Source organism: Halanaerobium kushneri, from assembly GCF_900156285.1.
Lineage (GTDB): Bacteria > Bacillota > Halanaerobiia > Halanaerobiales > Halanaerobiaceae > Halanaerobium > Halanaerobium kushneri.
This window is the reverse complement of record NZ_FTNC01000011.1, coordinates 1-103,849: the sequence shown is the minus strand read 5'-3', so window position 1 is coordinate 103,849 and position 103,849 is coordinate 1. Positions and strand designations below refer to the sequence as shown.

Below are 103,849 nucleotides of genomic sequence, written 5' to 3'. Positions count from 1 at the left end.
GCTTTAGAAGAGAGCAGAATCACATGTAAATAACGATTTCCGGTGGTAATAGCGGAGGGGCAACACTTGTTCCCATCTCGAACACAAAAGTTAAGTCCTCCAGCGCCTATGGTACTGCATTGGTAACGATGTGGGAGAGTAGGTCGCTGCCGGTCCTTTTTTTATTTATAATAGTCAAAATATTAAATCTATTAACTTAGAAAATTTTATTTGAGATTTGTTTTACATATTTACTTAATTATGTTATATTAAATTATAATATTTAATTAAAAGGTTTAATTATCTTTAATTCTAACAGGATCCTAATTAATTAGGATCTTCTTTTATTTAAATATAAAATTATTTTATTATAAGGGGAGGATATTATTGTCTGGAATAAATATGTCAAAAGTTAAAATTAATAATCGAAGTTCAATACTTAAATTGCTTAATTCAAGTGGGCCTTTGTCTAGAAAAGATATTTCTGAAGAAATTGGTTTAACTCCTGCTGCTGTTAGCAATTTAATTAAAGAATTAATAGAAGAAAAAGTAGTTCAGGAGAAGGGCGAAGTAGAAAATGAAATAAAAAAATCTGGCCGGAGAGAAATACATTTAGATATAAATTATAAAATAAAAAAAGTAGTTGGTATTGATATTGGTATTAATTGTACTAAAATTGCCATATCAGATTTAAATGGAGTTATCGAAAAGAAAATCGAGATTGAAACCAATACCGATATTCAGGCGAAAGAATTTTTGAATTTTATTGCCAAAAAAACTATGGAACTTTTATTTCATAATGATTTATCTAAAGAGAATATAATCGGGATAGGAATAGGCATAGTTGGTATTGTTGATCCTATTACTGGAATTAGTCATCAGGCATATGGTATCTGGGATTATGATGTCAATATCAAAAAAATATTTAATGAAATTTTTCAAACTAAAATAATTGTTGATAATAATGTAAGAGCTCTTTCTCTTGCTGAAATTAATAACAACACTGAAGTTAAAGGAGATAATATCTTATTTATTAAATACGGACCAGGAATTGGATCTTCTTTGATAATTAATAATCGTATTTATTATGGAAGCCATAATAATGCTGGTGAGATTGGACATATGATATTAGATTATGAAGGTAAAAAATGTAGATGTGGAAAAAACGGTTGTCTGGAAAGTATTATTTCTAAAAATGCTATTTTTGAAGATTTAAAGATTGAAGAAAAAATTGATTATCATGAAAGTACAATTGATTTTGAAAATCTAATAAAAAAATATGATAAATCTCGGGATAAAATAATAGAAACAATGAATAGAGTCTCCTTTTTTATTGCCCTGGGTATTAGTAATGTTATTTCGATTTATGATCCCTCAAAAGTTATTCTCCATGGTAAAGCCTTTAGTTATGATATCTTTACAAATCAGATAAAAGAAGAATTAAAAAATATTATTCCAAAAATTAATAGGAATAATTTAATAATTAAAAGTCATTTAAAAGAAAACTATATCAGTGGTATTTCAATTGCAATAGATGAATTTTTTTATAAATCAGGCGGCACAATTTAAAAGATTTAAAATTATCTGATTTTTATGTTGACAAACTGTTTTTGGTGTATTATAATGACAAATGTGAGTTAATTAAAAGAGTTAACTAAATAATATTTATAAAAAAGACCATTATGACAGCAATTAATATTAAAAATTATTTTTTTTAAGGTTTTAATTAAAAGAGTTAATTAAATATCAGATGGGAGTGATAATTAATGAAAACAATTGGTTTTATTGGACTTGGCATTATGGGTGAGTCAATGTGTGAAAATTTAATAAAAAAAAGAGATGAAGATGTAATTGTCTATGACATTGTTGAGAAAAAAGTTGAGCAGATGGTTGAGCTAGGTGCTAAAGCGGCTAAATCTAACAGTGAAGTTGCTGCTAAATCAGATATTATTATTTCAATGGTTCCTAAAAGTGAGCATGTAAAAGCTGTTTACGAAGATATTAAAGATGAATTAACAGAAGCTAAACTATGGATTGATATGAGTACTATTAAACCCTCAGTTTCCAAAGAACTTGCAGAAAAAGTAAAAGCAAGAGGAGCTTATATGGTGGATTCCCCAGTTGTGAAAAGTAAATCAGCGGCTGTTAGTGGTACACTGGGTATATATTTTGGTGGTAAAAAAGAAATTTTTGAAAAAGTTAAAGAAATATTATTAACTATGGGAGAAAATATAATATATTTAGGTGATAATGGATCAGGTCTGGTAATGAAGATCTGTCATAATATGTTGGTTGGTCAGATACAAAATGGAGTTAATGAAATGTTAACTATGGCAGAAAAGGCTGAAATCAATATTGATGATTTCACTAAAGCTATTTCTTATGGTGGAGGACAAAATTTTTATTTAGATGCTAAAGCTCAAAGTATAAAGGAAAGAGATTTTACTACAGCTTTTTCTGTTGAAAACATGAATAAAGATGTTGGAATAGCAAAAACAATAAAAGAAAATATGTCACTTCATTTACCTGGTATTGACTTAGTAAAAAATGTTTATGATGAGGCGATGGATTTAGGTTATGCTGGTGAGGATTTTTCTGCTACTATTAAAGTTATAGAAAATAGAAACTAAAATGAGTCAAATTAATTTTACTTTTTTAATATCGCTTTCAATTATTTTAATAACATATTTATTTAAAAAAGTGAGTATTATAGATCAAACAGATGGAAATACATTAGTTAAAATTGTAATGAATATTACTTTACCTTCATTGATAATTACTGTGTTTTCGAATATCGATTTAAGTGTTAATTTAATATTTTTACCTCTGATTTGTATTCTTTATGGCCTGATATCATGGCTTTTAGCAAGAAAAATTTTTATAAAGTTACCAAGATATAATAAGGGAAGCTTAGTCATATCTTTACTGGGTTTTAATATAGGTTTATTTGCCTATCCGTTTGTAGAAAATATTTGGGGAACCCAGGGGCTACAATATATTGCTTTTTTTGATATGGGAAATGCAGTTATTATTTTTGGTCTGACTTATATAGTTGCCAGCTTTTATAATGAACAGAAAGCTGAATATTCTATCAAAACAATATTCAAAAAACTTATAAGATTCATTCCTTTAATGAGTTATTTTTTAGCACTTATTTTAAGTTTAACAAATATTAATATTTCTAATACAATTATTTATTCAATACTCGAAAAGTTTGCCACTATCAATGGTCCGTTAGTTTTAATGATACTTGGTCTCTATCTTGATTTTTCTCTAGAAAGATCAGAAATTAAAGGAATTTTTAGGGTTATATCTTTTAAATATATCTTTGGCCTGTTGATAGGAATATCATTATATTATATTTTACCATTTGAAAAATTATATAGAGCTGTAATTTTAATTTCACTAATAATGCCAACTGGAATGGCAGTGATACCTTATTCTCTGGAAAATAATTTGAATTTAAAATTATCTGCCAGTATTGTAAATTTAACAAATATAATGAGCTTTACTTTGTTATGGGTTGTTTTTAATTTTTTATCAATTTAGAATATTTCAATTAAGTGGGAGAGATAAAACTATGAAGAAAGAAATTAATTTAGGTGTGGTTTGTCTAGGACGAAAAACATTTGACTATCAGGCAGCCGAAAGAATCTATGAAAATATAAAAAATGATTTAAAAAAAATTGAAAAAGTTAATTATACAATAATCGAAGATTTAGTAATTGAAGTAGAAGAAGCACAGACAGCTGCCAAAAGAATTAGCAGTCAAAATGTTGATGGGCTAATAGTTATCAGCGGTACTTTTCATTTAGGTCATTTGGTGCTGGAGTTAGATAAAGTTGTGGATAAACCAATTTTACTCTGGGGATTAAATGAGCTTCCTTATAATGGCGGTAAAATTCGCTTAAATTCAGTTTGTGGTGTTAACCTGAATTCATCTAATCTTTATAAGTCAGGTAATAGAGAATATTATGCTAATATAGGTGATCAGGTTGATGAAAATTGGATAGATGCCATTAGAATCAAATCTGCCCTTGAAAATGCTAAAATAGGTATTATAGGTTACAGAGCTAAAGGATTTTTTAATTTATCTTTTGATGAATTGAGAGCCTTTGAAGAAACTGGTGCTTTAATAGACCATTATGAGTTAAAAGAGCTATGGGAATTTGATGTATCAGATAAAGATATAGCAGCCAGGCGTGAACAATTAAAAGAAGTTTTTGATGTAAGTGATATTTCAACTGAGCAGTTAGATAAAGTAGCAAGTTTAAGTGCTAAAATTCAGAATTTTGTTGATAGTAAGGGACTATCTGCTTTAGCAATTAGATGCTGGCCCGAATTTGCTGATAATTTTGGAATTTCGCCCTGTGCAGCAATGTCATTATTACAATCCGAAGATTATATTTTAGGTTGTGAAGGTGATGTTGAAGGAACTATGTCAATGCTGGCACATCAAGCAGTTGGTGCAGAAACACCATTCTTGGCTGATTTATCTCAGGTGGATCTAGAAGAAAATTACGCTCTCTTATGGCATTGTGGAGTTGCTCCCTGTAATTTATGGGATGGCAGTTGTAATATCTCTTTAGATAGCTATTTTGCTGGAGGGAGAGGAGTAACAGCGGACTTTGTGATGAAGAGTGATCAATTTTCTGTATTACGATTTGATTCAGCCCAGGGAGAGTATAGAGTCTTTCTGCAAAAAGGTGAAGGAATACCAATGGAAAAAGATCTCAAAGGAACATATTTCAAAGGACGTTTTGAAAAGAATATTAACGAAGTTTTAGATACAGTTGTAAATAATGGAGTTGCACATCACATATCAGTTGTTTATGGTGATTATACTGAAGCCTTTAAAATATTTGCTGATATTAAAAAGTGGAAAGTTATTGAATAGTTTGCTTTATTTTAATTACAATTATTGGAGGTGATAATAAAATAAGTTTGTTTTTTCGATATAAAAAATTAAAGGGGGAAGTTAAATGTTATTCAGAAAGTCAATTATTTTTTCATTAACATTACTTATGATTTTAGGTAGTATGTTTTTAGTATTTGGGTCAGTTTCTGCTCAAGATAAACCCTATGAAGGAACAAAGATTAATGTTTTAGTTTGGCGAGATGCACATACAAAAGCTGTTAAAGAAAGAGTATCAGAATTTGAAGAAATGACAGGTATTGATGTAGTAATTGATGATCTTCCAACTCAGTCACTAACTCAAAAAATGGCAATGAATGTTACAACTGAGACTGGTAAATATGATTTAGTTGCAGTTGATGAGCCATATGTTCCTCAGTTTGCTGAGTATTTCCTTGATTACAAAGATTGGCCAGCTCCAAAAGTTATGGATGGAAAAATTCAATTATCAGAAATCCCCGAAGGAGCTGTTACTGCTGCAGCCTGGAATAATAGCATTAAAGGTCTTCCTATAAATGCTAATGCATATATTATGATTTATAGAAAAGATCTAGTTGAAAATAAAGAAAACCAAAAAGCATTTAAAGATGAGTATGGATATGAATTACAGGCTCCTGATACATTAGAGCAGTTAAATGATATGGCAGAATTCTTTTATAATCCCGATGAAATGATGTATGGATATGCACCATTTACTGTAAAATCTGAAGGAGCTACGGTTGAAGCAATGTGGCTTTTTAAAAGCTTTGGAGTTGATATCTTAGATCAAAATCTAAATGTAGTTCTCGATGTTGATAAGGCTGTTGCTGCTCTTGATTATTATAAGAAAATATTAGAATTTGGACCTCCTTCTAAATTAAGTATGGGTCATCCGGAGACTATTCAAAATGTAAATGCCGGTAATGTATTTGCTACACTTCAGTGGCCTGCTATTATAGCTGGACATGAAAATCCAAAGGAATCAAGAGTTGCTGGCAAACTTGGTTATCCATTAAATCCTGAAGGTCCAGGTGGAAGAGCTGCAATTACTGGTGTTTGGTCTTTAACAATGCCTAAAGTTTCAGAAAATAAACAGGCAGCTGCTGAATTTGCCTATTGGTGGGGAAGTTATGAATCTGGAAAAGAATTGGTTGAAGCTGGTATGAGTCCAATTCGTAAAGACCTATTAACAGATCCTATGCTTCAGAAAGATCACCCCTGGTATAAATCAGTACTTGCTAATTTAGATAAAGCGGCAGTTCACAGACCGAGATTCCCTGAATATATGAAAGTATCTGATAAAGTTCAATTATATTTCGCCAAAGTAATAAATAATGAAATGGAGCCCAGAAAAGCTATGACAGAAATGAAATCAGAGATAGAAAATATAATTGAGGAATATAAGAATGATTAAGAAGTTAAAAAATACTATTGAAGGGAGCCTCATTAAATGGGGCTTCCTTGAAAAAAAGGATGATATTATTCCTTATGCATTTCTGGCTCCTGCATTAATAATACTTGGCGGAATTCTATTTTTTCCTTTAGTCTATTCATTTGTTTTATCATTTTTCAACTGGAATATGACGCAGTCTGGAGGGGCTGAATTTGTCTTTCTGGATAATTTTATAAAATTATTTGGCAATGGTGCCTTCTGGCATTCAGTTAGACTTCAAGTTTTATTTGTTGCAATTAGTGTATTTTTGGAATTATTAATTGGACTTGGAGTGGCAATGCTTTTAAATCATAATTTTGCTGGTGAACATGTTGTTAGGGCTCTATTATTATTGCCTGTTTTTATATTACCCGTAGTATCTGGCTTAACATTTAGATTTATGTATGATCCACAATACGGAGCAATTAACTGGTTAATTGGATTATTTGGTTTTAATCCAGTACCATTTCTAAGTAAGTCTACCTTTGCTTTTGTAGCAATTATTATTCAGGATGTCTGGCGGATGTGGCCTTTTATGTTTATGATATTATATGCCAGTCTGAGCTCCTTACCTGAATCTCCATATGAAGCTGCTGCTATTTCTGGAGCTACTAAATGGCAGGTATTTAGACATGTGACTTTACCGATGCTTAAGCCTTCAATAGTTATAGCTGTTATCTTAAGAATTGTGAATGCTTTAAAGGCGTTTTCTGAGATCTATGTTATGACAAATGGGGGGCCTGGTGATGCTACAAGTATTATGTCAATATTTATTTATAAAAATGCCTTTGATTTTTATGAAATGGGATATTCAGCGGCAGCCTCTTATGTATTAGTTGCCATTGCACTCGCATTTTCAATTTATCTGGTTAAAACACAATTTGAATTTTAAAGTGGGGTGATATAATTGCTAAATAAAGATGTAAGTAAGTGGAAATTGAATAAAAAAGCTATTTTTTATATTTCAGTTTTAATATTATTATTGATAGAATTGTTTCCGATTATTTTAGTGTTTTTAACCAGTTTTAAATCACAAATCGATATTTTTAATGCAAATCCATTTTCGGCTTTTATGCCAACTTTAGATAATTATAAGGAAGTCTTGATTGATCGAACTTTTTTAAATAATTTGAAACATAGTATGATTATAGCTCTCGTAACTACAACTATCTCAGTTGTCTTTGGAGTTATGGCTTCTTACAGTTTTGCGAGATTTAATTTTAAAGGTGATCAGAAAATAGGACTGGCAATTTTAGCCAGCAGAATGATACCTCCAATCACTCTTTCCGTACCCTTATTTTTATTAATGAGAAAGGTGGCCTTACTTGATACATATTTCGGTTTAATACTGGCCCATGTTAGTTTTATTATGCCTTATGTAATCTGGATGACTCTACCTTTTTTTCAGGGAATACCAAAAGCTTACGAAGAAGCTGCATTAATCGATGGCTGTTCTCGCTTTGGAGCATTTTATAAAATATTTGTTCCACTGGTGGCTCCTGGTCTTGTAGTCTCAGCGACCTTTAGTTTTCTCTTTTCCTGGAATGATTTTCTTTATGCTCTGATTTTAGCAGGTTCTGAACTAAAAACCGCTCCAATAGTTGTTAGTGGTTTTATTGGTCAGTTTGGACCTAAATGGGGTTCTATGACAGCAGCTGGGAGCTTAATCTTAATTCCAATTTTCATTTTTGCCTTGATTTTACAAAAGTATATTATTTCCGGACTTGCTGTAGGAGGAATTGATTAATCAAAAAATTGCTGAAAATAATGTAGTATATATTAGCATTTACTATTTTCATTATAGGTTTGGAGGAAAACTTTTATGCTAAATTTATTTGAAAAAGAAAATGAGTTTAAAATAGAATTTAATGGAAGAACTTTAATTAAGCATTCAGATAAATCTCCTTTTATATTTATTGGGCAGGGAGAAGCAGAATACAATATGTATAGAGGTAATTTTGATATAGAAAATTATTTAGAAAGCCGAATACCATTAAAATATTTTGTAATTGCAAAAGAAGATAACGATTATTTAATCAAGTTGAAAAAATGTCCTGAAGAAAAGTTCAGCCTCAAATTAAAGGTTGGACATTCAGAAGGACAGCTAAAAATAGAATTTCTTGAAAATAATATAAATGCCAACCGAATCTGGCTGAGAGTTAATGCTAAAAAAGAAGAAAAGATATATGGTTGTGGGGAACAGTTATCTTATTTTAACTTGAGAGGGAAAAACTTTCCGCTCTGGACTTCAGAACCTGGTGTAGGTAGAAATAAAAACACATATACAACCTGGCAGGCTGATGTTAAAGATAAAGCAGGAGGGGATTATTATACTACCAATTATCCTCAGCCTACTTTTATTTCAACTGAGAAGTATTACTGTCATCTGGAGAGTACTGCTTACCTTGATTTTAACTTTAAAAACGAAGGGTTTCATGAACTTGAAGTCTGGGAGATACCAGAATATCTTCTTTTTGAAACAGGAGAGAATTATCTTGAGATAATAGAAAAACTGACTGCTTTTTTAGGTAGACAGCCAGAACTTCCTGACTGGGTATATAATGGCCTAATTTTAGGTATACAGGGAGGAACAAAATTTGTTTTTGATAAAAAAGATGAGCTAAAGGAGAAAGGGCTTAAACTTTCTGCCTTATGGTGCCAGGACTGGCAAGGTGTAAAACATACTAGTTTTGGTAAAAGACTGAGCTGGAACTGGGAATGGAATCAAGAATTATATCCAGAACTTGATCAAAAAATAAAAGAACTCAAAGAAGAAGATATTCGTTTTATGGGGTATATTAATCCTTATGTTCTGGAAGGTAAAAGTCTTTATCAACAGGCAGTAGAGCATGATTATCTTGCTTATGACAGTGAAGGTGAGATTTATTTAGTTGATTTCGGTGAATTTTACTGTGGGGTAGTTGATTTTACAAATCCTGAAGCTTTTAATTGGTATAAAGAAGTAATCAAAGAAAATTTAATTGATTTTGGTCTTGCTGGCTGGATGGCTGATTTTGGTGAATATCTGCCAACCGACTGTGTTTTGAATAATAGTAAAAGTGCTGAAATTATGCATAATGCCTGGCCTGCAATTTGGGCCAGATTGAATTATGAAGCAGTTAAAGAGGCAGGGAAATTAGAGGAAGTTTTATATTTTATGAGAGCAGGATTTACAGGAAATCAGAAATACTGTACTTTAATGTGGGCAGGAGATCAGAGTGTTAACTGGAGTCTGGACGATGGTCTGGCCTCAGTTATTCCGGCAGCCCTTTCAATGGGGATGACCGGCTGTGGTTTACATCACAGTGATATAGGTGGCTATACAAGTCTGCACGGTAATATAAGGAGTAAAGAATTATTTATGCGCTGGGCAGAAATGGCAGCCTTTACTCCAGTAATGAGAACCCATGAGGGTAATAGACCAGATGATAATTTTCAGTTTTATAATGATAGAGAGGCTATAGAGCATCTAAGTAAAATGACTGATGTCTATACTAAACTTAAAAAATATATAAAGGATGCGGTTAAAGAAAATGCAGAAAGAGGAATTCCCGTACAGAGACCTTTATTTTTACACTACGAAGAAGACAAAAGAGTCTATGATTTAAAATATCAATATTTACTTGGCCGTGATCTTATGGTGGCTCCAGTATATGAAAAAAACAAAAAGGAATGGAGTCTCTACCTTCCGGAAGATAATTGGATTCACTTTTGGAATGGAAAAGAATACAGTGGTGGAGAAATTAAAGTTAAAGCCCCACTGGGTCAACCACCGGTGTTTTATAGAAAAGAGTCAAAGTATAAGAAACTGTTTAAGGAGGCAGCAGAAATTTCATGAGCGGTCAAAAAAATTTAAAAAGATTAAAAATGCTAAATCCAGCTTTAGAGATTAAAACCATAGAATCAGAGTCATTTCAAAAATATGGTAGGAAAATAGTTGATCAAAGATTTGAAAAAATAAAAAATTATTTAAGTTCTGAAACTAAAATTCCGGAAAAAGGAAATATATATCAGGCAGATTTAGAATATTTTAGTGATTCAGAAATAAAAAAAGAAATAGAGAGAGATTATTATGGAGAAATGTCAATTGAGATAGGTTATTGTAATGGTAAAAATTCTTATCTTAATGGTCTTGAATATCACAATGGCTCAGAAATTAATATCGCAGTTACAGATTTGATATTGCTTTTAGGAGAGAAAAAAGATATTAAAGCAAACGGTTATAATTCTAGAAATATAGAGGCTTTTTATTTAAAAGAAGGAAATGTTATAGAACTTTATGGTACCAGTCTTCATTTTGCTCCCTGTCGGACTGAAGAAGAAGGTTTTAAATGTGCGGTAATACTGCTTGATGGAACTAACCAGCCGTTAGCTTATCAGGGACATGATGATCCATATCTTTTTGCAAAAAATAAGTGGCTTTTAGTTCATTCTGATAAAAAAGATCTAATTCAAAAAGGTGCCAAGCCAGCTATAAATGGTGAAAATACTGAAGTTATAATTTAGAGCTCGAATTAAATTTTAGTTTAAAAGTAATTAATATCATTTGGCATTCTGGAGGTGTAATATTGTCTTTTAATGAGATTAAAAAAATAAGTCAAAAAACATTAAAGAGACTAAAAGATATCGAAGAGAAAGAATTTGAAGCAAAAATACTCTTTGGTTTTGATGGTTTTGTAGATAATGTATGGTCTCTGGTTGAAGAAAGAAACTCAGTTAAAGACTATAAATTAATGAAGTCAATGTTGACTTTAAATGAGAGGATAAAAGAGTCAGCCGGGGGAGGATTGAGCACAGAAATATTGAGGAAAGATAAAAGAGCAGGGGGGTTTAATGCTAACACGGCTCGAGTTTTAACAGTGTTTAATTTAAAACCAACCTTGATGGCCTTTTTTGAAGGTGAAGAAATTTTTAAGGATATAATAAAAAAATCAGAGATTATAAATTTAGGTGAACCCTGCAGTGCCCAGATTTTTGAATTTAATGATGGAAAATTAATGTTTCCTAATAATGAAAATGTGAGAAATCTGGATTGGACTCAAATAAAATATAAAGTAGGATTAGACAAATTGATAAAATTATTTGAGAGATCAGATCTTATTGCTTTTGGTTATTGGGCTAATATGCCCTATTATAATAAAATAATTAAAGGCATAAAAGAAGAAATACTTCCTGAAATTAGTAGAAAAAAAAGACATTTGTTTATGGATTTTGGTAACGTTAAAAAAAGAAGTGATAGTGACTTGAGAATGTTTGCTAAAAGTTTATCTGAACTTGAAAAATATTTTAAAATTACGGTAAGTTTAAATAGGACTGAAGCTCTAGATACAGCTAAAGCCCTGGCTATAAAAAATAATAATGATAATCAAAGTTATAAAATGATGGCAGCTGCAATAAGAGCTGAGATGGGAATATCTAATTTTGTGCTGCATACGAACAGTTTTGCGGTAAGTGCAGCGGCTGACGGTGTAAAAAAATTAAAACAACCTTACTGTCAAAAACCTTTGTTAACAACTGGATCAGGAGATACTTTTAATGGAGGATATATACTGGGGCTTTTACTTTCAGCTGATAGAGAAATTCAACTTGCAGTTGCAAGTGTAACAGCAGGGTATTATATTAGAAATGGAAGACCGCCTAAAAGAAATGAAATGATTGAATTTTTAAGAGGTTATCCGGGATTATTTTTAAATGAATAATATTTTTATAATTATATATTTTATAAATTAAAATACGATAAATATTGAACTTAAATTTTCTTAATTTCGTTAAATATTAATATTTTAAAATAATTTTGCAATAGGAGAGGTATAAGTGATAAATCTAAAGGAAATTTTAGCAGAAACAGAAAATGGTTTTGCGGTCGGTAATTTTAATGTACATAATATGGAATATGTTCAGGGAGTGGTAGAGGCAGCCGAAGAAACACAGTCACCTGTAATTATTGCAATTACAGAGCGCCCTCTCAAATATTATGGAATAGATTATTTAATTAATACAGTAAAAGCAGCAGAAAAAAATTGTTCAGTACCACTTTGTTTACATTTAGATCATGGAGATAATTTAGAGATAGTTTTTAGGTGCATTGAGGCCGGTTTTTCATCAGTAATGTATGATGGTTCTCATTTACCAATTGAAGAAAATATAGCAAATACCAGAAAAGTGGTTGAAAAAGCAGCAGAATATGGAATATACGCAGAAGCAGAATTAGGTAAACTGCAGGGGATTGAAGATGGAAAAGAGTCAACAGAAAGTGCACTAACTGATCCGGAAGAAGCCAAAAGATTTGTTGAAGAAACAGGAGTCGCAGTACTTGCAGTAGCAGTAGGTACAGCACATGGTTTTTATGATGGAGAACCCAAATTAGATTTTGAGAGGCTGGAGGCAATTAGAGAAAAGGTTGATGTACCATTAGTCTTACATGGAGGTTCTGGTGTGCCAGAAGCAAGTGTCAAAAAAGCAATAGATATTGGGATTTCTAAAGTGAATGTTGGTACTGAATTAAAGGTTGCATTTAATCAGGGAATTAAGGGTGTCTGGGAAGAAAACCCTGATGAAATTGAATGTACAAAAATTATGGGAGCAGCTCGGGAAGGCGTAAAAAATAAAGTTATTGAAAAAATAAATCTTTTTAGATCAAATATTTAGTCTAATAAATATAAAAGGGGAATTTCTAGTTAAGAGATTTCCTTTTTATAATTTGTTTATTAATTAAACTTTGTAAAGTGTTTGACAATAATTATTTTTAATGCTATACTTTGTTTAAAGTTAAATAAAAAAAGAGGTTGAGCCGAAGAGAAAACCTTATTGAGATTTAGAGGGGGTAGTTTACCCAATTTTATCTAAATTTCAATAAGGTTTTTTGTATTTTAAAAGGAAAAATGAATTAGAATCTAGAAATTGATTATAAGAGTTTAAATATTCATTTATCTTTTAAGGTATTAAATAAAAATAAATGGGGGAATATAAAAATGGAAGATTATATTTTAGCAATTGATCAGGGTACCACAAGTTCCCGGGCAATAGTTTTTAATCATGACGGAGAAATTGTTACTTCTTCACAGAGAGAATTTACTCAGCATTTTCCCAGGCCGGGTTGGGTTGAGCATGATCCAGATGAAATTTGGGGTACTACTCTGGCTGTAATGGCAGATGCAATGGGGAGAAAAGATATTAATCCTTCTCAAATTGCAGCGATTGGAATCACCAATCAAAGAGAAACCACAGTTGTCTGGGATGCTGAAACTGGCAAACCTATTCATAATGCTATTGTCTGGCAGGATAGAAGAACTGCTGCAATCTGTGATCAACTTAAAGAACAGGGTTTAGAAGAAACAATCAAAAGTAAAACTGGTCTTGTAGTGGATGCTTATTTTTCTGGAACAAAAATTAAATGGTTGCTGGATAATGTGGAGGGTGCTAGAGAAAAAGCCAAAAATGGGGAATTAAGATTTGGAACCATTGACAGCTGGTTAATCTGGAAGCTGACAGGTGGTAAAACACATGTAACTGATTATACCAATGCTTCCAGGACAATGGTTTATAATATATTTGATTTAGAATGGGATCAGGAGATGCTTGACATTTTAGAAATTCCAGCCTCAATGCTGCCCGAAGTAAAACAATCAAGTGAGGTTTACGGAGAAACAGCTGACTATCATTTTTTTGGTCAAAATGTTCCAATTGCAGGTATTGCAGGCGATCAGCAGGCTGCTACCTTTGGTCAGGTTTGCTACGAAGAGGGAATGGCAAAAAATACATATGGAACTGGCTGTTTTATGCTAATGAATACTGGAGAAAAGGCTGTGAAGTCGGAAAATGGACTTTTAACAACTATAGCTTATGGCGTAGATGGCAAGGTTAATTATGCTTTAGAAGGCTCAATATTTATTGCTGGAGCTGCAATTCAGTGGCTTCGAGATGAGATGGAATTAATTAATTCTGCTCCAGAATCAGAAGAACATGCTCGGAAGGTTGATGATACAGGTGGGGTATATGTAGTTCCAGCTTTCGCCGGACTGGGAGCTCCCTACTGGGATATGTATGCCAGGGGTACAATTGTCGGTTTAACAAGAGGCTCTTCTAAGGATCACATCATTAGGGCTACTCTGGAATCAATTGCCTATCAGAGTAGAGATGTTTTAGAAGCAATGGAAGCTGATTCGGGGATAGAACTTAAAAAAATGAGAGTAGATGGTGGTGCAGCAATGAATGATTTTTTAATGCAATTCCAGGCAGATATACTTGGCTCAGAAGTAGAAAGACCCGAAATTAATGAAACCACTGCTTTAGGAGCAGCATATTTAGCGGGACTGGCTGTAGGATACTGGGAAAATAAAGAAGAGTTGATTGAAAAGTGGAAGAAAAATAAAGATTTTAAATCTGAGATGGCTGCTGAGAGAAGAGAAAAATTATATAAAGGCTGGAAAAAAGCAGTTGAGCGTTCTAAAAACTGGTCTGAAGAATAGATAATGAAGTTAATATTTAAATTTTATTATGATTAGAGAAGTATATATACGACTATAAAATTATTTTATAATATTTTAGGGGGGAAATTCATTGAATAAAAAATATGATGTAATAATAATTGGAGCCGGAATTTCTGGCTGTGCTGTAGCCTGGAAGTTAGCCAGATATAATTTGGATATTTTGCTTCTGGAAAAAGAAGCGGATGTAGCGACAGGGACTACAAAGGCAAATACTGCAATTATGCATGCAGGCTATAATGCTGATCCTGATAAACTTAAAGGACGTTTAAATGTTAAGGGAAATGAAGAAATTAGAGAGGTTTCCAAAAAATTAAATATCCCTTATAAAGAGATTGGCTCACTGGTTGTAGGACTTGAAGATGATGACTTAAGTGTTATTGATGAACTCTATCAAAAGGGTTTAAAAAATAATGTTAAAAATATGGAGATTGTTGATCGTGAGTGGTTATTGGAGCACGAACCAAATATATCTAAAAAGGCTGTTAAAGCTCTCTGGGCACCCACAGCAGGTGTAATAACTCCCTGGGAGGCAGCACTGGCTATGGCTCAGAATGCAGTAGCCAATGGGGCAGAAGTGAAATTAGAAACCGCAGTTGAAGATGTTTTAGTTGATGAAGGAAGAGTAATTGGTGTAAAAACCAATCAGGGAGACTTTGCTGCTGACTATGTAGTCAATGCGGCCGGTCTTTATGCTGATGAGATTGCCAGAATGGTAGGAATTGAAAAAATTAATATTACTCCTCGCAAGGGAGAATATTATATATATGATCATGCTAAAGATTTTGAGGTTAATCATGTTGTTTTTCCTGTTCCAACTCCAATCAGTAAGGGTATTGTAGTTACTCCAACAGTTGAGAATAATCTTTTAATTGGGCCTACTTCTCATAATGTAGAAAGTAAAACTGACCTTGCTACAACTAGAGAAGGCTTAAAAGAAGTTTATAATGGAGCCAAAAAGCTTTATCCTGAACTAGATTTAAGAGATACAATTAGAGTTTTTGCCGGTTTAAGAGCGGCAGATGACACTGAAGATTTTGTGATTGAAGCTGCAGAGAATGTTAAAGGTTTTGTCAATGTAGCTGGAATTCAATCCCCTGGTCTTGCTTCTTCAACCGCTATAGCAGGTTATACAGCGGATATTCTAAAAGATGAAGGTTTAATTTTATCAGAAAAGAAAGATTTTATTGAAACTAGAGAAGAACCAGTTAGATTTTATGAAATGTCAAATACAGAAAGAGCAAAAATGGTAGATCAGAATAAAGATTATGGTCAGATAATCTGCCGCTGTGAAACTGTATCCTATAAAGAAATTTTGGATGCAATTAACGGTCCGGTTGGAGCCAGAACGGTAAATGCTGTTAAACGCAGAACCAGAGCTGGAGCCGGGAGATGTCAGGGTGGATTCTGTGGTCCAAGAGTTGTAGATATTCTGGCTGAGCAGCTCGGTATTGATCCAACTGAAGTTAAACAGGAAGAAGGAAATTCTCAAATTTTAGAATATAAAATTAAAGAATTACTTGGAAGCAGGGTGATGAATAATGCTTAAAGTTAAAAAAGATTTAGTCGTAATTGGTGGAGGTCCGGCTGGACTGGCTGCTGCTAAAACAGCTTATGATGATGGTATAAATGATGTAATGATTTTAGAAAGAGATTTTGAACTTGGTGGAATTTTGCCCCAGTGTATTCATAATGGATTTGGTCTTCATCACTTTAAGGAAGAACTTACCGGACCGGAATACGCACAGAGATTTATTAATGATATTGAGGAAAGAGATATTGAAGTAAAATTAGACACAATGGTTTTAGATGTTACAAAAGATAGAAAAGTTTATGCCATGAATAAAAAAGAGGGTTTTTTAGAAATAGAAGCTAAAGCTGTAGTGCTGGCAATGGGATGTCGGGAGAGAACTGCAGGAGCAATTGGTATTCCGGGTACCAGACCGGCTGGAGTTATCACTGCGGGAACAGCTCAACGCTATACTAATATTGAAGGTTTTGTACCGGGAGATGAAGTAGTAATTCTGGGTTCAGGAGATATTGGTTTAATAATGGCCCGGAGAATGAAGTTGGAAGGTGCTGATGTTAAAGCAGTCTGTGAGCTTTTACCCTATACAGGTGGTCTAACCAGAAATGTTGTTCAGTGTCTGGAAGATTATGATATTCCTCTGATGTTAAACCATACAGTAACTGCAATTAAAGGAGAAGGCCGCCTGGAGGCAGTTGAAATTTCTGAAGTTGATGAAAATCTAAAACCTATTCCAGAAACTGCAAAAACAATTAAGGCAGATACCTTATTATTATCAGTTGGTCTAATTCCGGAAAATGAGCTTTCTAAAAAGGCGGATGTGATTTTAGATGACCGCACAGGGGGACCAATAGTTAATGAAGGTCGGGAAACAAATATTGAAGGAATTTTTGCCTGTGGAAATGTGCTGCATGTACATGATTTAGTAGACTGGGTAACAGAAGAATCTCAAATTGCAGGTGCTCATGCTGCCAAGTATATCAAAGATAATTTCGAAAAAACAGGTAAATGTGCTGAAGTTAAAGCTGGGGAAAATGTAAGTTATGTTATTCCTCAAAAAATTGAACTTGAGTCGGGAGATAGGAAGCGGATTCCGCTTTATATGAGGGTATCAACTCCTTTAACAGCAGTTGATATTAATTTATATGCTGACGGAGAGAAATTATATTCTTTTTCTGAACCTTTCGCTAAACCGGGAGAGATGATAAGTGTACCTCTTGCTCAAAAGACACTGGATGATTTAGATAATCTAAGTGAGATTAAAGTTGATATTATTGAAAAGGAGGGAGAATAAAATGATAGAAACTAAAACCCTCACCTGTGTAGCCTGTCCTAAAGGTTGTGAAGTTACAGTTGAATACGAAGGTGATGAGATAATCGATATTAAAGGCAATGCCTGTCCTCAGGGACAGAGTTATGCCGAAGAGGAGATAGTAGCCCCAACCCGAATTTTACCGACAACTATAAGAGTTAAGAACGGAGCTTTAGCTCTCTGTCCTGTAAAGACAACAAAACAGATTCCCTTAGAAAAGATGTTTAAGGCTATGGAAATTATAGGAAAAAAGGAAGTTGAAGCGCCAATAAAAATGGGAGATGTTTTGATAGAGGATATACTCGGCACTGGAGCAAATATTGTTGCTACAAGGGATATGCCGGAAAAATTATAAAAAAATAATTTATCTATACCAGAAGATTTTTTATCTTCTGGTATTTTTCTATTATTTTTATAATAAATCTCTCTAATTAAGCAGGATTTTAACTTTTTAAATCAAAGTATTATTATAGAGGGTTAAAACTTAAAAAAATAAAAGAAATAGGGGATGTTGCTGTTGCTAAAAAATATGGATTTGAAGTGGAAAATAAGTATTATTTTAACAATTATTGTGATCATAGTTATGTCTGCGGTATCATTTTTTACTTATAGTTATACTCAGAATATTATGTCAGATCAAATTGATCAGAGGATAGATGTAATAAGACATAATCAGCAAGAAGAAATATTAAGCAAATTAAATCGGCTCAAGGAGAGAACAAACTATTTTGCCAGTTTTGAAGATGTTTATAATTTAGTTAATATGAGTAACTATTATGTTGAAGAGGGAGAACTAATTGATCTGGCTGGTGGTGGCTGGATGAGTACCTTTACTAATAGAGCTTCTCTGCTCCGAGATAATAACCGAATGTTTAAAGAAACTCAATTTTCTTATGTCACTACTGCCAGTGGTATTGTCTTAGTTGATTCTCGGGTAGAGGGTGAGAATAATATTTATGAATATGCCGGGAAAACATTACCGGAAGACCAGTATAAAAATATTTCTAGTGAAGAAGTACATATTATAAATGGTAAACCACATGTATTATTTGGATCTGAAATCACAAAAGAAAACGCAGATGGGGAAGAAGAAGTGATTGGCTATTATGTAATGGCCACAAATCTTGATGTGTTTTATAGTAATACTCTGGAATCACTGGAAAATGTCTCTGCTTTTAGCCTGGTCAATTCTGATGGATATATTTTAAGTAATCTGGATAGATCATTAATGGGAACTAAAATTGAAGATCCCTGGTTTACAGAACAGATAAATAATCAAAAGACATCTGCAGTTAAAGTAGGAGATAATAGAACTCGTTATTTTGATCAGATAAGTGAAGAATATGGAATTTACATGGGAATTGATGTACCTCAGGAAGTAATTAATGGTCCTGTAAATAATGTTAGAAATATAATTTTAATTATTGCTTTAATTGGTGTAATTGTCTTATTTGTTGCGAACTATTTATTATTGAACTGGCAGCTAAAACCACTAAATAGTTTAATTGTGGCTTTTGATGAACTGGCTGCAGGTAATTTAAGTGAAAAAATATTATTAACTAAAAGTGCAGATAAAAACGATGAGATAGGCAAATTGAGTAAATCTTTTAATAATATGGTTAAAGAGTTTAAGCAGGTAATTTTAAATATTAATCAGGCTTCAGATGAAGTTGAAGAATCTTCCAGCTATTTAAAGGAAGTATCAACAGAAGTTGGAGATGTTTCTACTCAAGTAGCACAATCAATAAATGATGTTGCTTCTGGTGCAGATGATCAGGCTGCCAGTGTTGATAATATTAATCAGCAAATTAAAACTCTGGCAAATGATATTGAAAAATTAAAACAGTCGAATCAGGAAGTTGAATCTCTGGCTGAAGATATGGAAACAGCAGCTGCAGGTGGTAAAACAGAAATGGATAAGGTTAGCAGCCAGATGGCAAAGATTAGAAATGCTATCCAGGAAGTTGCTTCTGGTATCTCTAATTTAGAATCAATTTCGAATGAAATCGATGAGATTTTAAATATTATTAATAATATTGCCGAACAGACAAATTTACTTGCTTTAAATGCGGCAATTGAGGCAGCAAGAGCAGGAGAGGCTGGACGTGGATTTTCAGTAGTTGCAGATGAGATTAGAGAACTGGCCGAAGAATCAGTAAATTCAGCAGGTGAAATCAGAAAGCTGGTAGAGGATGTTAAAATTGAAACTGAAACAGCAAGTTCGAGGATGGATGATGGTATTGAAGAAATTCAAAATGGAGAAAGAGTTGTAAGTAGTGCTGAAGACTCTTTTGCTGATATAGAAAGTAAAATAAAAAATGCTTCCACCGGTATAGCTTCTTCAATCAAAATTGTGGAGGAAGTAGATAATTATAGTGAAAAAATCGTACAGGAAGTTGGGGAAATTGCAAGTATTTCGGAAGAAACTTCTGCCAATACAGAAGAAGTAGCTGCTGCAAGTCAGGAACAGAATGCGTCAATAGAAGAAATTACTTCACTTGCTGATTCTCTAGCTGATATGTCTGCTAATTTGAATCAATTAGTTAATAGATTTGATTTAAATTCTTAAAGTAATTATTATTTACTCCCGGTCAGATGGCTGGGAGTTTTCTTAGGGAGGAAGAGATTTGAAACATCTAGTTGGTTATTTTAAAAATTATCCTATTATTCCTGCAGTTCGGGAAATAAAGGATTTAGAGAGAGCAATGAATATTGAAAAAGCAGTATTAATTTTCTTATTGACTGGTTCAATTTTTGATTTAAAAAAATCAATGGAATTGGCTCATGCCAGTGATAAAATTTTAATGGTAAATATTGATCTGGTTAGTGGAATCGCTCATGATAGGGAAGGAATTAAATATTTAGCAGAAAATAATCTCTGTGATGGAATAATTTCTACAAAAGGTTATTTAATTAAAGAAGCCTCCAGACATGGTCTGATGACTGTGCAGAGAGTCTTTCTTTTGGATTCAGCCTCTCTTCTCAGTGCAGAAAAATCTCTTAATCCTCAAACTGTTGATGCAGTTGAAATCTTGCCCGGAATTGCAGCACCATATTTTATCAATAGACAAAAAAAGAGCAGATATGACTATCCAGTGATTGCAGGTGGTTTGATAAAATCGATGGAAGAAGTTGCTGATTTAAAAGAAAAAGGTATTTTTGCAGTTTCAACAAGTGATTATAAGTTATGGGATTTTAATTAAAAGGGTGATATAGATGGGGAAAAAATTGATTAATGATCCAGATAATGTAGTTAAGGAAATGATTGAAGGTATAGTAATGGCAAGTAATGACCGCCTGGAAAAATTAGATGGATATAATATTGTACTTCGAAAAGATGCACCTGTGGAAAAAGTTGCCCTGGTAAGTGGAGGTGGAAGTGGCCATGAACCTGCACATGCTGCCTATGTAGGGCAGGGTATGCTGGATGCTGCTGTGGCTGGGGATGTTTTTACTTCTCCTACTCCGGATGCGATTTTTGAGGCGGTTAAAGCAGTTGATAGTGGGAATGGAGTTCTGCTGATCATTAAAAACTATACAGGAGATTTAATGAATTTTGAGATGGCAGCCGAAATGGCTGAAGCTGAAGGTATAGAAATTGAGCAGGTAATTGTTAATGATGATGTAGCAGTAGAGGATAGCCTTTATACAACTGGCAGACGTGGGGTTGCCGGTACAGTCTTTGTGCATAAAATTGCTGGTGCAAAAGCAGCTTCGGGCGCAGAACTTAAAGAGGTCAAAAGAAGCGCTGAAAAAGTAATAAAAAATGTCAGAACTAAAGGAGTTGCCATTAATCCCTGTCAATTGCCAGCAGCAGAAAATAGTACTTTTAGTCTGGCTGAAGACGAAATGGAAATGGGGATTGGAATCCATGGTGAGCCTGGCACCGAAAAAGTAAAAATAAAAAAAGTAGATGAGATAGTTGACTCGTTGTTAAAAGATATTTTAACAGATCTAAAAATAAAAAAAGATGATAAAGTTGCATTGATGGTAAATGGCATGGGCGGTACACCACTAATGGAACTTTATATAGCAAATAGACGGGCAAATAATTTTCTATCAAATAAAGGTATAAAAATATCTAAAAATTATGTTGGAGAATTTATGACTTCTCTTGAAATGGAGGGGCTCTCGCTAACTATTTTGAAATTAGATGGAGATCTGACTAATTTATTAGAAGCAGAGACTGAAGTTAATTTATTAAAATAGAATTGAGGTAAAATTATGGCTAATAAAACAAAAGAATTATTTTTGAAAACTGCAGATGTAATAATTGAAAATAAGAATTATTTAACTGAACTGGATGCAGCTATTGGTGATGGTGATCATGGTGTAAATCTTGCCAGGGGTTTTAAAAAATTAAAAGATAAATTGGAGAACGGAAGTTTTGAAAGCAGAAGTGAAGTATTTAAATTAACTGCAATGACTCTCATTTCCAACGTAGGTGGTGCTTCAGGACCATTATATGGTACAGCATTTTTAAATATTTCAAAAGTGATTGCTGATAGTAGACTTGATCTGGAGGACTTAGTAGAAATTTCAGAAGAGGCAATTGCTGGAATTCAGAAAAGAGGTAGGGCAGAGGCTGGAGAAAAAACAATGCTGGATACTTTAATTCCCGCTTCAGAATCACTCAAAGAGAGTCGGGATAATAATCTTGATCTGGATACAGCCTTAAAAAATTGTCTACAGGCCGCTGCTGCTGGAATGGAAAATACAATAGAGATGCAGGCTACTAAAGGTCGGGCAAGTTATCTGGGAGAACGCAGTATCGGACATCAGGATCCAGGGGCGACTTCTTCCTATTTAATAATTGAAACCTTTATAAAGAATTCTTTAAAATAAAAAGATGAGGTGTAATAATGGTTAATATTTTAATTATCTCCCACAGTGAAAAAATTGCTGAGGGAACGAAGGAACTGGCTGAAGAAATGAAACAGGCTGAAGTTGATATTCAGGTAGCTGGCGGCACTGGTGATGGTCAAATGGGGACAGATGCTGATTTGATCGAAAAAAAGCTAAAAAGCATGGATTGTCAGGACGGCATAGTAGTACTAGCTGATCTTGGTAGTGCTGTAATGAGCTTTAACATGGTTAAAGAATGGCTTTCTGAAGATAAGCAGAAAAAAATAAAACTTGCTAATGCTCCTATTGTAGAGGGTGCTGTTTTAGCCGCTGTGGAAGCCAGTCTAGGAAAAAATTTGGAGGAAGTACTGGCAGCAATTGAAAAAAAATCAATATTAAATAAAAATAATTTGTAAAAAAGGATGAAATTAATGTTACATTTATGTTAAAATATATAGATGAGTAGTATTAATAAAAAATTTTGAAAGGATGATCAGATTGGTAAAAGAAAAGAAGGTTATAATCACTAATAAGACCGGTCTGCACGCCCGGCCTGCAGCTCAGTTTGTGCAGAAAGCAGGTAAATTTGATTCAAAAATTGAGATAGTTTTTGAAGAAAAAGAGGTCAATGCAAAGAGTATTATGGGTGTAATGAGCCTGGGAGTAGGAAAAGGAAATGAAATTACTGTCAGAGCAGACGGTGAAGATGCTGATAAAGCAGTAGAAGAACTTGTTGATTTCATTGAGGTTGAAATGGCAAAGGAGGACGAATAGTGATTTTATTGGAAGGAATTGCTGCTTCCCCTGGTATTGCTATTGGAAAATCATTACTCAAGCTAGAAAAAGAAATTGAAATTGATAAAGAAAATATTGAAAATGATCAGGTTGAGCAGGAAATTGAAAAGTTACATAATGCTCTTACTGAATCAAAAAAACAGTTGCAAGAGTTAAAAGAAGAAACTGCTGAAAAACTCGGAGAAGAAAAAGCAGAAATCTTTGCTGCTCATTTAATGATTTTAGATGATCCCGAGGTAATACCTGCATTCGAAAATAAGATCAAAGATAATAAGCTGAATGCAGCAGCTGCAGTTAAAGAAGTAATTGATGAATTTGCTGCTATGTTTGCGGCAATGGATGATGAATATTTAAGAGAACGTGGTTCTGATATTAAAGATGTCGGCATGAGAGTTATCAAAAATTTACTTGGTATTGAAGATATAGCTGATAAAATGGACGAAGAGGTTATTATTATTGCAGATGATTTAACACCTTCGGATACAGCTCAGCTGGATACGGAAAAAGTTTTAGCTTTTGTAACAAAAGAGGGTTCAAGAACTTCTCACTCTGCAATTATGGCCCGTTCGCTGGGAATTCCTTCCGTTGTGGGAGTGGGTAGTGAATTAATCGAAAAAGCTGAAAATGGAATGAAGATTATTGTAGATGGCAACAGCGGAAAGATATATTTTAATCCGGATAAGTCGACATTAGATAAATATGAAGAAAAATTAGAAGAATATGAAGCTGAGCAGGAAAGATTAAAAGCTTTTAAAGATAAAAAAGCAGAAACTAAGGATGGACATCAGGTAGAAATTGTTGGCAATATGGGTAATTTAAAAGATGTTGTACCTATTTTAGATAATGGTGGGGAAGGTGTTGGTCTTTTCCGAAGTGAATTTTTATACATGGATCGTAGCGAATTACCTACTGAAGAAGAACAGTTTGAGGTTTATAAAGAAGTTGCAGAGAAGATGGGAGATAAGCCAGTAATTATCAGGACTCTGGATGTTGGTGGAGATAAAGAACTGCCCTATTTAGATTTTCCTGATGAAATGAATCCATTTTTGGGTTATAGAGCTATTAGAGTCTGTTTAGAAAGAGATGATATTTTCAAACCGCAGTTGCGGGCATTGTTAAGAGCCGGCAGCTATGGAAATCTGAAAATTATGTTTCCGATGATTTCTTCTCTTAATGAACTTCTGGCTGCTAAAGAAAAAGTAGAAGAGGCTAAGGCTGAGCTTAAAGAAGAAGGATTGGAATATAATCCAGATATTGATCTGGGAATGATGATAGAGATTCCTGCAGCTGTTATGATAGCTGATAAACTTGCCCGCGAGGTTGATTTCTTCAGCATTGGAACCAATGATTTAATTCAGTATACAGTGGCAGTAGATAGGATGAATGAACAGATTGCAGGAATGCATACTCCCTACCATCCGGCGGTATTGAGGATGATTCAAAAGACTATTGAGTCAGCTCATGCCGAAGATATCTGGGTTGGTATGTGTGGAGAAGCAGCTGGAGAAGAGCTGTTACTTCCATTTTTGCTGGGAGCCGGTCTGGATGAGTTCAGTATGAGTGCTGTTTCAATCTTAAAAATTAAAGAGGTTCTGACCAAATGGACTTTAAGTGAAGCAGAAGAAGTAAGCAAAAAAGTTCTTAATTTAGGAACAGTTGCCGATGTAAAAGATTATTTAAATAAGATAAAGAAATAATAAACTTCTGGCAAATTGAATATTTATATTTAAATATCCCGGACGGCTTTTTGCTGTCCGGTTTCTTTTAAACTTTTATTGATTTTAAATGATATAGTTTGAGGTGTTTTTATGAGCAGAAAAAAGGAAGAGTTTAATCAGTTTCGTCAAAAAATGAATGATATTATTTTACAGGAAGGAGATTTAAATACAAAAAGGTTCTTTAATCTCGATCATAAGGTATATCAGGATGGAGAGCTTCCTGCGAAGACTAAAGAGCTGCTGGGGCTTGTTGCTTCAATGGTTTTAAGATGTGATGACTGCATTACATATCATATTATAGAGTCTTATCAAGCGGGCTGGAGTAAAGCAGAAATCTATGAAGCTTTAAATGTGGCTCTGATTGTTGGCGGATCAATTGTAATTCCCCATATGAGAAGGGCAGCAGAACTTTTAGAAGAACTGGAAGTTGAAGCTGGCAAAAAAAAGGGTATATCTGAGAAAGAAAAAATAATTGAAGATATTGAAAGAGATATTGACCTGACTAACTATCAGGAGTTTAAAGTATATACTGATGGAGCCTGTCTTGGAAATCCAGGCCCGGGCGGATATGCAGCAATTATTTTGGATTCTAATTTAGAAAAATTAAAAGTTGTTTCTGGGGCAGAAACGGATTCTACAAATAACAGAATGGAACTAAGAGCTGTAATAGAGGCCTTAAAAGTTATTCCCGAAAATAAAAAGATAGAACTCCATAGTGATTCTAGTTATGTTATAAATGGTTTATCAAGCTGGGTTGAAGGTTGGAAGAAAAATGGCTGGAAAACTTCTAGTAAAAATGCAGTTGCCAATCAGGATTTATGGCAGGAGCTGGATCAGCTGAGTTCCAAATTTGAATTGAGCTATCAAAAGGTAAAAGGGCATAGTGGTGATCGATATAATGAGGAAGTTGATAGTCTGGCAAAAAAAGAAGCAGAAAAAATTTAATTTTTCTGCTGACATTTCGGACAGATACCGCTAAATTCTAAACGATGTGAATGTGCGATAAATTCTGTTTCAGTATTTATTTTATTATTTAAGTCTGAACTTAGATCAATATCTAAATCATATACTGAGCCACATTTTTCACAGCGAAAATGATAATGATGATCAGGATTGCCATCATAGCGGCTGTGATTGCTTCCATAGTCCAGGACAGTAATTTCACCATGTTCAGCTAAAACATTTAAATTACGATAAACAGTTCCCAGACTGATATTAGGTATTTCCTTTCTTACTTTTTCATATATCCAATCAGCTGTAGGATGAGATTTTGTACTCTTTAAAACTCTCAATATTGCCTTACGCTGTTTAGTCATTCTGGTTTTCTTACTCATTTTATTCCTCCTAAGCTTAATTAATAATCATTATTATCTTTTATTTAATTTTAGCAGAAATTATTTGGATATTCAAGTAAAATTTATTATATAACAGAGGGTGATAATTTTGTCAAAGAAAAAAGAAAAAAGAATTCTAACTGGAGATAGGCCGACCGGAAAATTACATTTAGGCCATTATGTTGGTAGTCTGCAGAATCGTGTCGAGCTGCAGGATGAATATGATACATTTTTAATAATTGCAGATGTACAGGCTTTAACTACAAATTTTGATAGGCCGGAGAAATTAAGTGAAGATGTAAGACAGGTTGCAAGAGACTATTTAGCAGCAGGAATTGATCCAGAAAAAACAACGATTTTTGTTCAGTCTTTAGTTCCAGAAATTGCTGAGTTGACTATTTTTTATTCGATGATTGTTACAGTTAATCAGCTGCGCCATAATCCAACAATCAAATCTGAAGCTGAACAGTATGGCTATAAAGAAATGTCTTATGGATTTTTAGGTTATCCAGTAAGTCAGGCTGCAGATATTACTTTCTGTCGGGCAAATCTGGTTCCAGTTGGTGAAGATCAGATACCACATATTGAACAGACTAGAAAAATTGTTCGTAAATTTAATAATATGTATGGTGAGGTTTTCCCGGAGCCTGAAGCTTTAATTAGTGATTTCCCAAGGTTGATGGGGCTTGATGGAAAGAATAAAATGAGTAAAAGTTTAAATAATGCAATTTATTTAAGTGACAGTAAGGAAGAAGTACAGCAAAAAATTATGCAGGCTAAAACTGATCCCGCCAGAATCCATAAAGATGATCCCGGTCATCCAGAAGTTTGTACTGTTTATCATTATCACGAAGCTTTTAATAGTGAAGAATCCGATGAAATCGCCGAAAAGTGTAGAGCAGGAACAATTGGCTGTGTTGCTTGTAAAAAGCGGCTGGCGGAAAAATTAAATGCTTTCCTTGATCCAATGAGAGAAAGAAGAAAAAAATATCTTGAGAATCCAGAACTTGTTGATCAGATATTAATGGATGGTACAGCAAAGGCTAGAGAAGAGGCACAAAAGACAATGGAAAAAGTCAGAGAAGTTATGAAAATCGATTATTTTAGTAAGTAAAATGGAGGGAGATTTTATTGTTTGAATCAAAGATAAACATTGCCCTATTTTTTGGGGGACGATCAGCTGAACATGAGGTTTCTCTGCTCTCTGCTCGCTCCATCTTTCAGGCTCTTAATCAGGATAAATATAATATTTTTCCGATTGCTATTAGTAAAAATGGGTATTTCAGGTCTTTAGCTGTTTCAAAAAAGATTTTATTTGGTGAAGATAAAAGAGTTCCAGAAGTCGAAAGGACAAATGTTTTGCCAGAGGGAATTCTTAATCTTTTAGAAAATAAAATCGATCTAGTTTTTCCAGTTCTGCACGGACCATTTGGTGAAGATGGGAAGATTCAGGGTTTTTTAGATGTTTTAAATATTAAATATGTTGGCTGTAATCTCCGTGCTTCTGCAGTGGGAATGGATAAAGCATATATGAAACAAATTTTTGCTTATAATGGTATTCCTCAGAGTAAGTTTGAAATTTTAAAAAAAATGGATTACAGTCAGCAGAAAAGCTCTAATTTTTTTAATGAGTTTGCTAAAAATTTAGGTCTGCCATTTTTTATTAAACCAGCTAATATGGGATCGAGTATTGGAATCAGCAGAGTAAATGATTTGCAGTCCTTTGCCAGGGCAGTTAATGAAGCCTTTGAATTTGATAAAAAACTAATTTTAGAAAGTAACGTTGAGGGAAGAGAGCTTGAGTCAGCTGTTCTCGGTAGTGAAAAAGATATTAAAGTTTCTGCTGCTGGTGAAATCATTTCTACTCATGATTTTTATGATTATCAGGCGAAATATGAAGACCAGAGCACTGAACTAATTATTCCAGCTAAACTTTCTCCTGCTGCTAAAGCAAAAATTCGTAATCTTTCTGTACAAGCTTTTAGAGCTGTTGGAGCTGAAGGAATTTCAAGACTTGATTTTTTTGTAAATGAAGAACAGGATCAAATTTTAGTAAATGAGATTAATACTATGCCTGGATTCACAAAATTTAGTATGTATCCTCTGCTTTTTGAGGAAAGTGGAATTTCATATTCTGAACTTTTAGATAACCTGATAGAACTTGCCTTAAAAAAGGATAAATAAATGAGTAAACTTCATATTTTACATGCAGATATGGATGCTTTCTTTTCAGCTGTGGAGCAGCGAGAAAATCCCGAACTGCAAAAAAAGCCTGTAATTGTTGGCGGGGTAAGTTTAAGTAACCGGGGAGTTGTTTCTACGGCTTCTTATGAAGCTAGAAAATTTGGAGTCCATTCGGCGATGCCAATTGCTAAGGCTAAAAAGCTCTGTCCGGCTGGAATTTATCTTCCGGCAAGACATGGACTTTATAAAAAAGTGTCCGGGGAGATTTTTGCGATATTAAAAAAATATACTCCCTTAGTTGAGAAACTTTCTATTGATGAGGCTTTTTTGGATGTTAAAGGTTGTGAGAGATTATATGGAGATTCTATTGAAATTGCAGAAAAAATAAAAGCTGAGGTTAAGCAAAAAACTGATTTAACAATTTCAATAGGTGTTTCAATAAATAAATTTTTGGCTAAACTTGCTTCTGATTATGATAAGCCCGATGGGCTGACTGTAATTAGAAAAAAAGATATTAAGGAGTTTATGCGGAATCTTGATATTGATAAAATATGGGGAGTGGGGGATGTTTTTGCAGCAAAACTGGCTGAAAAAAAGATTTATAAAGCCAGTGATATTTGGCCATATTCTCTGGAAGAATTAAAGAAAAGTTATGGGAAAGCAGGTGTCAAGCTCTTTTTTCTTTCGCGTGGAATAGATAATCGAGATGTAAAAAGTCAAAATGAAATTAAATCAGTCAGTCATGAGGAAACCTTTGCTGAGAACATAAGTGATCGGGATAAGCTGTTTGCCTATTTATTTAAAATGAGCGAAAAAGTTTCTTTTCGTCTTCATAGTAATTCAATTAAAGGCGCGACTATTTTTATTAAGGTTAGATATTCAGATTTTAGTACTTATAGCCGGCAGCAGTCTCTTAAAGTTGCCGTAAATAGCAGTGAAGAAATTTATCAGCGGGCAAAAAATTTATTAATTCAAAATAATTTACTGGATAAACCACTTCGCTTGCTTGGAATAGGAGTTTCTAACTTATGTCTGGAAGGACAGGAACAGTTGAATTTATTTGCTGAAGCTAATGAAGATCAGCTGGATCAGACTATTGACGAGCTGAAGAGAAAATATGGATTTAATAAAATATCACGTGCCCGCAAATTATATTTAAATAATGATTAATTACCCACCATATTTGGTGGGTTTTTTCAATTTTATTAGTAATTATTTCTGGCTGGTAAAATTTTATAATTTTTTTTTGAAAATATAAAGGAGTTTTCTCTTTGATGTAGAATAAATTTATTAAGTGGTGGAAAGTGGAGTAAAAGGGTGGAAAGTGGGAAGTGATATTATGTTTATGGGAGAATACACTCATAATATGGATAAAAAAGGACGTTTAATTATTCCTTCTAAGCTTAGAGATGACTTGAGTGAGCAGTTTGTCATCACCAGAGGGTTGGATAATTGTCTGTTTTTATATCCCATGAATGAATGGAAAGAACTAGAAAAAAAATTAACTTCCCTACCTATGACAAGCAAAAATGCCCGTAATTTTGTCCGCTTTTTCTTTTCAGGAGCCAACGAATGTGAATTAGATAAACAGGGAAGAGTTTCCCTACCTATAAATTTAAGAGATTATGCAGATTTTGAACATGAAATAGTAATAATTGGTCTGGCAAATAGAATTGAACTCTGGGCCAAAGAAAAATGGGATAGCTACATGGATGATGTAGAAGATTCTTATGAAGATATTGCAGATGCAATGGAAGAGTTGGGAATCTAGAAAGGACAAATATGGAATTTGAACATCAGGCAGTATTATTAAATGAGGCAGTTGAATATCTTAATATAAAAGAAGATGGGACTTACCTCGATGGAACTCTGGGGAGAGCAGGTCACAGTTCGGAAATTTTAAAACACCTATCTCAAAAAGGTAAACTAGTAGCAGTTGATCGTGATACAGCTGCTATTAAGGAGGTTAGAGAAAAATTCCCAGCTGAAGACAGACTAATTCTGGAACATTCTAATTTTCAGGATTTTGACAAAGTTTTTGCCAAATTGGGGATTGAAGCAGTTGACGGAATGCTTTTTGATTTAGGTGTTTCTTCACCACAGCTTGATAATCCTGAGCGGGGTTTTAGTTATCAAAATGATGGTCCACTTGATATGAGAATGAATCCTGAACAGAAGTTATCAGCCAGGGATATAGTAAATAATTATTCTAAAAAGCAGTTAGAAGAAATAATTTCTGAATATGGAGAGGAAAATTGGGCTGCCAGAATAGCAGAATTCATTGTAAAAATGCGCAGAGAAAAAGAAATCAGCACAACGAGTGATCTGGTTGAAGTTATTAAAGCAGCTATTCCAAAAGCAGTCAGAAGGAGTGGTGGTCATCCTGCTCGCAGAACTTTTCAGGCATTAAGGATTGAAACTAATAATGAACTGGAACAACTCAAAAATTTAATTGATAAGGCAGTTTCTTATCTAAATCCCGGTGGCAGACTGGTAATTATTACTTTTCATTCACTGGAAGATAGAATAGTTAAACACAAATTTAGAGATCTGGCAAACGACTGTACCTGTCCACCGGATTTTCCAATTTGTGTCTGTGATAAAAGAGCAGAAGTAAAAGTCATAACCCGAAGTCCGATTCAAGCTTCTAAAACAGAAAAAGAGGCAAATCCACGCTCGAGAAGTGCCAAGATGAGAGTAGCTGAGAAGATTTAATTAAAAGGGGGTAGTAAAATGTATCAGGGTCAGGATTATGTTAATTCCGCTTCACAAAGCAGTTATCTTAATGAATCATCCTATAATTTTACTAATGTAAAAAAACAGGCCTTTACAATTTTATACATATTTATGCTGGTTTTTGTTAGTATTTCAATTTTGTTATATGTTTCTCAAATTTTGAATATTAATCATAGCAGTTCCAGATTGCTGGGTCTTGAATCCAAACTGGAAGCTATTAAATCAAGAAATGAGAGGCTTGAAGTTCAACTGGCAAGTAAAACTTCACTGGCTGAAATAGAAAAAATTGCTAAAAAAGAATTAAATATGGTAGAACCAAGTGAAAAAGAAACTCTGGTTTATAATAATCAGTTAAAAAAAGAAGAAAAATATATGGCTGATCTTCCAAAAGAAAAGTTTTTCTTAGCGCAAATTTATGATAAAATAATAAAAGAAGTTATTACTGTTCAGGCTGAATCACTTGAGTAGGAGGATTAAATTTGCAGCAATTTGAAGAAAGCTCAAAAAATAGAATAATATTCTATTTTGCTATAATATTTATACTTTTTATTATCCTGGCACTAAGACTTGTCTGGATCCAGGTCATTAATAGTGCAGAATATGAACATAAAGCTCTAAACCAGCGAATAAGAGAATTTGTAGTTGATTCAGAAAGAGGAATAATTTATGACAATACCGGCAGGAAACTAGCAGTCAGCTTACCAGCTAAGACTGTAGTTGCTCTGCCGGATAATATTATTAATCCTGAAAAAACTGCAGCTGAACTGGATAAGATTTTAAATATTGATTATAAAACTATTTATGGCAGAATAACTTCTGATGCAGCTGCAATTTTTTTGCAGAGAAAAGTTAGTGATGAATTATATAAAAAAATCGAAGCAAAAAATTTAAAAGGGATTACATTTACTGAGGAAAGCAAACGTTATTACCCTGAAGGAGAGCTGGCATCTCATATTATTGGATTTACTGGAGTAGATAATAATGGACTTAATGGACTAGAATTATCTTATAATAACTATTTAAGTGGCAAAGCAGGTAAAATGATTATAGAGAAAGATGCTCAGGGGAAAACTATACCGAATGGAATTAGAGAAGCTGTACCGGGTAGAGATGGTTATAATGTTTATCTGACTATTGATGAGGTAATTCAGTATATGGCAGAAAAAGAACTAAAAGATGCTGCTGATAAATTTGATTTCTCTGGTGGTTCGGTAATTGTAATGGATTCTTCGAATGGAGACATACTTGCAATGGCTAATACTCCGCTGTATGATCCAAATCAATTTGGAGATTATCCTGAAAAAAACTGGCGAAATAGAGCTATTAATGATGTTTTTGAACCGGGCTCAACCTTTAAGATTATAACTGCTGCTTCGGCTCTGGAAGAAGGAGTAATTACTGAAAATGATATTTTAACTGATCCCGGACATATATATGTCGAAAATGAAGAGATAAACTGCTGGAGCAGTCGAGGACATAGAAAACAGACCTTTGCTGAGGTTATTAAAAATTCATGTAATCCCGGCTTTGTAGAAGTAGGAATGAAAATGGATAAAAAGACTTTTTATTCCTATATTAAAGCTTTTGGTTTTGGAGAACAAACTGGGATTAGACTGCCTGCAGAAGCTAGAGGCATTATCCCCGAATATCAGAGAATAGGTCCTGTAGAACTGGCAACTTTTTCTTTTGGTCACGGGATTTCTGTGACACCAATTCAGCTGGCAACTGCCATCTCAGCAGTTGCTAATGAGGGTAAATTAATGCGTCCCAGGCTGGTTAAAGAGGTTGATACTGGTGCAGGAACTAAAAATATTATCAATGAGCCTCAGCTTGTCAGAAGAGTTATATCTAAAAGCACAGCTGATAAGACAAAGGAATTATTAAAACAGGTCGTAGAGAGTGGGACAGGAACTCATGCTGCGATTGAGGGTTACGAAATTGGTGGAAAAACAGGTACTGCCAAGCATTATAATGAAGATATTTATGATTCTTCGTTTATTGGTATAGTTCCAGCTGGCGATAGAGATTTAGTGATTTTGACTATCTTGTATGATATCAAAGGGGAAACTTATTATGGCAGTCAGACTGCCGCGCCTGTTTTTAAAAATTTAACTGAAAATATTTTAAATTACTTAAATATTAAACCGGATCCGGAAGCAAATTTTGTTTATAATAATTCACAAAAAGAAGTAACTGTTCCCGATTTAACAGGACAAAGTTTTTTAAATGCTGAAAGACGTTTGAGAGAAGCTGGATTTAATGTTAAACTAATTGGAGATGGAGAAACAGTTAGAACTCAGCTGCCTGTGTCCGGAGTTAAGAGCAATTACAATTCTACAGTCTGGCTTTTCAGCCAAAAAGAAGATAAAGAAAATATTTTAATACCAGTACCTGATTTTCGGGGTATGCAGGGAACTGCAGCAGTAAAACTTGCCCGACAAAAAGGGCTGCAGGTTAGTCTCAGTGGTTCTGGTAAGGTTATTGGTCAGTCAATTTATCCAGGACGCAGAATTAAAAGTTCAAATAAAATAAATTTAAAACTCCGTTAGTTAAAATTATATTTTATGGAGGTTATATTGATATGGAGTTAAAACAATTATTTAAAAATATAGATTTTGAGTTAAAACAGGGGAACTTAAATCAAAAAATCACAGAAGTAAAATATGATTCACGAGAAATTGAAAAAGACAATTTATTTATTGCAATTAACGGATTTGAAGTAGATGGCCATCAATTTATTGAACAGGCCATTAAAAATGGAGCTGCTGCTGTAGTTATCGAAAAAGATCTGTTAGAATATCAGACTGGAATTAGTTATATTAAAGTTGATAATTGTCGAAAAGTCATGGCAGAGCTGGCAAAGAACTTTTTTGGTAATCCTCTAAAAGATATAAAGTTGATTGGGATTACAGGAACCAATGGTAAGACAACAACTTCTTATTTATTATATAATATTTTAAAGGAAGCTAAAGGTAAAGCTGCTCTTTTTGGAACAATCAAGAATATAATTGGGGAGCAGGAGCTTGACTCAAGCCGAACAACTCCAGAATCTATTGATTTATATAGATATTTTTCTCAAATGCGGGAAGCAGAAGTTAAATACGGTGTTATGGAAGTTTCTTCTCATGCACTTGACTTATATCGGGTTTATGGTATGAAGTTTGCTGCTGCTATTTTTACTAATATTAGTCCTGAACACCTTGATTATCATAAAAATCTGGAAAACTACAGAGAAGTTAAAGCAAGATTATTTGCTCAACTTTCTCAGGCTGAATTTGCAGTGATTAATCTTGATGATTCCAATTCTGATTACATAAAAGAAAAATCAGGTGGGAAAAATTATTTTTATAGTCTGAATGCGAAAACTGCAGATCTTTATACTACTGATTATGAACTTCACCAAAAAGGTATGGAATACAGAACCGGAGGTAAGTTAGATACATTTTTTGAATTAAATTTGGGTGGTATTTTTAATATCTATAATTCGCTTGCTTCTATACTTACAGCTAAATTATTGGGTATTAAAAAAGATACAATTAAAAATGCCCTGGCTAAAATTTCTTCTGTTCCAGGTCGCTTTGAAATTATTAATGTTGGACAAGACTTTCAAATTGTTGTTGATTATGCCCATACTCCTGATGGCATGAAAAATGTTCTGGAAACTGCTTCAGCTATGGAAAAAAATAGATTAATTGTTCTTTTTGGCTGTGGTGGTGATCGAGATCGTAGCAAAAGACCTGTAATGGCTTCTCTGGCAGAAAAATATGCAGATTATACAATTGTGAGCAATGATAATCCACGCAGTGAGGATCCAGAAAACATATTTGCTGAAATAAAGAAAGGTTTTAGCAAGAAATTTAATGCTTATGAGATTATTCCCGATCGCAAAAAAGCAATAGAGAAGGCAATCCAAATTGCTGAGAAGAATGATTTAGTAATGCTGCTGGGGAGAGGACATGAGCAATATCAGATTTTAAAAAATAGAAAGATCAAACTTGATGACCGTCAGATAGCCCATCAGGCGGCAGTGGAAATGAAAGGGATTTAAATGCATAATTTAAGTTTAAGCCAAATTATTGATTTTACAGAAGCAGAACTGCTGCAGGGAAATAAAGATCAGATGATAGAAGAGGTTGTTATTGACAGCAGGGATGTTAAAGATAACTATTTGTTTATTGCAATTATTGGGGAAAACCAGGATGGTCATCTCTATCTTTCTGATGCTGTAAAAAATGGCGCTAGTGCGGTAATTGTTGATCGGAAAATTGAGTCTGAGCTTGGGCAGTCTTCTAAAACAGCAGTTTTAAAAGTTGCTGATACTACAAAGGCTCTTCAGGATTTAGCTCATAATTACAGAAAATCATTTTCCGATTTAAAAGTTATTGCAGTTACTGGCAGTGCAGGTAAAACTACTACCAAAGATTTAATCTACTCTGTTTTGAAGCAAAAATTTAGTTGTTTAAAAACAGAAGGAAATTATAATAACCATATTGGACTTCCTCTTACTTTATTAAAATTAACTGCAGATAATGATGTTGCTGTGCTAGAAATGGGAATGAGTGCAGCAGGAGAAATTAAACTTTTGGCAGAAATTGCAGAACCGGACATTGGAATTATTACAAATGTTGCAGCAGCACATTTAAAACAGCTCGGTAGTCTGGAAAATATTGCTCAAGCAAAGAAAGAATTAATTGATCAGCTTAAGCCTTCAAGTACAGCGATTTTGAATTATGACAATTCGTATACTAAAAAAATGGGGGAAACAACAGCTGCTAAGGTAATATATTTCGGTTTTGGCAGTGGAGCTGATCTGCAGACTATTAAATATAATTTTGACAGTAAAAATGAAATTTTAACTTTTAATATTAAATATAAGGATGACAATTACTCTTTTAACTTCAATAAAGCCGGCAAACATAATATTTATAATGCAATGCCTGCTATTATAACTGGCTTATTATATGGCCTTAGTTTTGAGGAAATACAGCAGGGTTTGATGAAGACTAAATTTTCTTCTAATAGAATGGATTTTGTCGAACTGAACTGTGGAGCCAGAATAATTAATGACAGTTATAATGCTAATCCGCTTGCAGTTAAAGCTGCTCTAGATGTTTTGATGGAACATCAATCAGAGAGAACTATTGCTGTTTTAGCTTCAATGTTGGAATTGGGGGATCAGAGTTCCAGTAAACATCGAGAAATTGGAGCTTATGCTGCCGGTAAAGGGATTGATTTACTGGTGACAGTTGGTCCTGAGGGAAGAGAAATTGCGGCTGGTGCCAGTTTAGAGATGAATTCAGAAAGAATAGTTATTTTAAAAGATAATAAAGAGTGTATTAAATTTCTCATTTCTGAAATAAAAGCTAAAGATTTAGTTTTAATTAAAGGTTCACGTGCCAATCACCTGGAAGAAATTGTTGCCGCATTGAAAACTGAGGAGCTTTAAAATGCAATATATTTTAGCCTATCTTTTGCCACTATTAGTAATTATATCTGGTGGGAATATTTTTATTAATTATATAAAGAGAATTAATTTTGGCCAGCAGGTACGTGACTATGGTCCGGAAAGTCATCTGCAAAAAGCAGGAATTCCAACTATGGGAGGGCTGTTAATTATACCTGTTTTTTTGTTAGTTTCCCTTTTTTTTGTATCTTTGAATTTTGAAACTGCTGCGGTTTTGTTATCAACCTGCATTATGGCTTTAACAGGCTTTTTAGATGATTTTTTAAAAATAAAACTGGAAAGATCTCTGGGTTTAAAGGCCTGGCATAAGATAATTTTACAGACAATAGCAGCCCTGGTGATTGCAGTAACTGCAGTTTTTATATCCGAGCAGCAAAGTTTAATTATTCCTTTTTTTGGTGCCTTAAAAATAGGTAGGCTCTTTAAATTTTTTCTGACTTTTGGAGTTGTAATAGGCAGTTCTAATGCTGTTAACTTAACTGATGGATTGGATGGACTGGCGGCAGGGATAACTGCTGTTGTTTCTGCTTCATTTGCGTTAATATTTTTCTTTCAGGGTCTTGAGGACTATAGTCTTTTAATGTTGATAATGGCTGGTTCAACTACGGCTTTTCTCTGGTTTAATGCTAATCCGGCCTCAATTTTTATGGGAGATGTTGGTTCACTGGCGATAGGAGGTTTTTTGGGAGCTGTAGCAGTTTTGACTGGAGCAGAAATTTATTTACTTATTATTGGTGGAATCTATGTAATAGAAACTATTTCAGTAATGATTCAGGTTCCTTATTTTAGGATTACTGGTGGGAAAAGAATTTTTAAGATGACGCCTCTTCATCATCATTTTGAGCTCAGCGGACTGGCAGAAAATAAAATAGTATTTCGCTTTGTGATTATTACAATTATATTGTCTTTATTTGCAATTAGTTCATTAATGTAATTGAATATAAATTTTAAAGGAGTTAGATTTTATTGAATTTAGATTATCAAAAAGTCGCAGTTTTTGGTTTTAGTCCGAGAACTGGTCTTGAAGTTGTGAAATATCTTGCAAAATTTGATCTGGAAATTATTGTTTCAGACTCTAAAACTAGAAAAGAGCTTGATCATTTAATAGCTCAGGTGGATTGTGATCAAATCAAATATGAACTTGGAAATGGAACAAATGAGATCTTAAAAAGTGATTTGATTATTTTAAGTCCTGGAGTTCCTTATGATCTGGAAGTTTTAAAAAAGGCGAGAAAAAAAGGTATTGAGACAATTAGTGAAATAGAATTTGCTTTTAGACAGTCTGAGGCTGAAATAATTGGGATTACTGGAACCAATGGCAAGACCACTACTACCGAACTTCTGGGAGCTATGTTAAAAGATCTGGATGGAAAAGAGGTTAAAGTAGCAGGAAATATTGGAGTTCCTTTTATTTCAATTATAGATCAGCTCCAGCCGGGAGAAAAGGTGATTTTAGAATTAAGTTCTTTTCAGCTGGAGGCGATTGAGGATTTCAGAGCAAATATGGCTCTATATCTAAATTATAGTCCGGATCATCTTGATCGCCATCACAATGAAGACAATTATAAAAAGGCCAAAAAAAATATTTTTGTCAATCAAAAAGAAAATGATCAGGCAATTATTAATTTTGATGACCCCTATCTTTATCAACTACAGCAGGAATTAAAGGCTAATGTTATTGGTATCAGTTCTAAATCTCAAAATGCGGATTTAATAATAACTGAACAGGAAGCTTTTTATAAAAAAGATGATTTAAGGCTGCTTGATTTTAGCAAGATTAATCTGCCTGGGGAACACAATCGGAAAAATGCTGCTTTCGCAGCACTGGCAGCTTATCTGGCTGGTCAGAGTTTAGAAAAGATCCAGCAGGCAGCTGAAGAATACAGACTGCAGGCACACAGAATGGAATTAGTTGATAACTCGAGAGGTTATCGAATTATTGATGACTCTAAGGCTACAAATCCTGCCGCTACGATTAAAGCTTTAAAAAGCCTGGAAAATAATATAATTCTGATAGCAGGAGGCCAGGATAGAAATGCTGACTTTACTGAACTTGCCTCGTTAATCCGGGAAAAAGTTAAAACTTTAATTTTAGTAGGAGAAACTGCAGCAAAAATAGCTCTATTATTTAAAGACAGTGAACTGGAATTAATTAAAGTTAAGAGTCTGGAAAAGGCTGTCGAACTAGGAGTTGCTAAATTAAGTCAAAATAGAACTTTGTTATTATCTCCTGCCTGTCCAAGCTGGGATATGTATTCGAGTTATAAAGAGCGCGGTAAAATATTTAAGAAAAGTGTTTTAAAAAATGTTGATTAAGGAGAAGTTATGAGAAAAAAGCTGCCCGATTTAATCTTATTATTTACAATTCTGGCTCTGGTACTAAGTGGTCTAATTATGATTTTATCAGCCAGCTCAGTCAAAGCAGAGCAACTTTTTTCTAATAGTTATTACTTTTTTATAAATCAGCTAAAATATCTGGTTGTTGCTCTTGTTTTATCAATAATTATTTATAATTTAAAATATAAAAAATTAAAAGAACTGGCCCCTTATTTTTTACTGCTATCACTGGGAACACTAATCCTGGTTTTAATTCCAGGTATCGGAAAAATAGCAGGAGGTTCTAGACGATGGCTGCCTCTGGGCCCGATTAGTTTTCAACCATCTGAGCTTGCTAAATTTACAATTGTGCTCTATCTAGCTGCGTATATAGATAAAAATAAAGATAAAATGAAAAATTTCAAAAAAGGAATTCTCCCTCCCCTGCTTGTGATAGCTTTAATATCTTTTTTAATATTACTGGAGCCTGATCTTGGTACAGCAGTTACTCTGGCAATGGTTGCAGCTGTTATGATTTTTATAGGTGGAATCAGAATTTCTGTTTTTATTTTTCTGGGTTTAATTTCTTTTCTGCTTTCACTGGGGGCTATTATAACTGAACCCTATCGTCGTGAGCGATTATTAACTTTTTTAAACCCCTGGCTCGATCCTTTAGATAGCGGTTATCATATCATTCAATCTTTGCTGGCCCTGGGCTCTGGAGGACTTTTTGGAGTTGGTGCCGGAAACAGTCATCAAAAGTTTTTGTATTTACCTGAGCCGGGTACAGATTTTATTTTTGCTGTACTGGGAGAAGAATTTGGACTGCTGGGGACTTTGTTTATTATAAGTTTGTATTTTTTGCTGGCCTGGCGTGGTTTGAAAATTGCAGCTAAAGTTGATGATGTTTTTGGATCAATGCTGGCTGTAGGAATAACTTCAATGATAGTTATTCAGGCTTTAATAAATATGGCAGTCGTAACCTCTTTGATGCCAGTTACCGGAATTACTCTGCCGCTTATTAGTTATGGTGGTTCTTCACTTGTTATTAACTTAGTGGCATTAAGTTTATTGTTAAATATATCATGTTATGTTGAAGGATGAGAAATTTATGAAAGCAATTATTACAGGTGGTGGAACAGGTGGACATATCTATCCAGCTCTTGCTGTTGCTGAAGAATTAAAAAATAAAGATTGGGAAATTTTATATCTTGGATCTGATTATCGGATGGAATCAGAAATTGTTCCAGCAGCAAATTTTAATTTTGAAGGGCTTGCTGTGAGACCACTTCCTCGTAAAATTTCAACTAAAATTATATCTTCAATATTTTATAATTCTAAGGCTTTTTTTAGAGCTATTAAATTAATTTTAGAGTTTAAGCCAGATGTTATAATTGGTACTGGAGGCTTTGTAGCTGGACCAGTTGTTTTAGCTGGAGCTCTGTTAGGGAAAAAAACAGTAATCCATGAACAGAACGCCTATCCTGGAATTACAAATAAATTACTGGCCAGGGTGGTTGACCGAGTTTGTTTGAATTTCCCAGAAGCAGGTGAATATTTTAATATTAGCCAAAAAAAAATAAGAATTACAGGTAATCCTGTCCGTCCTCGAATATTTAATGTAGATTCGGAGCGTGCTCATCAGGAATTAAATTTACAGACTGAGTTAAAAACAATTTTAATAACTGGAGGCAGCCTGGGAGCTGAAGTGATTAATCAGAATGTTGTAGAACTTTACCAATATGCGCTTCAAAACAACATTCAAATTATTCATCTAAGTGGTAAAAAAAATTACAGCTTGCTTATTGATCAGCTTAAAAAATGGGGTATTGATCCCGAAAAACCTCAGCTAAAGATTATTGATTATTTAGATGAGATGGAATATGCTTTAACAGCTGCTGATATAATTATAGCTAGAGCGGGGGCAACAGGTCTTTCTGAGATTACTAGTTCAAAAAAAGCGTCAATTTTAATTCCTTTTGCAGGAGCAGCAGAAAATCATCAGCTGCTTAATGCTCAGGCACTACAAAAAAATGGTGCTGCAGTTTTGCTGGAAGAATCAGAGCTTAGTGGGAGGATTTTGTTAGATAAAGTTAGGGAGATTATTGAAGATGAGGAAAAGCTGCGCTCAATGTCAGAGGCAGCTGGGGCTCTTTCTCAAGAAGATTCTCTCAAAAAATTAATTAAAGTAATTGAAAAATTAACATCAGAATAAGAATACTTTTATTCAATATTTTTATATAATATATAGTTTAGGGTGATTATTTTGCTTAATAAAAATTCGCATATTCACTTAATTGGTATTGGTGGGGTTTCTATGAGTGGTATTGCAGAAATCCTGGCTGAAAGAGGTTATAAAGTAAGTGGTTCAGATTTAAAATACAGCAAATATCTGGACTTATTAAAAAAATATGATGTTGAGCTGTTTATTGGTCATGCAGCCGCTAATATTGAAGGAGCAGATTTAATAGTAAAAACCAGTGCTATTCCAGCTGATAACCCCGAAATTAAAGCAGCTAAAAAAGCGGGGATAAAAATTGTAAAGAGAGCAGAAATGCTTGCCTATCTGATGAGAGATAAAAAAACTATTGCTGTTGCTGGGACTCATGGCAAAACAACAGTGACAGCAATGATTGCTGCAATTTTCAAAAAAGCTAAAAAAGACCCCGCAGTTATGGTGGGAGGTTTTCTTAAAGAACTTAATGGTAATATAGCAGATGGTAAAGGAGAATATTTTATTACTGAGGCTGATGAAAGTGATGGCTCTTTTCTTTATTTTGATCCCTATTTACTTTTATTAAATAATTTGGAACTGGATCACCCTGATTTTTATCAGGATTTGGATGAATTTATGAATATTTTTAAAAGATTTGCCGATAAGAATGACAAGCAGTCAATTCTATTATATAATAAAGACGATAATAATTTGAATTCCCTCTTTGCAAAAAGAAGAAAAATCAGCACTTTTTCTCTATCAGATGGAGAGTTTACTGGTAAAAATATTGAATATAATAACTTTGAGAGTTCTTTTGATTTTTATTATCAGGATAACTTTATAGCTCAAATTGAACTTTCTGTTCCTGGAGAATACAATCTTTACAATGCTCTTGGGGCAGCGGCAGCAGCTTACAGACTAAATATTGATATTGAAGCAATTAAATTGGCTTTAAAAGATTTTAGTGGAGTTGGCCGCAGGTTTGAGTTAAAAGGAAAAATAAAAAATTCTCAAGTTGATCTGGTAGATGATTATGCTCACCATCCTACTGAAATCAGAGAACTTTTAAAAGCAGTAAAAAAAATGAATTATAAAAAAATTAGAGTTGTTTTTCAGCCTCACAGATACAGCAGAACCAGGAAATTTTTAGATGAATTTTCTTTTTCTTTTATTAATGCAGATCAGGTATATTTAACAGATATTTTTTCTGCCTCTGAAAAGAAATCTCACCCAATTTCTCTGACTGAATTTGCTGCCAAAATTGCTAAAAATTCAGATGTAGAATGTCAGTATTGTTCTGACTTTAAGAAAATCAAAGATAAACTATTAACTGAGGCTGAAGCTGGAGATATTATTTTGACTGTTGGAGCAGGAGATATTACTGAGCTTTCAGATCAACTATTAGAAAAGAATTAATCCAGTGTTGATTCTTAATCATGTGAGGGATATTAATGGAGAAAAAATATCAAATAGTATTATTAATTTTGTTTTTTATACTTTTAACATTCATTTCATTTCTTTTTTCTCCTTTTTTTGATGTCAGGGATTTTGTTTTTCATTCCAGGACAGAAATTGATAAAAATGAATTGAGGACTAATATCAATAAATTCTATGGTAAAAATTTATTATTTTTAAATGAAGAAGAATTAAAAAAAAGTTTATTAAAACATAATTTGATTTCATCTGTTCGAATAGAAAAATCATTTCCTTCAACAGTACATGTTGTCATAGAGGAAAGAACGGCTATTGCCTGGCTTAAGAATAATGAGCACAAGTTAATTTTTTCTGCCGACGGGATTATTTTAGGAGAAAAAAAATTGGATAAAGAACTATCTGTTCCTCAATTCGAAAATTTCCCTTATTATTTTTCCGGTAATAAAATAAAATTTCCTCATTATACAGATGACATGATTAAAGTATTAAATGATCTGGAATCAAATTATTTAAAAAAGATAAAAAAAGTAGATTTTAGAGATGATATTTATAGACTTTATCTGCGAAAGGGAGGCGGAGTTAATCTGGGCAGAAATAACAAGCTGGAAGAGAAGTTTGCTATTTTGAACTCTATATTAGAAAATAATCAGGATAAAGAAATTGATTATATAAATTTGCAGGTCACTAAACACCCTGTGATTAAACTAAAATAAATATTATTTTCTTTATAATAAAGGAATAATATATTTTATATTGAATTATTTAAATTGAGCCTAATTAATAAAAAAGTTTATAATAATAAGTGTTTGGATAAGAAAGGAGGTAGACTGTTGTGAAAAGAAGAAAAATAGTTACCGGACTTGATATCGGTACTACCAAGATTTGTGCATTAATAGCAGAAGTAAGTGGAGAAAATAATATAGAGATTGTCGGGATTGGTTTAGCTCCATCTAACGGCCTCCGCAAAGGAATTGTAGTTGATATAGATAAAACCAGCCATGCAATAAAAAGTGCTGTTCAAAAAGCAGAAAGAATGGCCGGTCAAAAGGTTGACTCTGCTTATGTTGGTATTGCTGGTTCACATATCAAGTCTATCAACAGTCATGGAGTAGTTGCAGTAACTGGAGACGAGAAAGAAATAAAAGAAAGTGATATAAAAAGAGTAATTGATGCAGCCCGAATTGTTCCGGTATCAGCTGAGGAAGATATATTACATGTACTTCCCAGAGAATTTATTGTAGATGGAAGTCCCGGGATTCAGGACCCTCTGGGGATGTCAGGGGTGCGTCTGGAAGTGGAAACTCATATAATTAAAGGAGCTTCTACTTCAATTCAAAATCTGGTAAAAAGTGTTTTAAGAGCTGGTTTAAGTGTGGATGAGGTGGTTTTAGAACCGCTGGCTTCCAGTCAGGCTGTGTTATCAGATGATGAGAAGGATCTGGGTGCCGTTCTGGTTGATATTGGTGGGGGAACTACTGATGTAATTGTTTTTCATGAAGGCAGTATAGCTCACACTTCAGTTTTACCTGTTGGAGGTAATCATGTAAGTAATGATATTGCTGTAGGCTTAAGAACGCCGGTTTCTGAAGCTGAGAAAATTAAAATTATGCATGGTTCAGTCTTACCGGCCGAAATTGATGAACAGGAGAAAATTGAAGTTCTGGCAGCTAGTGGTAAGGAAAGAAAAAAATTATCTCGTAAAATGTTGTGTCAGGTAATTGAGCCGCGGATGACAGAAGTATTTTCAATGGTAAAAAAGGAATTAAATAGTGCAGGATCGGCTGATCTTACACCGGCTGGAATGATTTTAACAGGTGGAGCTTCTTTATTGGAAGGATCTGAAAAGTTAGCTTCTGATATTACAGAATTACCTGTAAGAATTGGTGAGCCTGATTACGTTAGTGGACTGTCTAATGTTATTGATAATCCCGTATATATAAAAAAGGGTGATACTATACCACGAGCTATATTCTCTACAGCTGTTGGTTTAATTGAATTTGCTTTAGAAAATGAAGATGCAAAGAATAGTAAGTTAAGTAGTAATAATAGTAATAATAGCAAAGAAATTGTAAGTGGGTTTTTTAGTAAATTAAAAAACTGGTTTAGTGAATTTTTCTAATGCCAGCTGGAAGTATTCTTAAAGCTTACATATTATCCTTAACGGGGAGGGAAAATTAGTGTTTGATATTGGAACAGAAATTGAACAGTTTGCAAATATAAAAGTAGTTGGTGTAGGTGGAGGCGGTAATAACGCCGTAAATAGAATGATAGAAGAGGGACTGGATGGAGTTGAGTTTATAGCTGTAAATACTGATGCTCAGGCCTTAATGGCATCTAATGCAGGTGTTACAATCAGAATTGGGGAAAAAATAACCCGAGGGCTGGGGGCAGGTTCAGATCCGCAAATTGGTTTTGAGGCTGCAGAAGAAAATAAGGAAGAAATTTCCCAGGCTATAGATGGAGCAGATATGGTTTTTATAACTGCAGGTATGGGTGGAGGAACAGGTACTGGAGCAGCTCCTGTAGTTGCAGAAGCAGCAAAAAAGCAGGGAGCGCTAACAGTTGGAGTTGTAACCAAACCGCTGACAGTTGAAGGTAAAAAACGAATGAACAATGCTATTTCAGGGATTGAAGAGTTAAAAAATAAGGTTGATACCTTAATTGTAATTCCAAATGATCGTTTGCTTGAGGTTGCTGAAAAACAAACAAGCCTAATGGATGCCTTTAAAATTGCTGATAATGTTTTGAGGCAGGGTGTACAGGGTATTTCCGATTTAATTACAATTACCGGTATTATTAACCTGGATTTCGCTGATGTTAAGACTATTATGACTGATGCTGGTTCTGCTTTAATGGGAATTGGTAGAGCTGATGGTGATAATAGAGCAACAGAGGCGGCTAAACTTGCTATTGCTTCTCCTTTGCTGGAGGCTTCTATTGATGGAGCCAGAGGTGTATTATTAAATATAACAGGTGGAATGGATTTAGGTATTCACGAAGCCAACGAAGCCGCTAGAGTTATTCAGGAAGTAGCTGACCCGGATGCAAATATTATTCTGGGCGCTGTAATAGACGAAGAATTTGATAGTGAGGTTAAGGTTACAGTTATTGCAACTGGTTTTGATGCTGGTTCTCCTAAAAAGAGAGTTGAGAATAACTCCAGTTCCGCGGGAGAAGAAATGCCAGAAGAAGACTTTGAAATGGAAAGTTTTTCTGGTGATGATCTTGATATACCAGCTTTTTTAAGAAATAAAAAAGGATAATAATAATTAAATCCTGATGTTGCAACATCAGGATTTAAATTATCTTTTTCTTTTAAGGTGATGCTGATGGCAAAAAAAAGTTCTACAAGTTTTAAACCCTTTGTTATAATATTTATATTAGTAATTACTTTAATTATTGGAATCCAGCTTTTTGGTGCAGCTAGATTTGAGACGATACTGGCTGCCCAGGGGGAAGTTATTGATGGTTTCTGGTCTGATGCCTTAATAGTCCGGGATGAAGAAGTTATAAAATCCCCAGTATCAGGGAAAGTCAAACTTATGGTTGGAGAAGGTGATCGACTTGCTTCGGGAATTAAATTGGCAGAAATTAAATCTTCTAATCAGCTGCAGAAGATATTTAATAAAGAGGCAGGGATAGTTAGTTTTGCGGTTGATGGACTGGAAAATAAAGTTAATGCTAATGATTTAAAACAAATAAATTTAAGTAATTTTGAAGAATTAAAGGGAAATTATAGACATCTGTTGTCCGGTGACCGAATAAAAAAAGAAGAGCCATTATACAGAATTATTAATAATTTTAAACTTTATTTAGTAGCCCAAATCCCAAATTCTCAGGTAAAAAGATTTCGAACTAATGAGTTGATCTTTTTAGAACAGAAAAATTCTGATAAACTTATTGAGGCAAAAATTGTTGATATTCGTCATAATTTAAATAATACCTTTTTTGTTATTGAATTAGATCAATTTATTTCTCGCTGGATTAATAGAAGAAGAATTAATATAAATATTATTAAAAATATTTATCGTGGTATTAAAATTCCCAGGAAAGCAGTTTTTAATCAACCTTCGGGTCAGGGAGTACTTAAAGTCAGTGGTTATAACAAATATGAATTTCAGAAAGTAGTAATTTTAAATGGAAATTCTCAGTATGTAATAGTTAATGGTCTGGATATAGGTGAGGAAATAATTACAAATCCTGAGGACTTTGATTATGGTAGGGAGGCTTAGGTTAATGGAGAAAGAAAAGTTGATTTCTAACTTTAATCAGGTTAAAGAAAATATAAAAGCAGCAGCCGGTAGAGCTAACAGGAATTATCAGGATATAACTCTACTTGCTGTAAGTAAAAATCAGAGTTTAGACGACATTAAAATTTTAGCTGAAGCAGGCATCAATTTTTTTGGTGAAAATCGAGTTCAGGAGCTGGAAGAAAAAAATGAAATGTTAACAGCGGAAAATATTACCCTGGACTGGCATTTTATTGGACATTTGCAGAGAAATAAAGTAAAATATCTAATGAGAATGAAAAATTGTAAGATGATAGAGTCAATTGATAGTTTTAGACTGGCCAAAGAAGTTAACAAAAGAGCTAAAAAAAATAAAAGAGAGATACCTGTTTTGATTGAAATTAATATTGCAGGGGATGAAAATAAATTTGGAATAACCCCTGAAAAAGCTGAAGACTTTTTAAAGAAAATAACTAATTTCGATTATCTTAAAGTTGAAGGTCTAATGACCGTTTTACCATATTTAGATGATGCTGAAAAATTACGTTCATATTTTAAAGATATGAAAAAATTATTTGATCAGCTTTCAAAAGAGGTTATTCCTCTTAAAGAACTTTCAATGGGCATGTCAAATGATTATCAGCTTGCTGTGGAAGAAGGGGCTACCATTGTCCGGGTTGGCTCAGCAATATTTGGCGAAAGAGAATATTAGAATCTGGAGGAAGAATAATGTTTATTTTAGCAAGAACAATTAGCGCTATTTTTGAAATTTTAAATTTATTGATTATCGCTCGAGTTATTATTTCCTGGGTTAGACCTAATCCTGGTGATATGCGCTGGCGCAAAATAATTAAGTTTATTTATGATGTAACTGAACCAATTCTGGGACCGATTAGAGAGTTGCTGCCCAGAGGTGGAATTTTAGGTATTGATATTTCACCCTTAATTGCTCTGTTTGCACTTTCAATAATTAGAAATTTTTTGATTAATATTGTAATTTAAGGTGGGGACATATGTTTGACGAAGATAAACTATTAAATCATTTATATAGAGAAGAAGATAGAATACTGGGTTCACATATTTTAGATAAATGTGAACAGGTTTTAAAATATCATAAAACTCAGGCAACAGATTTTTTAAACCCCTATCAGATTGAGATTGCGATTCCTTTAATTGAACAGATTGCTGAAATCAATTTTAAAAAAGAGGGAGGCTATCCTGGAGCAGAAAGAAAAAGACTGGTTATTTTTCCAGAATATTTGTTTCCAGACCTAGTAGAAAAGCAGATAAAAATTTATCAACTAAATGGTAATTTTGCATTTCAAAAACTTAGTCACAGAGATTTTTTAGGGGCTCTAATGGGGCTGGGACTTAAGCGCAAAATGATTGGTGATATTCTTGTTCATTCAGATTTTGCTCAGATTATAGTGGCAGCTGAAATTGAAGATATTATTGAATTGAAGCTGGATAAAGTACATCAGGTACCCATAGAAGTTAAAGAGATTAAAGAGTCTGAAATTGTTAAACCTGTACAACATGAGAAAGAAATTTTAACTACTGTTGCTTCTATGAGGTTGGATTCAGTAGCCAGTTCTGGTTTTGGTGATTCCCGCAGTAAAATGTCAAGAGATATAGAGAATGAAAAAGTTAAATTAAACTGGAAAATAGAAACTGATCCGGCTGCAGAGGTAGAAATAGGGGATCTCATTTCTGTGAGGGGCCGGGGTAGAGTTAAGGTTGAAGCCGAAAGAGGTATTTCGAATAAAGGAAGAATCAAGTTAACTTTAAAAAGATTAACCTGATTTTAGAAGGAGGGATATTTTGAAGTTAAACCCACTTGATATATATAATAAGGAATTTAAAAAGTCAACATTTGGTTATAATACCACTCAGGTTGATGAATTTTTGGATGATGTGGGCGTTGCTTATGAAAGACTGCTTAAAGATTTGAACAATCTTCAGGAAGAAAATAAAGCTTTGAATGAAAAAATAGAAAACTATGAAGATATGGAAGATAAGCTGCAGAATACTCTTGATTCTATCCAGGGTACTATTTCTGAAAGAATAGAGCAGGCAGATAATGAAGCTCGAATGATTATTAAAGAAGCAAGAATAAAAGCAGAAAAAATAAAAGAAAATGCGCGTGATCAGGTTGCTTCAGAGAAACGGAAACTTGAGCAGTTGAGAGAGCAGAGAAATTTCTTTAAGATCCGCTTTCAGACACTTCTGGAAAGCCATCTTGAGATGTTGAATGAAGAAGGTGAAGAATCATTGAGAGGAAATTTCGATGATTCTAGTTTTGAAGTTGAAGCAGGAAGAGAAGGCAAAACTGATTTGGAAGAAAATAATTAAATCAGCTTGCTGGTATTAGTTATTGCAAAAAGTTATCTTTATTTTTAGAACTTGACTTATTTAGAGTGATAGTTTATAATTGATAAAAATGCTATATAAATAAATTGATTTTGAAAGGGAGAGTATCAATTTTTAATAGTTTACAGCGAACCGGGGATGGTGGAAGCCGGGAAACTGAAAATTGAGAAGATCACCCTGGAGTCGGTATATGAATTCAGTAGTATACCCGTATTTCTGCGTTAAAGATTGCTGAGATAAAATTAGTGAGCTTAAAAATAAAAAATTTATCTGCTTACTTATTTTAATTAGGGTGGTACCGCGGTCTCTCGTCCCTTCCAGGACAGGAGACTTTTTTTATTTTTAATATATTTTTACAGGAGGTTATATAAGTAAATGAGTTATAAGGAGACAATTAATTTACCTGATACAGATTTCCCAATGCGGGCAAATCTGAGTGAAAGAGAAGTTGATTTTCAAAAACTTTGGCGGGAAAAAGAAATTTATGAAAAAGCAGTGGAAAATAGAGAGGGTAATGAATCCTTTATTTTGCATGATGGTCCTCCATATGCCAATGGAGATATTCATATTGGTCATGCCTTAAATAAAATTCTAAAGGATTTTGTAACCAGATTTGCAACCTTAAGAGGTTATTATTCTCCCTATGTACCTGGCTGGGATACCCATGGTCTGCCAATCGAACATCAGGTTACAAGTGAAATGAGTGATCAGGAACGAGCAGATCTTTCTATCTCTGAATTGAGAGAAAAATGTACTAACTATGCTTTAAAATATGTTGATCGCCAGAGAGAACAGTTTAAGCGTCTTGGTGTCTGGGGAGAATGGGAAAATCCATATTTAACCCTAAATAAAGAATATGAAGTAAAACAGATAGAAGTTTTCGGAGAAATGGCAAAAAAAGATTTATTTTATCGAGGTAAAAAACCTGTACATTGGTGTCCTCACTGTGAGACAGCACTGGCTGAAGCAGAGGTTGAATATGGTGAAGATCGAGCACCTTCAATCTTTGTTAAATTTCCGATGATTGATGAGGTCGAAGTTGGTGGGGTAAAGCTGAGCAATGAAGACAGCTATATAGTTATCTGGACAACTACTCCCTGGACTATTCCATCTAATATGGCAATTGCTCTTCATCCTGATTATCCTTATGTAGTAGTTGAGGCAGAAGGTGAAAAGCTGGTTATGGCAAAAGAACTAGTAGATTCAGTAATGTCTCAATCTGATATTGAAGATTACGAAATCATAAGTGAAGAATTTAGCGGCAAAGAGTTGGAAAATAAAAAAGCGCAGCATCCAATAGTTGACCGTGAATCACTTTTAATTTTGGGAGAGCATGTTACTTTAGAACAGGGTTCAGGTTGTGTACATACTGCACCTGGACACGGACATGATGATTTTGTAGTTGGTCAGGAATATGATTTAGATGTTTATGCACCTATGGATAACAAGGGTCATTTTACTGAAGAAGCTGGAGAATTTGCAGGCAAACATTATGATGAAGCTAATATTATGGTTACTGATAAATTAAAAGAAAAGAATTTGTTAATGAATCTTGATTTTATTGACCATCAGTATCCACACTGCTGGCGCTGTAAGGGTAATTTAATCTTTAGAGCGACAGATCAGTGGTTTGCTTCTATTGATGCAATTAAAGAAGAAGCACTGCAGGCTATTGCAGATGTGGAATGGTATCCAGCCTGGGGTGAAGAAAGAATGAGCAATATGATTTCTGAGCGTTCAGACTGGTGTATTTCACGCCAGAAAAAATGGGGAGTACCAATTCCTATTTTCTACTGTGATGAATGTGGTGAAGCAATAATTAATGATGATACTTTAGATTCTGTTAAAGCTATTTTTGCAGAAGAAGGATCAGCTGCCTGGTATGAAAAAGATGCAGCGGATTTACTGCCAGCAGGATACAGCTGTCCTCACTGTGATAGTAATAATTTTTCTAAAGAAGAAGATATAATGGATGTCTGGTTTGATTCTGGTTCCAGTCACAAGGCTGTTTTGGAGACTCGCGATAATTTATCCTGGCCAGCCCAGGTATATCTTGAGGGTACTGACCAGTACCGCGGCTGGTTTAATTCTTCTTTACTTACTGCAGTGGCTACTGAAGGCAGAGCACCATATAATGAGGTAATTACCAATGGCTTTACTGTTGATAAAAAAGGAAATAAGATGTCCAAGTCACAGGGGAATGTAGTTTCTCCCCATAAAGTTATTGATCAATACGGTGCTGATATTTTGAGGCTGTGGGTTGCATCTTCTGATTTTAAAAATGATATTAAAGTATCAGATAATATTTTAAAGCAGAATTCTGAAGCATATAGAAGAATTCGGAATACTTACCGCTTTATCCTGGGAAATATAAGTGATTTTGATAGTGACGAAAATTATGTAGAATATGAAGACCGCAGAGAATTAGACCGCTGGATTATGATTCGTTTACAGGATCTGATTAAAAAGGTAACCTCTGCTTTTGAAAACTATGAATATCATAGAGTTTATCATGATGTTCATAACTTCTGTACAGTTGAGATGAGTTCACTTTATATGGACATCACAAAAGACCGACTGTATACAGATGGGACAGATTCTTTAAGCCGCCGTTCAGCTCAGAGTACTTTATATGATATCATGATGGGTCTGGTGGTTATTCTAGCACCTGTACTTCCTCATACCTCAGAAGAAGTATGGCAGTTCCTACCAGAACAAATGAAAGCTGAAGAAAGTGTGTTTTTAACTGACTGGCCGGAAATAAAGGAAAGTTTTTATGATCAGGAGCTAATTGATAAATGGGATCAATTACTTGCTTTAAGAAAAGATGTTTCGAAGGCTCTTGAACTTGCAAGAGCTGACAAAAAAATTGGGAATTCTCTAGAAGCCATGGTCGAATTAAAAGCTGCTAATGAAGAGCAGCAGGAACTTCTGGGAGCAGAAATAGATCAGCTTGCAGATTTATTTATAGTTTCTCAGGCTGAACTTAATGACCAACTAACTGCTGAAAATTCTCATCAGGGCGAGGAAAGTTCTGTTTTAGTTAGAGTTAGTGAGGCAAAAGGAGAAAAATGTGATCGCTGCTGGAAATATGACGAAACAGTTGGTGAAATAGAAGAACATGAAGATATCTGTCAGAGATGTGCTGACGTTATTGAAGCTGAAAAATAGAAAAATAGCAGACTAAAATAATTGTTTTTAAACAGCCCTAATTATAGGGCTGTTTTTTTTAATCATTTTTTAATATTCCGCTGCTATACTCATTAAATAATAAATAGGAAATCAAAAAAATATAACATGTTTTAAATAAAATGTTAAGATTTGTCTTTTGAGATAAAGGATTTATTATCTAAAAGTATAAATTAATAATAAGGGATACTTTATTCCAGTCATTTATAAAAATTGTAAACTTTAGATTGAAGGAAGTGTTTTAATGAAAATTCTTATTGTAGAGGATGAAAAAGATTTAGCTAAAATAATAAAAAAAAGATTAGAAAGAGAAAACTATACAGCTGATATTGTTTATGATGGTGAAGAAGCAATTGATAAAACTATTGTTAATGAGTATGATCTAATTATTTTAGATATTATGATTCCTAAAAAAAGTGGACTGGAAGTATTAAGAGAATTAAGGGATTGGGAGGATAAAACCCCTGTACTTATTTTAACTGCCAGAGATAGTCTGGAAGATAAGGTTAAAGGCTTAAATATGGGAGCAGATGATTATTTAACCAAACCTTTTGCTTTTGAAGAACTTACTGCGAGAATAAAAACAATTTTTAGAAGAGGGGTTAAAGAACACAGTAATATTTTAAAAAATGGAGATTTGATTTTAAATACTATTGACTATTCAGTTAAGAGAGCAGATAAAGTAATTGAACTTACCAGCAAAGAATATGCTGTTTTAGAATATTTAATGAGAAATCGAGGCCATATATTAAGTAGATCTCAGATAGAAGAACATGTCTGGGGTTATATGAGTGGTAATAACACCAACATTGTTGATGTTTATATAAGATTTTTAAGAAAAAAAATTGATGATCAGCACGAGATAAAGCTGCTGGAGACTGTTCGAGGTCGTGGATATAGAATGAAGGTTATCAAAGATGAATAAGACTTTTACTTATAAAAATTATTCCTTAAAATTTAATTTAACAGTCTGGTATATGATCATTTTGTTTCTGGTCTTAATCATTTTTAGCTCAATCTTGTATTTTTATTTAGAAGACCAGTTAAAAGAAGAAGTATATAATTTATTAGAAATCGAAATAACCAAAATAAAGGCAGATTTTATAAATGATGATAAAATATTAAATAATACTGGTGATCAAAATATTAAAGCCTTTTTTTATAATAATCAGGGAGAGTTGCTAAATGATAACTCTAAAGAGGGCTTAATTAATAATATTATTTCTGCTGACTATAATGAAAAATTTACAATTAAAGAATATAAAGATCAAAAGTGGGCGCTGCTGACTGAGGCTTATAATTTAGATAATTCTAAATCTTCCGCTTCTAATGGTTATATTACTCTTCTTTATTCTTTTAATAAGGAAGATAAAATGCTGGATAAGTTAATAATAATTTTAATATTTATGATTCCACTGACTCTACTTTTTGCCAGTGGGGGTGGATATTTTTTGGCAAGGCAGGCTTTAAAAGCAATTGATATAATCTCCTCAACTGCTGAAAAGATAAGTCAGAACAATCTCTCCCAGAGAATAGATATTCCAGAAAGTCGTGAAGATGAAATAGGAAGGCTGGGTAAAACATTAAATAACTTACTGGACAGACTTGAGACATCTTTTTTCAGGCAGAAACAATTTAATGCAGATGTTTCCCACGAATTAAAGACCCCAATTTCTGTTATTAGAGCTCAGGTTGAGGAAGCACTGGATTCAGATCAAAAATTAACTTCTGAACAAAAGGATATTTTGACTACAATAAAAAAACAAATTGATCAGTTAAATAATTTGATTTCTCAGATGCTAATTTTGGCCAAGGCAGATGAAAAAAATTTTACTCTGGAAAAAGAAAAATTTGATCTGGAGATTGTTATTGATACAGTAATAGAAGAAATGAATAATTTAGCTGCTGAAAAAAATATTTTAATTACAAAAAAAATAATTGGAGAAAACAATTTTAGAATCAAAGCTGATTTGAGTTTGATTACTCAGTTATTATTAAATCTGGTAGATAATGCAATAAAGTATACCCCTAATGAAGGGAAAATTAAAATCACTTTAAAAAATCTTGATAATTATTATGAAATTAATATCCTTGATAATGGGATAGGAATTCCTAAAAAAGATTTGAATAATATCTTTAAACGTTTTTATAGAGTTGATAAATCCAGGTCAAGAGATTATGGTGGTACCGGTCTTGGACTTTCAATCTGCAGCTGGATCGTTAAAGTTCATGGGGGAGAAATAAATGTTGAAAGCTCTCTTAGAAATGGTACTAAATTCAGGGTAATGTTACCTAAAAAATAAGGGAGGTGATTAATTTGCAGGAAGAATTAATCGAAAAAGTTATAAACATTGAGCAGCAGGCACAGGGTTTGAAAGATGATCTGGCAGAGGAAATTAAAGAATTAGAAGAAAAATATGAAAAAAGAATGGCTCGGGAAGAAAAAGTGAAGATTGAAGAAAGTAAAAAGGAAGGGGAAGAGATACTCGCAGAAAGTAAAGCTGGAGCAGAAAGATTTGCGGCAAATTTGGAAGAAGAAAGTAAAAATGAGATCAAAAAGATTGAAAATGACTATCAAAAAGTGAAAGCTGATTTATTAAAGAAATATTTTGATAAAATAATTAGTTCAGGAAGGTGAAAATAATGCCAGCTTTTTTTCAGTATCCGGCTGTAAATGCAAAATTAAAAGCTTTAAGTAGCAGTATGCTTAAAGAAAAAGACTTTCAAAAGTTAATAGAGTTAAACTCTGTTCAGGAAGCTTTTAATTATCTTTATAACAATACCTATTATCAAAAACATTTAGAAGAATTTTCAGGTCAGGAAATTCACAGGCGGCAGCTTGAACTTAATCTTAAGAAAAGTCTTGTGCTTTCAGAAGATTTTCTGAAAAAATATGTAAGCTCTGACTTGAAAAGTTTTATTGAGCATTATTTTAAAAAATTTGAAATCGAAGATTTAAAAATCATTTTAAGAACTATTTTAATGGATAGTGAAGAGAGTTATCTTACTGATAATTTAATATATATAGATCGAAATAAAAAAATTGATTTTAATAATCTTATTCAGGCGTCTTCTTACAATGAGATTAAAAAAGTACTAAAAAATCTTCATTATTCCGAAATTTTAGATGAATTTTCGGATCAGTATCAGAAAAACAAAAATTTATTTCCAATTGAAATGACTTTAGATTTTTATTATTTTTCGGAACTTAATAAACTGGCTGAGAACTTTTCCAGTAAAGATAAAAAGTATTTTGAGGAAATCATTGGAACCCACATTGATTTACTTAATATCCAGTGGGTTTATAGAATTAAAAGATATTATAATTTATCATCAGGTGAAATTTTAAATTATATTATTCCTTATCATTTTAAAGTTAAAAGAAAAGAACTGCAAAATATGAGTCAGGAAAATAAGTCGGAAAATTTAGTAAAACATATTGCTTATCAACCATATCAGCAGCTTTTAGAGAAAGCTATTAAAGATGAAAATGTTATTTTTGAAAGATTCTTTTTGAACCATATTTTTAAAAAATTACAGCAGATTAAAACAGAAAGCTTTTTTACGATCTCTAATATACTGGCTTATTTATATATTAGAGAATATGAATTAAGAGATATAATTACTGTTCTGGAGGGAATTAGATATTCACTTCCTAAAGACAGGATTAAAAATTTCTTAATTCGAAAGGAGGTGTGATTTTGGGAATTAAAAAAATGAAAAAGTTTCAGATTCTCGGTTTAAAAAGAGATATTGATTCTATAACTGAGGAGATGATGAGAAATAGTGAGATAGAACTTTTGAAAACTGAAAAATATCATAAAAATTTTAAAAGCAGTCAAATAAAAAACTCTTATAAGTCTTGCTTTAATGAATTGGATCGGATGCTTGATAGTTTGAATTTAAGTAAAACAATTGAAAATATTGATTTTGATCAGCTCAATAAAGTTAATCTAGAGAAATTCAAGGATTTTGTTCAACCGATTCAGAAAAAGATTAATAAGCTGGAAAGAATAACCAAAAAACTCGATGCAGAAGAAAAACGCTTAAATAATCTGATTAAACATGTTTATGTTATGAGAAATATTGATATTGAACTTCAGAGCCTAAAGAATCTATCCTATATCACTCTTATTTTTGGTAGTTTAAGTCAGGAAAGATATGAGCGATTAATTGAGAATGTTACGGAAGTACCGGTGCTTGTTCTGGAAGTTAATCGAGATCAGGATCGAGTCTGGTTTTTTACATTTGCTAAAAAGAATTATCAACAAAAAGCACTTGATATTTTGAACTCAGCAAATTTCCAGAGAATTGAATTACCTGATAGAGTAAAAGAATCGCCAAAAGAGATATTAAATCAGGCCAGACACAGGCTTGATAAAATAGAAATTATTAGAGACCAAATAAATTTAGAATTTAAAAAACTGAAGCATCGTCATCAAAATCAGCTGTTAGATTATTATCAGCAGATGCTGGTTTTTAATAAAATTACAGATGTTAATAATAGTTATTATGGGGAAAGCAATTATTTTTTCATTACAACTGGCTGGATAAGTGAAGAAAATGAAAAAGAATTTGAAAAACTGATTTCAGATAATTATACAAAAGTAATATACAGCAGCCAGGAAGTAAAAAATGCTGAAGAGGAAAATCCCCCAACAATTATTGAAAATCCAGAGTGGATAAAATCTTTCACATCTCTGGTTAAGCTTTACGGTCTGCCTAAATACGGGGAAATTGATCCATCACTATTTTTTGCTCTGAGTTATATTTTATTATTTGGGATAATGTTTGGAGACTTAGGCCAGGGTTTTGTTTTTGTAAGTCTGGGCTTTGCTATTTATAAAAATAAAATAGATTTTATTAAAAACAAGGATGCTGCCTATATTTTAATTTCAATTGGATTTTCTTCAATGGTCTTTGGTACATTTTATGGAAGTCTTTTTGGGCTTGAGGACCTGATACCTGCTCTTATAATTAGACCAATGGATAATATTATGTTTTGGCTTGGTTTTACTGTAATGATTGGTATTTTCCTTTTAATTACTTCTATGATTTTCAACTTATTTAATACTTTTAAAAACAAAGATTATACAGAAGCATTATTTTCTGATAGTGGTTTAAGTGGTTTAATATTATATCTATTTTTACTTAGCAATTTAGCCTATTATGGGATTCAGAATAAACTTCTAATGCCAGCACCTGTGATCGCAGCAGTCTTTATAATATTATTACTGCTTATCTTTCTTAAAGAACCACTTGGTAATTTGTTGACAGAGCAGAAGTTTAGTATTGATAAAAAAATATCTGAGTATATACTGGAATCTGCATTTGAACTTTTTGATACAGTTTTAAGTTATTTGAGTAATACCCTGTCTTTTTTGAGGGTTGGAGCTTTTACTTTAAATCATGTTGGACTGTCAATGGCAGTAATTATTTTGTCAGAAATGATAAATAATAATGCCGGTAGCCTGCTGGTTTTAGTTGTCGGGAATATTGTTATTATGGTCCTGGAAGGTGTTGTTGTAGGAATTCAAATTTTAAGATTAGAGTTTTTTGAGATATTTGCAAAATTCTACAGTGGCAGTGGAAGAGAATTAAAACCACTTAAGATTGAATAATTTTAGGAGTTATTTAAGCTCTTGATTTTAAAATAACTCGTTAAAATTATAAATATTATGATGGGAGGAAATAAAATGATTTTAACATTAACTTTATTAAGTTTATTTATTACAGCACTTATAGGGGGAATAATTATGTTTAAGAAAACAAATAAGAAATGGTTGAAGTATTCAATTTTAAGTATTAATTTAATTTTATTATTTACTCTGGTGATTCTGGGCTCAAATTTAGCTCTACCAGCAAGAGTATATGCTGCTGATACAGCTGTTAATACATCTTCTAACTTAGGTCTAGGATATCTTGCAGCAGGACTTGCAGTAGGTATTGCTTCAATTGGTGCCGGTATTGCGGTTGGAATTGCTGGCTCAGCTGCTATTGGAGCAATTAGTGAAAAACCTGAAATTTTAGGTCGAGCCTTAATTATTATTGGTTTAGGAGAGGGAATTGCAATTTATGGATTAATAATTTCAATTATGATTCTGGGAAGATTATAGGTGATATAGTATGAAAATATACTGTATTAGCGATAATATTGACACAAATATAGGTTTAAGATTAGTTGGAATAAATGGAGTTGTTATTCATGAAAAAGAAAAAGTTATAGAAGAGATTAACAGGGTTAGGAAAAAAAATGATATAGGTGTTCTTTTAATTACAAGGAAATTAGCAGAGCTGGTACCTGATTTAATTGATGAACTGAAATTATCTGCAGAACTTCCTCTGGTGCTGGAGATTCCTGATCGACATGTTGATCCTGAGGAAGAGCCAGAATATATTACAAAATATGTCCAGGAATCGATTGGTATTAAGATTTAATAAGGATTAACATTCTTTGCTCAATGCATTAATGCAGAGTTAACCTTTCGTCTATAAAAGAAAACTCAGCATGACATGCTCGATTCATTAATGCAGAGTTAACCTTTCGTCTATAAAAGAAAACTCAGCAAAAGAGGTGAGAGATGAGTGGATATTGCAGAAAAAATTATGGCCATTAAAACTGAGATTATTGATGAAGTTAAGCAGGAAAATAACAATCAGATTGAAAAGAAACGTAAAGAATTACAGAAAAGATACGATAATTTTCAAGAAGAGCTGGATAATAAACAGAAAAATATTATAAATAATTATGAAAATATGGCGGAGCAAAAAAGAGAACAAATAATCTCAAGAGCAATTTTGGAGAAAAAAAATCTCAAGAGAAAAAAACTAAATGATTCGATTAATAACTTTATTCAGGAATTACATGAAAAACTGGATGAGTTTACAGCTGAAAAAGATTATTGTTTATTTATTTTTAATTCTATAAAAGCAGCCGCTAAAGAATTGCCAGATCAGGAGTTTACTGTTTTATTGAGAGAAAAGGACAGTGAATTCAAGTCTGATTTAGAGGAATTGCTGGAAAAAGAAATGGATGATTACCAATTCGAGATGAGACTAACTGAGAAAATTAAATCCGGAGGCTTTATAATTAAAGCAAAAAACAATCAGCAGATGATAGAAAATACTTTTGCGGCTTTAATTGATTCATTTAGGGAAGAGATAGCCATAGAATTAAAGAATAATATTTTAACACAGAAGTAGGATAAATGGATTAGGAGTTGGTGAGTATGGAAAAACAGGGAAAAATAACTTTTATAAATGGCCCGGTTGTTGAGGCTGAAGGTATGTCCGGTTATATTATGCGAGAGCTTGTTTATGTTGGAGAATTAAAATTGGTTGGCGAAATAATTGAACTTGATGGAGATTCGGCTACTATTCAGGTTTATGAAGAAACGAGTGGAATGAAGCCGGGTGAACCAGTGTTTTCTACCGGCCATCCACTTTCAGTTCAGCTTGGTCCAGGTATAATTGGAAATATATTTGATGGTATTCAGAGACCTCTGCCTTTTTTAGAGAAAAAAAGTGGCCCCTTTATAGAAAGAGGTGCCAAAGTCAGTGCTTTAAATCCGGATAAAGAGTGGGAATTGAAAGTTTTGGTTGAAGAAGGTGATTATCTTGAGTCAGGTCAGATAATAGCAGAAATTGATGAGACTTCAGTTATTGTTCATAAAATTATGGTTCCCCCAGGCAAAGAAGGAGAAATCATTGATCTGGTACCTGATGGTAGATATTCTATTGATCATGTAATCGCTAAAATAAAGGATGAAGAAGAAAATATAACTGAAATAAAACTTTATCAGGAATGGCCGATTAGAAAACCAAGGCCTTATAGTGACAGACTTGAATTAGGAGAACCATTACTTACAGGTCAGCGGGTACTTGATACTTTTTTTCCAATTGCTAAAGGTGGTACAGCTGCTATTCCCGGAGGTTTTGGAGCCGGTAAAACAATGACTCAACATCAGCTGGCCAAATGGTCAGATGCAGATTTAATTATCTATATTGGGTGTGGAGAACGTGGAAATGAAATGACGGATGTTTTAGAAGAATTTCCAGAATTAACAGACCCCAAAACTGGTAAATCAATGATGGAAAGGACAGTTTTAATTGCTAATACATCAAATATGCCTGTTTCTGCAAGAGAGGCCAGTATTTATACCGGAATTACTCTAGGAGAATATTATCGCGATATGGGGTATAATGTAGCAATTATGGCTGATTCTACGTCGAGATGGGCGGAAGCTTTGAGAGAAATTTCGGGGCGTTTGGAAGAAATGCCTGCTGAAGAGGGTTTTCCAGCTTATCTTCCAACTCGACTAGCAGAATTTTATGAAAGAGCAGGTTACGTAAAAACTCTTGCCGGTGAAAATGAAGGTTCAATATCATTAATTGGAGCAGTATCTCCTCCAGGTGCAGACTTTTCAGAACCGGTTACTCAGAATACAAAAAGATTTGTTCGTTGTTTCTGGGCTCTCGATAAATCGCTGGCAGCTTCCAGACATTTTCCGGCAGTAAGCTGGCTTGATAGTTATAGCGAATATTTAACAGACCTTGAGCCCTGGTTTAAAGACAACGTGAATCAGGAATGGCTTGAGTTAAGAAGCCGGGCAATGTCTTTATTGAAAGAAGAATCAAGATTGCAGGATATAGTTCAGCTGGTGGGAGAAGATGTATTACCCGATAATCAGCGTTTAATTTTAGAAGTAGCAAAACTGATAAAAATTGGTTTTTTACAGCAGAATGCTTTTGATGATATTGACAGATATTCTGATATAAAAAAACAGTACTGGCTTTTAAAAATAATACTTTATCTTTATGATCAGGCAAAGCCGCTGGTGAAGAAAAGTGTTCCAATCAGTCAGTTAAAAAATAATGAGTTGTTTAACAAATTATTAAGGTTAAAGAGTACAGTCGCTAATGATGAAGTAGATAAAATAAAAGATTTTCAGAATGAAATAGATGATTTTTATCAGCAGCTTGCTGATGATTATCAATAATAGTGGGGGAGTATATAATGTTAAAAAAAGAATATACTGGACTTGCTAATATTAATGGTCCACTAATTGTTGTAGAAAATGTAGATGATGTAGCTTATGATGAAATGGTAGAAGTGACTGCTCCCGATGGTGAGGTGAGAAAAGGGCGAGTTTTACAGGTGGGTTCAAATAGAGCTGTAGTTCAGGTTTTTGAAGGTAGTACGGGTTTAAATATTAACGAAAGTAGAGTTAAATTTCTGCAGGAACCAATGAAAATAGCTTTGAGTAAGGATATTTTAGGCAGAGTTTTTAATGGTGTTGGTGAAGCAACTGATGATGGTGGACAGATTTACTCGGAGAATAAATATGATATAAACTCTAAACCAATGAACCCCTATTCGCGACAGTATCCAAGAAATTATATTCAGACAGGAGTGTCAGCAATTGATGGATTGATGACATTAATTAGGGGTCAAAAATTACCGATTTTTTCTGGTAATGGTCTGCCTCATAATCAGCTTGCTGCCCAGATAACAAGACAGGCAAAATTGGGTAAAGAAGATGAAAAATTCGCAATTGTATTTGTGGCAATGGGAATAAAACATGATGAAGCCAGATATTTTATTAATAGTTTTGAAGAAAGCGGAGTACTGCAGAATGTTGTTATGTATGTCAACTTAGCAGATGATCCTTCTGTAGAAAGAATTATTGCCCCCAGAGTGGCACTGACTGCCGCTGAATACCTGGCCTTTGAAGAAAATATGCATATTTTAGTTGTAATGACTGATATGACAAGTTACTCTGAAGCTTTAAGAGAGCTGTCATCAAGAAGGGGAGAGGTGCCCGGGAGAAAGGGTTATCCAGGTTATCTTTACAGTGATCTAGCCAGTCTTTATGAAAGAGCTGGTATGATTAAAGGACGGGATGGTTCAATAACCCAAATCCCAATTTTAACAATGCCCAATGATGATATAACTCATCCAATACCTGATCTAACTGGTTATATAACAGAAGGTCAGATAGTCTTAGAAAGAGATTTATTTCAAAGAGATATTTATCCACCAATTAATATTTTACCTTCTCTTTCTCGTCTGATGAAGGATGGTATTGGAGCTGAATATACTCGAGAAGATCACGCAGATATATCAAGTCAATTATATGCCGCTTATTCGCATGTTAATGAAGTAAAGTCATTAGCCTCTGTAATTGGAGAAGATGAGCTTTCAGAAATAGATCAAAAATACCTTGAATTTGGCAGTGAATTTGAAGAGGAGTTCCTCAATCAGGATAAAAATACCAGTCGTAACATTGAAAAAACTCTTTCTTTAGCCTGGGATCTTGTTTCAGAGCTTCCAGAACATGAGTTGGATAGATTATCAGAAGAGTTAATCGACAAATATTACAGGAGGAAAGATGAAAATGGAGAAACTTAAAATATCTCCAACTAAAAGCAATCTTTTATCTACAAAAAATTCTCTTGAGCTGGCGGAAGAAGGATATGAACTTTTAGATAAGAAAAGAAATGTTTTAATTAAAGAGATGATGGAAAGAATAGATGAAGCAAAAGAAATACAATCTCAGATCAATCAGTATTTTTATAATGCTTATGAGGCACTGCAAATTGTGGATATTACTCAGGGTATAAAAACTGTTGAAGAAATCGCGGCCGGTATTGATTTAATAGATAATTTAAAGATCAGAACTTACAGTGTAATGGGGGTTGAAATACCGGAAGTGGAGGAACTATCAGAAGAAATATCACCTCACTATAGTTTTTATAAAACTAATCTGGCTTTAGATAGAGCCTATAAAAATTTCCAAAGAGTGGTCTATTTAATCAGTAGACTCGCCGAAATTGAAACCTCTGTTTACAGACTTGCAACTTCAATTAAAAAGACTCAAAAAAGAGCAAATGCTTTAGATAATATTTTAATTCCTCGTTATAAAAATACAGTGAAATTTATAGAAGAACGGCTGGAAGAAAAAGAAAGAGAAGAGTTTTTTAGAATAAAGCTGCTTAAAAAAAAGTTATAAAAAACAACCTCTCTCGGATGTACTGCCCGGGAGAGGTTTATTTTAATATTTTAAGTTTCTGCAAAAAATTCAATTTCAGCCCATTCCATTTTAATAAATCTTCTAATTACTATTAAAGCCACAATTATAAAGGAGATAATTTCGGCAATCCATACCCCTGCTACACCGTAATTTGAGACAACAATTAAGTAATAAGAAAGCGGAATAAAGATGAGCCAGAGTCTAATAATTGTAATATACATAGCACCTTTTGTGTCTCCTGCACCTCTTAATGCACCTACCATAATCACTACAAAGGCGAGAAAAGCCTGGTTTAAAGCCACAATTCTTAAAACAGGAACTGAGTAATTAATGACCTGAGCTTCTGTTGTGAAAATTTTGAGTGCAAAGACAGGGAAAATAAGATAAATTAGGGCCAGTGTTGTTCCCAGTAATGCCCCCATAACTGCAGCAGTCAAACCACTTTTTAATGATTCCTCAGGATTATCTTCTCCTAGATGCTTACCAACAATTGTGGTAGCGGCTATGGCAATCCCAATTGCCGGCATAAATGACAGAGATTCTATATTTAAGAGAATTCTAAATGATGCCTCTGCAGTAGTATCCAGTTTAGAGATGAAAATTCCATTAACAAAAAAAGCTACCTGCATAAAAAGCTGTTCAATACCGGCGGCATAACTTAAACTGATTAGAGGTTTAAATATTTTACTTGTTATTCTCATCCAGCCAGGGTGTAGTTTTAAAACTCCTCTGTTGCTGGCAAATAAAACTAAATAAAGTGCTGCCGCAATAAAGCGGGCGAAAGCTGTTGAAATTGCTGCACCTGCTATACCAAGTTCTGGGAAAATCCAGAATCCTGTAATCAAAATATAGTTTCCAATTATATTTAAAAGATTAGCAATTCCTGTTATATACATTGGTGTTTTGGTATCCCCGGCCCCTCTTAAAGAAGCTGCCGAAGCAAAAGAAATGAACATGAATACCTGTCCAATAGCAATGTATTTTAGATAAGTAGTTCCAAATGCTTTAACAACTGAGGTTATGTCGTATACATTCAAAATTAGGTCTGCAAAAAAGAAGGTGAACAAAGTAACAATTATTCCCAAAATTAAATTCAGGGTTAAATTTTCATTCATAATTTTATTCATCCGGTTTTTATTACCTTCACCATAACTGCGAGAAACCATTGCAGTTGCACCTGCATTAAAAGCAGAAAAAACAAAAATCAGAGTAAAAATAATTTGATTAGCAAAGCCAACTGCTGCCAGTGCTTCCTTGCCTATAAAACGGCTAATCATTATTGTATCAGCCATTCCTACCAGAGTATTTAAAGACATCTCCAACATTGCTGGTAGAGCAAGTACAAAAATAGCTTTTGCTCTTCTGCTGCTGTTTTTAGTTAATTTTAATTTCATAATCTTTCATCCTTTGTTTATATTTATATATTTGGATTTGAGAGGACACAAAAATAATCATCCAATTCTTATCTTAGCATATAATTCGCGAATATAAAAGAGTAATTAGTAATTGTCTAAGTTATTTCAATATGTTAAAATTATATTTGGAGTTGAGCTTATGTTCATTGTCATTTTATCTACAGTAATTATCTTAATTGATCAGTTAAGTAAATATTTAATTCGAAGTAATTTTGAGCAGTTTCAAAAAATATTTTTGATCAGAGATTATCTATATTTAACTTTTGTTAAAAATAGGGGAGCTGCCTTTGGTATTTTAAGCGGTCAGCACAGATTTTTTATTCTGATTACAGTATTATTTTTAATATTTATTATTTATCTTTATAAATGGGAATTATCAGATTCACTCTCTGTAAAAATAGCTCTTAGTTTTTTATTTGGGGGAAGTCTGGGGAATTTGATTGACCGTATGTTAATGCATTATGTGACGGACTTTATTGCTGTAGATTTATTTGATTTTTACCAGCTGCCAGTTATCAATATTGCAGATATATTTATATTTTTTGGAGTCTTAATTTTGATTTTTCAATTAATGATCGACGAAGATAGAGGTGTTTAAATGAAAGAATACAGTTTAGAAGTAGAAAAAAAGGATCAGGGGAAAAGAATTGATAAATATTTAACAGCGGAAATTTCTGAGTTATCGCGATCATTTATTCAAAAATTGATTGAAGCAGAAGAGATCACTGTAAATGGTCATTCAGTTGAAAAAAGTTATGGGATCAATGTGGGGGATTTTGTAAAAGTTAAGGTTAAAGAAAAAGATGCTAAAGTTAAAGCGGTCGAAATGGAGCTGGATATAGTTTATGAAGACCAGGATATAATAGTGATTAATAAAGAGGTTGATCGAGTTGTACATCCTGCACCAGGTCACTACAATGATACAGTTGTTAATGCACTGCTGGCTTATGTCGATAACTTATCAGCAATTAATGGAGTAAAAAGACCCGGGATTGTTCACAGACTTGATAAGGACACCTCAGGGCTGTTAATTGTTGCTAAAAATGATAGGAGCCATAAAAATTTGGCCCAGCAATTTAAAAAAAGAAGGGTAGAAAAATATTATTATGCACTTATTGAAGGAAATCTGGCCTATGAAAAAGGTAAGATAGATGCTCCAATTGGAAGAGATCCAAATGATCGCAAAAAAATGGCTGTTCGTAAACGAAACAGTAAAAATGCTGTTAGTCGTTTCAAAATCATTGAAGAGTTTAAAAATTATACGCTGGTTGAAGTAAAGATTGAAACCGGTAGAACTCATCAGATTAGGGTTCATTTTTCTTATCTTGGACATCCAATTGTTGGGGATAAAAAATATGGTTCTAAAAATAGTCTTAAAGCTGAAAGGCAGCTTTTGCATGCAAAGAGATTAATTATTAACCACCCAGTAAGTGGGGAAAAAATGGAGTTTGAAGCTGAACTGAAATCTGATTTTAAAGATGTTCTGGCTGAATTAAGAAAAGAAAATTAACTTTACTGCAGGAAAAATTCAATTTTAGAAGAAAATTAATTTAGGAGGCGGTTATTTTGTATAATTCAATTAAGCTTAGCGAAAATGTTCACTGGGTTGGAGTAAATGATAAAGAAACTGACTTATTTGAGTCTTTGTGGCCTCTGCCAGAAGGAATATCTTATAATTCTTATGTGATTAATGATGATAAAGTTGCTTTAATTGACACAGTTAAAATTAATTATACAGATACATATCTGGAGAAAGTTAAAGATGTGATTGGTGATAAAAAAGTTGATTATTTAATTATTAATCATATGGAACCTGATCATTCCGGTTCTATTAAGTCAATGCGAGAAGCGTTTCCAGAAATGAAAATTGTTGGTAATGCCAAGACTATGAACTTTTTAGAAGGCTTTTATGGAATTACCGAAGGGACAATGGTAATTGAAGATGGAGATGAACTTAACTTAGGCTCAAGAACACTTAAATTTTATCTGACACCAATGGTTCACTGGCCTGAAACTATGATGACCTTTGATCAAAAAGATAAAATTTTATTTGCAGGAGATGCTTTTGGAGGCTTTGGTTCTCTAAATGGTTACCTCTTTGATGATGAGGTAAATATTGAGTATTTTGAAGATGAAATTAGAAGATATTTTTCCAATATTATTGGTAAATATGGTCCGGTTGTTCATAAAACAATTTCCAGATTGCGCAAGGAAATTGATCAGATTGGAATGGTCGCTACTACTCACGGACTGGTATGGCGAGAGGATCCTGCTCATATTATTGATGAGTATGATAAATGGAGCCAGCAGCAGACAGAAAATGGGGTAGTTGTTGTTTATGGGTCAATGTATGGTAATACAAAAATTATGGCCGAAACTGTAGCGAGATCCTTATCGGAAAATGGTATTGAACAGATTAGATTATTTGATGTTTCTCGGAAAGATATTTCATATATCATTAATGATATATGGAAGTATAATGGTATTGTTTTGGGAAGCTGTACTTATAACACCGAGATTTTTCCTCCCATGGAATATTTACTAAAAAGTTTAGAAAGTAGAAATTTGAGAAATCGTGTACTTGGAATTTTTGGTTCCTACAGCTGGAGTGGTGGAGCTCTGGATCGTCTTAAAGATTTTAAAGAAAAAGTTAACTGCAATCTGGTAGAACCTGTAATTGAATCTCAATTTGCACCGAGTGGCGATATTCTGGAAAAATGTTATTTGTTGGGAGAGAATGTAGCTAGTAAGGTAAAGGAAAATAATTAACTGTTAAATAGGCTTTAAATTAAAAATAAATAATCTACTCTGCAGCTGTTTTATAATTTAAAATAAATAGCCAGAGTAGATTAATTTTTTAAAATAATATTCACAAAATTAAAGGAATTTAAATAACTATTGTAGAAGTAATAAAATACAGAAAATTTTTTAAAGCATAATGTCAGAATATTTAAATCAATTATCCTGACAACAAATCAAATAAACTTCAATAATATGAAAGGCTGGTGGAAAAATTGAGTAAAATTACTAGTAAAGACATTAGAAACTTTTGCTTTATATCACATGGAGGTGCGGGTAAATCAACACTGACTGAAATGCTGCTTTATAATGCAGGTGTAATTGATGAACCAGGCAGTGTTGATAAAGGAAATTCTCATTCTGATTTTAATGCAGTTGAAAAAGAACATAAACACTCAGTTCACAACAGTTACTTTAATTTTGAATGGCATAATAAATTATTTCATTTTATTGACACCCCTGGTTATGCAGATTTCCGCAGCGAGGTTATCAGTGCACTGAGAATGGTGGAAAGTGCTGTCTTGCTGGTTGATGCTGCAGCCGGTATTGAAGTTAATACAGGTTATGTCTGGGAATTAGCGGATAAAAATGATCTGGCAAAAGCTGTGTTTATAAATAAAGTAGATAAGGAAGATGCTGATTTTGATCGAGTTGTCGAAGAACTTCGGTCTACATATGATGACAGTTTTGCAATTGTTACTATTCCTTATTATGAAAATGGTAAATTTGAAGGTATCATTGACTTATTAGATGAGAAACTTTATAAAAATATTGATGGGGAATTAAAATCTTTTCCCGTTCCGGATTCCGAAAAAGAGAGAGTTGAGGATTATGAATTAAAACTGACCGAAGAAATAGTTGAATTAAAAGAAGATTTGATGATTAAATATCTTGATGGCGAGAAAATAACCATTAAAGAGTTAACTAAAGCTTTTGAAGAAGAAGTTGCTGGTGAGGAATTAGTTCCAGTTTTTGCAGGTTCAGCGTTACAAAATTGTGGAGTAGCTAAATTCCTGGATGATTTAACAAGGATTTTCCCGTCAGCATCTGAAGTTCATTCCGATCATCTAGTTAAATCTGGAGAAGTTCTCAGCCCTGAACCAGAAAGCAAATTTAGTGCTCAGGTCTGCAAAACAATGGTGGATCCTTATATTGGTAAACTATCGATTTTTAGAATTTTTTCAGGTAAATTAGAGCGGGATGATATGATTTATATTCCAAATATTGATGAAGAAATTAAAGTTACCAAACTTTATAAACTTAATGGTAAAGATCAGGATAATGTTGATGATCTTACAGCAGGAGAAATTGGCGCTGTGGCTAAATTGGATGAGCTGGTTACCTCTTATACAATGCGTGATCCTGAAACAGATATTTATTATCATGAGCTTGAATTTCCAAAGCCAATGTACAGCAGAGCAGCATATCCAGCTGACGGCATAGATGAAGAAAAAATGGCTTCTGCTTTACAGCGCTACAGTGATTCTGATCCAACTTTTAAAGTTAATTATAATAAAGTGACAAAAGAATTAATTTGTGATGGTATGGGAACTATTCATTTTATTATGATCAAAGAAGAATGTCAGCGCAAATATGATGTTGATTTTACAACTCAGGAACCAAAGGTTGCTTACCGGGAAACTATTCAGAAAAAAGCCGATGTAGAAGAAAAATATAAAAAGCAATCCGGAGGACGTGGACAGTATGGTCATGTGCTAATGCGGGTTGAACCATTGCCTCGTGGAAGAGGATTTGAATTTGAAGAAGAAATATTTGGTGGTGCAATTCCAGGTCAGTATATTCCTGCAGTGGAAAAAGGAATTGTAGATGCAAAAGAAGAGGGAGCTCTGGCAGGTTATCCAGTTGTAGACTTTAAAGTAGTCTTATATGATGGCTCCTATCATGATGTTGACTCTTCCGAAATGGCTTTTAAAATCGCTTCTTCAAAAGCTTTTAGAAAAGCGCTAGAACAGGCCAGATCTGTTTTACTGGAACCAATTATGTCCGTTAAAGTTACAGTACCTCAAGACTTTATGGGAGATATAATGGGAGATTTTAATTCTCGTCGTGGTAGAATTGAAGGTATGGATCCTCAGGATGGAGTACAGATAATTAAAGCAAAAGTACCACAGGCAGAAATGTTTAATTATGCTGTAGAATTGAAATCAATTACAGGTGGTTATGGTTCTTTTGATATGGAATTTTCTCATTATGACAAAGTTCCGGGAGATATCAGTGATAAAATAATAGAACAGGTTAAGAGAGAAAAGTCTTAAACATAAGTAAATAAAATCAGCTCGAATGCATGAGGCCGGCTATTATAGCTGGCCTTTTTTCAGTTTATATTATATAATGATTTCTGGAGGCAGAAATATGGAATTTATTTTAATTATTTTATCATCAATTTTATTTACAGCACCATATTATTATCCAGCTTTATTTTTCTTGAGCTGGTTTGCTTTTATACCACTAATTTATCTTGTTAATGATTATGATTACAGTCATTCTTTTATAATTGCTTTATTGATTGGTTTTTTGAATTCAGTTTTTTCACTGCACTGGCTTTATCAACCTCTTAATACAGCTCTTAAAATGCCCTTTTCTTTTAATTTAGTTATTTTATTTATTTATTTTTTATTTTCAGCACTTCCGCTTGCTGGCTGGGTGATTATAAACAAATTTCTACAGCCACAAAATTCCTACAGTCCATTTATTGCTGCTTTAAGCTGGACTGTGCTGGAGTATTTTCGATTTGAATTTTTTAATTTTAATCCCTTTAATTATTTTGCCTATACCCAGAGTGCTTTTCCTTTAGTTGTTCAGTATGCTGGTTATGGTGGGGTTTTTTTGGTCTCATTTATTACAGTTTTATTTGCCTCTTATCTGGTTAAAATTTATCTGGAGCCAGCCTGGAAAAAAATTGTGCCCTTAATCTTGATTTTTATAGTGGTGGCAGCTGTTCCTTTTTTTACCAAAACAGATCTGGAAGCAAACATCAGTAGACAGAAAGTTGATTTACTGGTAGCGGATTCTGTTAGAGATGACAGTTTTTTTGATAAAATAGCAAAAGAAATTGATAATCTAACAGATTTAGTTAAAAAAAGTAAAAATGAAGTTATATTTATGCCAGAGAAGAGTATCAGCTTTGATCTGATTAGAAATAATTATTATAGAGATCAGCTTTTTTCCAGATTAAAAGAGAGTTTGGGTACTTCCTATCTTCAGTTAGGAGCAGCAGCTGCTAAAGATCAAAATTATCAGGCAGAAGTATTTAATTCTCTGTTTTTATTTTCCGGAGATATGAAAATGATTAAAAGAACTAATAAGCAGGGCAATATTATGTCAGGAATTAATTTTCCCTATCTTAAAGAAATAAATAGGCTGATGGCTGATTATTTAAACTATAAACCTGACTTATTAAAACAGCCAGTTTCAGCTGCTGAAATTGATGTGAAAAATATAGCTTACATTAATCTTTTTGCTGAAGAAATTTTTATTCCAGTTGTTAATAAAAAAAACAACCAGATTCAGGATATGAATTTAATTGTTAACGTAGCTGCCGAAGAAAAAGCTGCTTCTAAGGTATATAATAATTTAAGCTTTGCAGCTGCTGTTTTCAGGGCTGCAGAAAGCAGAACAGATTTAATTAGAACAGTAAGTGGAGGTTTAAGCGGCTATATAAATGAACGAGGAAAGGTGCTGGCAAAGACAGAGCTTGTAAATGATATTCTGCCGATTAATTTAACTTTAAGGAAAGAAACAAGTTATTATCAGAAATATCCTCTGAGAATTATAAAAATAATTATTGCCATTTTTATATTAATTGTTATCATTAAGTCAATTGCAGTAATTAAAAATAAATGGAGCAGCAGAAATTAATCTGCTGCTAATTGTTTTAATAATTCTTTGTCAGCTGGATCGATGTAGATTGTCTGATACTTTTCATAATAGACCAGTCCGGGTTTAGCCCCTTTAGGTTTATTGACATTTTCCACAGGCGTGTAATCTATAGGAACATTTGTGGATTCTCTTGCTTTGCTAAAATAAGCAGCAATGGCTGCTGCCTGTCTCAGAGTTTTATCGGGGAGGTTTTTATCGGTGTCTCTTTTTATTATCACATGCGAGCCTGCAATAACTTTGGTATGCAGCCAGATATCACCATTATTAGCCATTTTTTTAGTTAACCTATCATTCTGTTTGTTATTCCTTCCCACCAATATCTGATATCCATCACTGGAAATGAATTTACGTGGGGGTAGTTTTTTACTTCCTTTATTTCTTTTGTTTTGTTTCTGCTTTTTAATATACTTTTCTTCTTTTAATTCTTCTTTTATCTCTGCCAGATCATCTAAAGTTTCAGCCTGCTCAATATTCATACTTACCTGTTTTAAATATTTTTCTTCATGCCTTAGTTTGGCTATTTCTCTTTTTAAATGTTTTACGCTTTTTTTCAATTTATTATATTTCTTAAAATATTTTTGAGCATTTTCGGAAGGAGATTTTGCAGGATCAAGTTTTATTTCTATCTGGTTCTGATCTTCACTATAATAATCATTTACCACAGCTTTTTTATCTCCCCGATTAATCTGATAAATATTGGCGGTTATCAGTTCTCCCATTTTTTTATATTTTTTAGCATTTTTACTTTCTTTAAGCTGTTTTTTTAATTTTTTTTGTTTCTTAAGATTTTTGTTTAGATAAGTATTAACTACTTTATTTAATTCTCTAATATTTTTATTTAGTTCTTTATCCTTTAAAAATTCCTCAAAATAATAATCCATCATTTGATCAAGATCATCAAACTCCTCAATTTTTTCGGGGTTTCTGTGATTAAGAATAAAGGCAGAAATGTAGTCTACCTCACCTGTCTTAGTGGCAATTACTGGCCTGTAGACTCCTTTTTTAAATTCGCTAAAAAGATTCAGCATTGATTCGGCAATTTTATCTTTTTTAGAATTAATTAGATTATTATAATTTTCTGCAGGGTCTATTCCAGCTCGATGGACAATTTCGCGGGCTGAATATGGTCCAATACCTCTAAAATTGTACATTACCGCTCTAAAAGCAGCTTGAGAAAAGTCTTCGCTTATAATTTGCCGGAATTCTTCTTTACTGGTAAGACTAAGAGGATTTAATTTATCCTGTGCTGGAGGTTTTTCATATTTTATACCCGGATATAGCTGTCGTTCTGAATTTTGTTTTTCAGTAATTCTTTTCATTGCATCCAGTACCATTTCATTATCATCCAGAAGAATGACATTACTGTATTTCCCCATTAGTTCAGCAATTAACGAGTATTTTTTTCCTCTTTTTTCAATCTCAATTTTAATCATTCTTTCAAAATCCGGCTGTATTATATCCTGAATATATGAATTTTTTAAATATTTTCTGAGCATCATACAAAAATCAGGTGGATAGGAAGGAAAGTCAAAATCAAGCTCAGTTAAATTGATTCTTGCTCCCTGAGGATCAGTAGAAATTAAAAGTTCTAAGTTTTGATTATTATTTCTTAAACGAATAATTAAATATTTTTTATCTATTTGATAAGCCTTTTCAATTCTGGCGCCGATGATTTTTTGCTTTAAATTATCCTTAAGAGCAGATAACATAATTCCATCAAAGGCCATACAGATCACTCCAATCTTTAATATATTTATTTAAGTATAAAAGAAACTCAGCTGAGAGTCAATTAAATAAACAATCGTTTGCAGCAAAGACTCAGCTCAACCCTTGTCAAAAAAGTAATGCTGTGGTATCATTAATAAAGATAAGGAGCGAAGTTATTTTAGATAAATAAGACTTTAGGGGGTATAAATAATGGATGTCAACTTGATCAATATTGGTTTTGGTAATATTATTGCAGCAAATAGAGTGATTGCAGTAGTTAGTCCAGAATCAGCACCTATAAAAAGAATTATTCAGGAAGCACGTGAAAGAGGAATGTTAATCGATGCTACCTATGGACGTCGTACACGAGCGGTTATTATTACAGATAGTGATCATGTAGTCCTGTCTGCAATTCAGCCAGAAACTGTCTCACACCGTTTAGAAGACGAAAAATAAAGTGGAGGTATAAATTAATGTCAAAGGGGTTATTATTTGTATTATCCGGGCCATCAGGTGTGGGGAAAAATACTGTGCTTGACGAACTGTTTAGAAATTTTGATGGGGTTTCCTATTCTGTTTCTGCAACCACCCGCGAAAGAAGAAAGGGTGAGATTGAGGGAGAGGATTATTTCTTTATTTCGGAAGCAGAATTTGAAGAAATTGAAGAAAATGATGGTTTTATAGAAAGTGCTCTGGTACACGGTCACTATTATGGGACTCCCAAAAAATTTGTCGATCAAAAATTAGAAGATGGAGAAGATATCATTCTGGAAATTGATACCCAGGGTGCAAAACAGGTTCGAGATAAATATCCGGAAGCTGTTTATATCTTTTTGGTCCCACCCTCTCTGGAAGAATTAGAGAATAGACTTGATAAACGTGGTTCAGAGAGTGATAAAAGTAAAAGTCTACGTTTGAAAAATGCACGCCAGGAATTAAAAGAAGTACATAAATACGATTATGAAGTTATTAATGATAGCTTATCAGATGCAGTTAGAGAAATAAAAAAAATTATTATAAAGGAACAAAAAAGGAGAGATTCAAAATGATTACTGAACCCTCTGCAGAACAGTTGGTAGATAAAGCCGATAGTTTATATACAGTTATTATCCTAGCGGCAAAAAGAGCAAGACATCTCAATGAAAGCGGTCAGAAAATATTAGAAGAATACCGCAGTCATAAATTAGTTTCTCAAAGTTTAGAAGAAATTGAAAAAGATAAAATCACTTATGAAAAGAGAAATAATTTAGTCTAGCACCTGAAAATTATAAAAAATTTGACTAAACATATTTAAAAACAAAGGGGTAGAAAAATGTCTGCAAATATTGTTTTGGGAGTAACCGGAGGAATAGCAGCTTATAAATCACTGCAGGTTGCAAGCAGTTTAACCAAGTTAAATCATAATGTTTATACAATTATGACTGAATCGGCAACTGAATTTATTAAACCAATTACATTTCATTCTTTAACACATTTACCGGTGGAAAGTAAATTATTCAGCACAACTACCAGTGAAGTAAAACATATTGGTCTGGCCGATAAAGCGGATTTGTTTTTGATTGCACCGGCAACAGCAAACTTTATTGCTAAGGCAGCGGCAGGTATTGCAGATGATTTGCTGACAACAGTAATTCTGGCTACAGAAGCTCCAATAATGATTGCACCTTCTATGAATGTGCATATGTTTGAGAATCCTGTGGTACAGAGAAATATGCAGACTTTAGAGGATTTAGGTTATAAAATTATTACCCCTGATGCCGGTTATCTAGCCTGTGGTTATACTGGACAGGGAAGATTGCCTGATCCTGAACGTTTAGTTGAAGAAATCAAACGGGAACTTTTAAAAAAGGATCTTAAAAACAAAAAAATTCTTATTACTGCTGGTCCAACTCGGGAGTCGATAGATCCGGTCCGTTTTTTAACTAATCATTCCAGTGGCAAAATGGGTTACGCTCTGGCCCAGGCTGCTTCTTATCGAGGTGCTGCGGTTAAATTGATTTCTGGCCCAACTGAACTTAAATCACCTCTAGGTGTTGAACTTATCAGAGTAGAAAGCGCTGCTGATATGAAAGAAGAGGTATTTAAAGAAGCTGAGAGTGCTGATATAATAATTATGGCTGCAGCAGTAGCAGACTACCGTCCTCAGAAGTATAACCCGCAGAAGATCAAGAAAGAAAAAGGCAGTTTAAAACTCGAACTGGAAAGAACAACTGATATTCTGGCGGAACTGGGCAAAAACAAAAATAAAAACCAGCTATTAATTGGTTTTGCTGCTGAAAGTGAAAATTTGTTAGATAATGCCCAGGCTAAATTGAGTAAAAAACAGGCTGATTATATTATTGCAAATGATATTAGTGATAAAAATATTGCTTTTGGCAGTGATAAAAATCAGGTTATTATATTAAGCGAAGAGGGAAGTGCTAAATTACCTCTGCTTGAAAAAGGAAAACTGGCTCATAAAATATTTGATTATATAATTGATGCAGAAAGGAAATAAATGTAATTTTAATTTACATTTATTATATTTAATTGAAAATATTATTGCGAAATAATTGACTTAATTCAAAAAATCAAATATAATAAATATAAGTATAGATTTATTATTGTAAAAATTCTTTCAATTAATTTTTGGAGGTGATAAAAACATTTTGTAAGGCCCGAAAATAAGATATTACAGACAAAAATGAGGAGGAAGAAGCTTAGTATGAGAAAATTAATTTTAACAACTTTTATTATTTTAGTAGTAATGTCGGTATTTGTAACAGGGGTAATGGCACAGGAACAGGGTGGAACTCTTGTTTTTGGCCGTGGAGGAGATACAGTAGGTTTAGATCCAATTCAGGTGACTGATGGAGAATCTTTTAAAGTAACTCAGCAGATTTATGATACCCTTGTTGATTATACTCCTGGCACAACCGAAGTAGAACCAGCTCTGGCAACAGACTGGGAAGTATCTGAAGATGGATTAACCTGGACTTTTAATTTACGTGAAGGCGTAAAGTTTCATGATGGAAATCCATTTAATGCAGAAGCTGTAAAATGGAATTTTGATCGCTGGCGTCTGGAAGATCATCCCTATCATATTGGTGGAGAATTCACCTATTATGGTTATATGTTCCAGGGTTTCCCGGGAATTATTCAGGAAGTTAATGTAGTAGACGAATATACAGTAGAATTCGTTCTTTCTGAAAAACAGGCTCCATTTTTAAACAACCTGGCTATGGTTCCTTTTGGAATTGCCAGTCCGGAAGCTGTCAAAGAATATGGGGAAAATTATTTTAAACATCCTGTAGGTACTGGTGCTTATACTCTTGAAGAATGGCGTCAGGGAGATAGAGTAATCCTGAAGGCAAACGAAAATTACTGGAGAGAAAGAGCTTATCTGGATGAAATTGTTTTCCGTTCAATACCTGATAACTCAGCTCGTTTTATGGAATTACAGTCCGGAACTATTGATATGATGGATGGAGTAAGTCCAGAAGATGTAGAAGCAGTGAAAAGTTCTGATGGGTTAAAACTATCCTTAAGACCAAGTATGAATGTTGGTTATTTTGCAATGAACTTTAAGTTTGAACCTTTTGATGATGTAAGAGTTAGAAGAGCCTTTAACCATGCAATTGATAAGCAGGCAATTATTGATGCTTTTTATGCTGGTTTAGCTGAACCAGCAAAGAACCCAATGCCACCTTCTATCTGGGGTTATAATGATAATATAGAACCTTATGAATATGATCCAGAAAAAGCAAAAGAATTATTAGCTGAAGCTGGTTATGAAGATGGTTTTGAATTTGATCTCTGGTATTTACCGGTACCAAGACCATATATTCCACAGGGTAAATTTATTGGTCAGGCTATTCAAAGTTATTTAAGTGAAATTGGTGTTACAGCTAATCTGGTAACTTATGACTGGAGTACCTACCTTGATAAGACTGAACATCAGGAAGCTCCAACATACATGTTGGGATGGACAGGTGACAATGGTGATCCAGATAATTTCTTATATGTGCTCTTAGATAAAACTAATAGTAATAATGCATATGAAAGTGAAGAACTGCATGAGGTATTAGTTGAAGCACAAAAAACAATGGATCAGGATAGACGAGTTGAGCTTTATATGGAAGCACAGGAAATCATCCATAAGGATGCTCCCTGGGTACCTTTAGTTCACTCAACACCACCAATTGCTTTAAAATCAAATGTTGAAAATTATGTACCAAACCCAACAGGAACTGAAAAGTTACACAGAGTTTGGTTAGAAGAATAAAGAAATTAAAATTGAATCAAAAAATTAATCTGCGGCTGGAAAGCCGCAGATTAACTTTGAATAGGAAGGTGTAATTAGGAAATGATTAACTATATTATCAAAAGATTACTAGCTTTAATTCCAATTTTAATTGGAGTAGCAGTTATAGTTTTTTTAATTGTTCATTTAATTCCTGGTGATCCTGCTCAGACTATGCTGGGAGAGAGGGCTACCGATGAGGCTTTACAGCGGCTGAGAGAACAGATGGGTTTAAATGATCCTCTACCGGTACAGTTTTGGCGTTATGTTAAAGATCTATTAAGAGGAGATTTAGGTAGATCAATAATGAGTAATAATCCTGTTAGTGCAGAATTAGCACAGAGATTTCCGGCAACTTTAGAATTATCTTTTTTTGCTATAATGTTTGCAGTTCTGGTGGGGATACCGGCCGGAATTTTTGCATCTATTAACCAGAATTCCTGGTTTGATAACTTAAGTATGTTAATAGCTTTAATGGGAGTTTCAATGCCAATTTTCTGGCTTGGATTGATGTTTATCTGGCTTTTTGCGGTTGAGTTGGGCTGGTTTCCACCTTCATCAAGAATTGGTGTAGGGCTTGATTTTACTCCAATAACAAACTTGTATGTTATTGACAGCATTCTCCAGTTGAATTTTTCAGCTTTAAAAGATATTTTACATCATCTTGTCTTACCGGCAGTTGCACTGGGTACAATCCCGATGGCAATTATAGCCCGAATGACTCGTTCATCTATGCTGGAAGTCTTGAGAAAAGATTTTATTCGGACTGCTTATGCTAAAGGTTTAAAGAGGAAAGTTGTAATTTTTAAGCATGCTCTAAAAAATGCTATGGTACCAATTATTACAGTTGTGGGACTTCAGTTTGGAGTTTTACTTGGTGGAGCTGTAATGACCGAGACAATTTTTTCCTGGCCTGGACTTGGTAAATACTTGGTTGATGCAATTTATGCCAGAGATTTTCCGATAGTACAGGGAGGAATCTTATTTTTTGCAGGAGTTTTTGTAATTGTAAATTTAATTGTTGATTTATCATATGCTTTAGTAGATCCAAGGATTCAGTATGAGTAGGAGAGGAGATTATCGAGATGTCAGATAGTAAAAAGAATAAAGTAATGAAAAAGAATACCAATCCCTGGTTTGAAGCCTGGCGAAGATTATTACAGAGTAAGATTGGGATTGCAGGACTGGGTATTATAATATTTTTAATTTTGGTAGCTGTTCTGGCGCCAGTTTTAGCCCCATATAACCCTTTTGAGCAGAACATTCTGGCAAGATACAAAGCACCATCTTCTGAACATTTACTGGGAACAGATGAAATGGGAAGAGATATTTTGAGTCGTATTATTTATGGTTCCCGAATTTCACTTCAGGTTGGCCTTGTTTCAGTATCACTGGCTCTGGTTTTTGGAGTGGGGTTTGGTCTTCTTGCTGGTTATTATGGTGGTAAAATAGACATGGTTATTATGCGATTTATGGATATTATGCTGGCTTTCCCCAGTATTTTACTTGCGATTGGAATTGTTGCTATTTTAGGGCCACAGTTGAAAAATGCAATGCTTGCTATTGGAATTATTAATGTTCCTCGTTTTGCAAGAATTGTAAGGTCATCAGTGCTTTCGATTAAAGAAAGCGAATATATAAGTGCTGCAAAAGCATTAGGGGCAGGAGATTTAAGGATTGTTTTTAAACATTTACTTCCAAATGCAATGGCACCTTTAATTGTCCAGACAACACTGAGTATTGCTACAGCTATTTTAGAAGCTGCAGCTTTAAGTTTTCTGGGACTTGGAGCTCAACCACCTTCTCCAGAATGGGGAGCAATGTTGAGTGATGCCCGAAGTTCTCTGCAGCGGGCTCCCTGGGTGGCAACTTTTCCCGGGCTGGCAATTATTTTTGGTGTTTTAGGTTTTAATTTACTGGGTGATGGCTTAAGAGATGCACTGGATCCAAAAATGAAGAATGTTTAAGCTATTAAGATAGGTGATAAAAATTATTGATCCAGTTTTGATAAGATTCTTTTCTTTAGAAGTAAGATGGTACGGTTTTTTGATTGTGTCTGCCTTAATAATCTCGCTTTTTATTTTAAACTTATTATTGAGAAGTGAAAAAGAATTTGATTTCGAATTTTTCCTTGATTTCATAATAATAGCTTTTCCCCTTGGTGTTTTAGGCGCAAGGCTTTATTATGTGATCTTTAATCTGGATTATTATTTAAACTACCCTGAAAAGATTATAGCCATTAATGAAGGTGGTCTGGCAATTCATGGGGGTATAATAGTAGGGGTTTTGATTCTTTATCTGTTGACTAAAAAGAGAAATAAAAACTTTTTTTTGGCTCTGGATTATCTCGCTCCTTTAACGGCTTTAGCTCAATCAATAGGACGCTGGGGTAACTTTATTAATCAGGAAGCATATGGCAAGATTGTTGCTGAAAGTTATTATAATTTTTTTCCAGAATTTATAAAAAAGCAGATGTATATTAAAGGAGCATATAGGGAAGCAACTTTTCTTTATGAATCGATAGTAGATTTTTTCCTTTTTCTGATATTGTTCTTTTATTTGCGTTCTGATTATAAAAAAAATGGTGAAGTATTTTCGCTTTATTTAATAATTTATTCTGTTTTTAGATTTTTAATAGAAGAACAGCGAACAGATAGTTTGATAATTTTTGATTTTCAGGTTGCCAGGCTAATAAGTTTATTACTTATCTTCATTGGAGTTTCCTTGATTTACTACATTAGAAAAGTTAGAAAATCAAATTAATCCAGCAAAATTGACAGCTCAAATTTTATATGCTAAACTAAATTTATTGATTATATTTAGCAAAATTTGCTTTTAGATTTGAATAAGTATAGATGAAAGGTGATATTATGACACGGAAATATTTGTTTAGCTCAGAATCTGTTACTGAAGGCCATCCTGATAAGGTTGCTGATCAGATCTCTGATGCTGTCCTGGATGCAATAATTGAAAAAGATCCAGATGCACGGGTAGCCTGTGAGACTATGGTTACTACAGGTTTAATATTAATTGCAGGAGAAATAACGACCTCCTGTTATGTTGATTTAAAAAAGATTGCTCGAGAGACGGTCAAAGAAATCGGTTATACCAGAGCAAAATATGGGTTTGATGGTGAAACCTGTGCAGTTTTAACAGCTATTGATGAGCAGTCCGGAGATATTGCAATGGGGGTAGATCATTCTCTGGAAGAAAAAGAGGGTAAATCAGAATTTGACTTAGGAGCAGGAGATCAGGGGTTAATGTTTGGTTATGCTTCTAATGAAACAGAAGAATTAATGCCTCTGCCAATTATGCTTTCTCATAAGCTGGCTCGCAGACTAGCTGAGGTTAGGAAAAATGGACCCCTTAAATATCTGAGGCCTGATGGAAAGACTCAGGTGACAGTAGCTTATGAAGATGACAAACCTGCTTATGTTGATAAAGTATTAGTTTCTACTCAGCATCATCCTAAAGTGACTCAGGATCAGATCAAAGAGGATATAACTAAACATGTTATTAAGGAAATTATAGACCCAGACTTACTAAAGGAAGAGACTGAAATTCTGGTTAATCCAACCGGTAGATTTGTTATTGGAGGACCAAATGGAGATACTGGATTAACAGGCAGAAAAATTATTGTAGATACATATGGTGGAACTGCTCACCACGGTGGAGGGGCTTTTTCCGGTAAAGACCCAACGAAAGTTGATCGTTCAGCTTCTTATGCTGCTCGATATATTGCCAAAAACATTGTCGCAGCAGAGCTGGCAGAAAGGTGTGAAGTTCAAATTGCTTATGCAATAGGGGTTGCTCAACCACTTTCTGTTATGATCGATACTTTTGGAAGCTCAGTAATATCTGAAGCTCAACTTGAAAAGATAGTAAAAGATGAATTTGATTTAAGGCCGGCTCAGATTATTAAAAATCTAAATTTAAGAAACCCAATCTATAAACAGGTAGCTGCTTATGGTCATTTTGGTCGACATGATCTCAAACTACCATGGGAAAAAGTTGATAGAGTGGATAACTTAAGGAAAAAAGCTGGTTTAGAATAAATTATAAAGAAAATTTTTGATTTGCTGCCGAAGGTTTCCGCCTTCGGCTTTTTAAATATTAAATTCATAAAGTTTAAGAAAGGGAATTTCATGGAGCAAATAATCAAGGTTGTAGTTGATTTACCTTTAAAGAAACTAAATAAAGAGTTTGATTATCTGCTGCCTGAGGAATTAAATTCAAAGATTAAAATTGGGCAGCTGGTTCGGGTTCCATTCGGAAGACGTAAACTTACAGCTTTTGTGGTGGAAACGGATGCCAGATCCGATGTAGATAAGTCAAAATTAAAAAAAGTTGAATCTCTACTTTATCAAGAAAGTTTTTTTGACCAGAATTTACTGGAACTTTTTTATTGGACTGCTTCTTATTATCATGCTTATCTAGCTCAGGTTATTAAAAGTGCTTTGCCACCAGGGATAACTGACGGTAAAATCAAAAAAAAGCAGATTGAGATGCTTAAATTGAATCCAGAAGTTAGTGATTTTAAATCTGAACTTAAGAAAATTGAAAGAAGAGCTCCAAAACAGTATTTAATTCTCAAGTATCTGCTGGAGAATAAGAATCAAGATCATAAATTAAAGGCAGTTTTAGATATTGCTGAAACTTCTAGACAAACTGTTTACCGTTTAATAGACAGAGGTTTAATTAAATTATATACTGATAATAAGCTGAGAAAGATAAACATTAATAGTAATTTGAAAGCAGAAGCAAAAATTGATATTTCGTTAAATAAAGAGGAAAAATCAATACTGTCAAAAATTTTAGAAGATCATCAAAATAATAATTCATTTCTACTTGAGACCAATAATAATCGAAGAAGATATATATTTATAATAAAATTGGTGCAGGAATTAATTGCAGCCGAAAAAAATATTATTTTGCTAGTACCGGAAATCGAAAAAGATCATATTTTTTTAGAACAATTAAATGATTTTTTTGCAGATAAAATTGCTTTTTTACACAGCAGTCTTTCTCCGGCTGAGAGATTTGATCAGTGGCAGCAAATAAAAAAAGCTAAGGTTCAGATTGCTGCTGGTGCCAGGTCTGCTATTTTTGCTCCTTTTAAACGTGTTGATGCCGTAATCATAATGGAAGAAAATAATGAAAGTTATAAATCACAGGAACATCCACTTTACCATGCTCGTCAGCTGGCAGTTAAAAGACTTAAAAATTCGGATTCATTATTGGTTTTAGAATCAACCATTCCTTCACTGGAAAGCAAATATCTTGCCCAAAAAGGCAAGTATAATTATTTGAATTTTAAAGCTGAAAAGAGTCAGCTTAAAACAGAAATTATTGACATGAGAAAAGAGATTGAAAAAGGAAATCTTAGTGATATTAGTCAAAAATTAAAACAGCAAATAACAAAAGAACTTACTGATAACAATAAAGTTATTTTGTTTTTAAATAGACGGGGTTCAGCCAATTATATAATTTGCAGAAAATGTGGACATGTAATTAAATGCGACAGCTGTGATATTTCTTTAAACTATCATCAGGAACAGCAAAAATTACTCTGTCATCACTGTGGAATGGAAAAAGAGTTGCCTGATAAATGTCCGGAATGTGGAAGCAGCTTTATTTCGCAGGCCGGGATTGGAACAGAAAAAATTATGGTAGAATTAAAAGAATTATATTCAAAGGCAAGAATTTCCAGAGTAGATAGCGATCTGACTGGCAGTGAAGTTAAAAAAAGACTTAATTTATTTAAAAAAGGGAAAATTGATATTTTAGTTGGGACCTCAATTTTGATAAAAAATCAGTTTTATGATCAATTAAAATGTTTAGCTGTAATTTCTGCTGATACTGCTTTAAATAGTGCTGATTTCCGGGCAGCCGAAAACAATTACTTTTTATTAAAACAATTAAAAAATTTATCTGTAAATAGTAAGGAAAGTAATTTTATTATTCAAAGCTATGAGCCGGAACATTATAGTATTAATACTGTTTTAGAATCAGATAACAAAATATTTTATCAGAAAGAGAATACAGTTAGGGAAAACAGGAATTATCCTCCTTATTGTAGACTTTTAAATATTATTATCAGTGGTCAAGACGAAGAAAAAACTGCTCAATACAGCCAGCAGCTTTCTGCTTTTTTGGATAATTACAGTGATAGATATTTAGAGAAATTTGGAGAAGCTCCTGCTGTGTTGAGCAGACTTAGAAATAAATACAGATGGCAGTTAATTTTAAAATTCAGTTCCATTAAAAATAGAGAATATATTATTCAGCTGATTGAAAAGAGATTTATGGAAATTAATGGTGATCAATCACTGGAAATTCGTATTGATGTAGATCCCTATCAAATGTTATAATATAATTTAGGAGGTAGATATTATGGCTCTTTTAAAGGTTAGAGAAATTGGAGATCCAGTATTAAGAAGTAAAGCTAAGGAAATAGATAAAATAAATGAAAAAACCCTTGCACTTATAGATAATATGTTTGATACAATGTATGAAGAAGATGGAGTTGGTCTGGCAGCTCCTCAGGTAGGAATTTTAAAAAGAATTGCTGTTGTAGATATTAGAGAGGGTAACAAAATTGTATTGATTAATCCAGAAATTATTGCAGAAGAAGGAAAAGCAATTATGGAAGAAGGTTGTTTGAGTATTCCTGGAGAAACCGGTGATGTTATTAGATCGGAAAAAATCAAAGTAAGGACCCTGGATAGAGATGCTGAGATGGTAGAGTTTGAGGCTGAAGGATTTGAAGCTAGAGCTATCCAACATGAAATTGATCATTTGAATGGAGTATTATTTGTTGATAAAATTGTAAAAATTGTGGAGTGATTTGATGAAAATAGTTTATATGGGAACACCCGAATTTGCAGTTCCATCTCTAGAGGCTTTATATAATGATGAGCAGATCGAAATTGAAGCTGTGGTAACTCAACCTGATAGAAAAAGTGGGAGAGGTCAGCAGGTTCACTATTCAGATGTTAAAAAGAAAGCTCTTGCGTTAAATTTAAATGTTATGCAGAGTGAAAATGTTAATCAGGATGATTTTATAAAGAAATTAAAAGATATAGAACCTGATTTTATAGTAGTAGTTGCTTTTGGTCAGAAATTAAGTGCTGAACTGCTTGAAATACCTGAATATGGATGTATCAATCTGCACGCTTCTCTACTGCCTGAATATAGGGGTTCCAGCCCAATCCATAGAGCAATAATAGATGGTAAAAAGCTTACCGGTAATACAACAATGTATATGGATGAAGGTTGGGATGAAGGAGATATTATTTATCAGCAGCAGGTTCAAATAAAAGATAATGAGACTGTAGGTGAACTGCATGATAAATTGGCTGAGCAGGGAGCAGATTTGCTGGTTAAAACTTTAAAAGATATTGTAGCTGGTAAAGCACCCAGAATTCCTCAGAATGATCCTGAGGCAACATTTGCTTATAAAATTGATAAATCACTGGGAAGAATTAACTGGAAGCAGAGTGCGGAGGATATTCACAATTTGATTAGAGGTGTAAATCCCTGGCCTGGTGCTTATACAGAGCTCAACGGAGATCGAATAAAGATCTGGAAGAGCAGTGTTTCTGAGCATAAAGATTCTAACTTTATGCCCGGCACTATTATTAGAGCCAATCAAAGTGATGGTATTCTTGTCCAGACAGCTGATGGAGTTTTATCTTTAGAAAAACTGCAGCTGCCAGGAGGAAAAAGACTTGATGTTGATGATTTCTTAAATGGACATCAACTTGAAGAAAATAATAAGTTTGAAATTAATTAAAATTGAATTATAGTGTTAATTTAAAAAGGGAGGTTTATTATTATGTATCCGTTTTTCTTTGATCCAACAATGATTGTGATTTTACCCGCTATTTTAATTGCGGTTTATGCTCAATATAAAGTTAAAAATACTTTTAATAAATATAATGAAATTCAGTTAAGTGCTAATTTAACCGGTGCTGAGGCTGCTCGGAAAATTCTGGCCTTTAATAATCTGGAGAATATAGAAATCAGAAAAAGTGATGGAAAACTGAGTGATCATTATGATCCAAAAAATAAAACACTTAATCTTTCATCTGATGTGTATAATAATAGCTCCATAGCGGCTGTAGGTGTGGCAGCTCATGAGGTGGGTCATGCAATTCAGGATAAGGAAAATTATCGTCCACTTTCTTTAAGAGCTTCCCTGGTCCCAGCAGCAAATATAGGCTCCAGTTTTGGACTGCCACTTGCAATATTTGGATTTTTTATCAGAGCAGATTTTTTGATCATGACTGGATTTGTACTATTTTCGGCAGCGTTTTTATTTCACCTGGTAACCTTACCGGTTGAGTTTAATGCAAGCAATAGGGCGATTAGCAATTTAAAGAGTACTGATGTGTTAACTGATACAGAGATTAAAGGTGCCAAAAAAGTGTTAAAAGCAGCTGCATTTACTTATGTCGCCACGACTCTGGTTGCACTGGCCAATATGCTTAGAATTTTACTACTGGCAGGGTTGGGTGATGATTAATTGTCAAATTTAAGATTGAAAATTTTACAATCATTACTTAGAGTTGAAGAGGGCAGTTATTCTAATTTGCTGCTGAATTCCGAATTGAAAAAAATAAAAGATCAGCGGGATAAAAGTCTTTTTACAGAAATTTTTTATGGGGTAATTAGAAATAAACTATATTTAGATTTTATAATTGACAATTATTCAAAAACCCCGCTGGTTAAAATGGATAAAGAAGTATTGATGGGGCTGAGAATTGGTGTTTATCAGCTCTTTTTTCTTGATAAAGTTCCTGCAAGAGCTGCTATTTATGAGAGTGTGGAGGCTGTCAAGACTATTCTTCCAAACTCTAAAAAAGGAGCTGTATCCTTTACTAATGGAGTTTTAAGAAACATTAACCGTCAGCATGATAAATTGGCACTTCCAGCTAAAGCTAAAAATCCCGAAAAATATTTATCAGTTAAGTATTCATATCCTATCTGGATGGTTAATAAATTTGTTCAACAGTATGGGTTTGAAAGTGCAGAAACAATATTAAATGCTGGCAATAAACGTTCTGAGGTAACTTACCGTCATAATTCGTTGAAAATGACTGAAAAGGAATTTTTTCAGCTTTTGAAAGCTGACGGTATTGAATACGAAAAAACTTTTTTAGATTCTTTTTTTAGGTTAAAAAAAATAAATAATCCTGCAGCGACTCAAGTATTTAAAAAAGGTGGGGCGTATATTCAGGGAACATCTGCTGGACTTGCCTCTTTACTGCTGGATGTAAAAGAGGGGATGCAGGTTCTGGATCTTGCTGCTGCTCCAGGTGGCAAAACAACTCATTTAGCTGAAATTATGAATAATACCGGTGAAATTACTGCTTTAGATATCAGTCAACATCGTCTTAATTTGGTAAGTGATAATTTAAGTAGACTGGGAGTAACGAATGTTAACTTAAAAATTGCTGATGCTGCTAAATATGAAGATGATAAAAAATATGATAGAATTCTTGCAGATCTTCCTTGTTCAGGACTTGGTCTTATTTCTTCAAAGCCTGAAATTAAATGGGAAAAGGATCGCTCAGTTATTAGAAAAATGGCAGATCTTCAATACAGGATTCTTAATAATAATTTATCTAAACTTAAAAAAAATGGGCAGTTATTATATTCTACCTGTACTCTAACGCGGGAAGAAAATCAAGATTTAATTGAAAGAATTCTGCAGGAAAATAGTGATTTTAAACTGATGGATTTGAATATAAAATTAAATGAAATCAGCAGTCTTACAATAGAGAATAAAAATAAATATTTGGAACTTTTACCCGGAGAGGTAGATTCGGAAGGTTTCTTTTTTGCATTATTAAAAAAAGTGGAGAGTGATTAAATTTAAGATGAAGGATTTAAAAGAGTTAAATAGAAGTGAACTAATAGATGAATTAAAAAATGCAGGTTTTCCCTCATATAGGGGCGAACAGGTTTTTAACTGGCTTTATAAAAATGGAGTTTCCAGTACTGAGGAAATGAAAAATATCCCAAAAAAAATGCGTAAATTTCTTGATGAAAATTACATTTTAACAGATATTGAAGAAATCAAAAGAAGTGTAGCAGTTGACGGCACAGTTAAATATCTATGGCAGTTAAAAGATGATCAAAATATTGAGGGGGTTTATCTTCCTTTTCCAGAATCAGGTCGTCACAGTGCCTGTATTTCGACTCAGGTTGGCTGTGGCCTGGGATGTTCTTTTTGTGCCACAGGAATTGATGGTTTAAAGAGAAATTTAAGCACTGGAGAGATAGTTGATCAGGTTATTAAAGTACAGAAGGATATAAGCGGTCAAAATTTTGCTGAGCCAAGATTGAGCAATATTGTATTTATGGGAATGGGTGAGCCACTGGCAAATTTTGATAATTTAATGAAAGCGGTAGAAATTTTAAATGCTGATAACGGACTGAATATCGGGATGCGAAAAATGACTATTTCGACAGCCGGACTGGTGCCTGAAATAAAAAAGCTGGCCCGGGTTAACGATCAAATTGGTCTTGCAGTTTCTCTGCATGCCCCAAATGATCGTCTTCGTAATAAAATAATGCCGATCAATAAAAAATATAATATAAATCAGTTATTGACAGCAGTTCTGGAGTATATAGAAAAAACAGGAAGAAGAGTTACTTTTGAATATGTATTAATGGACAGTGTTAATGATAGTCCTGAGCTTTCTGTTCAGCTGGCCGAATTACTCAGAGGAATAAACTGTCATGTAAATTTGATTCCTGCGAATCCAGTGCCAGAGCTGGGTATTGAAAGACCTGTACAGAAAGTAATAGATAGATTTTATGAAACTCTGGCTAATAATGGTATTCAGGTTACTCTAAGAAGAGAAATGGGAACTCAGATTGATGCAGCCTGCGGTCAGCTTAAAAGAAAAGAAAATAGCTTATAATTTTAAGGAGGAAAAAAATGCGGTTTAAAGCTTTAACTGATAAAGGGAAAAAACGCAGCGCAAATGAAGATAATTATTTTATAAATAGTGATATTGATTTTTTTATGGTTGCTGATGGCATGGGGGGACATGCTGCTGGAGAAGTGGCAAGTCAGACTGCAGTGGATTTTGCAGCAGATTTTAACTTTGAACTTTCAAATCCACTGGCAAGTCTGAGCGATTTGACCTTTGAAATAAATCAGGCTATTATTAAAAAAAGTAAGCAAAAAATTGATTATCAGGGGATGGGAACTACATTTGCTGCTGTAATTGTTTGTAACCAGAGGCTTTATTATGTTAATTTAGGTGACAGCCGCATTTATCTTTATAATAAAAGTAATAAAACCTTAAAGAAAATTTCTGAGGATCATTCGCTTGTTGCTGATTTATTAAGGAAAGGCAAAATCACTAAAGAAGAAGCTTTTAATCATCCTAAAAAAAATATAGTTACTCAGGCTTTAGGATTAGAATCTGAACTGGATTTAGATAAAGGGCAGCTTGATATTTCTGGCGATGAGTATATATTAATTTGCACTGATGGTTTAACAGATATGATCAGAGAAGAAGAAATTAAAACAGTTTTTAATAAACATACTAATGTAGAAAAAGTGGCAGATGAGCTTCTTCAGCAAGCACTGAGCAGTGGTGGTCTTGATAATATAACTTTAATAGTTGCTGGTTTTAATGAATAATAATTATTGTTTGATGATAATTGAGGTGAATTTATGCAGGGTAAGATTTTAAATAACCGTTATAAGATAATAAAGGAAATAGGACGTGGAGGAATGGCGATTGTTTACTCCGCTCGTGATACGCTTTTAGAAAGACGAGTGGCAATTAAAATGCTGCGTCCGGAATATAAGTCCGATGATGAATTTATTGATAAATTCAGACAGGAAGCGAGAGCTGTAGCCAGATTATCTCATCCTAATGTGGTGAGTATTTATGATATTGTTGTTGATGAGGAAAGAATTTATCTTGTAATGGAAATAGTTGAAGGCAAAACATTGAAAGATATAATAAAAGAAAGAAAAAAACTATCTATTGCTGAATCTTTAGAGATAGCAAGACAGATTGCTGCTGCGCTTTCTGTTGCCCATGGTAATCAGATTGTACACTGTGATATTAAGCCTCATAATATAATTTTAAATGACGACCATGAGGTTAAGGTTACTGACTTTGGAATTGCAAGAGCTGTTAGTAATTCAACTGTCAGGGTTACAGAAACTGTTGTCGGAAGTGCTCATTATTTTTCTCCTGAGCAGGCAAAAGGAGGAGAGATTAAAGCCTATTCTGATATCTATTCACTGGGTGTGGTTTTATATGAAATGACAACTGGAGAACTTCCTTTTCATGGAGAGAGTCCAATCTCTGTTGCTTTAAAACATATACAACAGCAGCCGGTTGAAGCTGCAAAAATTAATAAGGATATACCAGAAGAGGTTAATGACCTGATTATGAAAGCAATAGCAAAAGATCCGGCAGATCGCTTTCAGGATGCTTACGAAATGCGACAGCAGATTACCTACTGCTTAAAAAATCTAAAATCTAATATTGTAAATTCAGAAAAAAAAGCTGATTTTAATGCTGATGAAACAAGGGTTATGAAAAAATCAGATTTTGATTTTTTAAATAATTCTAGCAAAAATAATGCAGAAGTTAGTAAAACTAACGATGAAAACAAAGAAAATAAAGAAGCAGTTAAAAATAAAAAAGGGTTAAAAGATAAAAATGATCTCAAACAGGATGAAAAACATTCGAGAATTAAAAAGAAAAATGGTTCAAAGAAAGACAGATCTGAAGATAATAGTGATCAGGAAAAATATAAAAAACCTCTTTTTATTACAGGAGCGGTTATATTATTTTTATTGATATCACTGGGTGGAGTTGTTTTCTTTTTCAATCAATATACAAATGTGCCGGTTGTTCAGGTGCCAGAGATAGAGGGTAAAAGCCTAACTGAGGCCAGAAAACTTGCTTCAGAAGTAGGCCTTAACCTGGTTGAAAATGAAGAAAGGGTTTTTAGTGAAGAAATTGAGGCTGAACATATTGTTAGTCAGCAGCCTGCTGCAGGAGAAAGGGTTAAGCAGAGTCGTCCTTTAAATATTACTGTTAGTAAAGGCCCCCAGTTGATCGAAATACCTGAATTTATCGGTAATTCATTACGTGAGGCCTTAATTGAGTTAGATAATCTTTCTTTAAAAAGTGGAGACATCCAGTATATATTTAGGTTATCAGAAGAACCTGGTACAGTTATCAATCAAATTCCAGCAGCCGGAGCTGAAGTAGAAAAAGGAAGCGAAATCACTCTTTTTGTAAGCCGAGGAGAGCGAGATATATCTGTTCGTATGCCTGATTTGACTGGTTTAACCCAGGCAGAAGCCTTTGATTTAATCAAAGAAAAAGGTTTAAATATTGGTCAGGTTAGTGTGGAAACTTCAGAGCGTTTTGCAGATGGACAGGTAATCTCACAGAGTGTAAAAGCCGGCGAATATCTTCCCAGGGGGATTGCTGTTGATTTTGTTGTTAGTAGAGGTGGAGCGACTAATGTGACCGAGAATTATACTCTAAATAGAATTTCTGTAAATGTGACAGGTTCTGAAAGCAGAGAGGTACGAATTGTAGTTGAAGATGATAATGGGCGAGATCAGGTTTATCAGGCTATTCATGAACCTGGAGATAACATAGTAAGAGACATTAGAAGTCAGGGAAAAACAGAGATAAAAGTTTACTTTGATGATCAGTTAATTAAGTCAGAAAGCTTTGGAGGCTGATAATTTAGATGAAAGGGATTTTAATTAAATCCATAGGGGGGTTTTTCTTCGTAGCTGATCAGGAAAAGAATATTTATCAGTGTAGAATAAGAGGTAAAATACGAGAAAAAATTTATCCTGGAGATTATGTAGAAATAGATAAAAAAAATAAAATTCTGGAAGACTTTTATTCCAGGAAAAACTTACTTAAAAGGCCAAAGGTAGCAAATGTAGATCAGGTTGTGATCATGCATTCTCTTAAAAATCCCGATTTTAAGCCTGCATTACTGGATAGATTTTTGTTACTTGTAGAAAGTTCTGGATTTGAACCTTTGATAGTAATTAATAAGATTGACCAGGCTGCAGTCAGTTTTAAAGAAAAGTTTAGAGAATATCAGGATGCAGGCTATGAGCTTCATTTTATCAGTGTTAAAGAAAATAAAAATCTAGATCGATTATTTAAAAAATTAAATAACAAAATCAATGTTTTAACTGGTCCATCAGGAGCAGGTAAATCTTCATTTTTAAATAAAGTTATAGAGGATGCTGATTTAAAAACAGCTGCTGTAAGTAAAAAACTAAAAAAAGGAGTTCACACCACAAGAATGGTGGAATTATTATCTTTACCAAACAAGGGGTGGGTAGCAGATACTCCAGGCTTTTCTTCAATGTCAAAACTAAACTTAGAAATTGAGCCAGATAATTTATCCTGGTATTTTCCGGAGATTGCAGAATATAATAATCAATGTAAATTTAATCGCTGTACTCATCTCCATGAACCTCAATGTGTGGTTCAGCAAAAAGTAGAAGCTGGTGAAATATCTGCCCGCAGGTATCAGAGTTATCAACAATTATATAATGAATTAAAAGAAAAGGAGAGAAAATACTAATGAAAACAGAATTTGCACCTTCACTGCTGGCATCTGATTTTAGTCAGTTAAAAGATCAAATTCAGCTGGTTAAAGATGCTGATTATTTACATTTAGATGTAATGGATGGTCATTATGTGCCCAACATTACTTTTGGCCCCGGTTTAATTAGTTCTATAAGAAAGCACAGTCAGCTTCCTTTTGATACTCATTTAATGATTAGCAATCCCGAAAGATACATTAAAGAATTTGCAGAAGCAGGTTCTGATATTTTAACAGTCCATCTGGAAGCAACAGACCATATTCATCGAGTAATTCAGCTGATAAAAGAACAGGGAATAAAAGCTGGTGTTTCTCTAAATCCTGCCACACCATTAGAGAATTTAGAATATATTCTTCCCGAACTTGATCAGGTTTTAATTATGTCAGTTAATCCTGGTTTTGGAGGGCAATCATATATTCCTCAGATGACAGCAAAAATTGCTAGTTTGAAGAGAATGATTGAAAGAAATAATTACAGCTGTCAGATAGAGGTTGATGGTGGGATAAAAACACATAATTTAAAAGAAGTTGTAAATGCTGGTGCCGATATAATAGTTGCTGGTTCTGCAATTTTTGGTGCAGCTGATCCAGCCCGGGCACTGTTGGAAATGAGGAGTATTGCGTCTGATGTCTAAAAAAAGGGCTCTTTTAGTGCTTAATGGTGAGCTAAATTTTAAGAAATCAGATTTAAAACGGCTTATCTCAAAAAAAGAGATAGATTGTATTATTGCTGTTGATGGTGGTGCTAATAAACTAAGAGGTTTAAAGCTAATACCGGATTTAATTATCGGCGATCTGGATTCATTAACTGAGCAAAACAAAGTATATTTTAACCAGCATAATGTCAATATAATAAAATATCCGGTTGAAAAAGATCAGACAGATGGGGAAATTGCAGTTGATTACTGTCAAAAAAATGGATTTGAAGAATTATATTTAACTGCAGCTCTGGGCGGTAGAATAGATCAGCAGCTGGCAAATTTAAATCTTTTAGAATATATTTATGAATTGAATTTGCGAGCAGAGATGATTTCATTGAATCTTGAAATTGCTTTAATTGGTCAGAATGAAAAAAAAGAGTTTTTATCAAAAAAAGGTTATCGTCTTTCTCTGCTTCCTCAAAGTAAAACAGTTTGTGGTCTGACTATTAAGGGCTGTAAATATAGTTTAGAAAATCAGGATATTTTCCGTTCGCAAAGCCGGGGGATTAGTAATTTAATTGAGGATGAAAGAGCACTAATTGAACTAAAAAGTGGCTTGTTGATTTATGTATTAGAAAAATTAGAGTAGATAGCAGAGAGTAAATGGAGGTAATAATGGATATTTATCAAAAAGCATTAAAATTACATAGTGATCATCAGGGAAAGATTGCAGTTAAGTCAAAGGTCAGGGTACGCAGCAGGGAGGAATTGAGCCTTGCTTATTCGCCGGGAGTAGCAGAGCCCTGTCGGAAAATTAATCAAGATCCAGAAAAGCTCTATCAATATACAGCTTACGGGAATCAGGTTGCTGTAGTCTCCTCTGGTACAGCAGTTTTAGGTCTGGGGGATATTGGCCCAAAAGCTGCTCTTCCTGTTATGGAGGGGAAAGCAGTCTTATTTAAGGAATTTGCCAATGTAGATGCTTTTCCTTTGTGTGTGGGCACAAAGCAAGTTGACCAAATAGTAGATTTTGTTAAATTACTGGAACCCACTTTTGCAGGTATAAATTTAGAAGACATTTCTGCTCCAAGATGTTTTGAAATTGAGGCCAGGCTGAAAGAAGAAACAGAGATGGCTATTTTTCATGATGATCAGCATGGAACGGCAATTGTTGTTTTAGCAGCAGTAATCAATGCTTTAAAACTTGTAAATAAAAGCATTGATCAGATAAAAATAGTTGTTAATGGAGCTGGAGCAGCCGCAACAGCAGTATCAAAACTGCTTTTGGATGCAGGAGCTCAGAATTTGATAATCAACGATAAAATTGGGATTTTAAATTCATCCAATCTGGACCAGTATGATTCTTTAAGACAGGATTTAATAAAAAGGACAAATCCAGATAATTTAAATGGAGGTTTGAGGGAAGCGGTTAAAGATGCTGATTTATTTATTGGATTGTCTGTAGGTAATATTTTAAAGGCAGAAATGGTAGAGGAAATGGCTGATGATCCTTTAATTTTTGCGATGGCAAATCCGACTCCTGAAATTGATCCAGAATCTGCTTTAAATGCAGGTGCTGCAGTAATTGCAACAGGGAGATCAGATTATCCAAATCAGATTAATAATGTGCTGGCTTTTCCCGGGGTTTTTAGGGGCACCCTCGATGTCAGGGCTTCTGAGATCAGTGAAGGGATGAAAATTGCTGCTGCGGAAGCTATAGCTGAACTGGTTGCTGATGATCTTTCGGCTGAATATATTATTCCAGATCCCTTTGATCAGAGAGTGGTTCCAGCAGTTGCTTTTGCAGTTGCTAAAAATGCAATTAAAAATAACCTGGCCCGGATAGAATTAAGTGAGCAGGAATTAAAACAAAAAATCGAAAATAAGCTGGAGAAAAAAACTAGCTAAATGTACTAAAGGGAGCAGCAATTTTAAAATCGCTGCTCCCTTCCTAATTTAAATCTTAATTAGTAAGCTCTTTCAACCTTACCGGATTTAAGACACTGAGTACATACTTTTATTCTTTTTGGTGAACCATCAACAATTGCTTTAACTTTTTTTAGATTTGGACGCTGAGTTCTTTTTGTAGAACTTGTAATGTTACGACCAACTCCACCTTTTTTCTTAGCTTTACCACGTCGCTGTATGCTATTGGCTTTATTTCCACCTTTACCACAAATTTCGCAGACTCTAGACATAGAAAAACACCTCCTTAATTTATTCACTTCAGCACTTACCCAAAAGGGCGGCGCTCCATAGATTTTAAAAATTTAATAATTAAGTTTATGAGCGCTTTCTGATAAAATTTATCTCAGATTATATTTTAACATAGATAAACATCCTTTAGCAAGTTACAATTCTAAAAAATATAAATCTATATATGCAGGAAAGTATAAATTTATCTTGAAATAAATAATAAATGAGTATTAATTTAACTATTTCTATGGATTTTATTCTTGCATAGAGACTTTATATAAGATAGAATAATTATGTATGAAAAGAGGTGTAAAGAATGGAAAAAGAATTAAAAAATGAACTTGGGAAAATAATTATTGATGAAGAGGTAATAGCTAAGACAGCAGGTATTGCTGTAATGGAATGCTATGGTCTTGTTGGTATGTCTTCCAGAAGTATGCAGGATGGTCTTGCTGATCTTCTAGGGTGGGACAATATTAGTAAGGGTGTTGGTATTGATATTAGTGAAGATAAGGTTCATCTGGATTTAAATATAATTGTTGAATACGGAACTAATATTCATGAAGTAGCTCATAATGTAATGGAGAGAGTTCGCTATACCCTCGAAAATAAAGTTGGAATTGAAGTTGTTAAGATAGATGTTAATGTAAGGGGAGTGAGGGTTGGCGATGCCAATTAATAATAAAGAAAAAATTACTGCAGTAGATGCAGAGAAATTTAAAGATATGATGTTTACATCACTACACTGGCTTAAAGAGCAAAAATCATTTATTGATTCTCTAAATGTTTTTCCGGTGCCAGATGGTGATACTGGTACAAATATGTATTTAACCTTTAAGGAAGCTGTATCCACTCTGGAGGATAAAAACTCAAGAAGTGTTTCCGAACTTGCTTCTGCACTTTCTAAAGGTGCCTTAATGGGTGCTCGTGGAAACTCAGGAGTAATTCTTTCTCAGTTAATTAGAGGCTTTGCACAGGCCTTAAAAGGAAAAAGCAAACTGAAAGTTAAAGATTTAGCAAATGCTCTTAATAAAGCCTCTGAAGTTGCCTATCATGGTGTTTTAAAACCTGTGGAAGGGACGATTTTAACTGTTTCAAGAGAAGCGGCTGAAAAAGCTCTGGCGGAGGCAGATTCTGCTGCCGATTTAGTAGAATTGTTTGAAATAACAATTAAAGCGGCGGAAGAATCGTTAGAACGTACTCCAGAGTTACTTGCTGCTTTAAAAGAGGCTGAAGTAGTAGATGCTGGTGGACAGGGATATCTAACAATTCTTGAAGGAATGCTTAAAGGTTTAAAAGGAGAAAAAATAGAATATCAGGCTGCAACAGCTGAAGCTAAAACAAGAAAAAAATCTGAACTTGCAGAAGATATAAAGTTTACTTACTGTACCCAGATGTTAATTGAAATTGACAGCCGTAAATCAAATATTGATCGTATGATTGATAAGATCAGAAAAGACATGCAGAGTTATGGCGATTCAATTATGGTAGTTGGCAGTGATGATGTAATTAAGATACATGTTCATACCAATCATCCAGGTGTCTTATTAGAATATGGTTTAAAAAAGGGTAAAGTTTTTGATATAAAAATTGATAATATGCGCAAGCAAAATCAGGAAAAAGTACAGCGGGAAAATGACTCTGACTTTGATCATTCTCAGTTTCATCAGGGTGAAAAATCAGCTTCAGACACTGATATTAAAGAAGATAACGAGCCTGCAGAGACTGAAGATAAAGACAGGAAAGAGGCAGAAGAAATCAATCAGCAAAAAGATTCAGAAATTGTGGTAGAGAAAAACACTGGTATTATTTCTGTAGCTAATGGCGAAGGTGTAGTTAATATTCTGAAAGAGTTAGGAGTTGACTATGTTATAAAAGGTGGCCAGTCAATGAATCCTTCTACCAATGATTTTTTAGAGGTAGTAGAACGAATGAATACTGATCAAATAATTATTCTGCCTAATAATAAAAATATTATTTCTGCAGCTAAACAGGTTTCTGAATTGAGTAAAAAAAATATTGAGATTATTGAAACCCGGTCTATTCCCCAGGCTGTAACAGCTTTAATGATTTATGATGATCAGGCTTCTCCTTCACAACTCAAAGAAAGAATGGAAGCTGAAATTAAATATGTAAAAACACTGGAAATAACACAGGCCGTAAAAGATTCTAAGGTTAACGGACTGGAAATAAAAAAAGATAATTATATTGGTTTAAAGGATGGAGATATCTTAGTTAGTGCTGAAACAGAAAGAGAAACAGTAATTAATTTATTGAATAAAGTTGCTGAAGATGAGGAATTAGTTACTATTTATTATGGAGAAGGCATTACTGAGGCTGAAGCAGAAGAAGTCAAAAATATTATGGAAGAAAATTTTGATTTTGATGAGATAGAGATTTATCCAGGGGGACAGCCACTCTATCCCTTTATAATTTCCCTAGAATAGGATGTGTTAATATGATTGCTTTAGTAACAGATAGCACCTGTGATTTACCTGCAGAAATTCTTGCTAAACATCAAATTGAGATTGTTCCATTAACTGTTCATTTTGAAGAAGACACTTACTATGATAAGGTTGATTTAGAAAGTGAAGAGTTTTATAAAATGATGGAATCTGCAGCTGAATTACCAACAACTTCTCAGCCATCAGTTGGATTATTTATGGATAGATATCAAAAGTTATCAGAAGACTATGATCAGGTGATTTCTATTCATTTATCTTCTGCTTTAAGTGGGACCTGCGAGTCGGCAAGACTTGCTGCTGCTCAGCTGGATGAACTGGAGGTTGAAATAATAGATTCTAAGTCTACAAGTTCAGGTCTGGGGTTTATGGTGTTGTTGGCTGCCAAAATGATAGAAGCAGGTAAAGATATCGAGGAAATTAAAGAAATTATTTTACAGGAAAGAGAAAAAATAACAATATATTTTACTGTTAATGAACTTACTTATCTGGAAAAAGGAGGCAGGATTGGTAAAGCCCAGGCTTTTTTAGGTAGTATCTTTAATTTTAATCCAATTTTAGAACTTTCTGCTGACACAGGTAAGATTATACCCAAAGAAAAAATAAGAGGGTATAAAAAAACAAATCAGAAGATGACAGATCTGGCACTAAATGCTGCGGTAGATAGTGACAGTGTTAATTTTGCTTATATTTATGGTAAGGATAGTGATAATTACCAGCAGTTAAAAAATAATTTTGAATCAGAATTAGCTGCTCAGAATAATTTTGAATATCAAATCCTTGAAAACAAGATTGGAACTGTTTTAAGTTCTCATACCGGTCCTCTTGTCTATGGAATTGTTATTTACAGAGGAGAATTACTGGAATAATGAAGCAAAAACTTTCAGATGAAGTGCAATTTATTAAAGGTGTTGGGCCCAGGTGGGCCGAGCGCCTTTCAAAATTAGGGATAAAAACTGTGCGAGATCTTTTATATTATTTTCCCAGAGAATATGAAGACCGCAGTCAGATCAGTCAGATAAAGTATACTGCTGTTGGAGAACAGGCTAATTTTAAAGTTGAAGTTTTAAAGACTGAATATCAGAAAATCCGATATAATCTTGACCTCCTGCGGGTAACTTTTTCTGATGGCACAGATGTAGTAAATGGAATCTGGTATAATCAGTCATATCTTAGCGAACAATTTGAAAAAGGGGATCAATATATAATCAGCGGTAAAATTAGCGAGAAAAATTGGCGTAAATATAAAAGGAAAGAGATTAATAATCCAGTTTATGAAAAATTGGATTCTGATGCGTCTGTATTGAATACAGGTAGAATTGTGCCTATTTATTCACTTACTGAGGGAATAACACAGCGCAGATTACGTCGGGTAATTGCTAATGCATTAAAAAGTCATGCTGCTTTAATTGAGGAGCAATTACCGGGATCAATTCTAAAAAAATATAACTTTCCTGATCTTAAAACTTCTATTTTGGGAATGCACTATCCTAAAAATGAAAAACACCAAAAATTTTCTCGCCGCAGACTTGCTTTTGAAGAGTTTTTTTATCTCCAGCTTTATGCTCTGGAAGAAAAGAAAAAATATAATGAGCTTCAGGGTATCCAGCATCAATTTAAGGCGGAAGAGAATAAAAAATTTCTTTCAGAGCTTGATTTTGAGCTGACAGATGCTCAAAAAAGGGTGAATTTAGAAATTAGAAGGGATATGGAATCCAAAAAAACTATGTCTCGATTACTGCAGGGAGATGTAGGCTCTGGTAAAACTGTGGTCGCTGCACTGGCACTTTTGCAGACTATTGCCAATGGTTTTCAGGGAATATTTATGGCTCCAACAGAAATACTTGCCGAACAGCATTTTTTAAATTTTAAAGAACTTTTAAGTGATTTTAATTATAATATCATTTTATTAACCGGCAGTGTCAAAACAGCTGCCAGAAAGAAAATTGAAGCGGATATTGAAACTGGCAAAACAGATTTAATTATTGGTACTCATGCGCTTTTCCAGGAGGGTTTGAATTATAATAACCCCGGTTTAATAGTTATTGATGAACAACACCGCTTTGGTGTAGAACAGAGGCATAGTTTAAAAGAAAAAGGTGACAGTCCGGATTTGTTAATCATGACTGCTACTCCGATCCCAAGATCAATGGCAATGCTGATTTATGGTGATCTTGATCTTTCGGTTATTGATGAAATGCCACCGGGAAGAAAGGAAATTGCTACTTTCTGGAGAAGAGAAAACAGAAGACAGCAGATTTATTCTTTTTTAAAAGAAAAAATTGCAGCAGGCAGACAGGCTTATATTGTCTGTCCCTTAATTGAGGAATCAGAAGAAATGCCAGGGCTTGTATCTGCAGAAGAATTATTTAATGATTTAAAGAGTGGTTTTTTTAAAGAACAGAAGCTTGCTTTAATCCACAGCTCGATTGCTGCAGCTGAAAAAAAGGAGATCATGGAGAGTTTCAGAGAAGGTAAAATTGATATACTGGTTGCAACAACTGTAATTGAAGTTGGGGTGGATGTCAGTAATGCCAGTATTATGATTATTGAAAATGCAGAAAGATTTGGGCTGGCCCAGCTGCATCAGTTACGGGGTCGAGTTGGGAGAGGACGTCATCAATCATACTGTATTTTAATTTCTGATCCGCCAGGAGAGGATGCTGCTTATCGGCTGGAAATTATGTGTAAGAGCAATAATGGCTTTTTGATTGCGGAAGAAGATTTGAAAATGAGAGGACCCGGCGAATTTTTCGGTACCAGACAGCATGGAATTGATGATCTAAAGGTGGCCAGTTTAACTGAAGATCAGGAACTTCTGGTTAAGGCAAGGGAGGAAGCACAACTAATTGTTAAAGCTGATAACTGGCAGCAGCATTATAAAAAATTAGCAAAGAACATTTCGGAAATAGAATTAAAGATTTAATTATATCTGGAGGAATTATTTAATGAGAATTATTGCCGGTAAAGCTGGTGGCTTAAAATTGAAAAGTTTAAAGGGAAAAGATGTTAGACCAACACTCGATCGGGTCAAAGAGTCAATGTTTAATATTATTGCATTTTATCTCCCAGGAGCTGAAGTTCTGGATTTATTTAGTGGTTTTGGCAGTCTTGGTATTGAAGCTTTGAGCCGAGGAGCAGGGCGGGCAGACTTTGTAGAAATTAATAAGTCTCATCTTAATATAATAAAGGATAATCTAAAAAAGGCCAGGCTTTTTGATGAAGCAGAACTTTTTAAACAGGATGCTTATCTATATTTAAAAAATTGCAGTACAAAATATGACTTGATTTTTATGGATCCTCCCTATGAAAAAAATATGACTTCAGAAGCTATAAAATTGATTTTGGACAACAAGTTATTAAAAGAAAATGGTCTTATTATTAGCGAAAAATCAGCTGCTGAAGAAGTTGAAGAATTTAATGAATTGAGTATTTTTAAAAATAAACGTTACGGAAATTCATTATTAACAATCTATAAACTAAAATAAATTATAAGGGGTAGTTAATATGAGTAAAAAAATTGTTTATCCAGGTAGTTTTGATCCTGTTACAAATGGACATCTTGATATAGTTGAAAGAGCGGCCAATATTTTTGATGAGGTTATTGTATCTGTATTTTGCAATCCTAATAAGGAACCGGTGTTTTCTATGGAAGAACGGGTTGAGATGTTAAAGAAAGCAACTGAAAAGTTTAAAAATGTAAAAGTAGACTCTTTTTCTGGTCTAACAACCAAATATGTTCATTCTATTGGTGGTGAGGCCATTTTACGAGGTTTGCGGGCTGTCTCCGATTTTGAAGGGGAGTTTCAGATGGCTTCGATGAACAAACATTTGGATCAGGAAATCGAAACAATCTTTTTAATGACAGATACTAAATTTGCTTTTTTGAGTTCCAGTGTAATCAAAGAAGCAGCTTATTTTGATGGAGATATCAAAGAACTTGTTCCTAATTTTGTTTATAAAAAACTGAGAAATAAATTTGCGGTAGAAAATCAGGGGTGAATAATTTGTCATTAGCTGCCTTTTTTAAACTGGTAGAAATTAGAACTAAAATTGCCAGTTTTACTCCCTTTGTTCTGGGAAATTTATATCTTCTTTATCATTATTCAAATTTTAATATTTTAAATTTCTTATTGCTCTTTTTTTCTTTGCTCTGTGTTGATATGGGTACAACAGCAGTTAATAATTATCAGGATTTTATTAGAGCTCAAAAAAAGCAGGGTTATAATTATGAAGAACATAATGCAGTTGTAAACTTTAATTTAAGTAAAAGAGATGTAAAAATAATAATTTTACTGCTTTTTTTCCTGGCAGTAGTAAGTGGTTTACTGCTTTATAAAAATACTGATGTTATAGTCTTAATAATTGGTGTTAGTTCATTTATAATTGGTATTTTATATACTTCTGGTCCGGTTCCAATTTCGCGAACCCCTCTGGGAGAAATTTTTTCTGGTTTTACGATGGGGTTTTTTATTACTTTTCTGTCAATTTATGTCCATAAATTGGATTTAGTAGATTTAGTTATTAATAGTAACTTATTAATAGCAAAATTAAAATATATAGAAATTATTAAAATATTTATTTATTCATTACCTCTTATTTTTGGAATTGCCAACATTATGCTTGCAAATAATATCTGTGATATTGATGATGATCTGGAAAACAAACGATTTACTCTTCCAATTTATATTTCGCGCAGTAAAAGTCTTAAGTTATTTAGATTGTTATATTATTTTTCCTATTTTAGCATTTTGATAGCAGTTTTGATCAAGATATTGCCTGCCGTATCTTTGCTTTCACTTCTGTCAATTTTTAAAGTAGAACAAAATTTAAAACAGTTTGAAAAACATCAGAGTAAAAAAGATACGTTTATTTTATCAGTTAAGAATTTTGTAATTATAAATTATTTTACAGCCATAACTTTAGTAATAGCAATTATTTTTTAAGATATAAATAGGGGGTTAATTATTATGACTCTACTGGGAAATATTATTTGGTTTATTTTTGGTGGCTTATTTCATGCTATTGGCTGGTGGTTTGCTGGACTGCTCTGGTCAATTACGATAATTGGAATACCAGTTGGCAAACAGTGTTTTAAACTGGCAAAAATGCAGCTTGCACCTTTTGGCAAAAAAGTTGTAGAGAAAAACAATTCTTCAATCGGTTTAATTGCAAATATTATCTGGATTATTGTGTTTGGCTGGGAACTGGCTTTTGCTAATTTGGTTTCTGCCTTTATTTTTGGAATTACTATTATTGGAATTCCATTTGCCAAGCAGAGTCTGAAGCTTGCATATTTATCTCTGATGCCTTTCGGAAAAGATATAGAAAAAGTTAAATAGATGAGGTGTTTTTAAGTTGCAGCATAAAAATTTTGGGCTTGTACTTGAAGGTGGCGGTATGCGTGGTGCTTTTACTGCTGGAGTTATTGATTTTTTTCTAGAAAATAAAATTTATTTTGATTATACTATAGGAGTCTCTGCTGGGGCTAACAATGGTGCCAATTATACCAGTAGACAGTCAGTTAGAAATAAAAAAATATTTACAGAACTGGTTGAAGATGAGAGATATATGAGTCTTAAAAATTTGATCAAAGATGGAAGTTATTTTGGAATGGATTTTCTTTTTCATCAACTTCCTCATGAAATTTTACCCTTTGACTACAGTGAATTCAAAAATTCATCGACAACTCTTAAAGTTGCTGCTACTGAATGCAGCAGCGGAGAAATTGAATATTTTAAGCCGCAAAATTATGATGATATTGACAAAATCGATAATATTTTTAAAGCTTCAAGCAGTCTGCCATTAGTTTCAAATCCTGTAGAAATTGACGGCAATTTGTATCTTGATGGGGGTATTAGAGATTCTATCCCAGTTAAAAAAGCTCTTTCGGACGGCTATCAGAAACTTGTAGTAATTTTAACTCGAGAAAAAGAATATCGAAAAAGTCCTATTAAAGCAAAATTTTTATTAACTTGAATTCGGCAAGTAAAAATACCGAATCCAGTTATGATAGTCTTTAAACAGTAAATCTAGTTCAAATTTTTTTGAATAAAAAAATAGAATCTCCTCTTGGTTTTATGGTAAAATGTTTTTAGGACAAAAAACCATACCAAAACCAAAAAGGAGATTCTGATATGAGTTTACCACAAAACAACAATAAAATAAATAGTTTTAACAAATTAAATATTCCAGCTAAATTTGATAGTGATACTGTGTCTAGTTGTCCAGCCTTTTCTTATCTGGAAGCTGCTAAATCCTGTATAGATTTTAAATCTTTAATTTCAGATAATATTAGCTATCAAAAAGCAGCTAAT

At 33.6% G+C, this 103,849-nt stretch carries 96 protein-coding genes, 1 rRNA gene, 2 pseudogenes and 1 other annotated feature; of the genes and pseudogenes, 95 read left to right on the top strand and 4 right to left on the bottom strand.

Annotated features, from left to right (window positions below; genetic code table 11):
* Positions 1-38: 38 nt before the first annotated feature.
* The 25 genes and pseudogenes from rrf to rnhA all read left to right on the top strand — a co-directional run bounded on the left by rrf (position 39) and on the right by rnhA (position 25,934).
* A 5S ribosomal RNA gene (gene rrf, locus BW929_RS09105) occupies positions 39-155 on the top strand.
* A 211-nt stretch (positions 156-366) separates the two neighbouring features.
* Positions 367-1,548, top strand: a complete 1,182-nt coding sequence (locus BW929_RS09100; RefSeq protein ID WP_076545160.1) for an ROK family transcriptional regulator — start codon at positions 367-369, stop codon at positions 1,546-1,548.
* A 197-nt stretch (positions 1,549-1,745) separates the two neighbouring features.
* The gene (locus BW929_RS09095) at positions 1,746-2,609 is read left to right on the top strand and encodes an NAD(P)-dependent oxidoreductase (protein WP_076545158.1); all 864 of its coding nucleotides are present in this window, start codon (positions 1,746-1,748) and stop codon (positions 2,607-2,609) included.
* Between the two features lies 1 nt (position 2,610).
* Complete coding sequence (locus BW929_RS09090; RefSeq protein ID WP_076545157.1) at positions 2,611-3,528, top strand: AEC family transporter; 918 nt, start codon at positions 2,611-2,613, stop codon at positions 3,526-3,528.
* Between the two features lie 31 nt (positions 3,529-3,559).
* Positions 3,560-4,876, top strand: coding sequence for an L-fucose/L-arabinose isomerase family protein (locus BW929_RS09085; protein ID WP_076545155.1), 1,317 nt, complete (start codon positions 3,560-3,562; stop codon positions 4,874-4,876).
* 85 nt (positions 4,877-4,961) lie between these two features.
* Positions 4,962-6,287 carry an extracellular solute-binding protein gene (locus BW929_RS09080; RefSeq protein ID WP_199505834.1) on the top strand — a complete coding sequence of 442 codons (1,326 nt, stop codon included), beginning with the start codon at positions 4,962-4,964 and terminating at the stop codon, positions 6,285-6,287.
* A complete protein-coding gene (locus BW929_RS09075) occupies positions 6,280-7,197 on the top strand; it encodes a carbohydrate ABC transporter permease (protein WP_084566153.1) in 918 nt (305 codons plus the stop codon). Before BW929_RS09080 ends, BW929_RS09075 begins: the two co-directional genes overlap by 8 nt.
* Before the next feature lie 15 nt (positions 7,198-7,212).
* The gene (locus BW929_RS09070) at positions 7,213-8,052 is read left to right on the top strand and encodes a carbohydrate ABC transporter permease (protein WP_084566152.1); all 840 of its coding nucleotides are present in this window, start codon (positions 7,213-7,215) and stop codon (positions 8,050-8,052) included.
* Positions 8,053-8,127: 75 nt separating this feature from the next.
* A complete protein-coding gene (locus BW929_RS09065; RefSeq protein WP_076545154.1) occupies positions 8,128-10,143 on the top strand; it encodes an alpha-glucosidase in 2,016 nt (671 codons plus the stop codon).
* Complete coding sequence (locus tag BW929_RS09060) at positions 10,140-10,811, top strand: DUF4867 family protein (protein ID WP_076545152.1); 672 nt, start codon at positions 10,140-10,142, stop codon at positions 10,809-10,811. Before BW929_RS09065 ends, BW929_RS09060 begins: the two co-directional genes overlap by 4 nt.
* Positions 10,812-10,873: 62 nt before the next feature.
* A complete protein-coding gene (locus BW929_RS09055) occupies positions 10,874-12,004 on the top strand; it encodes a carbohydrate kinase family protein (protein ID WP_076545151.1) in 1,131 nt (376 codons plus the stop codon).
* A gap of 115 nt (positions 12,005-12,119) precedes the next feature.
* Complete coding sequence (locus tag BW929_RS09050; protein WP_076545149.1) at positions 12,120-12,953, top strand: class II fructose-bisphosphate aldolase; 834 nt, start codon at positions 12,120-12,122, stop codon at positions 12,951-12,953.
* A gap of 323 nt (positions 12,954-13,276) precedes the next feature.
* On the top strand, positions 13,277-14,773 hold the full coding sequence (gene glpK / locus BW929_RS09045; RefSeq protein WP_076545148.1) for a glycerol kinase GlpK: 1,497 nt from the start codon (positions 13,277-13,279) through the stop codon (positions 14,771-14,773).
* Between the two features lie 91 nt (positions 14,774-14,864).
* Positions 14,865-16,340 carry an NAD(P)/FAD-dependent oxidoreductase gene (locus BW929_RS09040; protein ID WP_076545146.1) on the top strand — a complete coding sequence of 492 codons (1,476 nt, stop codon included), beginning with the start codon at positions 14,865-14,867 and terminating at the stop codon, positions 16,338-16,340.
* Positions 16,333-17,613, top strand: a complete 1,281-nt coding sequence (locus tag BW929_RS09035) for an NAD(P)/FAD-dependent oxidoreductase (RefSeq protein ID WP_076545145.1) — start codon at positions 16,333-16,335, stop codon at positions 17,611-17,613. Before BW929_RS09040 ends, BW929_RS09035 begins: the two co-directional genes overlap by 8 nt.
* A gap of 1 nt (position 17,614) precedes the next feature.
* On the top strand, positions 17,615-17,986 hold the full coding sequence (locus BW929_RS09030) for a DUF1667 domain-containing protein (protein WP_076545143.1): 372 nt from the start codon (positions 17,615-17,617) through the stop codon (positions 17,984-17,986).
* 162 nt (positions 17,987-18,148) lie between these two features.
* Positions 18,149-20,200, top strand: coding sequence for a methyl-accepting chemotaxis protein (locus BW929_RS09025; protein WP_076545142.1), 2,052 nt, complete (start codon positions 18,149-18,151; stop codon positions 20,198-20,200).
* Positions 20,201-20,258: 58 nt separating this feature from the next.
* Positions 20,259-20,834: a glycerol-3-phosphate responsive antiterminator gene (locus BW929_RS09020; protein ID WP_076545140.1), complete on the top strand. Its 576-nt coding sequence runs from the start codon at positions 20,259-20,261 to the stop codon at positions 20,832-20,834.
* Between the two features lie 13 nt (positions 20,835-20,847).
* Positions 20,848-21,840: a dihydroxyacetone kinase subunit DhaK gene (gene dhaK, locus BW929_RS09015; RefSeq protein WP_076545138.1), complete on the top strand. Its 993-nt coding sequence runs from the start codon at positions 20,848-20,850 to the stop codon at positions 21,838-21,840.
* A 15-nt stretch (positions 21,841-21,855) separates the two neighbouring features.
* Positions 21,856-22,476: a dihydroxyacetone kinase subunit DhaL gene (dhaL, locus tag BW929_RS09010; protein WP_076545137.1), complete on the top strand. Its 621-nt coding sequence runs from the start codon at positions 21,856-21,858 to the stop codon at positions 22,474-22,476.
* A gap of 17 nt (positions 22,477-22,493) precedes the next feature.
* The gene (gene dhaM, locus BW929_RS09005) at positions 22,494-22,892 is read left to right on the top strand and encodes a dihydroxyacetone kinase phosphoryl donor subunit DhaM (RefSeq protein ID WP_076545135.1); all 399 of its coding nucleotides are present in this window, start codon (positions 22,494-22,496) and stop codon (positions 22,890-22,892) included.
* 82 nt (positions 22,893-22,974) lie between these two features.
* Positions 22,975-23,250, top strand: coding sequence for an HPr family phosphocarrier protein (locus tag BW929_RS09000; RefSeq protein ID WP_199505754.1), 276 nt, complete (start codon positions 22,975-22,977; stop codon positions 23,248-23,250).
* The gene (ptsP, locus tag BW929_RS08995) at positions 23,250-24,968 is read left to right on the top strand and encodes a phosphoenolpyruvate--protein phosphotransferase (protein WP_076545132.1); all 1,719 of its coding nucleotides are present in this window, start codon (positions 23,250-23,252) and stop codon (positions 24,966-24,968) included. The genes BW929_RS09000 and ptsP overlap by 1 nt, the downstream gene beginning before the upstream one ends.
* Positions 24,969-25,079: 111 nt before the next feature.
* Positions 25,080-25,337: pseudogene (locus BW929_RS15635) on the top strand (carboxymuconolactone decarboxylase family protein); the annotation flags it as partial.
* 150 nt (positions 25,338-25,487) lie between these two features.
* Positions 25,488-25,934, top strand: coding sequence for a ribonuclease HI (rnhA, locus tag BW929_RS15630; RefSeq protein WP_407645379.1), 447 nt, complete (start codon positions 25,488-25,490; stop codon positions 25,932-25,934).
* On the opposite strand, the gene BW929_RS08985 is transcribed toward rnhA, so the two are convergent.
* Complete coding sequence (locus BW929_RS08985) at positions 25,931-26,323, bottom strand: Fur family transcriptional regulator (protein ID WP_076545129.1); 393 nt, start codon at positions 26,321-26,323, stop codon at positions 25,931-25,933. The genes rnhA and BW929_RS08985 overlap by 4 nt on opposite strands.
* Positions 26,324-26,432: 109 nt before the next feature.
* Here BW929_RS08985 and trpS point away from each other — a divergent pair, with 109 nt between their 5' ends.
* The 34 genes from trpS to BW929_RS08815 all read left to right on the top strand — a co-directional run bounded on the left by trpS (position 26,433) and on the right by BW929_RS08815 (position 63,472).
* Positions 26,433-27,437: a tryptophan--tRNA ligase gene (gene trpS / locus BW929_RS08980; RefSeq protein WP_076545127.1), complete on the top strand. Its 1,005-nt coding sequence runs from the start codon at positions 26,433-26,435 to the stop codon at positions 27,435-27,437.
* 17 nt (positions 27,438-27,454) lie between these two features.
* Positions 27,455-28,507, top strand: coding sequence for a D-alanine--D-alanine ligase family protein (locus BW929_RS08975; RefSeq protein ID WP_076545126.1), 1,053 nt, complete (start codon positions 27,455-27,457; stop codon positions 28,505-28,507).
* Positions 28,508-29,677, top strand: coding sequence for a DNA polymerase IV (locus BW929_RS08970; protein WP_076545124.1), 1,170 nt, complete (start codon positions 28,508-28,510; stop codon positions 29,675-29,677).
* Positions 29,678-29,846: 169 nt separating this feature from the next.
* Positions 29,847-30,278, top strand: coding sequence for a division/cell wall cluster transcriptional repressor MraZ (mraZ, locus tag BW929_RS08965; RefSeq protein ID WP_076545166.1), 432 nt, complete (start codon positions 29,847-29,849; stop codon positions 30,276-30,278).
* Positions 30,279-30,289: 11 nt separating this feature from the next.
* A complete protein-coding gene (gene rsmH / locus BW929_RS08960) occupies positions 30,290-31,222 on the top strand; it encodes a 16S rRNA (cytosine(1402)-N(4))-methyltransferase RsmH (RefSeq protein ID WP_076545123.1) in 933 nt (310 codons plus the stop codon).
* A gap of 18 nt (positions 31,223-31,240) precedes the next feature.
* The gene (locus tag BW929_RS08955; protein ID WP_076545121.1) at positions 31,241-31,711 is read left to right on the top strand and encodes an FtsB family cell division protein; all 471 of its coding nucleotides are present in this window, start codon (positions 31,241-31,243) and stop codon (positions 31,709-31,711) included.
* An 11-nt stretch (positions 31,712-31,722) separates the two neighbouring features.
* The gene (locus tag BW929_RS08950) at positions 31,723-33,792 is read left to right on the top strand and encodes a PASTA domain-containing penicillin-binding protein (protein ID WP_076545120.1); all 2,070 of its coding nucleotides are present in this window, start codon (positions 31,723-31,725) and stop codon (positions 33,790-33,792) included.
* A gap of 32 nt (positions 33,793-33,824) precedes the next feature.
* The gene (locus tag BW929_RS08945) at positions 33,825-35,291 is read left to right on the top strand and encodes a UDP-N-acetylmuramoyl-L-alanyl-D-glutamate--2,6-diaminopimelate ligase (protein ID WP_076545118.1); all 1,467 of its coding nucleotides are present in this window, start codon (positions 33,825-33,827) and stop codon (positions 35,289-35,291) included.
* Positions 35,292-36,689: a UDP-N-acetylmuramoyl-tripeptide--D-alanyl-D-alanine ligase gene (locus BW929_RS08940; RefSeq protein WP_076545116.1), complete on the top strand. Its 1,398-nt coding sequence runs from the start codon at positions 35,292-35,294 to the stop codon at positions 36,687-36,689.
* A 1-nt stretch (position 36,690) separates the two neighbouring features.
* Positions 36,691-37,641 carry a phospho-N-acetylmuramoyl-pentapeptide-transferase gene (mraY, locus tag BW929_RS08935; RefSeq protein ID WP_076545115.1) on the top strand — a complete coding sequence of 317 codons (951 nt, stop codon included), beginning with the start codon at positions 36,691-36,693 and terminating at the stop codon, positions 37,639-37,641.
* Between the two features lie 32 nt (positions 37,642-37,673).
* Positions 37,674-39,023 (top strand): UDP-N-acetylmuramoyl-L-alanine--D-glutamate ligase, encoded by a 1,350-nt coding sequence (gene murD, locus BW929_RS08930; protein WP_076545113.1) that lies wholly within the window; start codon positions 37,674-37,676, stop codon positions 39,021-39,023.
* 9 nt (positions 39,024-39,032) lie between these two features.
* Positions 39,033-40,127: a putative lipid II flippase FtsW gene (gene ftsW / locus BW929_RS08925; protein WP_076545111.1), complete on the top strand. Its 1,095-nt coding sequence runs from the start codon at positions 39,033-39,035 to the stop codon at positions 40,125-40,127.
* Between the two features lie 7 nt (positions 40,128-40,134).
* Entirely contained in the window at positions 40,135-41,238 is a 1,104-nt protein-coding gene (gene murG / locus BW929_RS08920; protein ID WP_076545110.1) for an undecaprenyldiphospho-muramoylpentapeptide beta-N-acetylglucosaminyltransferase, read from the top strand.
* A gap of 42 nt (positions 41,239-41,280) precedes the next feature.
* Entirely contained in the window at positions 41,281-42,654 is a 1,374-nt protein-coding gene (gene murC / locus BW929_RS08915) for a UDP-N-acetylmuramate--L-alanine ligase (RefSeq protein WP_234978087.1), read from the top strand.
* Positions 42,655-42,689: 35 nt separating this feature from the next.
* Complete coding sequence (locus tag BW929_RS08910) at positions 42,690-43,385, top strand: cell division protein FtsQ/DivIB (RefSeq protein WP_076545106.1); 696 nt, start codon at positions 42,690-42,692, stop codon at positions 43,383-43,385.
* Between the two features lie 119 nt (positions 43,386-43,504).
* On the top strand, positions 43,505-44,791 hold the full coding sequence (ftsA, locus tag BW929_RS08905) for a cell division protein FtsA (RefSeq protein WP_076545104.1): 1,287 nt from the start codon (positions 43,505-43,507) through the stop codon (positions 44,789-44,791).
* A 58-nt stretch (positions 44,792-44,849) separates the two neighbouring features.
* Positions 44,850-45,935, top strand: a complete 1,086-nt coding sequence (gene ftsZ, locus BW929_RS08900; protein ID WP_076545102.1) for a cell division protein FtsZ — start codon at positions 44,850-44,852, stop codon at positions 45,933-45,935.
* 66 nt (positions 45,936-46,001) lie between these two features.
* Entirely contained in the window at positions 46,002-46,904 is a 903-nt protein-coding gene (locus BW929_RS08895; protein WP_076545100.1) for a biotin/lipoyl attachment domain-containing protein, read from the top strand.
* Between the two features lie 4 nt (positions 46,905-46,908).
* The gene (locus tag BW929_RS08890; protein ID WP_076545098.1) at positions 46,909-47,613 is read left to right on the top strand and encodes a YggS family pyridoxal phosphate-dependent enzyme; all 705 of its coding nucleotides are present in this window, start codon (positions 46,909-46,911) and stop codon (positions 47,611-47,613) included.
* Positions 47,614-47,630: 17 nt separating this feature from the next.
* A complete protein-coding gene (locus BW929_RS08885; RefSeq protein ID WP_076545096.1) occupies positions 47,631-47,903 on the top strand; it encodes a YggT family protein in 273 nt (90 codons plus the stop codon).
* An 11-nt stretch (positions 47,904-47,914) separates the two neighbouring features.
* On the top strand, positions 47,915-48,703 hold the full coding sequence (locus BW929_RS08880; protein WP_076545094.1) for a YlmH family RNA-binding protein: 789 nt from the start codon (positions 47,915-47,917) through the stop codon (positions 48,701-48,703).
* 19 nt (positions 48,704-48,722) lie between these two features.
* Positions 48,723-49,253 (top strand): DivIVA domain-containing protein, encoded by a 531-nt coding sequence (locus BW929_RS08875; RefSeq protein WP_076545091.1) that lies wholly within the window; start codon positions 48,723-48,725, stop codon positions 49,251-49,253.
* Positions 49,254-49,354: 101 nt separating this feature from the next.
* Positions 49,355-49,590, top strand: a binding site (T-box leader).
* Positions 49,591-49,646: 56 nt separating this feature from the next.
* Positions 49,647-52,442 carry an isoleucine--tRNA ligase gene (gene ileS, locus BW929_RS08870; RefSeq protein ID WP_076545089.1) on the top strand — a complete coding sequence of 932 codons (2,796 nt, stop codon included), beginning with the start codon at positions 49,647-49,649 and terminating at the stop codon, positions 52,440-52,442.
* Between the two features lie 262 nt (positions 52,443-52,704).
* Positions 52,705-53,385, top strand: a complete 681-nt coding sequence (locus tag BW929_RS08865; RefSeq protein ID WP_076545088.1) for a response regulator transcription factor — start codon at positions 52,705-52,707, stop codon at positions 53,383-53,385.
* Positions 53,378-54,763 carry a sensor histidine kinase gene (locus BW929_RS08860; RefSeq protein WP_076545086.1) on the top strand — a complete coding sequence of 462 codons (1,386 nt, stop codon included), beginning with the start codon at positions 53,378-53,380 and terminating at the stop codon, positions 54,761-54,763. Before BW929_RS08865 ends, BW929_RS08860 begins: the two co-directional genes overlap by 8 nt.
* Positions 54,764-54,777: 14 nt before the next feature.
* Positions 54,778-55,098 (top strand): hypothetical protein, encoded by a 321-nt coding sequence (locus tag BW929_RS08855; protein WP_076545084.1) that lies wholly within the window; start codon positions 54,778-54,780, stop codon positions 55,096-55,098.
* Positions 55,099-55,103: 5 nt separating this feature from the next.
* Positions 55,104-56,159 (top strand): V-type ATPase subunit, encoded by a 1,056-nt coding sequence (locus BW929_RS08850; protein WP_076545082.1) that lies wholly within the window; start codon positions 55,104-55,106, stop codon positions 56,157-56,159.
* 2 nt (positions 56,160-56,161) lie between these two features.
* Positions 56,162-58,081: a V-type ATP synthase subunit I gene (locus BW929_RS08845; RefSeq protein WP_076545081.1), complete on the top strand. Its 1,920-nt coding sequence runs from the start codon at positions 56,162-56,164 to the stop codon at positions 58,079-58,081.
* Positions 58,082-58,216: 135 nt separating this feature from the next.
* Positions 58,217-58,576 carry an ATP synthase subunit C gene (locus BW929_RS08840; protein ID WP_199505753.1) on the top strand — a complete coding sequence of 120 codons (360 nt, stop codon included), beginning with the start codon at positions 58,217-58,219 and terminating at the stop codon, positions 58,574-58,576.
* 10 nt (positions 58,577-58,586) lie between these two features.
* Positions 58,587-58,898, top strand: a complete 312-nt coding sequence (locus tag BW929_RS08835) for a V-type ATP synthase subunit F (RefSeq protein WP_076545077.1) — start codon at positions 58,587-58,589, stop codon at positions 58,896-58,898.
* 147 nt (positions 58,899-59,045) lie between these two features.
* Positions 59,046-59,663 carry a V-type ATP synthase subunit E gene (locus tag BW929_RS08830; protein ID WP_076545075.1) on the top strand — a complete coding sequence of 206 codons (618 nt, stop codon included), beginning with the start codon at positions 59,046-59,048 and terminating at the stop codon, positions 59,661-59,663.
* Between the two features lie 26 nt (positions 59,664-59,689).
* On the top strand, positions 59,690-61,459 hold the full coding sequence (locus BW929_RS08825; RefSeq protein WP_076545074.1) for a V-type ATP synthase subunit A: 1,770 nt from the start codon (positions 59,690-59,692) through the stop codon (positions 61,457-61,459).
* Between the two features lie 17 nt (positions 61,460-61,476).
* On the top strand, positions 61,477-62,871 hold the full coding sequence (locus tag BW929_RS08820) for a V-type ATP synthase subunit B (RefSeq protein ID WP_076545072.1): 1,395 nt from the start codon (positions 61,477-61,479) through the stop codon (positions 62,869-62,871).
* Positions 62,858-63,472: a V-type ATP synthase subunit D gene (locus BW929_RS08815; protein ID WP_076545164.1), complete on the top strand. Its 615-nt coding sequence runs from the start codon at positions 62,858-62,860 to the stop codon at positions 63,470-63,472. The genes BW929_RS08820 and BW929_RS08815 overlap by 14 nt, the downstream gene beginning before the upstream one ends.
* A gap of 50 nt (positions 63,473-63,522) precedes the next feature.
* Here the strand turns inward: BW929_RS08815 and BW929_RS08810 are convergent, their stop codons facing one another.
* On the bottom strand, positions 63,523-64,887 hold the full coding sequence (locus BW929_RS08810) for an MATE family efflux transporter (RefSeq protein WP_076545071.1): 1,365 nt from the start codon (positions 64,885-64,887) through the stop codon (positions 63,523-63,525).
* Positions 64,888-65,047: 160 nt separating this feature from the next.
* Here BW929_RS08810 and lspA point away from each other — a divergent pair, with 160 nt between their 5' ends.
* The 5 genes from lspA (at position 65,048) to BW929_RS08785 (ending at position 71,586) form a co-directional block, all read left to right on the top strand.
* Positions 65,048-65,506 (top strand): signal peptidase II, encoded by a 459-nt coding sequence (gene lspA / locus BW929_RS08805; RefSeq protein ID WP_076545069.1) that lies wholly within the window; start codon positions 65,048-65,050, stop codon positions 65,504-65,506.
* Entirely contained in the window at positions 65,507-66,418 is a 912-nt protein-coding gene (locus BW929_RS08800) for an RluA family pseudouridine synthase (protein WP_076545067.1), read from the top strand.
* 56 nt (positions 66,419-66,474) lie between these two features.
* Positions 66,475-67,677, top strand: a complete 1,203-nt coding sequence (locus BW929_RS08795) for an FprA family A-type flavoprotein (RefSeq protein ID WP_076545066.1) — start codon at positions 66,475-66,477, stop codon at positions 67,675-67,677.
* A 245-nt stretch (positions 67,678-67,922) separates the two neighbouring features.
* Complete coding sequence (gene fusA / locus BW929_RS08790) at positions 67,923-69,983, top strand: elongation factor G (protein WP_076545064.1); 2,061 nt, start codon at positions 67,923-67,925, stop codon at positions 69,981-69,983.
* A 97-nt stretch (positions 69,984-70,080) separates the two neighbouring features.
* On the top strand, positions 70,081-71,586 hold the full coding sequence (locus BW929_RS08785) for a copper homeostasis protein CutE (RefSeq protein WP_076545063.1): 1,506 nt from the start codon (positions 70,081-70,083) through the stop codon (positions 71,584-71,586).
* Here BW929_RS08785 and BW929_RS08780 read toward each other — a convergent pair.
* The gene (locus tag BW929_RS08780; RefSeq protein ID WP_076545061.1) at positions 71,583-73,334 is read right to left on the bottom strand and encodes an Rqc2 family fibronectin-binding protein; all 1,752 of its coding nucleotides are present in this window, start codon (positions 73,332-73,334) and stop codon (positions 71,583-71,585) included. The two genes, BW929_RS08785 and BW929_RS08780, sit on opposite strands and share 4 nt — an antisense overlap.
* 190 nt (positions 73,335-73,524) lie before the next feature.
* Here BW929_RS08780 and remA point away from each other — a divergent pair, with 190 nt between their 5' ends.
* From remA to BW929_RS08675, 21 genes are all read left to right on the top strand, one after another.
* Positions 73,525-73,770 carry an extracellular matrix/biofilm regulator RemA gene (gene remA, locus BW929_RS08775; RefSeq protein WP_076545060.1) on the top strand — a complete coding sequence of 82 codons (246 nt, stop codon included), beginning with the start codon at positions 73,525-73,527 and terminating at the stop codon, positions 73,768-73,770.
* A gap of 17 nt (positions 73,771-73,787) precedes the next feature.
* Entirely contained in the window at positions 73,788-74,363 is a 576-nt protein-coding gene (gene gmk, locus BW929_RS08770; RefSeq protein WP_076545058.1) for a guanylate kinase, read from the top strand.
* Positions 74,360-74,569: a DNA-directed RNA polymerase subunit omega gene (gene rpoZ, locus BW929_RS08765; RefSeq protein WP_076545057.1), complete on the top strand. Its 210-nt coding sequence runs from the start codon at positions 74,360-74,362 to the stop codon at positions 74,567-74,569. Before gmk ends, rpoZ begins: the two co-directional genes overlap by 4 nt.
* A gap of 57 nt (positions 74,570-74,626) precedes the next feature.
* The gene (coaBC, locus tag BW929_RS08760) at positions 74,627-75,811 is read left to right on the top strand and encodes a bifunctional phosphopantothenoylcysteine decarboxylase/phosphopantothenate--cysteine ligase CoaBC (RefSeq protein WP_076545055.1); all 1,185 of its coding nucleotides are present in this window, start codon (positions 74,627-74,629) and stop codon (positions 75,809-75,811) included.
* 207 nt (positions 75,812-76,018) lie between these two features.
* The gene (locus BW929_RS08755; RefSeq protein WP_076545053.1) at positions 76,019-77,578 is read left to right on the top strand and encodes an ABC transporter substrate-binding protein; all 1,560 of its coding nucleotides are present in this window, start codon (positions 76,019-76,021) and stop codon (positions 77,576-77,578) included.
* Positions 77,579-77,659: 81 nt separating this feature from the next.
* Positions 77,660-78,664, top strand: coding sequence for an ABC transporter permease (locus tag BW929_RS08750; protein WP_076545051.1), 1,005 nt, complete (start codon positions 77,660-77,662; stop codon positions 78,662-78,664).
* A 17-nt stretch (positions 78,665-78,681) separates the two neighbouring features.
* Positions 78,682-79,563 carry a nickel transporter permease gene (gene nikC / locus BW929_RS08745; protein ID WP_076545049.1) on the top strand — a complete coding sequence of 294 codons (882 nt, stop codon included), beginning with the start codon at positions 78,682-78,684 and terminating at the stop codon, positions 79,561-79,563.
* A gap of 13 nt (positions 79,564-79,576) precedes the next feature.
* Entirely contained in the window at positions 79,577-80,359 is a 783-nt protein-coding gene (gene lgt, locus BW929_RS08740) for a prolipoprotein diacylglyceryl transferase (RefSeq protein ID WP_084566149.1), read from the top strand.
* A gap of 107 nt (positions 80,360-80,466) precedes the next feature.
* Positions 80,467-81,651 (top strand): methionine adenosyltransferase, encoded by a 1,185-nt coding sequence (metK, locus tag BW929_RS08735; RefSeq protein WP_076545048.1) that lies wholly within the window; start codon positions 80,467-80,469, stop codon positions 81,649-81,651.
* A 90-nt stretch (positions 81,652-81,741) separates the two neighbouring features.
* Positions 81,742-83,967: a replication restart helicase PriA gene (gene priA / locus BW929_RS08730; RefSeq protein WP_076545046.1), complete on the top strand. Its 2,226-nt coding sequence runs from the start codon at positions 81,742-81,744 to the stop codon at positions 83,965-83,967.
* Between the two features lie 22 nt (positions 83,968-83,989).
* Positions 83,990-84,442: a peptide deformylase gene (def, locus tag BW929_RS08725; protein WP_076545045.1), complete on the top strand. Its 453-nt coding sequence runs from the start codon at positions 83,990-83,992 to the stop codon at positions 84,440-84,442.
* Positions 84,443-84,446: 4 nt separating this feature from the next.
* Positions 84,447-85,391, top strand: a complete 945-nt coding sequence (fmt, locus tag BW929_RS08720) for a methionyl-tRNA formyltransferase (protein ID WP_076545043.1) — start codon at positions 84,447-84,449, stop codon at positions 85,389-85,391.
* Between the two features lie 42 nt (positions 85,392-85,433).
* On the top strand, positions 85,434-86,123 hold the full coding sequence (locus BW929_RS08715; RefSeq protein ID WP_076545042.1) for a zinc metallopeptidase: 690 nt from the start codon (positions 85,434-85,436) through the stop codon (positions 86,121-86,123).
* Positions 86,124-87,473, top strand: a complete 1,350-nt coding sequence (rsmB, locus tag BW929_RS08710) for a 16S rRNA (cytosine(967)-C(5))-methyltransferase RsmB (protein ID WP_076545040.1) — start codon at positions 86,124-86,126, stop codon at positions 87,471-87,473.
* A 7-nt stretch (positions 87,474-87,480) separates the two neighbouring features.
* Positions 87,481-88,530: a dual-specificity RNA methyltransferase RlmN gene (gene rlmN / locus BW929_RS08705; protein ID WP_076545039.1), complete on the top strand. Its 1,050-nt coding sequence runs from the start codon at positions 87,481-87,483 to the stop codon at positions 88,528-88,530.
* 17 nt (positions 88,531-88,547) lie between these two features.
* Positions 88,548-89,261 (top strand): Stp1/IreP family PP2C-type Ser/Thr phosphatase, encoded by a 714-nt coding sequence (locus BW929_RS08700; protein WP_076545038.1) that lies wholly within the window; start codon positions 88,548-88,550, stop codon positions 89,259-89,261.
* A 33-nt stretch (positions 89,262-89,294) separates the two neighbouring features.
* Positions 89,295-91,343, top strand: coding sequence for a Stk1 family PASTA domain-containing Ser/Thr kinase (gene pknB, locus BW929_RS08695; RefSeq protein WP_076545037.1), 2,049 nt, complete (start codon positions 89,295-89,297; stop codon positions 91,341-91,343).
* Between the two features lie 8 nt (positions 91,344-91,351).
* The gene (gene rsgA / locus BW929_RS08690) at positions 91,352-92,212 is read left to right on the top strand and encodes a ribosome small subunit-dependent GTPase A (protein WP_076545035.1); all 861 of its coding nucleotides are present in this window, start codon (positions 91,352-91,354) and stop codon (positions 92,210-92,212) included.
* Positions 92,212-92,868: a ribulose-phosphate 3-epimerase gene (gene rpe, locus BW929_RS08685; RefSeq protein ID WP_076545034.1), complete on the top strand. Its 657-nt coding sequence runs from the start codon at positions 92,212-92,214 to the stop codon at positions 92,866-92,868. The genes rsgA and rpe overlap by 1 nt, the downstream gene beginning before the upstream one ends.
* The gene (locus BW929_RS08680) at positions 92,861-93,523 is read left to right on the top strand and encodes a thiamine diphosphokinase (RefSeq protein WP_076545032.1); all 663 of its coding nucleotides are present in this window, start codon (positions 92,861-92,863) and stop codon (positions 93,521-93,523) included. Before rpe ends, BW929_RS08680 begins: the two co-directional genes overlap by 8 nt.
* 26 nt (positions 93,524-93,549) lie before the next feature.
* The gene (locus tag BW929_RS08675; RefSeq protein ID WP_076545031.1) at positions 93,550-94,782 is read left to right on the top strand and encodes an NAD(P)-dependent malic enzyme; all 1,233 of its coding nucleotides are present in this window, start codon (positions 93,550-93,552) and stop codon (positions 94,780-94,782) included.
* Between the two features lie 59 nt (positions 94,783-94,841).
* Here BW929_RS08675 and rpmB read toward each other — a convergent pair whose 3' ends face one another.
* Positions 94,842-95,072: a 50S ribosomal protein L28 gene (gene rpmB, locus BW929_RS08670; RefSeq protein ID WP_014552945.1), complete on the bottom strand. Its 231-nt coding sequence runs from the start codon at positions 95,070-95,072 to the stop codon at positions 94,842-94,844.
* A 314-nt stretch (positions 95,073-95,386) separates the two neighbouring features.
* On the opposite strand from rpmB, the gene BW929_RS08665 reads away from it, so the two are divergent.
* The 10 genes and pseudogenes from BW929_RS08665 to BW929_RS08620 all read left to right on the top strand — a co-directional run.
* Complete coding sequence (locus BW929_RS08665; protein ID WP_076545030.1) at positions 95,387-95,749, top strand: Asp23/Gls24 family envelope stress response protein; 363 nt, start codon at positions 95,387-95,389, stop codon at positions 95,747-95,749.
* Complete coding sequence (locus BW929_RS08660; RefSeq protein WP_076545028.1) at positions 95,739-97,517, top strand: DAK2 domain-containing protein; 1,779 nt, start codon at positions 95,739-95,741, stop codon at positions 97,515-97,517. The genes BW929_RS08665 and BW929_RS08660 overlap by 11 nt, the downstream gene beginning before the upstream one ends.
* 11 nt (positions 97,518-97,528) lie before the next feature.
* Positions 97,529-98,401 carry a DegV family protein gene (locus BW929_RS08655; RefSeq protein ID WP_076545026.1) on the top strand — a complete coding sequence of 291 codons (873 nt, stop codon included), beginning with the start codon at positions 97,529-97,531 and terminating at the stop codon, positions 98,399-98,401.
* Positions 98,401-100,458, top strand: coding sequence for an ATP-dependent DNA helicase RecG (recG, locus tag BW929_RS08650; protein WP_076545025.1), 2,058 nt, complete (start codon positions 98,401-98,403; stop codon positions 100,456-100,458). Before BW929_RS08655 ends, recG begins: the two co-directional genes overlap by 1 nt.
* Positions 100,459-100,480: 22 nt before the next feature.
* On the top strand, positions 100,481-101,020 hold the full coding sequence (rsmD, locus tag BW929_RS08645; RefSeq protein ID WP_076545022.1) for a 16S rRNA (guanine(966)-N(2))-methyltransferase RsmD: 540 nt from the start codon (positions 100,481-100,483) through the stop codon (positions 101,018-101,020).
* 19 nt (positions 101,021-101,039) lie between these two features.
* On the top strand, positions 101,040-101,534 hold the full coding sequence (gene coaD, locus BW929_RS08640) for a pantetheine-phosphate adenylyltransferase (protein WP_076545020.1): 495 nt from the start codon (positions 101,040-101,042) through the stop codon (positions 101,532-101,534).
* Between the two features lie 5 nt (positions 101,535-101,539).
* Positions 101,540-102,478, top strand: a complete 939-nt coding sequence (locus tag BW929_RS08635) for a 1,4-dihydroxy-2-naphthoate polyprenyltransferase (RefSeq protein WP_076545018.1) — start codon at positions 101,540-101,542, stop codon at positions 102,476-102,478.
* 24 nt (positions 102,479-102,502) lie between these two features.
* A complete protein-coding gene (locus tag BW929_RS08630; RefSeq protein ID WP_076545016.1) occupies positions 102,503-102,874 on the top strand; it encodes a YccF domain-containing protein in 372 nt (123 codons plus the stop codon).
* Between the two features lie 16 nt (positions 102,875-102,890).
* Positions 102,891-103,511: a patatin-like phospholipase family protein gene (locus BW929_RS08625; RefSeq protein ID WP_234978085.1), complete on the top strand. Its 621-nt coding sequence runs from the start codon at positions 102,891-102,893 to the stop codon at positions 103,509-103,511.
* Positions 103,512-103,669: 158 nt separating this feature from the next.
* Positions 103,670-103,849 (top strand): annotated as a pseudogene (locus tag BW929_RS08620) (IS1380-like element ISTps2 family transposase); the annotation flags it as partial.

What these genes read in the sequence shown, in the direction of transcription:
- BW929_RS09095 (WP_076545158.1), top strand. Translation starts at nt 1,746, where the DNA reads ATGAAAACAATTGGTTTTATTGGACTTGGCATTATGGGTGAGTCAATG.
- BW929_RS09090 (WP_076545157.1), top strand. Translation starts at nt 2,611, where the DNA reads ATGAGTCAAATTAATTTTACTTTTTTAATATCGCTTTCAATTATTTTA.
- BW929_RS09085 (WP_076545155.1), top strand. Translation starts at nt 3,560, where the DNA reads ATGAAGAAAGAAATTAATTTAGGTGTGGTTTGTCTAGGACGAAAAACA.
- BW929_RS09080 (WP_199505834.1), top strand. Translation starts at nt 4,962, where the DNA reads ATGTTATTCAGAAAGTCAATTATTTTTTCATTAACATTACTTATGATT.
- BW929_RS09075 (WP_084566153.1), top strand. Translation starts at nt 6,280, where the DNA reads ATGATTAAGAAGTTAAAAAATACTATTGAAGGGAGCCTCATTAAATGG.
- BW929_RS09065 (WP_076545154.1), top strand. Translation starts at nt 8,128, where the DNA reads ATGCTAAATTTATTTGAAAAAGAAAATGAGTTTAAAATAGAATTTAAT.
- BW929_RS09060 (WP_076545152.1), top strand. Translation starts at nt 10,140, where the DNA reads ATGAGCGGTCAAAAAAATTTAAAAAGATTAAAAATGCTAAATCCAGCT.
- glpK (WP_076545148.1), top strand. Translation starts at nt 13,277, where the DNA reads ATGGAAGATTATATTTTAGCAATTGATCAGGGTACCACAAGTTCCCGG.
- BW929_RS09035 (WP_076545145.1), top strand. Translation starts at nt 16,333, where the DNA reads ATGCTTAAAGTTAAAAAAGATTTAGTCGTAATTGGTGGAGGTCCGGCT.
- BW929_RS09030 (WP_076545143.1), top strand. Translation starts at nt 17,615, where the DNA reads ATGATAGAAACTAAAACCCTCACCTGTGTAGCCTGTCCTAAAGGTTGT.
- dhaK (WP_076545138.1), top strand. Translation starts at nt 20,848, where the DNA reads ATGGGGAAAAAATTGATTAATGATCCAGATAATGTAGTTAAGGAAATG.
- dhaL (WP_076545137.1), top strand. Translation starts at nt 21,856, where the DNA reads ATGGCTAATAAAACAAAAGAATTATTTTTGAAAACTGCAGATGTAATA.
- dhaM (WP_076545135.1), top strand. Translation starts at nt 22,494, where the DNA reads ATGGTTAATATTTTAATTATCTCCCACAGTGAAAAAATTGCTGAGGGA.
- BW929_RS08985 (WP_076545129.1), bottom strand. Translation starts at nt 26,323, where the DNA reads ATGAGTAAGAAAACCAGAATGACTAAACAGCGTAAGGCAATATTGAGA.
- BW929_RS08970 (WP_076545124.1), top strand. Translation starts at nt 28,508, where the DNA reads ATGAGTAAACTTCATATTTTACATGCAGATATGGATGCTTTCTTTTCA.
- mraZ (WP_076545166.1), top strand. Translation starts at nt 29,847, where the DNA reads ATGTTTATGGGAGAATACACTCATAATATGGATAAAAAAGGACGTTTA.
- rsmH (WP_076545123.1), top strand. Translation starts at nt 30,290, where the DNA reads ATGGAATTTGAACATCAGGCAGTATTATTAAATGAGGCAGTTGAATAT.
- BW929_RS08955 (WP_076545121.1), top strand. Translation starts at nt 31,241, where the DNA reads ATGTATCAGGGTCAGGATTATGTTAATTCCGCTTCACAAAGCAGTTAT.
- BW929_RS08945 (WP_076545118.1), top strand. Translation starts at nt 33,825, where the DNA reads ATGGAGTTAAAACAATTATTTAAAAATATAGATTTTGAGTTAAAACAG.
- BW929_RS08940 (WP_076545116.1), top strand. Translation starts at nt 35,292, where the DNA reads ATGCATAATTTAAGTTTAAGCCAAATTATTGATTTTACAGAAGCAGAA.
- mraY (WP_076545115.1), top strand. Translation starts at nt 36,691, where the DNA reads ATGCAATATATTTTAGCCTATCTTTTGCCACTATTAGTAATTATATCT.
- ftsW (WP_076545111.1), top strand. Translation starts at nt 39,033, where the DNA reads ATGAGAAAAAAGCTGCCCGATTTAATCTTATTATTTACAATTCTGGCT.
- murG (WP_076545110.1), top strand. Translation starts at nt 40,135, where the DNA reads ATGAAAGCAATTATTACAGGTGGTGGAACAGGTGGACATATCTATCCA.
- BW929_RS08910 (WP_076545106.1), top strand. Translation starts at nt 42,690, where the DNA reads ATGGAGAAAAAATATCAAATAGTATTATTAATTTTGTTTTTTATACTT.
- BW929_RS08895 (WP_076545100.1), top strand. Translation starts at nt 46,002, where the DNA reads ATGGCAAAAAAAAGTTCTACAAGTTTTAAACCCTTTGTTATAATATTT.
- BW929_RS08890 (WP_076545098.1), top strand. Translation starts at nt 46,909, where the DNA reads ATGGAGAAAGAAAAGTTGATTTCTAACTTTAATCAGGTTAAAGAAAAT.
- BW929_RS08885 (WP_076545096.1), top strand. Translation starts at nt 47,631, where the DNA reads ATGTTTATTTTAGCAAGAACAATTAGCGCTATTTTTGAAATTTTAAAT.
- BW929_RS08880 (WP_076545094.1), top strand. Translation starts at nt 47,915, where the DNA reads ATGTTTGACGAAGATAAACTATTAAATCATTTATATAGAGAAGAAGAT.
- ileS (WP_076545089.1), top strand. Translation starts at nt 49,647, where the DNA reads ATGAGTTATAAGGAGACAATTAATTTACCTGATACAGATTTCCCAATG.
- BW929_RS08865 (WP_076545088.1), top strand. Translation starts at nt 52,705, where the DNA reads ATGAAAATTCTTATTGTAGAGGATGAAAAAGATTTAGCTAAAATAATA.
- BW929_RS08860 (WP_076545086.1), top strand. Translation starts at nt 53,378, where the DNA reads ATGAATAAGACTTTTACTTATAAAAATTATTCCTTAAAATTTAATTTA.
- BW929_RS08850 (WP_076545082.1), top strand. Translation starts at nt 55,104, where the DNA reads ATGCCAGCTTTTTTTCAGTATCCGGCTGTAAATGCAAAATTAAAAGCT.
- BW929_RS08840 (WP_199505753.1), top strand. Translation starts at nt 58,217, where the DNA reads ATGTTTAAGAAAACAAATAAGAAATGGTTGAAGTATTCAATTTTAAGT.
- BW929_RS08835 (WP_076545077.1), top strand. Translation starts at nt 58,587, where the DNA reads ATGAAAATATACTGTATTAGCGATAATATTGACACAAATATAGGTTTA.
- BW929_RS08825 (WP_076545074.1), top strand. Translation starts at nt 59,690, where the DNA reads ATGGAAAAACAGGGAAAAATAACTTTTATAAATGGCCCGGTTGTTGAG.
- BW929_RS08820 (WP_076545072.1), top strand. Translation starts at nt 61,477, where the DNA reads ATGTTAAAAAAAGAATATACTGGACTTGCTAATATTAATGGTCCACTA.
- BW929_RS08815 (WP_076545164.1), top strand. Translation starts at nt 62,858, where the DNA reads ATGGAGAAACTTAAAATATCTCCAACTAAAAGCAATCTTTTATCTACA.
- BW929_RS08810 (WP_076545071.1), bottom strand. Translation starts at nt 64,887, where the DNA reads ATGAAATTAAAATTAACTAAAAACAGCAGCAGAAGAGCAAAAGCTATT.
- lspA (WP_076545069.1), top strand. Translation starts at nt 65,048, where the DNA reads ATGTTCATTGTCATTTTATCTACAGTAATTATCTTAATTGATCAGTTA.
- BW929_RS08800 (WP_076545067.1), top strand. Translation starts at nt 65,507, where the DNA reads ATGAAAGAATACAGTTTAGAAGTAGAAAAAAAGGATCAGGGGAAAAGA.
- BW929_RS08785 (WP_076545063.1), top strand. Translation starts at nt 70,081, where the DNA reads ATGGAATTTATTTTAATTATTTTATCATCAATTTTATTTACAGCACCA.
- BW929_RS08780 (WP_076545061.1), bottom strand. Translation starts at nt 73,334, where the DNA reads ATGGCCTTTGATGGAATTATGTTATCTGCTCTTAAGGATAATTTAAAG.
- remA (WP_076545060.1), top strand. Translation starts at nt 73,525, where the DNA reads ATGGATGTCAACTTGATCAATATTGGTTTTGGTAATATTATTGCAGCA.
- gmk (WP_076545058.1), top strand. Translation starts at nt 73,788, where the DNA reads ATGTCAAAGGGGTTATTATTTGTATTATCCGGGCCATCAGGTGTGGGG.
- rpoZ (WP_076545057.1), top strand. Translation starts at nt 74,360, where the DNA reads ATGATTACTGAACCCTCTGCAGAACAGTTGGTAGATAAAGCCGATAGT.
- coaBC (WP_076545055.1), top strand. Translation starts at nt 74,627, where the DNA reads ATGTCTGCAAATATTGTTTTGGGAGTAACCGGAGGAATAGCAGCTTAT.
- BW929_RS08755 (WP_076545053.1), top strand. Translation starts at nt 76,019, where the DNA reads ATGAGAAAATTAATTTTAACAACTTTTATTATTTTAGTAGTAATGTCG.
- BW929_RS08750 (WP_076545051.1), top strand. Translation starts at nt 77,660, where the DNA reads ATGATTAACTATATTATCAAAAGATTACTAGCTTTAATTCCAATTTTA.
- nikC (WP_076545049.1), top strand. Translation starts at nt 78,682, where the DNA reads ATGTCAGATAGTAAAAAGAATAAAGTAATGAAAAAGAATACCAATCCC.
- metK (WP_076545048.1), top strand. Translation starts at nt 80,467, where the DNA reads ATGACACGGAAATATTTGTTTAGCTCAGAATCTGTTACTGAAGGCCAT.
- priA (WP_076545046.1), top strand. Translation starts at nt 81,742, where the DNA reads ATGGAGCAAATAATCAAGGTTGTAGTTGATTTACCTTTAAAGAAACTA.
- def (WP_076545045.1), top strand. Translation starts at nt 83,990, where the DNA reads ATGGCTCTTTTAAAGGTTAGAGAAATTGGAGATCCAGTATTAAGAAGT.
- fmt (WP_076545043.1), top strand. Translation starts at nt 84,447, where the DNA reads ATGAAAATAGTTTATATGGGAACACCCGAATTTGCAGTTCCATCTCTA.
- BW929_RS08715 (WP_076545042.1), top strand. Translation starts at nt 85,434, where the DNA reads ATGTATCCGTTTTTCTTTGATCCAACAATGATTGTGATTTTACCCGCT.
- rlmN (WP_076545039.1), top strand. Translation starts at nt 87,481, where the DNA reads ATGAAGGATTTAAAAGAGTTAAATAGAAGTGAACTAATAGATGAATTA.
- BW929_RS08700 (WP_076545038.1), top strand. Translation starts at nt 88,548, where the DNA reads ATGCGGTTTAAAGCTTTAACTGATAAAGGGAAAAAACGCAGCGCAAAT.
- pknB (WP_076545037.1), top strand. Translation starts at nt 89,295, where the DNA reads ATGCAGGGTAAGATTTTAAATAACCGTTATAAGATAATAAAGGAAATA.
- rsgA (WP_076545035.1), top strand. Translation starts at nt 91,352, where the DNA reads ATGAAAGGGATTTTAATTAAATCCATAGGGGGGTTTTTCTTCGTAGCT.
- rpe (WP_076545034.1), top strand. Translation starts at nt 92,212, where the DNA reads ATGAAAACAGAATTTGCACCTTCACTGCTGGCATCTGATTTTAGTCAG.
- BW929_RS08680 (WP_076545032.1), top strand. Translation starts at nt 92,861, where the DNA reads ATGTCTAAAAAAAGGGCTCTTTTAGTGCTTAATGGTGAGCTAAATTTT.
- BW929_RS08675 (WP_076545031.1), top strand. Translation starts at nt 93,550, where the DNA reads ATGGATATTTATCAAAAAGCATTAAAATTACATAGTGATCATCAGGGA.
- rpmB (WP_014552945.1), bottom strand. Translation starts at nt 95,072, where the DNA reads ATGTCTAGAGTCTGCGAAATTTGTGGTAAAGGTGGAAATAAAGCCAAT.
- BW929_RS08665 (WP_076545030.1), top strand. Translation starts at nt 95,387, where the DNA reads ATGGAAAAAGAATTAAAAAATGAACTTGGGAAAATAATTATTGATGAA.
- BW929_RS08660 (WP_076545028.1), top strand. Translation starts at nt 95,739, where the DNA reads ATGCCAATTAATAATAAAGAAAAAATTACTGCAGTAGATGCAGAGAAA.
- BW929_RS08655 (WP_076545026.1), top strand. Translation starts at nt 97,529, where the DNA reads ATGATTGCTTTAGTAACAGATAGCACCTGTGATTTACCTGCAGAAATT.
- recG (WP_076545025.1), top strand. Translation starts at nt 98,401, where the DNA reads ATGAAGCAAAAACTTTCAGATGAAGTGCAATTTATTAAAGGTGTTGGG.
- rsmD (WP_076545022.1), top strand. Translation starts at nt 100,481, where the DNA reads ATGAGAATTATTGCCGGTAAAGCTGGTGGCTTAAAATTGAAAAGTTTA.
- coaD (WP_076545020.1), top strand. Translation starts at nt 101,040, where the DNA reads ATGAGTAAAAAAATTGTTTATCCAGGTAGTTTTGATCCTGTTACAAAT.
- BW929_RS08630 (WP_076545016.1), top strand. Translation starts at nt 102,503, where the DNA reads ATGACTCTACTGGGAAATATTATTTGGTTTATTTTTGGTGGCTTATTT.